The sequence below is a fragment of the Thalassovita autumnalis genome, from assembly GCF_001458255.1.
Classification (GTDB): Bacteria; Pseudomonadota; Alphaproteobacteria; order Rhodobacterales; family Rhodobacteraceae; genus Thalassobius; species Thalassobius autumnalis.
Window position 1 is genome coordinate 285,644 of sequence record NZ_CYSB01000040.1, and the last position, 91,511, is coordinate 377,154.

Here is a 91,511-nt window from a genome sequence, read left to right on the forward strand (position 1 = left end):
GCAAAGCCGCGGCAATCGTCGATTCCGTTTTGGATTTTGATTATTCCTCCGGCCGCACGGACACCGCATCGGCAGATGAAGTCATCGCCTATGTTCAAAAAGAAGGGCTGGAGGTTCAGTGGCTGCTGGAAACCCATGTCCACGCCGATCACCTGAGCGCTGCCCCCTACCTGCAAGAGAAGCTGGGTGGAAAAATCGGCATCGGTGACCAGATCAAGATCGTGCAGGACACCTTTGGCAAAGTGTTCAATGAAGGCACCGAGTTCCAGCGCGACGGCAGCCAGTTTGACAAGCTGTTCGTTGAAGGTGACAGCATCCATATCGGCCAGATGCGTCTGGACGTCCTGCATACGCCCGGCCACACCCCGGCCTGTCTGACCTATGTGGTGGGCGATGCGGCCTTTGTTGGCGACACTCTGTTCATGCCTGACTTTGGCACTGCGCGCTGCGACTTCCCCGGTGGCTCATCCGAGATGCTGTTCCAATCGATCCAGAAGATCCTGACCCTGCCGGATGAGACCCGCATATTTGTTGGTCACGACTATAAGGCACCCGGTCGCGAAGATTATGCCTGGGAAACCACGGTCGGCGAACAGAAAGCCAAAAACGTGCACATCGGTGCTGGCACCGCGCAGGACGACTTTGTCAAAATGCGCGATGAGCGGGATGCGCAACTGGCGATGCCTAAGCTGATCATCCCCTCCCTACAGGTGAACATGCGTGCGGGCCAGATGCCCGAACCGGATGAAGAGGGTGACGTCTTCCTCAAGGTGCCGGTCAACAAGCTCTGATCCCGCCTACCACATTTACTAAGCTCTTCCTGCCTGCGCCCACATGCGAACTGCGGCGCAGGAAAGGTAAACTATGACAACATCCAGGAAAGGAAACGCGATGTTGAGTGCAATCCCCGCAGACTGGCTCTGGGGCCTGGCAGGCGGTCTGCTGATCGGCCTTGGTGGCGCCGTCTACCTCTTGGCCAACGGGCGCATTATGGGCGCCAGCGGCATCATCGGTGGTCTTGTTGACCGCTCAGGCTGGTCCACATGGGCAGAACGGGTTGTGTTTTTGACCGGTGTCTTTGTGCTGCCGATCCTTTTGCTGCCCCTGACCGGTCCGGTTGACACCCATATCACCGACAATTGGATCGTGATCATCGCTGCGGGTCTGCTGGTTGGCATTGGTACCCGTCTGGCCAACGGCTGCACCTCGGGCCACGGGGTCTGCGGTATCTCACGCCTGTCGCTGCGCGGCATGGTGGCCACTGTTTTCTACATCATGGCAGGCGGGCTGACCGTCATCCTGTTCCGCCACATTCTGGGGGTGATCTGATGCGACTGTTCTATGCCTTTATCGCAGGTGGCCTGTTTGGCACCGGCTTGTTTCTGTCCGGTATGACCGACACATCCAAAGTGCAGGGTTGGCTGGATATCTTCGGCAACTGGGATCCCACGCTGGCCTTTGTCATGGGGGGTGCGATCATCCCTATGGCCATTGCCTGGCTGCTGGTGCCAGGGCGCAAACCTCTGGCCGGTGGTGAGTTTCCCGCCCCGCCAGCGCCCCGTCTGGGCCGCAACCTGGTGCTGGGATCGATCCTGTTTGGTGCAGGTTGGGGGCTGGCGGGGCTGTGCCCCGGACCATCGATTGCCTCGCTGTCGTATGGCGGTGCCGGCCATTGGGTCTTTGTCGCAGCGATGATCGCCGGCATGGCAGTAGCACCCGGCGTGCGGGTGACACTGGACAGGGCGGTTCCCGCAGAATAAGGCTGAGTACATGGATATTCGTCAGATTACACCCCGCTACTCCGTCTCGCCGCAGATCAACCCCGAAGATTTTGCCGCCATCAAGGCGGCAGGCTTCACCAAGGTGATCTGCAACCGTCCAGATGTTGAAAATCCGCCCAGCCATCAGGCCGATGCAATGGCCGCCGCCGCCGCGGCCGCGGGCATCCAGTTTGAAGTGCTGGAGCTGACCCATCAGACGATGACGCCCGACAACGTGGTGAAGCAGTTTGAGATGGTTGATGCGGCGGACGGCCCTGTTCTGGCCTATTGCGCCTCGGGCACCCGCTGCACGGTAATCTGGGCACTCAGCCAGGCTGGCAAAGCCTCCGCTGATGAGATCCTAGGCACTGCCGCGCAGGCTGGCTACATGCTGGAACAACTGCGGCCGCATCTGGAAGGCTGAACCGCGGGTAACACAAAACAGTTAATGCCGGGCATGTTTCATTGCCCGGCATTTTCTATGCCCTTTCTTTGGGCCCAGAGCTGAGAGCAGCGCCCGACACTGGGTGGGCGCAATAGACGCCACTCTTGCGCGCGACGTTGTAACAAAGCGCAGCGCTTCAGCCAGTCACAACTCCGAAAAAGCGCCCTCCCGTGAGGAGGGTCGGGCGCTGCTCAAGTAAGAAGTCCTCGCGAACCAACACTTACTCTAAGCGGCACCTATCATTCTGCCGCCTGACGCATCCGCATCGGCAGGGTCACCCGAAATGAGGCACCGCCCTGCCCCGGCAGATAGGTGATCGCACCGCCAAGGCGCGACATGATCTCACGGCAAATCGCCAGCCCCAGCCCCGCGCCGCCCGCTTTCTGGTCGCTCACTCGGGCGAATTTCTCAAAGATCAGATCCTGCTTGTCACGCGGCACCCCGGATCCATTGTCAGTGAAATCCACCACCAGATAGTTGTCCCGTTGGGCCACGCGAATGGTCAACTCGGGCCGGGGGGCATCGCAGTATTTCTTGGCATTTGCGATCAGGTTGATGAAGACCTGCGACAGCCGGTCCAGATCGGTTTCCATCTCCACATCCAGATCCAGACCGCGCCGATGAATGCGCAGCCCGGCCCCGCTGACCCCGGTAGAGGCCGTCGCGTGATCCAACAAAGCGGTCAGTGATCCGCGTTGAATGTTGAGGTTCACCTGACCGTTTTCCAGCACCGACAGATCCAGCAGATCGTCCAGCAGGCGGGTCAGGCGGATCGCCTCCTGATGGATGATATTGGCGTATTTGGTCAGCTGCTCCTGCCCCAGTTCCTCGGCATCGCGCAGGATTTCCGAAAACGACCTGATCGAAGTCATCGGCGTGCGCAGCTCATGACTGATCTGGCTGAGGAAGGCATCTTTCTGCACCGACAGCTGGGTCAGCTTGTCATTAGCCGCCCGCAGCTGTCTGGCGGTGCGGGTCAGTTCGGCTGATTTCGCCTCCAGCTGGCTTTGATGTTCCATCATCTGGGCGGTTTCATCGGCCACTGCCAGCAGATCCTCAACCGAAACCGTGGCCCGCCCCATGATCTGAGAAACCATCGCATGTGCCGTCGCCGCACCAACCGAGCCCGACATCTCGCGTTCCAGCATTTGCAGAAATTCTGGCGTCGGATCAGGCAGATAGCCCGCAAGCCCCTGTGCCGTCGCAGCCCGCTGGAACAGCGATTGCGCCTCCACTGGGCCCAAGATCCGCTGCGCCATGACCATCAGATCTTCGGCCTGCGCCACGCCGCCGGACCAGCCTTGCGGATTGCCGGTGTGCTGGAACACATTCACAAACTGCGCGCCCTGCAAACGTTCCAGCGGCTGCGGGAAGGTTAGCAACGACAAGAGGATGAACACGGCGGTGTTCAGGGTCATCGACCACATCACCGAATGCACCAGCGGATCCAGCCCGGTGATCCCAAACAGCGCCTCAGGGCGCAGCCAGGAATTGCCAAACAGCCCTGCCTCAAATACCGTTTCTGGCAGGAAAACACCCGGACCGAAGCTGGGCAGGAACAGGGTGAAGGCCCAGATGGCAAAGCCGACGGTCAGTCCAGCCAAGGCGCCCACACGGTTGGCTCCGCGCCAGAAAATCCCACCCATCAGCGCCGGCAGGAACTGCGCCACCCCAGCAAAAGAGATCAGGCCGATGGCCGCCAGCGCCTCCCCACCACCGGAGAACCGGTAATACAGATAGCCAAGTGCCAGCACCCCGGCGATTGAAAGGCGACGCGCCAGCAGGACCACATGGCGGACATCGCCGGAAATCATCGCGCCACCTTCGGCAAGGCGCAGCCAGATCGGCATCACGATATGGTTCGACACCATCGTTGACAGCGCAATCGCCGCCACGATCACCATCGAAGTGGCTGAGGAAAACCCGCCCAGGAACGAGAGCATCGCCAGCCCCTCCTGCCCCTGGCTCAGCGGCAGCGTCAGGACAAACTGATCGGGGTTGGCGCCTTCAGGCATCAGGTCCAGACCGACCACCGCAATGGGCACCACAAAAAGGCTCATCAACATCAGATAGGCCGGGAAGGCCCAGCTGGCGGTGCGCAGGTGGTTTTCGTCCTCATTTTCAACCACCAGCACCTGAAACATCCGCGGCAGGGTGAGGAAGGCCGCCGCCGACAGCAGCGTCAGCGCCGCCCAGCGCCCATCCGGCACCTGCCAGGTGCCAATGGCCGAGGCATCGATCCGGTCCAGCGTTGCCGACAGCCCACCGCCAATACCCCAGACCACGAAGATCCCCACCGCAACCAGTGCAAACAGCTTGACCACTGCCTCCAGCGCGATGGCCATGACCACCCCGTGGTGGCGTTCGTTGGCATCCAGATTTCGGGTCCCGAACAACACGGTAAACAGGGCCAGCCCAGCGGCGATCCAAAGGGCTGTAGCGTCATGATCGCCCAGTTGGCCCGCCTCATCCGCATTGGCCGAAAAACTGGCGAAGGACAGCGTAACTGACTGAAGTTGCAGCGCAATATAAGGCGTGGTCCCGATCACAGCGATCAGGGTCACAAAGACCGCCAGCAAGGGCGACTTGCCATAACGGGAGGAAATGAGGTCAGCGATTGAGGTGATGCGCTGGGTGCGTCCGATCCGCACCAGCTTGCGCAGGCCCCACCACCAGCCAATCATCACCAGTGTTGGCCCGATGTAGATGGTCAGAAACTCCAACCCGGAGCGCGCAGCAAAGCCAACGGCGCCATAAAACGTCCAGGCGGTGCAGTAGATCGACAGCGACAATGTGTAAACAAAAGGCGAGCGCAGCCATTTCGCCCGCCCCCTGAGTGCAGCCCGTTCGGCCATGAAGGCCACCAGAAACAACAGCGCCACATAGCCAAGGCACACCGCGATGAGGATATTCAATGTTCCCATCAGCGCGGGCCCTCCTGCGGGTTTGATCGCTCACTTTCGGCTTTGCCGTCCAGCCAGATGGACAGCACAGCCGCCAGGCAGGCCAGCACGAACCAGACTGAGAAAATATAGAGCATCGCCCGTGAGGTTGAGACGGGCGCGCCGCCTTCGCGGGTCCAGAGCAGCGGGATCGCCCACAGCGCAGCGCCCAGAAACGGCATCAACCGCGCCCCATCCATCAAACGCCGCAAGCGATAGCTGCGCCGTTCCAAAAACAGGGGCGATTGCTTGCGGCTCATTGCGGCACCAGTTCGCGCAGGGCCTCCAGAACTTCGGCGTTAGAGAAGGGCTTGGTCATAAACCGACTGGCCCCGATCCGCTCGGCCAGATCGCGGTCTTTGCTCTGGCCACGCGCGGTCAGCATCAACACCGGCAGATCCCGTGTTGCCTCGCCTTCGCGCAGTTCCGTCAGAATGTCATAACCGGATTTTCCCGGCAGCATGACATCCAGAATCACCAAATCGGGGCTCTTGTCGCGCACCACATCCACAGCATCATGGCCGTTTGAATGGGTCGCAACAGTCCAGCCGTCACGCGATAATATGAAAGAAATCGCCTCGATGATGTTTGGCTCATCTTCGATGACAAGGACATGTTTGCCCATGTATCGCCCCCCCTTGAGCACTCAATTTCAAAATTCCCTGACTGTTATTGCCACATTCAGGGGACAAGTCAAAACCCATCCGTCAGGATCGATGGCTCGCGCCGGCCAGCGCAGTCCTGCAATGGGCAGATCCGGCAGCTCACGCCAAGTGGCACCGCACGCTCCGCCCGCCGTGCGCCGGGGGCTTGTGATACGATCAGCATATGAGCGTGAAACAACGGATCTTCGCCAAACCTGGGCGGCGTTGCCGGCTCTGAAATCGCATAGGCCACAAAGGCCGCTTCGCCGCGCGGATCCTGTTCCACCACCTGCCGGATTGGCACCATGGGGCGTGAGAGCGCCTGAAACAGCGGCCATTTCGGACAGGCTGCGCCAAACCGCGGCAAGGCGAAACCTTCGATGGCTTTGCGGAAAATCAGCGTGCCCGAGGCATCGCAGCTGACCAATCCGATCGCAGGAATGCCGTCCGCTGCAGGCAGTTCAGCCATCCGCCGCATCGCGCGCGACAGGCTGACGCCAAAGATCTGCGCCACCGACGACGGGTCTGGACCATACTCGCGCACACAGGCAAGCACCTGGTCCAGCGGCATGTCACGGCCGTCTTCAATATAGCGTTCCAGATAGCTGCGCGCGAAACCGCGACCGGCGACAGATTGCAGAACATCGGCGCCTTGCAGGATGGTCTCGACCTCACTGCGTTTGCCATTTTCCAACTGCGCAAAGTGATAATTCGCATCCTTCAGGAAGGCCTCCAACTCCTCCTGAGGGGAGGCAAGACCGCCCTGTTCTTCCGCACCCTCATCCAGATAAGACACCAGCGCCTGCGCACTTTCCGCCAATCGCGCGGCGTCTTCGTTGACGTTTCGGTGGAACCGGTCACGCCATTCCGGCTCCAACTCCGGGGTGTCGGCCAGAATCCCCGCGGTCGAGCGGATCGCCGTCACGGTGGAAATCACCTCATGTAGCGCGGCGGCAAGATAGGGGTCATGGGTCAGACGGTCGGTCAGGGTTTCCACTGTCCGTTCCAGCTCCAACACCCTGCGGTGGCGGCGGGTCAACAGCTCGGCCCAGCCCGGATAACGACCGGCAAAAGCCTCGGGCGTTTCTTCAACCGGGGCGGTGCTGGGATCGGCGGCGCGCGCTTCCCCAAGTGTGGCCAGCATCGCCGCTTCGGCCCCTTCGGACAGGATCGAAGGTTCCACACCCAGCACTTCGGCCAGCGACAGGAGGAGTTTTCCGCCGATTCTGCGCCTGTTATGTTCGATCAGATTGAGATATGAGGCCGAAATACCGGCTTTTTGCGCCAATTCGGCCTGTCGCATTCCCTGCATGATCCGCCTTTCGCGGATCCTTGTCCCGGTAAGCTGCCCCTGCGGCATTTTCTTTTCCCATAAAAATCAAAGCGCTTCTGCAATGCAGAAAAATTTCTTTACAATGCATACCACAGCATTGTGCAAATATTTACAAAAAAAATGTTACGCAAAAAGCCATTGTTGCGAAATTTTCCAACCGCCCCCGATAATGAATTTGCACAAATGTGCGCGTGGGGACGCAAGAGGAGGCGTCGCCACACGTCTTGAAACGGGAGGAATTTATGACCAAGACCAATATGTCTCGTCGTGGTGTGCTGAAGTCGGGGGCCGTTGCCGGTGCCGGGCTGGCAGTGCCGACGATCTTTACCGCGCAGTCCGCTGCCGCATATACAAACGAACCCACTGGCAGCTCGGTTACGCTGGGCTTCAACGTGCCGCAAACCGGCCCCTACGCTGACGAAGGTGCCGACGAACTGCGCGCCTATCAGCTGGCGGTAGAACACCTGAATGGTACCGGTGCTGACAACGGCATGCTGGAAACCTTCTCGTCGAAGGCTCTGCAAGGCAACGGTATCCTGGGCAAGAAGGTCGAATATGTGACCGGCGACACCCAGACCAAATCTGACGCCGCACGTGCATCGGCCCGTTCGATGATCGAAAAAGACGGCGCCGTCATGATCACCGGTGGCTCAAGCTCCGGTGTGGCTGTGGCTGTTCAGGCCCTGTGTCAGGAAGCTGGCGTCATCTTCATGGCCGGCCTTACCCACTCCAACGACACCACCGGTAAGGACAAGAAGGCCAATGGCTTCCGCCACTTCTTCAACTCCTACATGTCCGGTGCGGCGCTGGCGCCGATCTTGGCCAACAACTACGGCACCGACCGTAAAGCCTATCACCTGACCGCAGACTACAACTGGGGCTACACCACTGAAGAAGCGGTGAAAACCTCGACCGAAGCCATGGGTTGGGAAACCGTTGCTGCGGTACGTACCCCGCTGACGCAGACGGACTTCTCGTCCTATATTGCGCCGGTTCTGCAGTCGGGCGCCGACGTTCTGGTTCTGAACCACTACGGCGGTAACATGGTGAACTCGCTGACCAACGCGGTTCAGTTCGGCCTGCGCGACAAGCTGGTCAACAACAAGAACTTCGAAATTGTTGTTCCGCTCTACTCGCGCCTGATGGCGAAGGGTGCAGGTGCCAACGTTAAAGGCATCTATGGTTCGACCAACTGGCACTGGTCGCTGCAGGACGAAGGCTCGCAAGCCTTTGTACGTTCCTTCGGCACCAAATACGGCTTCCCGCCGAGCCAGGCCGCGCACACCTGCTACGTTCAGACCCTGCTTTATGCTGATGCTGTTCAGCGCGCCGGTTCGTTCAACCCATGTGCTGTTGCTGAAGCTCTGGAAGACTTTGAGTTCGACGGCATGGGCAACGGTAAGACCCTGTATCGCGGGGCGGACCACCAGTGCTTCAAAGACGTGCTGGTTGTGAAAGGGAAAGAGAACCCGACTTCGGAATTCGACCTTCTGGAGATCGTGGAAGTGACCCCGACCGCTCAGGTGACCTACGACGCCTCGATCTTCGGTGGCGAACTGGGCGCTTGCAACCCGGGCACCTAATCAAACCAAGCAGGCCGGCTGGCAGCAGTCTGAGCCGGCCTGCAACACTTCTACATGGCGCGCCGCCTCCCGAAACCCTTTGGTGAATGGCGGCACCATGTTTTTCAACACAGGTGGGGACTATGGACGCAATTATCCTGCAGATCCTGAACGGGCTCGATAAGGGCTCTGCCTACGCGCTGATCGCGCTCGGGCTTACTCTGATTTTCGGCACGCTGGGAGTGGTGAACTTCGCCCACGGCGCGCTGTTCATGATCGGTGCTTTCTGCGCCGTTACACTTAACCGCATTCTGACGCTCAGCCATCAGGTTGTAGACCCGACGCGCACGGATTTTCTGGGCAACCCCATGAAGGTCGACGTGCCGTATGTCTTTGACATGTTCGGCGAAGCCGCCGGACAATCGATCATCGACTGGTCTGTGCCGCTTGCCATCCTCTTTGCCATCCCGGTGATGGTCCTGGTCGGCGTGATCATGGAACGCGGTCTGATCAAGTTTTTCTACAAGCGCCCCCATGCGGACCAGATCCTGGTGACCTTTGGTCTGGCGATCGTGCTGCAGGAAATCATCAAATACTACTACGGCGCCAACCCGATCCCGACCCCGGCCCCCGAGGCCTTCAAAGGCTCGTTCGATTTCGGCGCAATGCTGGGCTTTGATCCAAACACCATCATCTACCCCTACTGGCGTCTGGTTTACTTCTGCTTTGCCGCTCTGATCATCGGTGCTGTCTTTGTCTTCCTGCAGTTCACCACCTTCGGGATGGTTGTCCGCGCCGGTATGGCAGACCGCGAAACCGTTGGCCTTCTGGGCATCGACATCGACAAGCGCTTTACCATCATGTTTGGCCTTGCGGCCGCGGTCGCGGGTCTGGCGGGTGTGATGTATGCGCCGATCAACGCGCCGAACTATCACATGGGCATGGACTTCCTTGTGCTCAGCTTCGTTGTGGTTGTGGTCGGCGGCATGGGCTCCCTGCCCGGCGCTGTCGCCGCAGGCTTCCTGCTTGGCATTCTGGAAAGCTTTGCCTCCATGCGTGAGGTCATCGCCTTCATCCCCGGTATCAACCAGGTCATCATCTACCTGGTCGCCATTATCATTCTGTTGACACGTCCGCGGGGCCTGATGGGCCGCAAAGGCGTGATGGAGGACTGATCCATGTTTGGTCTCGATAAGAAAGACGCCACACTGCTCGTGGTCGTCGCCATCCTCGCCCTGTTTGCACCGTTCATCCTGAACCCCTTCCCCGAAGGCTCAGCCATGGCGCAGTTCAACGCAGGCTACCCTGACCTGATGCAGCGTTTCGTGATCTTTGGGATCTTCGCCATCGGCTTTAACATCCTGTTTGGCCTGACCGGCTACCTGTCCTTTGGCCACGCGGCCTTCCTGGGTGTGGGTTCCTACGCGGCGATCTGGATGATGAAACTACTGACGATGAACGTCATCCCGGCCATCATCGTTTCGGTGATCGTTGCGGGTCTGATCAGCTTCCTCGTGGGCTGGATCTCACTGCGCCGCTCGGGCATCTACTTCTCCATCCTGACGCTGGCCTTTGCCATGATGATGTATCAGCTGGCCTATTCGGACCTGTTTGGGCAGCTGTTCGGTGGTGTGCTGACCGGCGGTGAAACTGGCCTTCAGCCGAAGGTTAATGATCCCCGCATTCTGGACGCGGCACTGGCCGAAGGCGCAACACCCAAAGCACATCTGTTTGGTCTGGAAATGGGCGCGAGTTACAAGCTGGCCGTCGGCAGCTGGGAGTTCACCTTCAACGCAGGCTACTACATCGCCGCCGTTGCAATGCTGGCTGCCTTCTACATGTCGATCCGCATCTTCCGCTCGCCCTTCGGGCTGATGCTGCGCTCGGTCAAGTCGAACCAGCAGCGCGTCAGCTACACCGGTCTGAACCCACGTCCCTACACGCTGGCGGCCTTCGTCATCTCGGGCATGTATGCCGGTCTGGCTGGTGGCCTCTTGGTGGCAATGGACACTCAGGTGGGCGCGGAACGGATGTTCTGGACTGCCTCGGGTGAGGTTGTGATCATGACCATTCTAGGCGGTGCTGGCACCTTGATCGGTCCTGTTCTGGGCTCGGGTCTGCTGAAGTACATGGAAAACATCCTGTCCAAGATCAACAAAGGCGTGCTGGAGGGCTGGTTCTCCTTCATGCCGGATGGGATGTCGGATTTCTTCATCGCGATCACCAACCTCTTTGTGGGCAAACAGTGGCACATCACCACCGGTGTGATCTTCATGCTGGTCATCATCTTCGTACCCGGTGGTCTGGTTGAACTGGGCAAACGCATCGGCAACCTGCTGACCCGCAAGAAACAACCCAACAATACCGACGGATCGGCCAAGGCCGAGCCTGCAGAGTAAGGAGACAACAATGGGTATCCTTGAAGTCAAAGGCGTCAACAAACGCTTCGGCGGCCTGCAGGCGCTGGGGGACGTGAACCTGAGCGTGAAAGAAAACTCGGTTCATGCCATCATCGGCCCCAACGGGGCAGGCAAATCCACCCTGCTGAACTGTCTGGTGGGCAAGCTGATCCCCGACACCGGGTCGGTCATGTTCAACGGTCAGTCCGTGCTGGGGCGCAAGCCTTATGAGATCAACCAGATGGGCATCAGCCGCGTGTTCCAGACCCCTGAGATCTTTGGTGATCTTTCGGTGCTGGAAAACATGATGATCCCGATCTTTGCCAAGCGTGACGGGGCCTTCCGCATGCATGCGGTCAAAGACATGATGAGCGAAAAACAGGTGGTGGAAGCCGCTCAGCACATGCTGGAAGAAATGAACATGGCGGACAAACACGGCATGAACGCCGCCGCCATGTCGCGCGGGGACAAACGCCGTCTGGAAATCGGCATGTGTCTGGCCCAGGAACCGCGCCTGTTGCTGCTGGATGAACCCACCGCCGGTATGGCGCGGGCAGACACCAACAACACCATCGATCTGTTGAAACAGATCTCGGATGAGCGCGACATCACCATCGCCATCATCGAACACGACATGCATGTGGTGTTCTCTCTGGCCAACCGGATCACCGTTCTGGCGCAGGGCACCCCCCTGGTCGAAGACGATCCGGAAAACATCAAAGGCAACCCAAAGGTACGCGAAGCGTATCTGGGTGAGACCGCGTAAGGAGGCCGACCATGAATGTGAAACCTGATTTTTCCAAAGGTCACAACCTTGCTGAAACCGCCCCCGCCTACCTGTCGGTGTGGGATCTGCATGCCTACTACGGTGAAAGCTACATCGTTCAGGGTGTCGACTTTAACGTCCACGAAGGTGAGATCCTCGCGCTTCTGGGCCGCAACGGCGCTGGCAAAACCTCCACCCTGCGGGCCATCGCGCGGCTGGATGATCCTGAAATCCGCCGCGGTGAGGTTTGGCTGGACCACCAGCCGCTGCACCTGATGAAATCGCACGAAGCCGCCCGTGCCGGGATCGGTCTGGTGCCCGAAGATCGCCGCATCATTCCCGGTCTGACGGTTGAGGAAAACCTGAAGCTGGCCCAGATCGCCCCGCCCATCGGCTGGTCGCTGGAACGTCTTTATGAGTTGTTCCCGCGTCTGGGTGAACGCCGCCAGCAGGAAGGTGTCACGCTTTCTGGGGGCGAACAGCAGATGCTGGCCATCGCCCGCGCCCTGGCACGTGACATCAAGGTTTTGTTGCTGGATGAACCTTACGAAGGCCTTGCACCGGTGATTGTGGATGAGATCGAGCGCACGCTGCGCAAGATTAAGGAACAGGGGATCACCACGGTAATTGTTGAACAAAATGCCGTCCGTGCCCTTGAACTTGCCGACCGTTCCGTGATCCTTGATACCGGTAACGTGGTGTTTGACGGATCCGCGGCTGAGGTCTTGCAGAACAAAGAACTGCGGGAGGAGTACCTCGCCATCTGATGTGGCCCGCAAACACTTCTGTTCGCCCGCCTCTCCTGAGGCGGGCTGACGCAATTTAGGGATCGAGGGAGGACCCCAAAAATGACGGACGCCGTTTATCCGGTTCCAGAGGACTTTGCCGCCAAAGCCCATATCGACGCCGCCAAATATCAGGACATGTATGACGCTTCGGTCAAAGATCCTGAGGCCTTCTGGGCCGAACATGGCAAGCGGATTGACTGGATTGAACCTTTCACCAAGGTCAAAGACACCAACTTCAAGCTGGGCGAAGTCAGCATCAAATGGTTCGAAGATGGCGTGTTGAACGTCTCGGCCAACTGTATCGACCGCCACCTCGCCACCCGGGGGGAGCAGACCGCGATCATCTGGGAACCAGATGAGCCGGACGCCGAAGCGCTGCACATCACCTATAATGAGCTGTCGGAGAAGGTGAACCGTTTCGCCAATGTCCTGCTCAGCCAGGGTGTGATGCGGGGCGACCGCGTGGTGATCTACCTGCCGATGATCCCCGAAGCGGCGTATGCCATGCTGGCCTGTGCCCGGATCGGTGCGATCCATTCAATCGTTTTTGCAGGTTTCAGCCCCGATGCGCTGGCCAACCGGATCAATGACTCTGAAGCAAAGCTGCTGATCACAGCCGACACCGCACCGCGTGGGGGCCGCCGCACGGCGCTGAAATCCAACGCGGATCAGGCGCTGTTGCATTGCTCGGACAAGGTGCGCTGCCTGGTGGTGAAACACACCGGCGATCAGACCACTTGGGTTGATGGCCGTGATGTCGACGTCAAAGCGCTGATGGAAACCGCCAGCCCTGACTGCCCGCCGCGCCCGATGAACGCCGAAGATCCGCTGTTCATCCTCTACACCTCGGGCTCCACCGGGAAACCCAAGGGGGTTGTGCATTCCTCCGGTGGCTATCTGGTCTATGCTGCGATGACCCATCAATACACCTTCGATTATCACGAAGGCGATGTGTACTGGTGTACTGCAGACGTCGGTTGGGTCACCGGCCACAGCTATATCGTCTATGGCCCGCTGGCCAACGGCGGCACCACGGTGATGTTCGAAGGTGTGCCCACCTACCCGGATGCGGGCCGGTTCTGGGCTGTGTGTGAAAAGCACAAGGTCAACCAGTTCTACACCGCCCCCACCGCCATTCGTGCGCTGATGGGGCAGGGCAATGAGTTTGTTGAAAAATACGACCTCAGCGACCTGAAACTCTTGGGCACGGTGGGGGAACCGATCAACCCCGAAGCGTGGAACTGGTACAATGAGGTTGTCGGCAAGGGCAGCCGCCCGATCGTTGACACCTGGTGGCAGACCGAAACCGGCGGTCACATGCTGACCCCGCTGCCGGGCGCAACTGCGCTGAAACCGGGTTCGGCCACCAAACCGTTCTTTGGTGTGCAGCCGGTCCTGCTGGAAGCCACCACGGGCGAGGAGATCCACGAGACCGCAGCCGAAGGTGTGCTGGCGATCAAAGACAGCTGGCCCGGTCAGATGCGCTCGGTCTGGGGCGATCATGAGCGGTTTGAGAAGACCTATTTTGCCGATTACAAAGGCTACTACTTCTCAGGCGACGGTTGCCGCCGTGACGCCGATGGCGACTACTGGATCACCGGCCGTGTGGATGATGTGATCAACGTCTCCGGCCACCGGATGGGCACGGCTGAGGTCGAAAGCGCCCTGGTGGCCCATGCCAAAGTGGCCGAGGCCGCGGTGGTGGGCTACCCGCATGACATCAAGGGGCAAGGCATCTACTGCTATGTCACGCTGATGAACGGCGAAGAGCCCAGCGAAGAGCTGCGCAAGGAGCTGCGCACCTGGGTGCGGACTGAGATCGGCCCGATCGCAGCCCCTGACCTGATCCAGTGGGCCCCCGGCCTGCCGAAAACCCGTTCGGGCAAGATCATGCGCCGCATCCTGCGCAAGATCGCCGAAGATGACTTCGGCGCGCTTGGCGACACCTCGACCCTGGCGGATCCATCTGTGGTGGACGATCTGATCGAAAACCGCATGAACCGCTAAGCGGGTTCCCGAAACAGAACAACAAGGCCCGGCTGTCATTGCCGGGCCTTTTTTGTTTTCGCTGATTTGACGTTTGTGACAAACCCGACACGTTTCTATGACAAGTGGGTCGCAACAAGACGCCCCTGCCCCGGCGAATCCGCCAAGTTTGGGGACAAAACAGACCTGAAGAGAAAGCCTGACCTGATGTCGAAAATTCTGGTTATGACCGATCTGCACCTCGTGGTGCCGCCTGAAACCATCATCGATCTCAGCCCGGCGGAACGTTTGGCCGAAGGATTGGCCCATGCCGCCAAGATGCACCCGGATGCCGACCATCTGGTTTTGACCGGCGATCTGACCAACGAGGGCACGCCCGCGCAATATGCAGTTCTGCAACCTCTGCTGGCGGATCTGCCCTGGCCCGCCACCATGTTGATGGGCAATCACGATCTACGCGAACCGTTCCGCGCCAGTTTCCCCGACGCGCCGGTGACCGAGGATGGTTTCGTGCAAGCGGTGATCGATCTGCCCGATGTGCGCCTGATCACGCTGGACACTTTGGACACCGAAGCTGAGGTCCTGCATTCCGGCGTCCTCTGCCCGGCCCGCCTGAACTGGCTGAAGGCGGCGCTGGAAGGGGCGGAGGGCAAGCCCTGTCTGGTGTTCCTGCATCATCCGCCGTTTGACACCGGGTTTAACGGGATGGACGGCATCGGGCTGACCAATGCGCCCGAACTGCTGGCGCTGACCGCAGAGTACAATGTGCGCCACCTCTTTGCCGGGCATATCCACCGCACCATCACCGCCACTGTCGCCGGCCAGTCCATGACCGTGTTCAAAAGCACCTGTCACCAGATGCCGATGCTTTTGGGGCAAGAAGGATTTGGCCATTCCGTACCGGAGCCGGGCGCCTATGGCATCATCCTCACCCGGGGTGAGGATGTGATCGTCCACACCGAGGATTTCACCCTGCCAGAGATGGAAAACAAGGACTTTGAGGCGCATTAAGCACCTCAAAAGAGTTCTGTTTAGGTTTTGGCCACCTCAAGGATGGAAACATGGGCCGCCACCGCGGCACCGCCCATGTTGAACACCAGCCCCATATTGGCATCGGGATGCTGCATGCCGTCCGCTTGCCCTGTGACCTGACGCGCGACCATCGTGTGCATCGACACGCCCGTCGCGCCGATCGGGTGGCCCTTGGCCTTCAACCCGCCCGACAGGTTCACCGGCAGGCGTCCCCCGGCCTGCACCACACCGTCGCGCAGCAGGCTCGCCCCCTGCCCGCGTGGCGCGAGGCCCATCGCCTCATAGATCAGCAACTCGGCAATGGTGAAACAGTCATGCACCTCAGCGACATCCATATCGTTGACGGTGATGCCCGCCCGCTCATAGGCCAACGCCATCGCCCGGCTGGGCCCTTCAAAGCCCACCAGATCCCGCCCCGCCATCGGCAACAGGTCATTCACATGCGCAACCGAGCGGATCTTAACCGCCTTTTGCACATCCCCCAGCAGATCTTCCGCCACCAAAACCACCGCAGCGGCACCGTCTGACACCAGCGAACAATCGGTCTTTTTCAACGGGGCCGCGATCATCGGGTTGCGGTCACTTTCGGTGGCGCAAAACTCCAGGTCCAAAGGTTTCTGCAACTGCGCCAGCGGGTTGTTCACCGAATTTCCATGGTTCTTGGCGGCGATCTGGGCCAATGCCATCGATTGGTCGCCATATTCAGCGAAATAGGCTTTGGCAAATTCGGCAAAAACACCGGGGAAGGAAATACCTGCCTCGGTCCGCTGATAGGCCGCGCGCCCCAGCGCCTGCGTCACCTCGGGGCCGGGCAGATGGGTCATCATCTCAGCCCCGACAACCAGCGCCACCTTGCATTCGCCCGCCAGGATCGCCTGACGTGCGGCGTGAATTGCGGCAGATCCTGTGGCACAGGCGTTTTCCACCCGCACCGCCGGTTTGAACCGCAGATCGGGATCGATTGACATCATCAGCGAGGAGGCAAAGCCATCATCCACCATGCCCGCGTTGAAATGACCCAGCCACATGCCGTCCACCTCAGCCGCCGGGATCCCCGCATCCGCCAGCGCTTCACGCCCGGCCTCCACAATCAACTGTTCCAAACTCTGATCGCTCAGGCGGCCAAATTTGGTGTGCCCCCAGCCAACGATGTAAACCATTTTGCATCCCTCCTATGCTTGCAGCAAAGAATGCAGCTGTCATTTCTGCGATCAATTGGTAGAAATACGCGCAATCTAGGGGAGAGGGGCATTATGGATATCGCGGATCTGGGCTTTGAATTTGCCCCTATTGGCCTGTGTATGCTGGAAAACCGCGTGATCCGGGGCTGCAACCGCCAGTTTGCCGAAACCTTTGGCGGCAGCGTTGACAGTTTCACCGATGTGCCCTTTGCCGAGTTTTACGTCAGCCCCGAAGATTACGAAAACATCGGTGCACGTGGGTTGGCCGCCATGTCCGAAACCGGCCGCTATTCCGACGAGCGGGTGATGACCCGCCGGTCGGGCGAAATGTTCTGGTGCCGGGTGCGTGGTGTGTCGCTCACCCCCGAAGATCCGTTTCAGCGCGGCATCTGGTCGGTGACGGATCTTTCAGATGAACGCCCGATTGTAGAACTGACCCAGCGCGAACGCGAGGTGGCGATCCTGACCTGCCGCGGCCTGACCAGCAAAGAGATCGGTCTGGAGCTGGACCTGTCTTATCGCACGGTTGAGGTCTATCGCGCCCGGCTGCTGGAAAAATTTCAGGCCCGCAAGCTGGCGGAATTGGTCGCAAAACTCTCGGGCATGCCGCTTTGATTCTGCGGCCCCGGCCCAGCAACAGAAGGGCCATAGCGTGTTCTGCGAAGCTTTTTTTGACAATTCCCCTCGAAATTTTCTGCACGAAACCCCATTTTGCCCCCCAGATGGGCGCTTTCCGCTTCGTCAAGGATGGCGTATAAGCCCTCCAGATGGGGATAGGGCGGATCCGTACATGCGCCCACCACAAACCGGTCGAGGGAATGATGACTAATAAGAAACACGACTCCGACGTCGAATTTATTCAGGCTCTGGCAGAGCTGCTGGCAGACAACGATCTGACTGAGCTGGAAGTGATGCGTGAATATGGTGACAACGACAGCCTCAACGTTCGCGTGAGCCGCGCCAGCCAGACCGCCATTCAGGTCGCAGCCCCGGTCGCCGCAGCCCCTGTTGCTGCCGCACCTGCCGCCGCCCCCGCCGCAGCCGCCCCGGCTGCCGCACCCGCCGCGGCCCCTGCCGCCGCAGAGGATCCCGCCAGCCATCCTGGCGCCGTGACCTCGCCCATGGTCGGCACCGTTTACCTTCAGGCAGAGCCCGGCGCCCCGTCCTTTGTCAGCGTTGGCAGCCAGGTCAGCGAAGGCCAGACCCTGCTGATCATCGAAGCGATGAAAACCATGAACCAGATCCCGGCCCCGAAATCGGGCACCGTGAAGCGTATTCTGGTCGAAGACGGCGGTGCCGTTGAGTTCGGCGCCCCTCTGGTCATCATCGAGTAAGGCCGCGCCATGTTCGATAAAATCCTGATTGCGAACCGGGGGGAGATCGCGCTGCGCGTGATCCGCGCCTGCCGCGAGATGGGCATCAAATCGGTAGCGGTCCACTCGACCGCGGATGCCGATGCCATGCACGTGCGCATGGCGGATGAATCCGTCTGCATCGGCCCGCCTTCCGGCACCGAAAGCTACCTGTCGATCCCGGCCATCATTGCCGCCTGTGAAGTCACTGGTGCGCAGGCGATCCACCCGGGCTACGGCTTCCTCTCTGAGAATGCGAACTTCGTACAGATCGTTGAGGATCACGGGCTGACCTTTATCGGCCCGACCGCGGAACACATCCGCGTCATGGGTGACAAGATCACCGCCAAAGACACCATGAAAGAGCTGGGCGTTCCTTGCGTTCCCGGTTCTGACGGTGGCGTGCCTGATCTGGCCGCAGCGAAACGCATTGGTGACGAGATCGGCTATCCAGTGATCATCAAGGCAACCGCTGGTGGTGGTGGCCGTGGCATGAAAGTGGCGCAAACCGCCGCTGACATGGAAGAGGCGTTTATGACCGCACGTGCAGAGGGCAAAGCCGCCTTCGGCAACGATGAGGTCTATATCGAGAAATACCTCACCACCCCGCGCCACATTGAGATCCAGGTCTTTGGCGACGGCAAAGGCAAAGCGGTTCACCTGGGTGAGCGCGATTGCTCGCTGCAGCGCCGTCACCAGAAGGTGTTTGAAGAGGCCCCCGGCCCCTGCATCACCCCAGAAGAGCGTGCTGCGATCGGTAAGGTCTGTGCGGATGCGGTTGCCAAGATCAACTATATCGGCGCCGGCACCATTGAGTTCCTCTATGAAAACGGTGAGTTCTACTTCATTGAGATGAACACCCGTCTGCAGGTGGAACACCCGGTCACCGAGAGCATCTTTGGTGTTGATCTGGTGCGTGAACAGATCCGTGTAGCCGAAGGCATGCCCATGTCCTTCAGCCAGGAAGATCTGGAAATCAACGGCCACTCGATCGAGGTGCGGATCAACGCAGAAAAGCTGCCGAACTTCGCCCCCTGCCCCGGCAAGATCACCCAGTTCCACGCCCCCGGCGGTCTGGGTGTGCGGATGGATTCGGCGCTTTATGACGGCTATTCGATCCCACCCTATTACGACAGCCTGATCGGCAAGCTGATCGTGCACGGTCGTGACCGTGCCGAGGCGCTGGCCCGTCTGGACCGTGCGCTGGGTGAATTGATCGTGGACGGTATCGACACCACGCTGCCGCTGTTCACAGCGCTGCTGCAGGAAGATGACATCCACACCGGCAACTACAACATCCACTGGCTGGAAAAGTGGTTGGACGCAAACATGGGCTAAGGCCCCGCCGGGGCCGCAGGCGATCCTGCGGCCCCGTTTCGGATCAAGGGGCGTTTTTCCAGAGGATAGGCGTTTGAAAGACGAGTTCACGCTCACCCCTCAGATCCTGCTTTCGGGCTATGCCCAGGGCATTTTCCCCATGGCAGAGAGTCGCGATGACCCCGAGGTGTTCTGGGTCGATCCGCGCCACCGTGGGATTTTCCCCCTCGACAGCTTCCACATTTCCAGATCGCTGGCCCGCCGGCTGCGCAAAGAGGATTATGAGATCCGGATCAACGGCGATTTCGAAGCCGTGCTGAACGGCTGCGCGGATCGCGATGAAACCTGGATCAACCCCACCATCCACGCGCTTTATATGTCGCTGAACGCCATGGACCGCGCCCATTCGCTGGAGGTCTGGATGGACGGTGAACTGGCGGGGGGCGTCTACGGTGTCACGCTGGGCCGGGCCTTTTTTGGCGAGAGCATGTTCAGCTACCGCCGCGATGCCTCAAAGATTGCGTTGGCCTATCTGGTGGATCACCTGGTGCAGACCGGTTTCACCCTGTTTGACACCCAGTTCATCACGCCACACCTTGCCTCGCTTGGGGCGGTGGAGATCCCGCGCCAGGCCTATCAGGCGCTGCTGCGGGAGGCATTGCGTGAAGGCGCTTTTTTCAACGTTGAGGGTGTCGATCACTCAGCCGCAGGTGTGTTGCAGCGCAACGGCCAGACGTCATAACGCGCATGATCCAGCGCGTTCAGCGCCGGGGCTGAGGCCATCATCCAGCCACGAAACATCGGGGCCTCTTTGCCAATGCCCTGAATGGTGACAAAGGCGTAAGCATCCCCAGACGGGTTGCCCACCGGATAACGGCATTCCCCCAGAGACACCCGCAGATCGCCAAACACGGCCTCACCGCCATTTGGGATCTCCATATCCGTGGTTTCCCCGTTCACCTTGTCCAGCCCGCGCAGAACGCCACCGGTTCCCGGGCTAACCTCTTCTGCCACCGACGGCAGCGCCAGAAGCAATGAGAAGACTGCAGCGATGCGGATCATTCGTCGCCTCCGGACACAAACTTCATCAACAGCGAAATCAACGAGACGGAGCCTTGGGTGTCTTCGATTTCGGATCCCGGCTCAAAGTTGAAGGGGGATCCGCCCGGGACAATCTCTACAAAGTTGCCGCCCAGCAGCCCCTCGGAGCTGATCACAACGGCGCTGTCGTCAGGAATGTCGATCCCGTCTTTCAGCAGAAATTCAGTGTCCGCGCGGAAGGTCTGCGGGTTCAGGGCGATATCCGTGACGGTGCCGATCTTAACACCGGCCAAGCGCACGTCAGAACCAACGCTGATCCCTTCCAGTGAACGGAACGACGCGCTGAGCGGATAGCCGTCAGACTGCACGGTAAACCCGGTGACCTGCCCTGCATAAAGGACAAAGCCCACAGCGGCGGCCAAGACCGCGGCACCTACAGCAACTTCGGTGGGATTGGTGGACATAGGTGCCCCCTTACGCCTGCTCTTGCGCCTTATTCGGGCGACCATGCCTCATAGTCGCGCCGCTCAGACGGCTCAGAGCGACGGATCGATCCGGCAGGAGCATAGGCCATCGCAGTACCGGTGAGGTTTTCCAGATGCGGCTTTTCCCAGTCCTTATGGACCAGCGGCTTATCAGTCGGCAGCTCATCAAAGGTGTGATGCAACCAGCCATGCCAGTCAGGGCTGATGCGGCTGGCCTCAACCTCACCATTGTAGATAACCCAGCGACGTTTGCCGTCTTTGGAAGTGTAGAACACGTTGCCCTGATCGTCCTCGCCCACTTTCACGCCTTTGCGGGCAGTGTAGAGCTGGGTGTTGAGGGTCTGACCGTCCCACCAGGTGACGGCGCGCAGCAGGGTGTTCAGGATGCCCATTGAGTCTCTCCGCAATAAGTTACCGGAAGATATGGACCATATGCCCCTCAAGGTCCAGTGGTGGGGGGCCTGTAGCAGTTGTTTTCCGGTCCCGTTAGGTGCATCAAGCCGCCACTCAAGGCCCAGACAAGCAAAAGCCCGCCACCGGAACCATCCGGGACGGGCTTTGGTAAAGCGAAACGTCAGATCAGCTGGCGCTGGCTTCTTCTTTTTTCTCACCGTGGATCATCAGCGGCTGCGCGTCCGAGGTCACGGCCTCTTCGTTCACAACAACCTCTGTCACGCTGTCCTGACCCGGCAGGTCAAACATGGTGTCCAGCAGGATATCTTCGAGGATCGACCGCAGACCACGGGCGCCGGTTTTACGCTCAATCGCGCGTTTGGCGATGGCTGACAGAGCATCATCGGTGAACGACAGCTGCACCTCTTCCAGCTCGAACAGACGCTGGTACTGCTTGACCAAGGCGTTTTTCGGCTGGGTCAAAATGGTGACCAGCGCGTCCTGATCCAGATCTTCCAGTGTTGCCAGAACCGGCAGACGGCCGACAAATTCCGGGATCAGGCCGAATTTCAGCAGATCTTCGGGTTCCAGATCCTTGAAGACCTCACCCACACCGCGTTCGTCGTTTTCACGCACGTCCGCGCCAAAGCCCATGGCCGAGCCTTTGCCGCGCTGGCCAATGATCTTGTCCAGACCGGCGAATGCACCGCCACAGATGAACAGGATGTTCGTGGTGTCGACCTGCAGGAACTCCTGCTGCGGATGCTTACGGCCACCCTGAGGCGGAACCGAAGCCACGGTCCCTTCCATCAGCTTCAGCAGTGCCTGCTGCACGCCCTCACCCGAAACATCGCGGGTGATTGATGGGTTTTCCGACTTGCGGGTGATTTTATCCACTTCGTCGATGTAGACGATGCCACGCTGCGCGCGTTCCACATTGTATTCCGAGGCCTGCAACAGCTTCAGAATGATGTTTTCAACATCCTCACCCACATAGCCCGCTTCGGTCAGCGTGGTGGCATCTGCCATGGTGAAAGGCACATCCAGAATACGCGCAAGGGTCTGGGCCAGCAGCGTTTTACCGCAACCGGTTGGACCGATCAGCAGAATGTTCGATTTCGACAGTTCGATATCGCCCGATTTCTGCGCGTGGTTCAGACGTTTGTAGTGGTTGTGAACCGCCACCGACAGCACCCGCTTCGCCATCGCCTGACCGATCACGTAATCGTCCAGAACGTTGCAGATATCCATCGGGGTTGGCACCCCTTCCGAGGATTTCAGGCCCGCGCTCTTGGTCTCTTCCCGGATGATATCCATGCACAGCTCAACGCATTCATCACAGATGAACACGGTTGGGCCGGCAATCAGCTTTCGCACCTCATGCTGGCTCTTGCCGCAGAAGGAGCAGTAAAGCGTGTTCTTGCTGTCGCCACCGGTATTCGTCGCCATTTCGTCCCTTTCAGGCCTGAAGTCTCAGGTTACTCAGATGCTGCCGTCTGGCTGTCCTGCATCCCTTGGAGAGATAGCTTAAGACAGCCCTCAGGCAGCCACAATGCAAAAACGTCACACGGGCGCGTTAACGCCCGTGTGTCTTAGGTTCAGCTGTCGCCGTCGTCGCCGGTTTTAGCGCGGTTGGTGACAATCTCGTCAATCAGGCCCCATTCCTTGGCCTCTTCCGGCGACATGAAGTTGTCGCGTTCCAGACCGGCTTCAACCTCCTCATAGGTGCGGCCGGTGTGCTTGACGTAAATCTCATTCAGACGGGTTTTCAGCTTCTGGGTTTCCTGCGCGTGGATCATGATATCCGTCGCCTGACCCTGATAACCGCCCGAGGGCTGGTGCACCATCACGCGGGAGTTCGGCAGCGAGAAGCGCATGCCGGCCTCACCTGCGGTCAGCAGGAGCGAACCCATCGAGGCCGCCTGGCCAATCACCAGGGTCGAAACCTTGGGTTTGATGTACTGCATGGTGTCGTAGATCGACAGACCCGAGGTCACAACGCCACCGGGTGAGTTGATATACATCGAGATTTCTTTAGACGGGTTCTCCGCCTCAAGGTGCAGCAGCTGGGCAACGATCAGCGAGGACATGCCGTCATGCACCGGACCGTTGAGGAAAATGATGCGCTCTTTCAGCAGGCGCGAGAAAATATCATAAGCCCGCTCCCCACGGCTGGTCTGCTCAACCACCATAGGCACCAGGGTATTCATGTAAGTATCAATCGGATCGTTCATAGTCGCCTGCCTGTTACTGTCAGAAGCACACTTATCAGCAAGGTGCTAATTGAGTCTTAGTCTTGCCCCCTCTGGCCTGCAAGGGGACCCCTCCGAATTAATGGGGTGCGCCACCAATCCCATAACCCTTGGCGTCAACAACGACAAAGGCGGCACTGGCGGCGACAACCCGTTAACCTCAAAAGAGGTTTCAAGTTCCGTGCCAGCATCTGCGCCATCTTCTGACAGGCGGACATGAGCATATTTGCGACATATGCGACCACCCCACTCGCTTAGCGTCACTAAAATTTGTCGCCATTTTACGCAAATGTGACGCATCGCGTATTGGCGCCCCACGGAAGGCTGATATTTTGCGACACCAAGTTGTCGCGATCCCGTTGCCCGAGGTCGCAGAGCGACACAAAACATGGTACCATTCCAGCTCGGCACCAAAGGGGGAGACATGCAGCAAGATCGATTTATCCAGCGTGCAGCTTCGGCCAATTTCCCAATGGAATTTGAAGGCCCGCCAGAAGATTTCTATTTCCTGCTGGTCCCCAAAGCCACAATGCTGGCCGTCGCGGCTGCGATTGAACCCCTGCGGATCGCCAATCAGCTGACAAAACGGCAGCTCTATCGCTGGTACACGATGAGTGAGGATGGCCGCCCGATCACCTGTTCAAACGGCATGACGGTGACCCCGGATATGGCGCTGGAACCGCTGCCAGCCAATTCCTACGGATTTGTCTGCTCTGGGGTTGAGCCACAGGATACGGTTACGGATGGCACGCTGAACTGGCTGCGCCGCGAAGATCGCTTTGGCCGCCGTTTGGGCAGCATCTGTTCGGGCGCCTTTGCACTGGCGCGGGCCGGCATCCTGAAAAACCGCCGCTTTACAATGCATTGGGAAAACCAGCCCGGCCTGATTGAGGAGTTTCCGGACCTGCAGCCCTCACCCAACCTCTATGAGGTGGACGGCCGTATCATGACCTGCGGCGGTGGCAACTCCGCTCTGGATATGATCCTGACCTTGATTGAACAGCGGCACGGTTCTGAGCTGGCGATCATGGTGGCGGATATGTGTATCCACATGCGCTCAGGCGCGCAGCGGGCCCCGCAACGCTCCGCCAACTCGGCCGCGATCGGCTGTCGCAACCGCAACCTACTGGCGGCGATCCAGATCATGGAACAGGAAATCGAAGAGCCGCTGTCGATGGATGACATCGCCAACAAGCTTGGCGTTTCACGTCGTCAGGTGGAACGACTGTTCAAACGCTACCTGAACCAGAGCCCGATTTCCTATTATAACGACCTGAGACTGTCGCGGGCCTATGGCATGTTGAATGAAACCGACCTGACCGTCACGGAAATCGCGGCTGCCACCGGCTTCCGCTCCTCCAGCCATATGGCGCGGGTGTTCCGGGAAAAATACGGCTCTTCCCCGAACGCACATCGGAAATCCTGGGCCTGACCGCTACCAGACGTCCGGATCGATCCCCTGTTTGCGCAGCTTGGCAAACTTATCCTGCAAGTAACGTTGGAAGCGCTGGGTCTCATAATGGCCTTCCGCCACAAACTCGAGCGAGCTGAGATAGTGGAAGGGTTTCAGATACCCCGGCATGCGGAAGCTTTCCGCCGCTGATAGACCGGTGGCGTCGGCATTGTCGCGGTGAAACAGCTGCGTTGTCGGCGTGAAGTTCACAAACCACTTGCCCGCCAGTCCACGTTCTTCCAGCGCCTCGCCGTCAAAATCCAGCACCTCACGGGATCCGAACATATCCAGCTGCACCACATCGAAATGTTCCTGGATGTAATCGGTGATTTCGGGGCGGGCAAAATTCACCGCATGCAGCTCACGGCAATAGGGGCAACCGCGTTGTTCCCAGAGAACCATCAGGCCGCGCCCGCTGTCTGCGGCGGTCTGCAGATCGTCCCCCAGTTCAAGAAAACTGTCCGTGAACCACGGCTGTTTGTGTAGGCCATCGTCCCCCAGTTCCAGCCCATCCGCGCCACCGGCGGCCCGGATCGAACCCGGCATCATCGCCCCTGCTACCAGGCTTCCGGCCGCACCACTCATTAGCTTGCGTCGTGTAATCATAGCATCCTCCCAGTATGACACTGTGCCACGACATCACCAAAACGCAAAACGGGGCGCAAAACGCCCCGTTTGGTCGCAATATTCTGACCTTTAGCCAAACATGTCCGAGGTGATCCCGGCATACCAGCCGATGGATTCCTCATAGGTGGCTTTGCGCAGATCCGCATCCTCACCGGTTTGCGAAATGAACCCGTCCACCTTGGCAATCTTCTCATCCGTTGCCTCATAGGTGGCGCCCACTTTGACACCATCATCCGTGGCAATGAGCGACCAACAGGTGTTGGAGAATTTCGCCGGGAAGACCTTGGAGCCGGTCAATGCACCGCGCACCGCCATCGCCGCCACCTTGGCCTGCGAATTGGCCGAGAAGCCAGATTTCGGCATATCCCCCTGATTGGTCGCATCGCCCAGCACATGGATGTTTTCATCCAGCCGGCTTTGCATGGTGTGACCTGAGACCGGGGCCCAGTTGCCCTCGGTGATGCCGGCCATTTCGCAGATCCGGCCTGCCTTCATTGCGGGGATCACGTTGCAGGCATCCACCTTGGTGACTTCGCCGTCGATGGTGACCGTCATCTCGTCAGCATTCACCTCAACATTGCCACCGCCGAAATCGGCGCCGATCCAATCGACCATGCCCGCGTAGTGGTTGGCCCAGCCTTCCTGGAACAGGCCCATTTTGGAAAACTTAGGCTTTGGGTCGGCCACAATGATCTTGGCGGTTGGGTTGGTCTGTTTCAGCAGATGCGCCACCATCGAGATCCGCTCATAAGGTCCGGGTGGGCAACGGTAAGGATTGGGCGGGGCGACCATGGCAAAGGTGCCGCCCTCTGGCATAGCCTCAATCTGCGCTTTCAGCAGTTCCGTCTGTGACCCGGCCTTATAGGCGTGTGGCATCTTGTTTTGGGCTGAAACATCCCAGCCCGGCACCGCCCCGTCTACAAAATCAATTCCCGGTGACAGGATCAGCCGGTCATAGGGCAGCACCGCCCCGCCAGCCAGGGTCACCTGCCGCGCATCGCGGTCGATGCCCACAGCCCAATCATGCACCACATTGATCCCATAGGCAGAGGCCAGCGTGCCATAGCTGTGCGCGATGGAGGAAAGCTGTCGGAAGCCACCGATGTAAAGGTTTGAGAAGAAGCAGGTGTAGTAACTGCGGCTGGGTTCCACCAGCGTCACATCAATTGCGCCCTTGGCCCCTTTGGCAATGTAGCGCGCCGCGGTCGCACCACCTGCACCACCGCCGATCACCACGACCCGCGGTTTGCCTGCGCCCAGCACCGCCGGGGCTGCCAGACTGGCCGCAGCCAGTGATGTGGTGCCTATAAAGCTCCGTCTGTTCAATTTCATGTCTCTTCCTCCCTAAGTAAATCAATGTCTTATTGGGGCCTTTTGGGTAAAAACCCCCTCAGGACTTACTTTTTCTCAATGGCTTACCCGCCATGACGGCGTGCTTGTCACTCCAGCCCTGCGAAATACGCGGCCAGCGCCGCAATCTCTTCATCAGACAGGCGACCGGCCATCATTTGCATTACCGGATGGTCACGCTGTTTCTGTTTGTAGGCATGCATGGCAATGACGAAATCTTCGGTCGGCCAGCCGATGATGGCGGGAATGCCGTCATAGTCGCCATCGGTCTGATGACAGGTGGTGCATTCGGTTGACAGATATTCGCCGAAATCGGGATCCCCCACCAGCGCCAGCACCTCAGGGGGCAGATCAATCTCAACCTTGCGGGCGGTTGGCGCCGCTTCGGGAATATCTGCAGGATTGTCCGAAAACTGCCGCAGGTAGGCCAGTAGGTCCGCGCGGTCCTTGGGCTTTTTCAGACCCGCGAAGCTCATCTTGGTGCCGGGCACTGCTTTGCGGGGATTGGTCAGAAACGCCTCCAGCCCCTCAAGATCCCACAGCAGCCCACTGTCGGCAGCGCGGCGCATGCCTTTGGAATATTTATACCCGGCAAAGCTGGCAGCGGGACGAAAGAAGATGCCGTTCAGATGTGGGCCAATCCGATGTTTGGCGCCCTCGCCCACCTGATGACACGCCTGACATTTTTTAAAGATTTTGGCGCCACGATCCGCGTCACCAATGGCCGTGGCCGCTTCATCAGAAAGTGCGGCCCCTGCAAGGGCCGCCCAGAGTGATATGATGGCAATGGCACGCATCGCTTACTTGCCTACGCTTTTTAGGTATTCCGTCACCGCGGTGATGTCGGCTTCCTTTTTCAACCCGGCAAAGCTCATCTTGGTTTTCTTCAGGAACTTCTTGGGCTTGGTCAGGAAAGCGGTGAGGTTTTCGTCATCCCAGACTTGCCCCTCTTCGCCCAGGGCTTTCATCGCTTTGGAGTATTTGAACCCCTCCACCTGGCCGATGGGCGCGCCGATGATACCGTTGAGGATCGGGCCGGTCTTGTTCTTGGCCTTTTCTCCGACTTGGTGGCAGGCTTTACACTTCTTAAAGACCTTTTCACCTTTCTTCACCAACGCTTCATCCAGCGCGGCGACCTCGGCAACGGGTTCTGGCGCGGGCTCTGGTTCAGGCGCGGGCTCAGGCGTTGCGGCGGCTTCGACGACGGCCGGGGCCTCCGCCTTGGCGGTTTCATCCTCGGGCGTCACATCCAATACGGCGGCACGCATGGTGATTTCCACCACATCCTTGCAGTTTTCCATGCAGGGTTCCGTCCAGAAATGCGCCTCAGTGGTGTCGCGATCATCCAGGATGAAGCCCTGCGCATTGGGCAGTTCAACCTCCATGAAATTTTCGTTGCTCAGCACAAAATCCTCATCCACCAGATCGTTGGAATAAAGGATATATGCGGTGATTTCATAGACCTGATCATCCGTCAGGCTCTGCGCATTGCCAAAGGGCATGGAGCGGCGGATGTAATCAAACGAGGTCGACAGATACGGCCAGTAGGAGCCAACGGTCTTCAGCGGATCCTTGTCTGCCAAGGTGTCTGCGCCACCAGCCAGTTTTGGCCAGTTATCAACGCCTTCAGCGAAATCCCCGTGGCAAGACGCACAGAACTCGGCAAAGGTTTCTTCCCCATCAAGCACCGATCCACTGCCCACAGGCAGGCCGGTGCCATCCGGTGCAATGTCCAGATCCCAGGCAGCGATCTCTTCCGGCAGGGCGGGACGGCCCAAGCCGAACTTGCCCGCCAGTGCCGGACCGGCCACGACCGAGGCCGCAGCAACACAAAGCAAAAGGTTACGATACTTCGACATTTTCACCTTCCCCATTGGATTTGATCCACCAGGTCTGAATGCAGTTATTGTGGTAAATCGAGTTTTCGCCGCGGGTTTCGCGCAGCATGGCTTTGGTCGGCTGGACATAGCCGGTCTCATCCATCGCGCGGCTCTGCAGCAGCATTTCTTCGCCGGTCCAGGTGGTGTCCAGATAGAACCGGGTCAGCGCCATCGGTTGGCCGGGATTGGCCAGACGCGCGGTTTCCCAGGTCTTGCCACCATCCTTGGAGACATCCACACGGGTGATCGCGCCGCGGCCAGACCAAGCCAGACCAGTGATGACCAGCGGGCCATGACCATGTTTGATCGGCGACTGCGGCGAGGGCGAGGTGACAACGGATTTCGCATCCATCACCCAGGTCCACTTCCGGCTTGTGCCATCTTCCAGCGTGTCTGTGTACTTTGAGGTTTCTTCACGGCTTTCAATGGGTTGATCCGTCACCTCAATGCGGCGGATCCATTTGACCCACATGTTGCCTTCCCAACCGGGCACAACCAGACGCGCGGGATACCCATGTTCCTTGCGCAGCGCTTCGCCATTGGCTTTGAAGGCGATCATACAGTCATCCAGCGCCTTTTCCAGCGGGATGGAACGCCCGTTTGACGACGCATCCGCGCCCTCAACATAGACCCATTTGCCCTCAGGCTTGATGCCAGCCTCTTCCAGCAGGCTGCGCAGCGACACGCCGGAATATTCCATGTTGTGGATCATGCCGTGGGTGAACTGCGCCCCGTTCAGCTGGGCCCCTGCCCATTCCATGCCGGTGTTGGCCGCGCATTCCAGGAAGAAGGTGCGGTTTTCGCGCGGGAACCGTTCCAGATCCGCGTAAGAGAAGACCAGAGGCGTATCGACCAAGCCATTGATCATCAGCCGGAAATCTTCTTTGCGCATGTCGATCGCGCCCGAATGGTGGCGTTCAAACGCGCAACCCTGCGGGGTGATCGTGCCGTCCAGCGCGTGGATCGGGGTAAAGTTGATCGAGCTGATGGTATCCGCGGTCAGCCATTCCACGTTCCGGCGCACCACGTCGCCTTCGTATTGGATCGGCAGACCATAGGGTGATGCATCGACACCATCACCGGTGCCCTGCGCCCAGGGTTGCTTTTCAACGATCAGGGGATCGGGGCTGGCTGCAAGGGCTGCGCCGCCCCCGGCCATGCTGCCACCTACCGCTGCGGCCCCTTTCAGGAAGGCCCGTCGCGAGGGCGTCAGGCCCTTCGGTTTATTCGACATTTTGATTCTGCCTCCGGCACTTATAATCAAATTCATTTTAATGAATTAATTCGAGAAAGTGAACCCCAGATAGGGTATTTGCTGCCAACTAATTCAAGAGGCTGGTTGCGAAACAGGCACTTTTACTCGTCCCGCAACCCGTTGTTTTTATGACTTCTTCAAGCAGACACCCGTGCGAAGAAGAAAGATGGCTTAGGCGCCAACAACCTTGACGTTGTCACGCGGGGTGACGGTCACGGTCCCCAGCTTTTTGATGTGATCTTCCACCACATCCATGATCTGCGGCCCCTCGGTGCCTTCGTTGACCGAGGCCCAGCCGGCGACCACATAATTCTTTGCTGGATCAATGGCCTCACCAGTTTTCAGCAAGGTCATATCGCTGATCCGGCTGCCCTGCGGTTTGGTGATGTCGATCTTGTAGCCAAGGCCACCCACACGCACCATGTCCCCACCCTGCTGATAGTAAGGATCCACGTTGAACAGGTTGTCGGCCACATCCTCCAACACCACATGGATGAACTCACCGGTCATTTCAGTGCGGTAGGCTTCGCCGTAGCTCATCGAGGTGACATTCCAGATGTCTTCGCGGGTGATGTCCTGATCCGGCAGGATCGACGGGCCCCAGCGCACGCCGGGCGACATGGCGATGTCCGCCTCACGCTCCGACAGAAGCGCGTCACAGATCAGGTCATCCCAGGTGCCGTTGAAGTTCCCACGACGGTAGAGCAGACTATCGTCATCGGTGCGGCCGATGACCTCTTCCAGCTGGTCCTTGTAGGGCGCGCGCTGCGCGTCAATCACGGCGGCCACCTCTTTGTCGGGCTCAATCACATCCGACAGGATCGGAATCAGCTTGTGGCGGAAGCCCATCATGCGGCCATCCCGCACGTCCAGATCCACCCGGCTGACGAATTTCCCGTTCGAGCCTGAGGCGACGATGATCGTCTCGCCAACCAGCACCGGTTCGGGCACAGCGTCATGGGTGTGGCCCGAAAGGATCACGTCGATGCCTTTGACGCGGCTGGCCATTTTCTTATCCACGTCGAAACCATTGTGGCTGAGCAGAACCACCAGTTCAGCACCCTCGGCGCGAGCTTCATCTACCACTTCCTGCATCCGTTCATCCCGGATCCCGAACGAGTACTCAGGGAACATCCAGCGCGGGTTGGCGATGGGCATATAGGGGAAGGCCTGACCGACCACTGCGATCTTGGCCCCGCCCCGTTCAAACATCTTGTAGGCCTCAAAGTTCTCCGACGGCTCATCCCATTCCGCGTCAAAGATATTGGCGCCAAGGGCCGCAAACGGCAGGCCGTCCACAACTTCCTGCACCCGGTCTGAGCCCAGCGTAAATTCCCAGTGGAAGGTCATCGCATCCGGCTTCAGCGCGTTCATGACGTTGACCACATCCTGGCCTTGGGTGTGGTGGCAGGTGTAGGACCCATGCCAGGTGTCACCGCCGTCCAGCAGCAGCGCATCGGGGCGCTCGGCCCGGATCGCGTTGATCACCGTGGCAACACGGTCCATGCCGCCCACCTTGCCATAGCCCCGCGCCAGCGAGGTGAAATCGTCATAAGTCAGCGCATAGGCCGAGGCCGAACCGTCCTCGATCCCGTACATCTTGCGGAAATCTGCGCCGGTGACATGGGGCACCTGACCCAGCGCCGGACCAACGCCCAGGTTGATCGACGGTTCGCGGAAATAGATCGGTTTCAGCTGTGCGTGAATGTCGGTGATATGGATCAGCGACACATTCCCGAACGTATCAAACTCCAGCAGCTGGTCTTGGGTCAGCTTCTGCTGTGCTGCCAAACGCCCCCAGCTGCCATAGGCGGATCCGCCCAGCATTGCAGTGGCGGCCATTGAAACCTGCAGGAAATCACGACGCGAAATCATATCCGTGTTGCTCCGAAACGATGTAAGAGATCAACCGGCAGCCAAGCACTGCAGATGTCAGCCCAAGGGCGGTGATCTTATAGGTGAGATGGAGGAGGAGCCGGGGCGGTCGTCGCCGCCCCAGTCAGAGTGGTTTTAGTTGCGCACCGAGGGTGCTTCGACCGACAGGCCGTTGCCACGGCTGGCGACGTAAAGCTCCAGCGCAACAAAATCGGCGCTTCCGGGGCTATAGGTTTCGGCGCGGGTGTCACGCACACAGCCTTTGAAACGCGCGTGAACCGAGTTCAGCTTGGCGTTTTTCAGACGGTAGACGGGGAACCCGTTGATCTGGCCCTGGCTCAGGTGATCCGCACGGATCATGTTGCCGTAGTTCTGCTCATGGCAGTTGGCGCAGGACAGTTCCAGCTGACCGGTGCGGGTGTAGTAGAGCTCTTTGCCCTGTTCCCACATGGCCTGTGCCGGACCATCGATGGCCACGTTCACGGGCATGCCACGCGACTGCAGCGAGATCAGCGCAACCATGTTGGTCAGCGCGCCACTGGTGTAGCCCAGCTTCTCGGCGCCCATCTGGTTTTCGCGGCAATCGTTGACCTGCATCTCCAAGGTCCGCACTTCGCCAGCGGCTTCGTTCCACTTCGGATAAACCGCGCGCACGCCGGCCATGCTCTCTTCCACGTCGCCGTGGCAGGATGCACAGGATTTTTCGGCGGTGCCTTCAACGGTTTCCCAGGCGTCGATGGCCAGTTCAACACCCAGCATGCCAGGGTTGTCAAAATCGTCCATCTGCAGCGCCTGCGTCTCATCCGAGCGGAAATGCCAGCCCGAGATCACCTCATCGAGGTCATCTGCCAGGTGAGCTGGCGCAGCGGCTTTGGTTACCATTTCCAACTCATCGTTGACGATCAGCGTATCATCATCCGCTTCGGCGATCGCCAGCGTTGGGACTGCCAGCAGCAGGGCAGCAATCGCAGTTGTTGGCTTGAATGTCATCTAGCTTCCTCCCTGTGATATCTCAGATCCCGCCGGCGCACCGGCGGGACAGAAACATCTATTTTTATTAAGCGATTGCGACCTTTTTGGCGGTCTCATAGACCGAGCCATCATCGTCATACCAGGTGAACTGGAATTCGCCCGCTTCGGGCACAACGGCCTCAAACTCGAAGTAAGGGTTGGTCGAGATCGCTGGCTCCAGCTTGACGTCCACAACGGTCTTGCCGTTGAAGGCGCAAGTGAAACGGTTGATGATCGACCGCGGGATGACGCTGCCATCCTTGTTCTTACGCTGACCCGATTCCATCTTGTGGCTGATCAGGGTCTTCAGGGTAACGGTTTCGCCAGCAGCCGCCTTTTTCGGGGCTTTAACGCGAGGTTTTACACCTTTTGCCATGTCTTTTCTCCTTCGATCCTGATTAGCCGCCGCAGCCGCCGATGGTGACCTTTACGGTCTGACCAGCTTTGACAAAGCTGCCGTCGGCCATTTTGGCGATGGCGACCACGTCCTGGGTGCCTGCCAGACGGATACGAGTCGAAGCCGACTGGCTGCCTGCCAGCTCACCAAAGGTGAAGGTGGCAACACCCGGGGTCGGGTTGCCCATGGCCAACAGCATGATGGCTTCGGCGCCTTCTGCCTCAACCGACACAGGAACGGTGTTGCCGTTTTCTGCAATTTCCGGTGCGGTCAGGGTCAGACCACCCTCGCCCAGATCGGCTCCGCCGGTGAACTCGGCGATAAAGTCATCCGCTGCAGCTGCGTTCACCTGGAAAGGCAGAACGGTCAGCGCAGCAGCACCCAGGCCCATGGCCAGCGTGTCGCGTCGTGAGAATTCCATTGTGATCTCCTTAATTTCGTCGCGCCCAGATCACTCGGTCAGAGTGGTCAGGAAAGCGACAACATCTTCGATTTGCTGTGCAGAGAGCAGCGGATCCAGCGGGCCCTTGGGCGCCTTGCCGGTATACGCATCGCCCGGACGGACAAAACCGCTGACCTTGTAGTAGGACGGCATAACAGTGCCATCATAGACACCTTTGGCGTTGACCAGAATGCCGCGCAGTTCAGCAGCGTTCCAGCGATCCCCCACACCATCCAGTTCCGGGCCAACTTCACCGTGGAACGGTGCGTCATTCAGCGCGGTGACCGCATGGCAGGCAATGCAATTGCCCATCTTTTTCGACGCCATGATCTTGGCGCCCATTTCCGCGTCCCCGGCGGTGCCGGTCAACGAGGCTTCGACCGCCCCGTACTCGTCGAAAACAACATCAGCAGGCGCAACTGGGTTGGCAAATGCCGCCCCAGCAGACAGCGCCGCCACCAGTGTCAAAGTCGTAAGCTTCATGTTTCCTCCCATGGCTACCCGTTAAGTGGCTAAGCTCGCTTTTGTATACGGTAGTCGACGGCTGCGCATGACGCAACAACAAATTCATTATCGTGAATTTACCAATATGAACGCAAGCTAATTTGTGGATTGATGATTATTGCGCAGATAGAGTCCGCGCGAGATATTTTTGGAACGGCTCCTCGGAAAGGTAACCCTTTTCCAACACCCAACGCAACATAGCCAAAGTGGTGCCTTTGCCAAATGCCCCCGGAACGGTTGCAACAGCCGCCTGCCCTGCGGTCTGACCCTCAGTAACCTCTTCTGGCAAAAACAGCATCGTCGGGGTGAACATCAGCCCCCATTTGCGCACCATCTCTTTCTCAGCCAGAGATTCGCCATCAAAGTCCGTGACCTCGACATCGCCGAACATATTGATCTGCACAACGAAGTAATCCTGCTCTAGGCTAAGCGCGATTTCGGGGTCGGGAAAGACCTCCTCATGCATCTTGGTGCAATAGATACAGCCACGCTGTTCAATGATAACCATCAGGCGTTTACCTGCAGCGTTGGCCTCTTCCAGATCCTCGGACAGGTCTTTGAAGGTATCCTGCATCCAAACGGTCTTGTGCAGCCCGTCATCCCCCAGTTCAGCCGCCACGCCCACCGACGGTGCAGCCAGCCCAAGTGCCAAAACACATGCTGTCAAAATTGATCTCATGCTCTCCTCCCTCTTCAATTCACACGCCCTTAGCCCAGCGTCGTCAGCGATGGCATCCAGCGGATCATCACATCCGCGATCAGCCGCACACCGTTGGTGGCAATCAAAATCGCGAAAAGGATCAGCATCCCGCCCATGATTTTCTCAGCATATTGCAGCTTGGAACGGTGGCGCCCCAGCCAGCGCAGAAACGGCTTGGCAAAAAGCGCGGCCACTACAAACGGCGCCGTCATCGACAGCCCATAGACCAGCAGCAGCAGACCGCCGCGCCAGATATCGCCCATCCCACTGGCGATCATCAGGATGGAGGCCAGCGCCGGCCCCACGCAGGGCGTCCAGCCAAAGCCAAAGGCCAGGCCCATCACATAAGCGCCCATAAGCGTAGACGGCGCCATAGTACTTTCCAACTTGGCCTCACGGTAGAACAGACCAATCCGCAGCAGCCCGATGAAATGCAGACCAAACAGCAGCAGCACCGCCGCTGCCACCCAGCGCAAGGTGTCCAGCCACTGGGCAAAGACCTGCCCCAGCGCCGTTGCCCCCATGCCCAGCAGCACAAAAATCGTGCTGACACCAAAGGCAAAGGCGATGGCCGAAATCACCAACCGCCGCTGCGCCCCTTTGGCGATTGTACCGTCGCCCTGCAGCTCGGTCATCGAAAGACCGGCCATGTAGCACAGATAAAACGGAACCATCGGCAGAATGCACGGAGTGAAGAAGCTCAAGAGACCCGCAAATGCCGCAGCTGCAAATGAAATATCAATCATGTCCGGCCCTTGATGAATTCATACATTCACATTATGTAGTATGAAAGAGGATCGTCAATCATGTTGCAACCCTTGCGTCAACGTTTTGCCATAGCGGCCACCCTGCTGGCCAGCACATTCACCAGCCCCCTTTGGGCGGCGGAATTGTTTATGGTGGAAACGCCGGGCTGCCATTATTGCATCCAATGGAAAGAAGAGATCGGCCCGATCTATCCCAAGACCGCCGCAGGTCAGTTTGCCCCGCTACAGCAGATCGACATCGATGATCCCCTGCCCGACGGCCTGAGTTTTGCGCGCAAGGTGGTTTACACACCCACCTTTGTGCTGGTTGAGGAGGGTCAGGAAATCGGCCGCATCGAAGGCTACCCGGGCGAAGATTTCTTCTGGGGCCTGCTGGAGATGATGCTGAAGGCCAAAACGGATTTTGCCACAGAAAGTGGCACCTGAGGGCAACGCCGCCCATCAGAACGCCGTTGCGATACGGCTGTGACTTTACGCTTGAGGCCTCATTCGCTATGAGGCCCCATAGGAACAAGGATCGAGGGTGACATGGGTCTGCCTGTCTTTGACGACAACATCTCTGACTCGGAAATGGACCGCATGGTGGAAAACGCCACCAATGCGTCAAACTTCCTCAAGGCTGTCAGCCACGAAGGCCGCCTGATGATCCTCTGCCATCTGGTGTCGGGCGAAAAATCCGTGACCGAGCTGGAAGATCTGCTTTCGGCCCGGCAGGCCGCTGTCTCGCAACAGCTGTCGCGTCTGCGCCTCGAAGGTCTGGTTGTGCCACGGCGCGAAGGCAAGGCGATTTATTATCGTTTGGCGGATGACCGTCCCAAGCGTATGCTTGAACTGGTCTACGATTTGTTCTGCGCCGACGACAGCGAAAGCCAAGCATGAGCTGCTGAGCCTGCGCAGGGCCGCGTTGGGAGGCGCGCGCCCATGATCGATATCATCGGAGAGTATTGGACCACCGCGCTGTTTGGCGGGGTTGGTGGTCTTGTTCTGGGGCTGGCAGCACGGCTGGGCCGCTTCTGCACCATGGGCGCAATTGAGGATCTGCTTTACGGCGGCTCAGACATTCGCATGCGCATGTGGGTGCTGGCGATCGGGGTCGGCATCTTGGGCTGTTTCGGCCTGACCGGCGCCGGGATGATGCAGCCCGAGGCCTCCTATTACCTGTCCATCCGCTGGATGCCCTTGGCCTCAATCCTTGGCGGGTTGACCTTTGGCTACGGCATGGCGCTGGCCGGCAACTGTGGCTACGGCGCCATTGCGCGCCTTGGTGGCGGGGATTTTCGCGCCTTTGTGATCGTGCTTGTGATGGGCGTCGCCGCCTATGCCACCCTGTCAGGCCCGTTGGCGCCGTTGCGCAACATGGCCTTTCCACAGGTTGATGTGACCAGTGAAGTGCCACCGGGCATCGCCCATTTCCTGGGCCGCTTCCTTGGCATGTCACCCGTCCATATCGGTCTGGCATTTGGCGCGCTGATCACCCTTGGGGCGCTTGGCTCCCGCAAGTTTCTGCAGGATCCGAAATCCGTTTTCTGGGGCGTGGTGGTCGGGCTTGCCATCACATCGGGCTGGGCCGGCAGCTACTATGCCGCCACCGCCGGCTTCGAAGACCTGCCTGTGGTATCGCACAGCTTCTCTGCCCCCGTGGGCGAAACGCTGATCTATTACATGACCGCATCGGTGCGCGAACCCAGCTTTGCAGTTGGCTCCATCACCGGGGTGGCGCTTGGCGCCTTCATCGGTTCCCTCATCAAAGGGCATTTCCGCTGGGAGGCCTGCGATGACCCGCGCGAGCTGCGCCGCCAGATCATCGGCGCGGGTCTGATGGGGATCGGCGCGGTGCTGGCCCTTGGCTGCACCGTGGGTCAGGGCATGACCGCCTTTTCCACGCTGGCCTGGTCAGCACCCGTGACCTTTGCGGCGATCTTTGCCGGGGCCGCGCTGGGTCTGCGCCAGTTGATCGAAGGATTTCAGCCCGCCGAATAAACGACGGGCCTGTGTTGTATTACTTTGCCAGTAGATAAAACCTGACCGCTTCTACGATGGCGGAGGGGCAATGCCCCTCCACAATGACCGGGATCAGATCCGCTCCTGCGTGTATTTGCGCAGTTCCGTCCGCGCAATCTGACGCCGGTGCACCGCATCGGGGCCGTCAGCCAGACGCAGGGTACGCACATGGGTCCATTTTGACGCCAGCGGCGTGTCCTGTGAAATCCCCATCGCGCCAAACATCTGCGCCGCCTCATCAATCACCTTCAGCGCCATCCGGGGCGCAACAGTCTTGATCATGGAAATCCACGGCGCTGCCGCACGGGCGTCCCCCTGATCCATGAACCACGCCGCCTTGAGGCACAGCAGACGCGCCTGCTCAATCTCCATCCGGGCCTCAGCGATGATGTCATAGTTCGCACCCAGGCTGGCCAGCGGCTTGCCAAAGGCCTCCCGCTCCAGCGCGCGTTTACACATCAGGGTCAGCGCAGATTCTGCCTGACCAATGGCCCGCATGCAGTGATGGATCCGTCCCGGGCCAAGCCGCCCCTGACTGATCTCAAACCCGCGTCCTTCGCCCAGCAGCATGTTTTCCGCAGGCACCCGCACATCGGTGAACCGGATGTGCATATGCCCATGCGGCGCATCATCCGCGCCGTAGACATGCATCGGGCGCAAGACCTCAATCCCCGGCGTCGCCGCATCCACCACAATCATCGAATGGCGCTGATGTTTCGCAGTGTCCTCGCCACCGGTTTTCACCATAACGATATAGACCTTACAGCGCGGATCCCCCGCGCCCGAGGCCCACCACTTTTCGCCGTTGAGCACATAATCGTCGCCATCACGCACACAGGACATCGACACATTGGTCGCATCCGAGGAGGCAACATCGGGTTCCGTCATCAGATAGGCCGACCGGATTTGCCCCTGCAGCAGCGGTTCCAGCCACCGGGCCTTCATCGCATCGGTTCCGTATTTGTGGAACACTTCCATGTTGCCAGTGTCGGGGGCTGAGCAGTTGAAAACCTCCGCCGCCAGACCAACACGGCCCATTTCCTCGGCGAAATAGGCATATTCCACGGTCGAAAGACCCAAGCCGCGGTCGCCATCGGTCAGCCAGAAATTCCACAGTCCTGCCGCTTTGGCCTTGGCTTTCAGCCCTTCCAGGATCTCAGCCTGCCGGTCCGTGTATTGCCAACGATCGCCCTTGGCGACCTCACCCTCATATTCATCCTGCAGCGGTGCAATCTCGGTGTCGATCATCGCGATCACCCGATCCAGCAGCTTGCGGTTTTCTGCACGAATACCAAAATCCATGGTCATCCTCCTCCACTTGGGGCGACTAGACCACCGGATTGCCCTCAGGGAAAGGGCTGGGTTGTGTGACGTTGGGGCGGAATGCAACCTGCACGCCGCCCCGATGTCCTGATCTTAGCCGTTTTGGCCCGCCAGCAGGTTGGCATTGCCGCCCGCCGCAGTGGTGTCAACACATAGGTGACGTTCATGCAGCACGTGGCCCGCGTCAGGGGCATCGGTGACCAATGCCACCAGTGGCCCATCCCGGTCCGCCAGCGCCGCAGCATAGCCGCGCGCCAGTCCCAAATCGCCCCACCAGATCACGGCGGCCAGATCGCGCAGGCTGCGCATCGCGCCAGGATCAACCACGCCGGGCTGCTCCACCGCGACGCCCCCCAGACCGCGCACCAGCGCCGCCTGTTCCGCCGCCAGCTTCACCCCTGGTCCCAGACACAGCACCGGACCGCGTGCATAGGCGCTGAGGCGGTTCATCTCCCCGGTCGGTCCGGGCATGTCGCGTTGCATCACCGGTGCGCTTGGCACCTCGGCGCTGCTCAGCTGACGCTGCACCTGCTCGCTGGCCACCGGGTTGGTCGCCTGCGCGCCCTCAGGCGAAACCGCCGCGCGGGTGAACCGTGGCAGGTAGTTCGGCCCGCCCGCCTTGGGACCTGTGCCCGACAGACCTTCGCCACCAAACGGCTGGCTGCCGACAATGGCGCCGATCTGGTTGCGGTTCACATAGAGGTTGCCGACATGCACCGCATCGGCCACCTCCTGCACCCGGGTGTCGATACGGGTGTGCAGACCAAAGGTCAGACCGTAGCCCGTCGCGTTCACCGCCGCGATCACATCGTTGATCTCCCCCGCTTTGAAAGTGGCGATATGCAGCACAGGGCCAAAGACCTCTTTGCCCAGATCCGCAATGCCGCCCACCTTGATCAGCGACGGCGCCACAAAGTGCCCCTCGGCTGGCGCATCCAGCTGATGCAGCAGGCGACCTTCTGCCTTGGCCGTCGCGATATGGGCGTTGATCTCGGCCTGAGCCGCTGCATTGATCACCGGGCCGATGTCAGTTTCCAGATCCCAAGGGTTGCCCACCCGCTGTTCGTTCATTGCGCCGATCAGCATCTCACGCAGGGCCGGTTCAATGTCTTCCTGAACATAAAGGCACCGCAGGGCCGAACAACGCTGACCCGCCGACTGGAAGCTGGAGGCCACGATATCCCGCACCGCCTGTTCCGGCAGGGCGGTGGAATCCACGATCATGGCGTTCAGACCACCGGTTTCCGCAATCAGCGGCGCGCCCGGGGCCATCGATCCGGCCATGGCCGCCTGAATACGTTTTGCCGTTGCGGTGGATCCGGTGAAGGCCACGCCAGAAATCCGCGGGTCAGAGGTCAGCGCCTTGCCCACCACAGATCCTGGTCCCGGCAGCAATTGCAGCGCGGTTTTCGGCACGCCGGCTTCATGCAGCAATTGCACCGCGCGGGTGGCAATCAACGGGGTTGTTTCAGCAGGTTTGGCCAGCACCGCATTGCCCGCCGCCAGCGCCGCCGCAATCTGGCCGGAGAAAATGGCCAAGGGGAAGTTCCACGGACTGATACAGGTGAAGATCCCGCGCGCCGGATTGCGCAGGCTGCCAGCCTCCAACGCATAGTAGCGCAGGAAATCCACCGCCTCGCGCAGTTCCCCCACCGCATCCATCAGCGTTTTGCCAGCCTCACGCGCCAAGAGCTGGAACAGCTCACCATAGTGCTCCTCATAAAGATCCGCCGCCCGGTTCAGCACTGCCGCACGCTCCGCCATAGGCGCATTCCAGGGCGTTGCTGCCTCAAGGGCGGTGGCCACGTCTTTTTCAGACGACAGGGTGATCTGGCCGATCTCCTCCCCAGTGGCCGGGTTGATGCTAGGCTCAACAGCCCCGCCCTCCACGGCCCCCGCGATCTGCGGCCCTGCCGCGGTGAGCGCCTGACCGCCGCGCGCAACCTCAATCTGGCGCAGCTCATTCACATCAAACAGATCGAACCCTTTGGCGTTTTTGCGATCCGCGCCAAACAGCTCAGGCCCGTATTTCAGATAACCCAGCTCCTGCGCCAGATCCGCATCGACTTGCGCAAAGGGACAGGCCGCCACTTCAGCTGGGCTGATATCCTCATCCACAATCTGGTTCACAAACGAGGAGTTGGCGCCATTTTCCAGCAGACGCCGCACCAGATAGGCCAGCAGATCACGATGCGCCCCAACCGGCGCGTAGATCCGGCAACCCGTCTTTTCATCAGACAAAACCAGATCATGCAGGCTCTCGCCCATGCCGTGCAGGCGCTGGAACTCATAGGCCTCATTCGGCAGCTCATTGGCCATTTCCAGCACTGCGGCCACGGTGTGGGCATTGTGGGTGGCGAACTGCGGATAGATTCGGTCTGTCATCTGCAACAGTTTGCGCGCATTGGTGACATAGCTGACATCAGTGGCGGATTTGCGGGTGAACACCGGGAAATCAGTCAGGCCTTCGACCTGCGCCAGTTTGACCTCCGTGTCCCAATAGGCGCCCTTCACCAGTCGGATCATGATGCGGCGCTCATGGCGCTGCGCCATGTCATAAAGCCCATCGATCACGTCACCTGCACGCCGCCCATAGGCCTGCACCACAACGCCGAACCCATCCCAGCCGGCCAGCTGCTCGTCGGCCAGGACCGCCTCAATCACCTTCAGCGGCAGGCCAAGACGGTCGGCCTCCTCCGCATCGATGTTAAAGCCCATGCCCGCCCGCGCCGCCTGCCGCGCCAGATCGCGCACCACCGGCACCAGTTCGGCCATCACACGTTCGGTTTTGGCCACCTCATAACGCGGGTGCAGCGCCGACAGTTTGACCGAGATACCGGGGTTCATCCGAATATCACCGCCCTTGCAGCGGTCGGTGATCGCGGTGATCGCATCGGCGTAGGCCTTGGCATAGCGGGCGGCATCTGCGGCGGTCATCGCCGCCTCGCCCAGCATATCGTAGGAATAGGAATAGCCCTTGGCCTCCATGCCTTTGGCGCGCTCCATCGCGGCCTGGATGTCCTGACCCAACACAAACTGGCGGCCCATTTCCCGCATGGCGCGGCCCACAGCGGTCCGGATCACCGGTTCGCCCAGACGTTTCGCGGCACCGCGCAGGGTGCCCGCCAGGCCTTGTGCGTCATCTTTCAGCACCCGCCCGGTCAGCAACAGACCCCAGGTGGAGGCGTTGACCAGCGGTGAGGCCGAGTTGCCAAGGTGTTTGGACCAATCCGACGGGGCGATCTTATCCTCGATCAGCGCATCGATAGTGTCGGCATCGGGCACCCGCAACAGCGCCTCGGCCAGACACATCAGCGCAATGCCTTCATCGGTCGACAGGCCATATTCGGCCAGAAACACCTCCATCAAGCCCGGTTTGGATTCGGTCCGGATCCGGCTGACCAATGTGCTGGCCCGTGCCACGATCCTGTCCCGCGTCGCTTGATCCAGCGCCGCCTGTTCTACAAGGGCGGCGACGGTTTCTACTTCGTTACGACGTTTGTTCTGATCCCAGCGGGGGTCCAGGTTGATCATGGCGGCGCCTCATTCAAAAGGGGTATTCACTTCTGACAGGATAGCGCATTTCAACGGTACTATTTGACCAATTCCTGCCCTATCATAGACGAACCGTCTTTTGATTCTGTATCAGGCAGCACAAATGAACCAAACCCTCCCGCCACCAGCAGAGCTGGACAGTTTTGACCGCAAGATCCTCGAAATCCTCTCGGTGGAGGCGCGGATTTCGATGACGGAATTGGCTGCGCGGGTTGGCCTTTCAAAGACGCCGGTGCTGGCGCGGGTCAAACGTCTGGAAAAGGATGGCATCATTACGGGCTACCGCGCCCAGCTGTCCGCCACACGCCTGGGGCTAGATCATGTCGCGTTTATTGAGCTCAAGCTCTCAGACACCCGGGAGGCCGCGCTGACCGCGTTTAATGAGGCAGTGCGCAAGCTGCCCGAGGTTGAGGAATGTCACATGATTGCGGGCGGTTTTGATTATCTGATCAAGGTGCGCACCCGCGACATTCGTGATTATCGCCGTGTGCTGGGCGATGGTATTTCCCGCCTGCCGCATGTGGCGTCCTCTTCGACCTATGTGGCGATGGAGGCCGTGAAAGACCGGGATGTCAGTGCGCTGGAGGGTTGAGGGATTACGGGTTGAGCGCTTACGGGCTGAGCGCCTCCAGTTGATGACGGGCTGCGTCAACTAGATCCGGCAGTTCACTGGCCTGCTGCGCCGCGGGCAGATCCTCGATCGCTTTCAACGCGCTCTGCAGATCCGCTTCCCCCAGCAACCCGGCCATGCCGGCGAGGTTATGTGCCTCCTGCACCGCCTCGGCGGACAAGGCCTCTGCCCCCTGCAAGGAGGTCAACAAAGCGCTGGCATCCTTACTGAATTTGCCGATGAGGGCAGCAAACTTATCCTGCCCCATCCGATCCACAAAATCGTCCCGTGTCTGGCGCCCCAGCTGGCTGTGATCGGTCTCGAACACCCGTCCCTCAGGCCCCCCAGCCCCCTCATCCGCCAAGGCAGACAGCGCCTTGTGCAATTGATCCAGGCTGACCGGTTTGGTGACGATGCCGGCGAACCCTGCCGCAAGGATGCGTTTGTGATCTTTGGCCGAGGCATGGGCGGTGACCGCCAAAGCAGGGCTTTCAACACCCGCCCGACGCATATGTGACAACGCCTCGATCCCGTCCATGCCGGGCATCGAAATATCCATCAGGATGATGTGCTGCCACTCGGTCTGCGCCGCCTCAATGCCTGTTGGACCATCCGGTGCGGTTTCCACCTCCTGTCCAAGTTCGGTCAGCATATCGGTCAGGATATCGCGGTTGATCTCATTGTCCTCAACCACCAGCACCTGCCGGGGTGGCAGGTCTTCCAGAACCTCAACCTCAGCCTCTGCAGCTTGCAGCGGTGCCTCAACCTGTGGCAGCGGCAAAGTGATCTGAAACAGGCTGCCTTCGCCCTCAATACTGTCGACCATGATTGACCCGCCCATCCGGGTGACCAGCCGTTTGGTGATCGCCAGACCCAACCCGGTGCCGCCACTTTCACGGCCAAAACTGGGGTCAACGGTCACAAACTCATCAAAGATGCTGTCGATCTTATCTTCGGGAATACCGCTGCCGGTGTCGCTGACGCGGATTTCAACGGTCGCGCCATCTTGCAGGCGCTCAATCTCCACAAGGATTTCACCATCCTGGGTGAACTTGACCGCATTGCCCACCAGATTGACCAAACAGCGGTTCAGCGCCGCTGGATCACCCAGCACGTGGGTCAAACCGTCGGTCAGGTATTGCGCCCGCAGCGCGGTGCCCCTGGCTTTGGCCGGGGCTGATTGCGCGGTCATCAAACCCTCCACCAATTCGGGCAGATCAAAGGGTACGTTTGCCGCCGCTTCCTGCACGCCCTCAAAGCGGGAGAGATCCAGCACATCATTCACATGGCTCAGCAGCAGATCGCCCGACAGTTTCGCCGCCCGCAGGCTACGCAGCTGGCGTTCGCTCAGCGGATCGCGCTTGAGCAACTCCAATGAGCCCAAAATACCGTTGAGCGGCGTGCGCATTTCATGGCTCATCACGGTCAGCAGGTCGGATTTCGCCTTCTCACCCGCGCGGGCCTCATCCCGGGCGCGTTCCAGATCAGCCTCAGCCTGCACCTGATGGGTGATATCGCGCAGAAAACTGACAAAGACAGTGTGACGGCCCAGCTCGGCGGCGGTGATCGACAATTCCACCGGGAAGATCTCACCAGATTTTCGCATCGCTTCCAGCCGTAACCGGCCGGCATCAATCACCTTTTTCTCACCGGTCGCCAAAAAGCGCCTCATCCCCTCAACATGTGCACCGCGCAGATGTTGTGGAATAATCTTCTGCGCCATGTTTTTGCCCAGCACCTCCTTGCGGCTGTAGCCAAACACGGTTTCCGCCGCGCCGTTAAACTCAAGGATCCGCCCCTTGCGGTTGACCACCAGAATCGCGTCGAGCGAGGAGGCCACCATCGTTTCCAAACTGGCCCGCACCTCTTCGTTTTCCGCCGCCACACGCCGACCCTGGCGCAACAGACGCAGCAACTTCAGCGCCAAGGACATCAGGACAGCGATCAACAGCAGCGAGGACAGCGCCAATCGGGTCAGCGTCTGCGACAGGGCTGCACGCGCTTCGTCTGAAGTTTGGGCAAATTGCGCCACACCATTCAGCAAAAGCGCGCGAACCGGTTTTTTCTGGGCTGCTGTCAGCTGCCCCAGTTCCGCCAAATGGGTACGGAACTCTGCGTCAGGCGTATCCACCAAGACGGCACCGGATTGCAGGTAGTCACGCAACCCTTTCAGGATCGCGGCATTTTCTGCACCCTGCCACAAAGGTTGATAGAGGTGCCCATGTTCATAGGTGGCGATGCGGCTGTAGAAAATATCAAAACGTGTGCGCAGACTGGCTGCGGCATCTGCGGGTGTTGTCTCCTCTGCCTCCACCTGCTGCGCGGTGGTTGAGATTTGCGCATCCAACCGCAGCAACTCCACCTCAAGCTGCGCGATGTTCCATTGCAGGTTATCGGTTGAGGCCGTCGACAGATCGCGCAGGCGGCCATAGACCTCCGCCATCAAAATCCCCGTCAGGACAAACATCGCAACCAGCAATGCGGCAAACATCAGCTTAACCTGTTTCAAGGGGAAAAGAGGCTTCTTTGACAAGGTGTTACTGACTTTCGCGTTGTCGATATCCAAAGGTCTTGCAGCAAAAGGTGCCCGGCAAAACAGGGCACCCTTCAGCGGTTTCAAAACACGCAACCTGACCCGTTACAGCGCAGCTTCAATACGATGCAGCTGCCAGATGCTGCGTGCGTAGTATTTTTCTGCCTGATAGTCGGGATTGCTGTCAAAAGGATAAATAACCCAGAGTGGTCCTTTGTCGCGCACCGACATCGGTTCACCGTTCATCCGATCCGCAATAATGGGACCGCCCTCCACCGCGTCTGACAGGGGAATGGTCACCGCATAATCATTCAGTGCTACGAAGCTCAACTCTTCTGCCGTTAGCCCCAGTTCGGCAACGAGCGTGGCCAGGGACACGCCCTCAAATTCCACCAGACCTTCGGTCCAGATGGTTCGGGTGCGCACCACCTCCCGCGGGAGCTGATCCAGATCCGCGCGTTCCAGCGCGATCGAACGATCCGAGCCGGTGGATTTTACGGTCAAAATTGGCTCAGCCAAAGCAGGCAAGCTGGTCGTGGCGAGTGTGAAAACAAGAGTGGCGGCCACAGCGATGGGGCGGAAGACAGTTGTGAAAAACATTTGGGGACCTCTTAGCGCTGCCCCCTTACTGTGACGCTTTTGAATTCGTCTGTGTCTGTGCAGTGGGATAGGCAACTAACCTTTGGGATAGTTTGCCTCAACCATCGCCAAATCGGCTGACCTCTTGCCCGGCTGGCGGGAATTCGCGCTCGCCTCAAGGTCAGGGAAGGAAATTTGTTCAAACCATGCTATTGTTCTCCCGTGGGATGAGTGCGGCATGGTTCTTGCTAGTATCGGTTTTTACACCGGCGATTTACGATGAGAGGGTTACAACATGCGTATTTTGATTGCCGACGATCACGAAATGGTGCGCGACACGCTGACTGTGTTTTTGAATTCCGAAGGCCGTATTCAGGTTCTGCCTGCGGCCTCGCTGAAGGAAGCGATACAGGTCATCGAAGCCAAAGGTCCCTTTGACCTGGTCCTGTTGGACTACAAAATGCCTGGCATGAACGGGCTGCAAGGCCTGAAACAGGCGATTGCCGATTATCCCAACCAACCTTTTGCCATCCTCAGCGGCACCGCGCCCAATTCGGTTGCGCAAGAGGCTGTTGATGCCGGGGCACTGGGTTTCCTGCCGAAAACCATGGGGGCCAAAAGCATGGTCAACGCCATCCGTTTCATGGCCCTTGGTGAGACGTATATCCCTGCAGATGTGATGCAGGCGGCGAATTCCGCCGAAGATCCTTTCGACAACCAGTTGAGCCAGCGCGAAACCGAAGTGCTGAGCGGCCTTTGCGCGGGCCATTCCAACAAGGAAATTGCCCGCGATCTGGGTCTTCAGGAGGTGACGATCAAACTGCATGTGCGCACTCTCTGCAAGAAACTGGATGCCCGGAACAGAACGCATGCGGCGGTGATTGCCAAAGAAGCAGGGTTTGCCTGACATCCACCGCCGCATCCCTCCCCTTCCTCAGAAAACCAGACTGTCATAAAGGGCATCGGATTGGGTCAGCAGATCCAGACCGGTGCCCGTCAGCTCAACGGTGCAGGCCCCAAGGTCCATGCTGATCGTCCCATCCAGCGCCTGGGTGACCGCGCCTGCGAACCAGGTTTCACTGTCGCCAAGGCTGACCTGACGCAGGTCCAGATAGTCCCCTTCATCGATGTCATAATCGCGGATCTCAACGGTGGAGTTGTCCAGATCCCGATCGCGGAAGATGAACCGGTCCGCACCGTCACCGCCATAGGCGATGTCATCCCCGGCCCCCAGGAACAGGCTGTCGCGTCCGGCACCACCGTCAAGCACATCATCCCCAGATCCGGCCGCCAACGTGTCACGCCCTTCGCCGCCTGACAGGGTATCGTGCCCCGATCCACCATTCATTCGGTCGCGGCCCGCGCCTCCTGTCAGATCGTCATCCCCAGAGCCACCGTAAAGCGTGTCATTTCCGGAACCACCATCCAGCGCATCCGCACCTGATCCACCTGACAGGCTATCTGCGCCATCATCGCCGCGCAGGTCGTCACTGCCGCCGCTGCCTTCCAGCGTGTCGGCCCCTTCGCCGCCCATCAGCAGGTCATCATGGCTGCCGCCGCGCAGGACATCGTCACCGGCATCGCCGGAGAGCGTGTCAGCGCCCGAGTTTCCCAGCAACAGATCGTTGCCCTCCCCGCCGTTCAGCAGGTCATCCCCGGTGCGCCCGTCCAGCGTATCCGCCCCCGCGCCGCCCTCCAGCGTGTCACGGTCACTGCCGCCGTTCAGATCATCAGCGCCCTCACCGCCCATCAGGTGGTCAAAGCCGGTGCCGCCTTGCAACGTGTCGTCACCAGTGCCACCCAGCAGCGTGTCATGGCCGGCCGATCCCGCAATCAGATCGTCGCCAATCCCACCGCTGAGCCAATCGTCGTTTTCCGGCAAGAGGTTGCCTAGGTGATCATAGCGCGCACCCTCGGCGTCATAGGTTGAGGCCGGGCCGGTGGCCACCGCATCAAACCCGGCGCCGCCGTGCAAGCTGTCATTGCCCTCACCGCCCATCAGGCTGTCGCCAATGGCCCCGCCGGTCAGCAAGTCCTCCCCAATGCCGCCCTCCATGGTGTCAGCACCGCCGCCACCCTGCAGGTCATCATTGTAGCTCAACTCACCTTCGGCCGTGGCCACCAGCTGCAGATCGCGGATCAGCACTGTGGCCTCCAAATCCACCGCCACAAACGGACTTAGCGCATTGGGGTCTGCGGCACCGTCATTTGAGTAGGACCGCGGCGCATCTGTCACCAGAACCAGCGTGGCAGTTTGGGTGGCCTGATCAATCTCCACCCGGTAGATCCCGCCCGAAGCGCCAGTGGCATTGTTCATATCATGATCGCCTGAATTGCCGCCGACAAACAGCGTGCCATCAGTGTCATAGATCGCGGCACCAAAGGTAATCGCCGGGGTGCCGGTCAGCAGTTGATCGCCCACCTGAGTATGCGTCACAAGAATTGACGAAATCTGCGGCGTATCACCGGATACATCCACCGTGACCAGCGTTGCAGGTGCGCCCTCATACGACCCGCGGGCCACACCCGAAAAGCTCTGCGTGTTGGCATCAAAAGACAGGTCATAGACATTCAACCCAAAGAGCGCGTCGTTCAGGTCAATGCGTTCTTCAACCGGGTTACCATTGGCATCCAATGTGTCCACATCAATTTTGCTGAGGAAGTTCAGACGCGAATTAAAAATCCACAGGTTGCCCTGATCGTCAAAGTCACCGGTCCAGCTGCGGAACGGGCCCTCGCCGATACGGTAAACGTTGCCCTCGGCGTCAAACATCACCAGATCGTCGCGGCTGACCTGGTTGCCCAGCGCGTCCTGACCGGTACCAACAGCAACACCATAGATCAGGCTGTCCTCCTGGTTGAAGCCAATGGCATTGACGTTCACCGTGCCATCCGCGCCCACCTGCTGGTACGTTGAGGTTTCCGTGTCAAATACATGCAGCGTGCCGTTAAAGACCTGATAGAGGTTGGCCTGACCAGGCGCGAAGGCCGCCACTGTTATCTCCTGGCCACCAATGGTCACCTGCGTGTCGGTAGTGTAGACCGCGCCGCTGGTGTCAATCACCGGTCCGCTGCCACTGCCTTCCAGCGTGCGCAGTGTAATTTCGGAACTGCTGCCAGTCGCGGTGAAGGTAAAACTGTGATCGGCAAAGGCACCGCTCTGGCTGTCATAGCTGGCGACGACGACACCATCGACCAGCACCTCAACCCCGGCATCCACATGCCCGCCGGCAAAGTTCGCAGCCAGCGACAGCGACAGCTCATAAACACCCTGCGCTTCGGTGCTGACGGTCTGACTCATCTCCTGATGGCCGCTGGGCAGGGTTGTCACCTGCCAGGCGCCAAGGCTCGCATAGTCCGAAAAACTAAGGGAGGCACCGGCATCCCCCAAAAGGTTTGCCTCAGCATAATCGCCATAAATTAGGTCGTTGCCACTATCACCGGCAAGGGTGTCATCGCCTGACAGGCCCACCATTGTGTCCTGCCCTGCCCCAGCGTTCAGATCATCTGACAGGCCGGTGCCCTGGATCAACTGGTCCAGTAGATTAGACATAAAAACTCTCCTTTGTGACGGGTCCCCTTGGGGGAAAATCGGTTGGGGGAAGGTGGATGGCCGTCATGCGGCCATCAGAGGGGTGAAGCCCAAGCTTGAGCCGGCTCAGCGCCTCAGATCACCAGCCAATGCCTTCCAGCGGTGCGCGGGTTTCGCAGGGGCTGTTGTAAAGCCCCACCAGATCAATCACGGCCCGTGCATGGCTGCGGCGCATCTTGCTGCGATAGGCCTCAGAGGCATGGCAGACCACCAAGACCTCAGCGCCCTCAACAACCTCATCCAGATCGTCATTCAGCATCCCCGGCAGGTTCGCCGCCAGTTCTGCGCCGCCTTTGGAGCCGTGGCGTACGTAGGCGAGCTGACCCTCCAGCGGGGTGTCCTTGGTGATCGCCTCATCATGCACCTGCAGGGCAACACCTTCGGCATGCAGCGCGGCCATAACCTCCAGGATCGGGCTTTCGCGCAAGTCATCCGTGCCAGGCTTAAACGCCAGCCCAAGGATCCCAACCCGGCGGGCACCGGTGGTCCGCACCATACGCACCGCCTCTTCGATATGTTCACGGTTCGAGCGTTCCAGATTGCCGATCATGGGCAGGGTGACACCGGCCTCCTTGGCCATGTGCTGCACCGCACGCACCTCTTTTGGCAGGCAGGAGCCGCCGTAGGCAAAGCCCGGTTTCAAGTAATAGGCCGAAAGGTTCAGCTTGTGATCCTGAACGAAGATATCCATCACCTCGCGGCTATCAACGCCCGAGGGTTTACACAGGCGGCCAACCTCATTGGCAAAGCAGACCTTGGTCGCATGCCAGACATTATCGACGTATTTCACCATCTCAGCCGCCTCAATGCTGGTAAAGATCGGCTGCGCATCCACCGGCGCATAGATGTCGCGCAGGATTTCCGCGCTGCGCAGATCGGTGGTGCCGATCACGGTCTTGGGCGGATTGTGGAAATCAGCGATGGCCACACCTTCACGCAGGAACTCAGGGTTAAAACAGACACCAAAGTCACGCCCCGCCTTGCGGCCCGAAATTCGTTCAATGATCGGTGCCATCACCGACAGTGTGGTGCCCGGCGGGATGGAGCAGCGCATCACAAAGACGTGGAAGCTGCGTTTGCGGCGCAAACCCCGTGCCATGCCCTCGGCGGCGGCCTCAATGTAGCGATAGTCACAGCCACCATCCGCTGCTGTCGGGGTGCCAACCGAGACAAAGGTCACATCTGTATCCCAAACCGCGCGTTCCAGATCATCGGTTGCCTCAATCAGCCCGTTGGCCACGCCCTCGGAGAGGGTTTCGCCCAGATCTTTTTCATGGATCGGGCTTTCGCCGGCCGCGATCTGTTCCACCTTGCGGGCATCGACATCAACACCAATGCAGCGGTGGCCCAGGCTGGACAGGCAGGCCATCGAAACAGCCCCAACATAACCCAGTCCCACCACGCTGATCGCGGGCTTCAGGACGGGGGTCTTTTGCGGATTTAGAACTGGGCGCAGCGCCGGGGCCAGATCGGGGTTCATTACCGGTTGCGGGGTGTCGACAACATCGGCGTTGCGCAGGTCAAGATCCAAAAGTTCCATAGCTACCCTCCTATGAGTTTCCTTGAGATTAGCCACAGAAAGGAGGGGGTGGTGACGCCAGAAAGGACAGAACAACAGACAGAGGTTCACCCAAACTAACCCTTTGTATATCAATAAAAATAGGGGAAAACCCAAACGCAAAAATGGGCCCGCAAGCTGCAGCATGCGGGCCCGACTGACGGGACACAGAGGGTCAGGATGCCACCGTCAGGCAACCTCTTCGTTTTGGTCACGCGCATAGATATCTTCATAGCGCGTGATGTCGTCTTCGCCGAGGTAACAACCCGATTGCACCTCAATCAGTGCCAGGGGCAATTTACCGGGATTTTCCAGCCGATGCACCGCGCCCAGCGGGATGTAGGTGCTTTCATTTTCGCTGACCAATTTGGTCTCTTCCCCGACGGTCACCAGCGCCGATCCCTCGACCACGACCCAATGTTCGGCACGGTGCACATGGCTTTGCAGCGAAAGTTTCTGACCGGGATGCACAACGATACGTTTGACCTGGAACCGTGCGCCCAGTGACAGGGTTTCATAAAATCCCCAGGGGCGGTGGCAGCGGGGGAATTCCTCGGCCTGCGGGGCAGACCGGGCGTTCAGCACCTCAATCGCTTTGCCCACGTCTTCGCTGCGGCTGGCATCGGCGACCAGCACCGCATCATCTGTTGCCACAGCCACGATCCCGTCCAGGCCAAGGCCGACGATGGCCATATCGCTGTTGGTGCTTTTCAGCAGGCTGTTGCGGCAGTCAATCGCACTGGCATCGCCAATCAACGCATTGCCACCGGGTTTCTTGACCTGATGGTCGCGCAAGGCTGACCAACTGCCCAGATCAGCCCAGCCACAATCCAGCGACACCACGGTGCAGCTTGGCAGCTTTTCCATGATCGCACGGTCAAAGGCGATGGCACGGCAGCGTTTGAACGCATCGCGGTTCAGCCGGTGGAAGCCAAGATCTTCCCCCCCAAGGCTGAGGCCCCCATGACAGGGTGGCAGCAGATCCGACGCATGGGTTTTGAACAACTCCAACGCCACATCAACCCGCAGCATGAAGATCCCCGCGTTCCAGAGCGAGTTGCCCCGGCCCAGCAGTTCCGTCGCGGCAGCCGCATCTGGTTTTTCAATGAATTCAGTGACCTTCTGCACCTTGGCATCACTGCCCCGGTCTACCTGCAGGTAGCCATAGGCGCTGCTGGGGTGGGTGGGAAACACACCAAAACACACAACCTCACCTTCAGCCGCGGCGTCACGTCCCAGATCTACAGCGGCGTGGAAACCTGCCTCATCCGAGATTACATGGTCGCTGGGGCTGATCAGCAGCACCGCTTCGGGCTGATCGCGATGGGCCAGCGCTGCGGTCAAAACGGCGGCTGCGGTGTTGCGCGCCACAGGTTCCACCAGATGCAGCACATTGCTGGCCCCGGCAGCGCCCATCTGATCCCGCGCAATGAAACGACAGTCTTCCGCGCTGATGACACAGGGGCGGTCAAAGCGGGGGTCGCTCAGGCGCTTCACGGTCTGTTGGAACAGCGTGTCACCGCCCAGAAGCGGAGCAAATTGTTTCGGCAACGCCTTACGCGAAGCAGGCCACATCCGGGTGCCGGTACCACCGGCCATAATCACAGGAATAATCATCATAACCCTCATTTGTTGCAGTCGTTGTTGCCAGACCAAGATGCCTGCAGACGGGAAATAAATGTGGGGGCGAAGGGTCAGTGGACTGTGCAAAAGGTTAGGCGTCAGGCTGATCGCATATCAGTGATGGCTTCAAAGCCCTGGCAACTGCATCAGATCGACATAGACCATGATGGCCGTCACAAAGAGGCAGACGGCCGTGCAGAGCTGAAACAGCGCAAACCCATTACGCAACCGATCCTTCAAGCTACGCGCCTCCCCCGCAGATTGATTGCCCCGGTTTGACCATTTCTGTTTGGAAAGATGAAAGATCATGTAGATCTTCACCGAGGCGTTAATCACCTGATTAAGGTAGAGGATAAATGGCCAGCTCATGTCCGCTTTGCGTGAATAGCCAAACAGGAACATCGACAGGGTCACCCGGGAAAAGACCACCCAGATCAAACAGTTCCAGACATAGCCCGGCGCGATGAAGTTGCCCAGGACCGCCATCACCGGACTGACCATCATGGTCCACATCGCAATGCGCTGATCCACAATGCACCACCAGATAAACAGCGGCATCCGGCGTGGGCCCAGCGCAATTGCCCGCGCCCCGTTGCGCAACATGTTGCCCGACCAGCGGCGGAAGTTCTGCACCATCCGCGACAGCCCGTTTTCCTTGATCACCTCAATTGTGTAGACGGTGGTATCCGGCACATAGGTCATCTTCACGCCATTGCTCAGCAGGCGATACCAGCTGGATTTGTCATCGCCAGACAGGAAGCGGAACCGCCCCCACAGCCAGTGATCGAGGTGGTCCGCCTCAATGTTGCGGATAAAGGCGCGGGTCAAAATATGGCGGGCGCGAAACACGCTCATCCGCCCGGTCAGGGTCAGCACCCGGCCCGCCAGCGCGTGGCTTTGCATGGCCAGCCGGCGCTGCGCAAACCGCATGTCCAGCCAGCGGGCGATCCAATCCGGACCGTAGCAGATCACCTCTTCATCGGTGGTCAGCGCCCCCAGTTCGGGATCGGCGGCGAACATCGGCAGGCATTTCTGCAGGACATCCCCGCCATAAAGCGCATCGCCATCCATGAAGATCACCAGATCGTCCGGGTCAACATCTTCGCGGCACATGGCCCGCAGAATCATGCCAATGGCCATACGTTTGCCCGGCTGGTTCTGCCGTAGGAACACCAGCTTGGCCAGATCATCGGGGATGTCCTGTGCATAGGTTTCGATAAAGTCGCGGATGATGTTTTCATCATAGGCGCTGCCGGTGCCGATATAGATCGTCGTCGGGATCTTTTCGCGACGCACCTGCCCCAGGATGGAGCCGATCACCCGTTTAGTGATCGACGGTTCCTCATAATAGGTGGTCATCTGGATATGCAGACGCTTGGGCCGCCAGCCCTCCTGCCACAGCGCATCGGCGCGGGCCCGCATGCCGGGCCAAACCAGTTTGCCCCAGTAGGCGGCGCGCACTGAATGGGTGAACCACCAGCCAAACCGCCAAATCCCCAGCCCGCCCAGGATCAGGGAAATATGCATCACATCGGGATCGAAATACCGGTTTGGCAGGTTGAACATCATCCATTGCAGCGCAAGCACAGTGATCAGCAGAATGCAGATGTGCGGCAACCGCCAGCGGCGCAGGTAACTGAGGCGCGGCGTTTCATAATCCCGCAGGCGCACCGCCAAATCTTTGTCAAAACCATATTCATCCTCAGGGCTGTACATCACGTGCCCCCGGAGGTTTGCGTTGCGCCATCATCACTGGACCACAGGCTGTCAACACGCGCCTGCATCCAACCGCGCAGCCCTGCAAACATCTGCCGATCCGCGCTGAGGTTCACCGGCGCCCCGACGCGCAGAGCGTCACGCAGCTGGGCATTGGTGAAGCCATCCAGCTGCACCGTGACCTCAATCCCATATTCACCGGGACGGTTCGGAATATCGCCAGCGCGCACATCGCTAACGCGGCCGGTGACCTCCTGACGCGTTCCCGCCGTGTTGACCCGCACCCAAGCGGGCATGCCGGGGTAGAGGTCTTCGGCATATTGTTCAGACACCCAGCCCACCACATGGCGTGGCGCATCATCTTCCATCTCAACCACGGGCTGGCCCGACAGGACATATTGACCAGGCTGGACCAGCACCGACTGAACCACACCCGCATGCGGCGCAATGATCTTGGCCGCTTGCAGGCGGGCCTTGTAGCCATCGCGGGTTGAGCGATGTTGGCGCAGCAGGGTGTTTTCCTCGGCCAGTCGTTGGCGCAGCATGCGGGCGGTGACCTCCAGCGGGTCACGACCGGTGGCCAGATAGGGCTCATCCCGACGCAGCTGCTTCCAGCGATCGACAAGCGCATCGTAACCGCGGGGGCCGATCTGCGCCTCATAGATCAGGCCAACCTCCAACAGACGCAGCGCCTCATCCTTGACCCGGGCCAGTTTTTCCAGACGTTTCAGCGCCTTTTCCAACCGTTTGATCGCGTCACTGGTGGCCGCATAGGACACCCGGCTGGCCTTCAGACGGGCCACAACTTCGGGGTCTTCAATCAGTGCCAGCACATCGCCGGCGGCCACAACCTGCCCGGCCTCAGCCTGCAGGGCGCTGACCACGCCGGGACGCAGGGCGCTCAAGGCGGCGACGGGGGCAACCACACGGCCGTGCTGAACATCGATCCGGTTGATGGCATTAAAGATATTGCTGCCAATGGTGATCATCACCCCGATGAACAGGCTGACATAAATCACCACATGCACCACACTGCGCAGCACCTGGGTGATCTTGCGGCGCTGTCCGATCTTGGCCTCTGCCTCCGCCTCGGTTTCTTCAACTGGGACCAGATCCACCGGGGTGTCGAGTGAGGTGATCACATCGCCTGAGGCGACCATTCGCCCCGACAACAACGCCCGGTAAAACAGCGCCAACACTTCGCGCTGACGCCCTGTCAGATCCTTGAAGAAGATTTCACGAGTGTCCGGGGCTGGTTCCAAGGTGACCGGAAACCGCACATCAACCCCTTGAAACGGCACGGCAAGGTAGCCCTCCTCGGGACGTTCTGGCGCGTCTTCGGGCCATTTCAGACCCTGCAGTGACCACTCCCGGATCACCACCGGAACGCCCTCGGGCGTTTCAAAATGCAGCGGTGCCCGGACCATATAGTCCAGATCCGCATGGGGAGATCGGTGTTCGACCCTCATCGAAACCTCCGGCAACGGGAAACCTAAGGAAACCCTAAGCCCTTCGCACCGAAATAAGTGCGTTCAGCAGGGCAGTCCGGCGCCCATCGGGTCAGCCGGACTAACCTATCGGTTAGGAGTGGGAGTGGCCGCAGGCCTAACCGTTTTGCGCGGCTTTCATCGCCTTCAGAACAGCGCCCAAGCGTTTGGTGGAGTTAAAGTTCTGCGTATAGGGAATTTCCCAAATCACCAGGTCATAGGCCTGATTGTCGAGGCCACCTGAATTCAGGAAACTCTGCATCGCGCGGTGCAGCCCGCCGCCCGAGATCGAATGGTTCACAACCGAGCGCCCAAAGGCAGACGCCATTGCATCCGCAACCCGGTAGTGATCGCGTTTGTAGCGGTCAGAAAAGCTGGTACCGACAAGGGCAATCTGCGGTCCCTTAGTGTCATCCAGCAGCCCCGCACCCGGCACATCCGCAAGGACGGCGATGTTTGATGTCTCTTTCGGAACCTTTTGGTCACAGCTTTTGCGCACCAGATCGGCAAGGGATCCGCGTTCTTCAATCTTGCCTTTCCAGCCAAGGATCGCAGGCCCCTCGGCCATACGCAGCTTTGGCGCCTCAGCGGCGACGGCCTGGGCCAGCGCTTCGGCGCTATGGGCCGCGCCAACGGTTGTCCAATGGGTGTCACGGCGGAAATAGAACCGGCGGCGCAGTTGCGGATCGCTTAGCGCCAACACGCTCAGATCCGGCACAATCGCCCCCATGCCCCGATATTCCGCCAGCATCGCCTGAAAACTGGCCTGCGTTGCGATTGCATCATAGTCGGCCGCTGCCGCCCCCATGGTTTTGCGCAGGATCCCCTGCCCAGCGACCACCGGACGTGGCGGCGTGATCAGGATCGCCAGTTTGACGCCTTTGGCCTCAAACCCCTGCACGATTTCCGCCATCATCGCCTTGGGTTTGTCCTTCAGCGCAAAGGACTGGCGCATCTGGTTGGCGGCGAAGATCCAGCCGGTGTCAGAGCTGGAATAGACCGGCGCAAGGCTGGCATATTTCTCAGGCAGGGCATCGGCGTCCAACAAGGCTTCGCAATAGGGTGCGGCGGCAAGGGCGGGTGCCAACACGCTGAGACAGGTTGCAAAAACACAGCGAGAAAGGGTTTTGGTGAAACGGGTCATATCAACCTCCTTGCAGCAAAATGTAACGTTCGGGGATTTCCCAAATGACGATATCGGGCGGGCTGCCGTGCAGCTCAGGTGAGGTCAGGTAATCCCGCATCGGGGCAAAGGGCCCCTTGCCGATCTGCGCCAGGTTCAGCACGTCCTGACCCAGCGCCGACTTGAGGAACCCTTCGAAATGAAAGTCTGCCTTGGCAGAATAGGAGGTGCCGATCAGCGCAACGGGCACCCGGGTGTCAGCGAAAAGCGCCATGGCGTCGGTGGCGTCCGCGGCCTTATCCAGCGTTTCATAGCGGGTGATCCGATCCAGCGGCAGGGCAACCCAATCAGCGAAGCGGCCCGTTTCAGCAAAGACCATCAGGTCGCCGCGAAACGGGTCCTGCCCGTTGGATTGCGTGACAAAAGCATCCTCCGCCGGTTTCGCGCCCAACTGCTGCGCCAGTGCCTCAGCAACGGCGCGGGCCGCCTCTGGCTGCCAATGGGTGTCCCCGCGCAGGAACCCATGCGCCTGCATCGCTGAGCGGGTATCCAACGCGGCAAACCCTTCGGCCCGCAGCAGGTCCAGCGCCGCCGCATAGCGGTTTTGCAACGCGGCTGAGCGGCGATAGGGCAAACGATCCGCATGCACCCGCGCCTTATCCGGCAGGATCACTGGCACCAGCTGCACGCCAAGCGCTGCCAGTTCCGCGCGGGCCTGCCGCAGCAGGGGCACCGGATCTTCGGCCAGGGCGGGGGTTTCAAACTCCTCCGCCGTGAAGATCCAACCGTCACGGCCCAGCACTGCGCCCTCCGCCACCTCCTTAAACAGGGCAAGGCGCAGGGCGGCATAGGCCTCCACACTCCAACCGCGCGAGGGCAAAGCATCTGCAAAGGTGCTTTCGTATTGGCGTTGATAGCTGCCCCCGGTCAGTCCGGTCAGCGCCTGTTCCGGCGCCGCGGCGCGGTGGCCCTGCCATCCGGCCAGCGCAACGGCCAGCCCCAGCAAGGAGGCGAAACACATGTTTTGTTGATGATCGCTTAGCATTTCAACGTCTCCTCAAAACTGGAAGTACAGGAAGGGTGAGTCACTGCGCGCCTGCATCACCAGCACCGCCGACAGGAGCAACAGCAACGTGCCAAGGCGCGGCGCTTGCGGCAGGCGCAGATTGACCCGCGCCGCTGACAGCATCGGCCAGAGGGCAATCGCCCAGCCAAGCCACATCGCCAGCCATTCCGTCGGCTTGCAGAGCATCCAAACCTCCCCCCGCAAGGCGAGGCCATTCAGGCCAAACATCCCGGCATAGACCTGCCCCGCTGTGGCCAGATCCGGCGCACGGAACACCACCCAGCCCAGCATCACCAGGACCAGCGTGAAGCCCCAGGCCCCTGCAGATCCGATGTGGCGGGACCAAACGGCGCCGGATTTGCTGCCCAGTGCCCGTTCCACGGCCATCCAGCCACCGTGCCAGATCCCCCAGAGGACAAAGGTCCAGTTGGCACCATGCCAGATGCCACCCAGCACCATGGTCAGCAGCAGATTGCGATAAGTTTTCACCGCCCCGGCGCGGTTGCCGCCCAGCGGGATGTAGAGGTAATCGCGCAGCCAGGTTGACAAGCTGATGTGCCAACGTTGCCAGAATTCCGTTACCGATTGGCTAATATAGGGGGCGTTAAAGTTTTCGATGAACCGAAAACCGATCATCAGCCCTAGACCAATTGCCATCGCTGAATAGCCCGCGAAATCAAAGAACAACTGCACCGAATAGGCGCTGGCGGCCAGCCAACCCTCTGCCAGCGTGGGGTCCTGCAGGGCAAACAGGCGATCGACCATCGGGGCCACGCTGTCGGCAATCAAGATCTTCATCGCCAGCCCCAGGGCAAACCGACGGACCCCCATGAGGAACTGGGCAAGGGAATGACTGCGGGTCTGGAACTGATCCGCCAGATCCTTGTAGCGCAGCACCGGACCGGCAATCAGCTGCGGAAACAGCGTTGAAAAGGCAAGGAAATCCCAGATATTGCGGGCGGGCGGCGCATCACCGCGTGCCACATCGATGACATAGCTGATGCATTGAAACGTCAGGAAGGACAGGCCAATGGGCAGGATAATCTCAGGGCTGGTGACCTCCCCCCGGCCCAGCGCCTGCCAGAGGGCATCGGCATTGCCGAGGACAAAGTTGGTGTATTTGAAGTAGCCCAGAACCGACAGGTTGCCGATCACCCCAAGGCTGACCCAGGCTTTGCGGGTTTGAGCGGACACGGCGCGATTGGCCATTGCCGCACAGACATAGCTGCCAAAGGCCATGGCCAGAACAAGCGCCAGAAAATCCAGCCGCCACCAGGCGTAAAAGACCGCGCTGGCCAGCAGGATCACCGGCGAGCGCCCACTGCGCGGCACGACGTAGTAAAGCAACAGAAACGCCGGCAGAAAGCCAAAGATAAACATCGGGGTGGAGAAGATCATGGCTCACTCCTCCAGCAGATCACCGATCTGGTTTTCGATCAGCCGCACGCCGTCATCTGTCACCAGAACGGTGACATTCTGACCCCGGCGCAGCCGCACCGCGACCTCCCCCAACGGGCGGTCATCATCCGCCAGAACCGCCAAACGGGCCGAGACCGGATTGACCATCCGACCACCGCTGGCAAAGGCGTTGGTTTGCTGGATCACCTCATGGCCGGCATCCGCCAGCACCAGCCGCACCGGCTGACCCGAGGCATTGAGCAGGATCAGGTGGACTTTGGATTTCTGGCCACGCGCGGGTTCCTCCACCAGACGCGCCGTGCCCTCAGGGCCCGCCAGTACCGAATAAAACGCACCCGGCTCAGCGCCGTTCAGATGGCGGGCGGAAAGCGGGCGATAGGCCTCCTGGCCTGCGACAGGCTGATGCGGCAGGCCCAACGCGGGCAGCGGTACATCGGTATCGACCCAGCGCAGAAAAATCGCATCACTGGGCAGATCCGGCGCATAAAGCGCCGCCTCATCGGTATCCGCGAAAACAGCGGTCGCGGCCATCACGCAGGCTGCAACCGCAGCCGCGACCGGGGGGGAAAAGCGTTGTGTAAACATCGGTGACTCCTCTTTGAAGTCATCGCTATCATGTTCACCCCACGCCAAACTCGGTGCAGAGGGTGTGCTTTATAACCCTTGGGATAGGCCTCTACGTCTTCCCCATAGGCGGTAGGAGGCGACGGGGCTCAGACCTGCACCAAAACCCCCGCGTCGGTTTTAACAACCTCAGCATCGGTGCCAAAAACCTGTGACAGCAGCGCTTTGCTGACAATCTCGGCCGGGGGGCCCATTGGCCCCAGCTGACCGCCGGTAAGGGTCACCATGTGATCGGCATAGGCGCAGGCGTAATTGATATCGTGCAGCACCGTGACCACGGTCCGGCCATGATCATGCGCCAGCGCGCGCAGGCGTTTCATCAGGGATCGGCTGGCGGCGATGTCCAGATTGTTCAGCGGCTCATCCAGCAGCACGTAATCGGTATCCTGCGCAAAGGTCATCGCCACATGGGCCCGCTGCCGCTGCCCACCTGAAAGCGCCTCTAACGGGCGGTCCGCCAGATCCTGCAGGTCAAAGGCCACCAGCGCCTCTTCGACCTTTTGGTGGTCCTCTGCGGTGGCGCGTCCCCGGTGATGCGGATAGCGGCCAAAGCCAACCAATTCCCGCACCGTCAAACGCGGGGCCACTTCGGCGGCCTGCGGCAGGATCGCCAGTTTGCGCGCCAAGTCGCGGGTTGGGGTTTTGCCAACCTCCATCCCGTCCACCTCAATCCGGCCCGATTGGATCGGCATCAGACGGGCGATCAAGCTCAGCAGTGTCGATTTCCCTGCACCGTTTGCCCCAACCAGCGCCGTCACCCCACCCCGCGGCAGGGTCAGGGACAGATCGCTGAGGATCGGCGTCGCGCCGTAGCGATGGCTCAGGCCCGAGATTTGGATCATCGACGTAGTCCTTTCAGAAGTAGCCAGAGGAACACCAGCCCCCCTAAGAGATCAACAACCACAGACAGCGGTGTTGCAAGGCTGAGCACCCGTTCCAGCACGGTTTGACCGCCGACCAGAACAATGCCCGACACCAGCGCCGCTGTTGGCAACAGGATCGCATGGCGTTCGGTTGGCATGATCTGATGTGTCATGGCCACCACCAGAAGGCCCAGAAAGGCCACGGGGCCCACCAGTGCGGTGGAGACAGACACCAGAACGGCCACCAGCGTCAGCACCTGGAAATGGCCCCGGCGCGGATCTTCGCCAAGGTTGATCGCCGCATCATAGCCCAGCGCCAGAACATCCAGACGGTGACGCATCCGCCAGGCCACGATCAGACTGACGGTCATCAAGACGCCGCCGATCAACAACAGCTCAGTATCGATCCGGCTGAAGCGGGCGAAGCTGGCCACCTGGACCAGTGTGAACTCATTCGGGTCGATCATCCGCTGCATCATATTGGTCAGCGAGCGGAACAGGGTGCCGAAAATGATGCCCGTCAGGATCATCCGCATCAGATCCCGCCCCCCCGTCAGCAGGAGGGAGCCAAACAGCAACAGCGACGCCCCGATGAGCGCCACCACGGTGACGGCAAAGATCACCTCATTGGGCAGCAGCGCAAAGCCCTGCCCGCCCAGAAAGAACACTGCCCCCGTAACGATCAGCAGATAAAGCGCATCGAACCCCATGATTGAAGGCGTCAGGATCCGGTTCCGGGTGATGGTCTGAAACAACACAGTTGCGGTGGAGACCGAGACGGCCACCAGCAGCAGCGACGCCAGCTTGGCCCCGCGAAATGGGATCAGAAAGGACCAGCTGCCTTTGGCGCCATAGGTCATATAGGCAAGGCAACACAGCCCCAATGCCACGGCCAGCAACCCCAGACGTTTAGCCAGCATGTTTCGGCCTCACGTTCAGCAGATAGAGGAAAATTACAGCGCCGATCACACCAAAGACCGTGCCCACCGGCACCTCATAGGGGTAGCGCAGCACCCGGCCCAGAATGTCACAGACCAGCACCATCGAGCCACCCATCAGCGCGACAATCGGCAGTGTGCCACGTAGGTTATCGCCATACCGGCGCGAAATGATATTTGGCACCACAAGGCCCACAAAAGGGATCATCCCCACGGTGACAACGGTCAGCGCAGTAACGATGGAAATCGCGATCAGCCCCAGCAGTACAACCTGCCCGTAGTTGAGCCCAAGGTTTACCGCGGCCGTACGGCCCAGGCCAACAATGGCAAACTGATCTGCGATGATATAGGTCAGCGCAGCCGCAAGGGCGGCAATCCACAACAGCTCATACCGGCCTTTCAGCACGCCGGAAAACTCGCCCGACATCCAGACCTCGATGTATTGCATCAGATCGCCCTGATAGGCGATAAATGTCACCCCGGCCCCCATCAGGCCGCCGTAAACAAGCCCAACCAAAGGCACCAACAGCGGCTGACTGGGGGGCAGACGACGCACAATCAGCAAAAACCCGATGGAGGCGATCAGCGCGGTCAGCGCCGCCCCCGTCATGCGCAGGGCCAAAGGTGCCGTTGGGATGAACAGGGTGACCAGCAGGATGCCCAGCGCCGCGCCCTGGCCGGTACCGGCGGTCATCGGCTCCACAAAGCGGTTCCGGGCAATCTGCTGCATCAAGGTGCCAGATACGGCCAGCGTTGCACCGGTGATCAGAACCGCCAGCGTGCGGGGCACCCGTGACAGCAGCACCAGCTGCAATGCTTCGCGATCCCGCAAAAGGTCAGTGGGGGCGACGTCAATCACCCCCACGAACAGGGACAGGCTCGCAAGGCCCGCGAGGGCGATGAGCCCAATCTTCCAGGCCTTGCCTTGCATGTGTTAGCTGCCGGAGAACGCGGTCACAAACTGATCAAGGATCAGGGTCATCGACTGAATGCCGCCACCTGCGATGTAAAGCGGTGCGCTGTTCAGGTAGATCACCTTGCCGTTTTTCCATGCGTTGGTTTCCTGCACCAGCGCGTTGTCCAGCGTTGCCTGGGCGCTTTCGCCATCGCGACCGATCGCCGCCAGACGGTCCACAACGATCAGGATGTCGGGGTTGGCGTCGCGGATGAACTCAAAGCTGATGGCCTCGCCGTGGGTCGATTTTTCAACTTCATCCACCGCTTCGGGCAGTTCCAGTTCGGCATGCAGCCAGCCAAAGCGGCCACCGGCACCATAGGCCGAGATTTTCGGACCATTGGTCATCACGATCAGCGCTTTGCCTTTGCCGTTCACGGCGGCTTTGGCTTCTGTCAGCTTGGCTTCGAAATCCGCTTTCAGCGCGGCGGCTTCGGCTTCTTTGCCAAAGATTTTGCCGAAGGCGTCTAGGCGATCAAGGCCCTGACCTACAGTGTCTTCCCAGATGGTCATGTCGATGGTCGGCGCGATCTTAGCCAGATCCGGCGCCACTTTCGACGAACGGCCACCGGCTACGATCAGGTCCGGTCCCATGGCGGCAATCGCTTCAAAGTCAGGTTCGAACAGCGATCCAACTTTCTCAGCACCGGCCACAGCATCGTCCAGATAGGACACAAAGATCGGTGAAACGGCGCCGTCGGGGCTAATGCCCAGCGCCGACAGCGTATCAATCGCGGCAACATCAAAAACGGCGATGGTTTGGGGGGCGACTTTGACGTCGGTTGCACCGCGATAGGTGTCGACGGTCACGGTCTCGGCCAGCGCGGGGCCCGCCATTAGGGCAAGCGAAAGGGCAAGCTTCTTCAGCATCTTGGGATCTCCAATCTGACTGCATGGCTTGCCATTTTCGGGTCGGGCTGGCTCTGCGTGAATAATGAAAGGGGCTTATCCCGCACGTGGATGTATGTCCAGTCTATTCCGACTGTTTTACTCAATCAAATCGCCGTACCCCGCGCTTGTTTGCTTCAGTGAACCTAACCAGATGTGTTCCGCACCCTTTGCCCCGGCGTTACATCGCCTGCAGCTGGACGCTTTGCTGTCTTCTTGCTGCATACCAGCAACGGCCCTCAATGACGGGTGCCTCGGTCAAAGGCCGGTAGGTTCAGCAATCAAGCCTTGCAACCAATTGGCAAACCGCCCGGCCGCCGGGTCATGATCGCTGTGCGCCAGAAAGTACCCTTCTGAAACGGCCAATTCCTGCCTGCCGCATTGAACAATGTCTCCTTTCTGCAAGGCATCCTGCGCCAGCGACTTTGGCACCAGGGCACATCCTTGACCCGCCACAGCCAACCGCAACGCCAAGCCATAAGAATCCGCTAGCAGCGCCGGAGGCTTTTGGCCATCCGTCTGGTTGACCGGCGCAGGTGCCCCCTGCCCCGCACCCGGCGCATAGTATTCCCGCCACCCGGCCGAGGTGCCGACCGTTTCAATGCGGGGCAAAGTGGACCAGTTTTGCCCCGCTGCCCAAGCCGCCTCCCCAGTCAAATCCTGCCCAACAGGTTGTCCTACACTTTGTACAGTTCCATCATCATCCATTGCCCAAGCCAGTAAGGATGGGGACGCGACCGCGATCAACGCCGCCCCCGCCAAAGGCACCGCGCCCTGGCCAACCTGCCGTTCCGAGCCAAATCGAATCTCAACATCCGCGCGTGGGGTGGCAAAATCATCCGGCCAAATCGTTGATAAAAACCTAACAGAGCGGTCTTTTTCCTGCTGTATGAAGTCACTGAGATGCGGAATGATCAGCCAGTCAATCACACTGACCGAGGCCGCAACGGTTAATACCTGCGGCGCCTGCGCCAGCTCATACCGCTCCGTCGCTTGCCGCAGCACCTGCAGCGCCGCCTCGACCTGAGGCAGCAACCGCCGCCCCTCATCCGTCAGGGTAAGAGCACGCGGCAACCGTTTGAACAGGATCACATTCAACCGGGTTTCCAGCGCCTTAATCTGCTGACTGACGGCCGACTGCGTTAGGCCAATTTCATCCGCCGCAGCGGTGAAACTCAGATGCCGCGCCGCTGCTTCGAAAGATCGAAACCACGTTAACGGAGGTAAATTTTGCGCCATGAAGAACCCAACCATTAGCAGGACTAATGCTTTAGCCTGAAGTTCTTTCATTTGTCAAAGCTTGCTCTGCGGCGGATCCTCACCCAGCGTAACAGGAGCCCGAAATGACCCCGGAAATTCGAAAAATCGTCACCTATGAAGAAGAGACCCTGATCGAAGGGTTTCGCCCCGCTGCCGAGCCCTGGCGCATGTTTGCGGTTGCGGCAGTGCTGAAAAACCCGTGGGCGGGACGATTTGTTGAAGACCTTAAACCAGAAATTAACGCTTTTGGCCCAATCTTGGGGGAAATGCTGACGACTCGCATCCTGACCTTGGCAGGCGGTGGCGATGCGATCGAAGCTTATGGCAAGGCCGCTGTGGTGGGCTTGGATGGGGAGGTCGAACACGCCTCGGGCCTGATCCATACCTTACGGTTTGGCAATCATTACCGCGAAGCCGTAGCGGCAAAGTCCTACCTGTCGTTCACCAACACCCGCGGTGGCGCCAACGCACCAATTATGGTGCCGATGATGGAAAAAAACGATGTGGGCCGCCGCTCGCATTATTTGACGTTGCAGTTCGCCATCCCGGATGCACCGCGCGCGGATGAGGTGGTTGTGGTTCTGGCAGGCGCCACCTCGGGTCGACCACATCACCGCATTGGTGATCGTTATCAAGACCTTAGGGAGCTGGGCCATGACCTGGAAAACCCAGCCGCGGTCTGATTTTGGCCCCTTGCAGGCCATCGCCGTGCCGGCATCCAGCGGGCCCAACTCACAACAAATCGGGACCACTGCAAAACCGCCTTTGGCAATACTACTGCACGGTGTTGGTCTACGGGCTGAGGCATGGGCGGCGCAGATCCCGCCATTGACTGATCTGGGATTTGATGTTCTGGCACCAGATATGCCGGGGCATGGCCAAAGCGCGTTTACCCCGTTGGACAACGTCCAGGGCTACGCCGCTTTGTTGGGCATCGCACTGGCCCAGCAAGCGCCGGACCGTGACTGCCTACTGATCGGACATTCGATGGGGGCAATGATTGCCCTGGAATTGGCGCAGCAACACGCCAAACGATGCATCGGCATAATTGCAATGAATGCAGTCTTCCAACGCGACGCCCCTGCGCGCGCTGCAGTCCAAGCCCGTGCCGCACGATTGGACGGGGTCAACCTGCCGGATCCTTCCCCCACGCTAACCCGCTGGTTTGGCGCGGAAACCTCCGATCCAGCACCCGAGCGGAAGGCCTGCCATGACTGGCTGACCACCGTGTCGCCGCGTGGGTACCAACAGGCCTATCGCAGTTTTGCCAATTCAGACGGTCCTTCGCCCCTGTCCCTGAAAACGTTGCGCTGCCCCGCGCTGTTCCTGACGGGCGCGGAGGAGCCGAATTCCACCCCAGCCATGTCAATCGCGATGGCCGATTTAGCACCGAAGGGACGGGCCGAGGTGATCGCCGGCGCTGCGCATATGATGCCAATGACGCATGTCACCGAAACAAACAGCGCCGTTCTGAATTTCGCAAAGGAGTGCCTGCATGCCTGACGCCATCCCCTTTGATCCGCGCACCTTGCGGGACGCATTTGGGCGTTTCATGACCGGCGTTGTCGTCGTCACGGCCCGAAACACAGGAGGCACCCCGATCGGTTTTACCGCAAATTCTTTCAGCTCCGTCTCAATGGATCCGCCGCTGCTGTCCGTATGCCCGGGTAAATTTCTGTCGACCTATCAGGGTCTTAAAGAGGCAAGCCATTTCGGCATTTCGATTTTGGCTGACAGCCAGGAGGATATCTCCAACATCTTCGCTCGCTCAAAAGAGGACCGATTTGCCAGGGTTCCCCATCACGTGGATGGCAATGATGTGCCTCTAATTGACGGCGCCATTGCGACGTTTTCCTGCCAGACCCATCGCTGGATCGACGCCGGCGACCACGCCATTCTGTTGGGGCAAGTCACGGGGTTCACTCAACGGCCCGGAGACGGGCTCGGCTACCAAAACGGTGGGTATTTCAGCCTTGGTCGTGAACGCCGGGCCGCTGCCCCATCCGCGAAACATCGGGTGTGCGGCGCCATTGTCGAACATGGCGATCAGGTGCTGCTGGAACAGGGAGAAGACGGGCTGCGACCATTTCAAATTGACGTTCCCAAAGGGACAAGCGCGCGCAAAACGCTGACCGAGGCGTTGCAAAACCGCGGACTGACGGCCAGCCTGCAACAGGTCTATTCGGTCTTTGACGATCCAACCGAGCAACGCGAATATTCATATTTCTTAGCACGTTGCACCGCCCCTAGTAACGGTGAGGGACTGGTCTGGACGCGTCGCGCCGAGCTTCCGCACCAACAGTTTGCCACACCGACCCTTGCCACCCTGCTCAGCCGTTTCGCACGCGAGGCTGAGAGCCGCAATTTCATGCTCTACCTCGGTGATGCCGAGGCCGGAGAACTGCACCAAATGACTGATCGGAGCACGTGATGGAGTTTTCGCTTTTTGCACATATGGAACGGTTGAGCCCGGAGGATCCAGCAGATCAGCTGTACGAAGATTTTGCCGGTCTTTGCGAAATGGCCGATCAGGGCGGGATGCGCGCGGTCTGGACGGGTGAGCATCATGGGATGGAATTTACCATCGCCCCGAACCCGTTTTTGTCCCTGGTGGACCTGTCCCATCGCACCAAACAGATCCGCCTTGGCACCGGCACCGTGATTGCGCCGTTCTGGCATCCGATCAAACTGGCAGGTGAAGCGGCGGCAGCGGATCAGATCACCGGAGGGCGGATTGAGCTGGGCATCGCACGCGGCGCATATTCCTATGAGTATGAAAGACTTATGCCCGGAATGGACGCCTGGGATGCAGGGCAGCGCATGCGGGAACTGACCCCCCTATTGCCGCAACTTTGGCAAGGCGATTGCGCCCATGACGGGCAGTATTTTCAGTTTCCAGCCACCACATCGGCCCCCAAGCCGCGGCAACCAGAGGGCCCCCCGATCTGGATTGCGGCACGTGATCCGAACAGCCACGAATTTGGTGTTCACAATGGTTTCAATATTCAAGTGACCCCGCTCTGGCAGGGGATGGAGGAAATTGAAACCTTGATGGACCGGTTCAATGCAGCCTGCGATAGCCATGACGGCAAAAGGCCGAAAATCATGCTCCTGCATCACTGCTACGTAGGCCAGGACAGCGCTGATGTTGATCACGCGATCACGGATTTACATCGATATTACAATTACTTCGGCGCTTGGTTTCAAAACAAACGACCGGTCAGCCAGGGCCACATCGCCGCACTGAGCGCGGATGAGATTGCCGGCAATCCGATGTTCACAGCCGAAAAACTGCGTCAGGATCTGACCGTTGGCACAGCGCAGGAGGTGATTGATCGGATTAAGAGATATGAAGATCTGGGCTACGATGAGTTTGCCTTTTGGATCGATTCCGGCATGAGCACCGATCGTAAACGCGCCTCTCTCGCGCGGTTTATCGACGATGTTATGCCCGCCTTCACCTGAGTGCCGTTAACCGAGGTTTCACATGGATTTACCACATTACCAGCTTTTCATTGACGGCACTTGGTGCGACGGCGCAACCGGTCAGACCATGACGTCGGAAAACCCCGCCACGGGTGAGGTCTGGGCAGAATTTGCCTGCGCCGCGCCCGAAGATGTCAACCGCGCCGTCGCCGCTGCACGGCGCGCACTTGAGGCGCCCGAGTGGCGCGACCTCAGCCAGACGGCGCGCGGTAAGCTGCTCTATCGATTGGCAGAATTGATCGAAGAACATGCAGAGACCATCGGCCGCGTCGAGACCACCGACAGCGGAAAACTGCTGGCAGAAACGCGCAGTCAGACGGCCTATGTCGGGGATTATTACCGCTATTACGCCGGCCTGGCGGACAAGCTGGAAGGTGCGGTTTTACCGATCGACAAACCTGACATGCACGTCTTCACCCGACGGGCGCCCATCGGGGTTGTAGCCGCGATTGTGCCTTGGAACGCGCAAATGTTCTTAACGGCAACCAAGCTTGGCCCGGCCTTGGCGGCAGGTTGCACCGTGGTACTGAAAGCCTCCGAACAGGCCCCCGCGCCGATGTTCGAATTTGCCAAGCTGATCGAAGCCGCCGGATTTCCGCCCGGCGTTGTTTCCGTGATCACCGGCGACGCCGAGGGCTGCGCAATCCCCCTGACCCGTCACCCTGATGTGGACCGGATAGCCTTCACCGGCGGGCCTGAAACGGCCAAACATGTGGTGCGCAACTCGGCCGAGAACTTTGCCGTAACCACATTGGAACTCGGGGGAAAATCCCCGATCATCGTTTTTGATGATGCGGATGTGGAGGCAGCAGCAAACGGGCTGATCGCCGGCAATTTCGGTGCCTCTGGTCAAAGCTGTGTGGCCGGGTCGCGCGCCCTGGTGCAACGCGGCATTTACCCAACCCTGGTGGCCAGAATTGCGGAGAAAGCCCGCGACATTCGGGTGGGTGACCCGCTGGCCACGGAAACCCACGTCGGCCCACTGTGCACCCAGGCGCAGGTTGAGGTGATCCGACAGACGTTAAGAAAATCGCAAGATCAGGGCGCTACGATCAGATTCGGTGGTGCCCCGCTGGACCGCCCCGGCAACTATATGGTGCCAACCTTGGTGGAATGCCCCGACGCTGAGGTTGAGACCTTGAAGGTGGAAATGTTTGGCCCTGTGATGTCCCTTTTGCCGTTCGACACGGAGGACGAGGCGATTGATCTGGCCAATGACACGGAGTTTGGGTTGGGCTCTGGCGTGTTCACCCAAAACCTGGCGCGGGCACACCGTGTTTCGGGACGGTTGCGTTCGGGCATTTGTTGGATCAACACCTATCGCGCCGTCTCCCCCATCGCGCCATTTGGTGGATTTAACCAGTCGGGCTATGGGCGCGAAGCGGGAATGGAGGCGATTTTGGACTACACGCGCACGCAGACGACCTGGATCAGCACCGCTGAAACGCCAATGGCCAATCCGTTTGTCATGCGGTAAGTGGGCCTGCGTGAACTGCGAAAATGCAGGGGAAGCCGTCCATGACACATGCGGCGGCAGCCCACTCAAAGGAAACCGCACAGTGAGTGGTCATGTTCTTTTGGGACAGACCTTCGTGCGTGTTTCCGATGCCGCACAGCGACGATCGTGGTGCCCGCATGAAAAACTCTGTCTGGGGCCAACTGGCACAGGTGATGTTTGCGGGCTCGGCAGGAGCCAAGTCGGGCAAAAATTCCTTTCTTCGTAAGGTGCAATCGTATACGAATTAATTAGTAATGAATGGACGGAGAGAGTTTGGTGCCACGGCGACGCAGTGAGATGCTCACGGATGTTGAATTAGAACTGATGATTGCCCTGTGGCAGATCGGATCAGGTTCCGTGCGCGAGGTGATGGCGGCGCTTTCAGGCGAAAGCAAACGGGCCTATACGTCAGTTGCGACCATCATGAAGATCCTTGACGACAAAGGATATGTAACCTCAGAGCGGCAGGACCGCAGCCTGATCTACACCCCCACCGTCAAGCGCAGCGAGTATGAAGGCAAATCTCTGAAAAACTTATCAGATTCCTTATTTGGGGGGACCCCGACCGCGCTGGTTGCGCGGCTGGTGGACAATGAGGATCTGACGGATGAAATGATCCAAGAAATTAAGGCGATCATTGAGACGAGGATCAGAAAGGATGACGGTTGAACAACTCGTAGGGGGGATGGTCTGGGTCCAGGGAATGGTACTCATGGCCGCGCTTGTTTTTGCCATTTTTGATGGTCTCTTTGCGCTGTCCGGGCAGCGCCGTAATTTTCTGACGCGACGACGATTGGGGCTGACCGCAATCGCCGCCATTGCGCTGGTGCCACTGGCCCTGCCGGCCCTGCTGGCGACCAGCTATGCGACCTCGATCAACGCGACGGAACTTGTTGTTTCGCAATATCTTAAGGGCAACCTGTCGATGTCTGCCGGTGAGGTGACATCGCTGTTGGAGATAAAATCGCGTTGGATTGATCAGTTGAGCCAAGGCAGCAGCTGGCTGGCGCTTGGTGTGCTGCTGGTCTTTGCTGGCGCCTTTGTCGGCCGGCTGGTCTATCTGATCGTGAACGTCATTCGCATTCGACGCGCCATTCAGGGTGGTCAAGTGTTGCGCCGTGGCCGTCGGCTGCGCATTGTCCTCAGCCCCAGCGTCAGCGTGCCGTTTTCGACCCGTGGGCTGTGGCACTACTATGTTGTGCTGCCGCTCAGCTTCTGCGCGGATCGTGATGCCATGCAGATGTCACTGGGTCATGAATTGCAGCATATTCGCCAGGGGGATGTGGATGCTGAGGTGGCGCTGTCGCTAATCTCACCGCTGGTGGTGCTGAACCCCGGTTTCTGGTTCCTCAGCTCGCGCCTGCGCAAATTGGGGGAACTGGTCTGCGACCGCAACTATCTGCGCCGTCGCCGATTTGATCCACATGGCTATTCGATGCGGTTGCTCGCCGTGGCGCGGCGCAGCCGTCATGCGGTGGGTCAGCCCGCCGCCTTTGGGGTGCCGCTGGTCGGGCGCGCCCTGCCCGTTCTGGGGCGTCGGTCGATGCTGAAAGACCGGATCCTGGAAATTGCAGCGGATCAAAGCAGCCCCAGCCGCGATACCCGGGCGCTGAGCATGGCGATGTCCTTGGTCATGATCGCTGCTGTGTTGGCCACCGCCACCGCGGTCGCCCAGCCCAAGGACTGGAGCCATGAGCGGATCATGCTGTCCTCCGTGGCCAATCTGGAGCGGCTGAACCAGCTTAACACGATGGCACAGCGCAGCTGGTAAGGACGGACTTTCGACCTATTGAGGCGGCTCTGAGGGGCCGCCTTTTTTATGTGTTGTCCTTGGCTGAGAGCTGACCAATACAGCGCCTCGCTATGCTGTGGGATCACGCGTCCGGTCGATCTTAGCCTGCCAACTGTTTTGAACAGCGCCAACTGCACTTTAGCCCCGCCTTCACCAAGAGTTCGCTAACAGGCTGGAAGCGGCCAGAGGAACTGTCATCGTAACCAGTCCGGCACCGAACAGAACCGGCAACGCCAAAAACAAAACGGCCCGAGGTTTCCCCCGGGCCGTTTGCATATTTTCAATCCAGCTTCAGACTTTCCAGAAGCAGAGGATCCCCCAGCCGATGGAAATCCCAAGCGGCGCCCAGAGCGGCATACCGACCAGACCCAGCCAGGCCAGGAAGATGAAACTGGTGCCCAGGCAGGTTAGGAACAGGCGGTCGCCACGGGTGGTCACAAGGCCCAGGATCCCTTTCCGCTCGGCCCCGCCGGGGTATTTGATTTCGATCACCGTCAGCAGACCAATGGCGCTGAACAATCCAATGAAGACCAGCGCGGTGGGCCAGGTCCAAGCCATCCAACTCAACATATCAAACCCTCCCCATCGCGAAGCCCTTCGCGATGTAATTGCGGACAAAGTAGATCACCACGGCACCGGGGATGATGGTCAGCGTGCCCGCCGCCGCCAGAAGCCCCAACTCATAGCCCGCAGAGGATGCGGTTTTGGTCATGGTGGCGGCGATCGGCTTGGCCGCAACAGCGGTCAGGGTTTTCGCCAGCAGCAGCTCCACCCATGAGAACATGAAGCAGAAGAAGGCAGCCACACCAACACCGGCTTTGATCGTCGGGATGAAGATCGAGACGAAGAAACGCGGGAAGGAATAGCCATCCACATAGGCCGTTTCATCCAGTTCTTTGGGCACACCGCCCATGAAGCCTTCCAAAATCCAGACCGCCAGAGGGATGTTGAACAGGCAATGCGCCAGAGCCACGGCAAGATGGGTGTCAAAGATGCCCACCGCCGAATAGAGCTGGAAGAAGGGCAAGGCGAAGACGGCCGCCGGTGCCATCCGGTTGGTCAGCAGCCAGAAGAACAGCTGCTTGTCGCCGAGGAAGCGATACCGGCTGAAGGCATAGGCCGCCGGCAGCGCCACCGCGATGGAGATCACCGTGTTCAGCGACACGTAGATGATCGAGTTGATGTAACCCCAATACCAGGTCGGATCGGTGAAGATCGTCTGATAGGCCTCCAGCGTGAAGGTCTGCGGGAACAGCGAGAACCCGGCGAGGATTTCATTGGTCGTCTTAAAGCTCATCGCGACGAGCCAGTAGATCGGCAGCATCAGGAAGAAGATGTAAGCGATCGGGACAAGAGAACGTTTGCGCATTCCTGCCTCCTTAGTTCAGGTCGTCTTTGGTCATCAGCGTGTAGAACAGCCAGGACACAAAGAGCGTGATTGCAAAGTAGATGAGCGACATGGCAGCGGCCGGTCCAAGGTCAAACTGACCCAGCGCGATCTTCACCAGATCGATGGACAACAGCGTGGTCGAGTTGCCAGGGCCACCACCGGTCAGCACGAAGGGCTCGGTGTAGATGTTGAAACTGTCCATAAACCGCAGCAGGATCGCGATGGTCAGGACGTTTTTCATCTTAGGCAGCTGGATGAAGCGGAACACCGACCAGTTGGAGGCGCCGTCAATTTTGGCCGCCTGATAGTAGGCCTCGGGGATCGAAACCAGACCGGCATAGGCCAGCAGAACCACCAGAGAGGTCCAGTGCCAGACATCCATCGTGATGATGGTCACCCAGGCCGCAATGGGATCTTGGGTCATGTCGTAGTTGATGCCCAGAACGTGGTTCAGGAAGTAACCCAACAGGCCAATGTCCGGCAGGGCAAAGATGTTCCACATCGCGCCCACGACGTTCCATGGGATCAGCATCGGCAGGGCCATCAGCACCAGACAGACCGGCACCCAGAAGCCCTGACGCGGCATCGCCAGCGCAATTGCGATGCCCAGTGGCACCTCGATGATCAGGATCAGGAAGGTGAACATGAACTGCCGCCCCAGCGCCGCATGGAAGCGGTCGGACCGCAGGATCTGTTCAAACCAGGTCAGACCTTCCCAGAAGAAGATGTTATCGCCAAAGGTTTCCTGCACCGAGTAGTTGACCACGGTCATCATCGGGATGAGCGCGTTGAACGCCACCAGCAATAGAACCGGTAGAACGAAGAACCAGGCTTTTTGGTTTTCGGTTTTCATGCCGCGCTCTCCTCTGTTGCGGGCGTGCTGGCGATCCAGCCATCGGCGTAGACGCGGGTTTGGTCAGCGCGGAACTGCAGATGCACGGTTTCGCCAACCATCGGCGCGGTGCCGTTCAGGATGGCGGAGATTTTGCTGCCGCCGGCCTCAGCGTCGATGACGTAGTGCCGGCCGACGTCGGACACCCGGCGCACGGTGGCCTCAATGCCGCTGTCCCCCAGCGAGACAAATTCCGGCCGTACACCAATTTCAACCTTGCCCGTTGTGCCCGGGTTCACCGGACCTTCCAGAGCAACCTGCTGACCGTGGAAATAGGCCGCGCCATCGCGCAGTTCGGCGGGCAGCACGTTCATGCCCGGAGAGCCGATGAAATGGCCCACAAAGGTATGGGCGGGGCGTTCAAACAGCTCCACCGGGGTGCCGATCTGCACCACCTCGCCCAGCTGCATCACCACAACCTTATCGGCAAAGGTCAGCGCCTCAGTCTGGTCGTGGGTCACATAGATCATCGTCGCTTTGACGCGCTGATGCAGTTCCTTCAGTTTTGAACGCAGCTTCCATTTCAGATGCGGGTCAATCACCGTCAGAGGTTCATCGAACATCACGACGTTCACGTCATCACGCACCAGACCACGACCCATCGAGATCTTCTGTTTGTTGTCCGGGCTGAGGCCCGCCGCGCGGCGGTTCAGCATGTCGGTGACTTCCAGCATCTCAGCGATCTCACGGACGCGGCGGTCAATGGTCGCCTGATCCACACCGCGGTTTTTCAGCGGGAAGGCCAGATTGTCATAGACGGTCATGGTGTCGTAGATCACCGGGAACTGGAACACCTGCGCAATGTTGCGCTGGTCAGGTGGCAGTTGGGTGACGTCCTGACCGTCAAAGAGGATCTGCCCCTCAGACGGCACCAAAAGGCCGGAGATGATGTTGAGAAGCGTCGATTTTCCGCAACCGGACGGCCCCAGCAGCGCATAGGCCCCGCCATCCTGCCAGTCCAGGTCGACCTCTTTCAGCGCGTAATCCTCAGGCCCTTTTGGATTGGGCATGTAGGAATGGCGCAGGTTTTTCAGTGTAATTTTAGCCATCTCGCCCCCCTCAGGCGGCCCGGCTGCCGTCAGCGGCGAAGTAGAAACACGCCCCGGCATCCATGTAAAACGTATGATCCTCGCCCACCTCATAGGGGTGTGCGCCATGGGCCAGTGAGACCCAGCCGTGATCGTCAAAGGTGAAATGCGCCGAACTTTCAGAACCTGACAGCTCCGTCACGCCAATGCGCCCTTTCAAGGCCACCGTGGCACCGCCGCTGGGTTGCGGCAGGATATGATGCGGGCGCACCGCAACGGTGTATCCGCCATCGGCCAGTCCGGCTGCGGCCCCTTCGGCCGCCCAGCTGACATCGCCCATGACAATCCTGTCGCCCTGCTTTTGCACCGGTGCGTAGTTGATCGGCGGGTCTGAGAAGACCTGCGCCGAGGTCAGGCTGGCGGGCGCACGATAAAGATCTGCGGTGGCGCCAAACTGGGCCACGCGGCCGTCCATCATCAGGGCGGTTTCGCCGCCCAGCAGCAAGGCCTCTTCGGGTTCTGAGGTTGCGTAGACAACCACAGCGCCGCGTCCTGCAAACAGCTCAGGCAGCATTTCCCGCAGTTCTTCGCGCAGTTTGTAATCAAGGTTGGCCAGTGGTTCATCCAGGAACACGGCCTGACTGTCCTTTGCAATGGCACGCGCCAGGGCGCAACGCTGCTGCTGACCACCTGAGAGTTCATGCGGGCGACGATGCAGCATCGGGGCAAGCTGCAGAATGTCTGCGGCTTCCTGCACGCGGCCCTCAATCTCGGACTTGGCCATGCCGGCCACTTTCAGCGGCGAGGCGATGTTTTCAAAGACCGTCATATGTGGGTAGTTCACAAAGAACTGGTGAACCAGGCTGATCTTGCGTTTCTGGGTGGTCAGTTTGGTGACATCCACGCCATCCATCAGGATCTGGCCCGAGGCGATGGGATCAAGGCCGGCCATCATCTTGATCAGAGAGGTTTTGCCGGATCCGGTTTCGCCGAGGAGAACGTTGAAATGTCCCTGTTCCAACGTCAGGCTGGTGGGCTTGATATGGGTTACCCCCTGCACCACCTTGGTGATCTCTTTCAATTCAAGTGCCATTTTGCACCCTTGTATCTTGGGGTTTTGCGCCACCTCTGGTCAGATGCCGGGCGGCAAGAGGCTGGGGCCATAGGGTGGCCCCAGCCTGCGTCGACCACGGGGAGAGGAGCGGTCAGACGCCGGGTTTCAGCGGCGGCTTAGTTGGCGTTCCAGCGCGCAACCAGATCGTCATAGTTGACGGTTTGGCCCTGCGGCTTTTCGTTGTCCAACTTCGGCTTGGCGCCACCGTTTGCGAACCACCACTCAGCGTCTTTTTCTTCGTTCAGACGCGGGCCGCAGCCGCCGTAGATGTTTTGTGCTTCGTCGGCACGCTGCATCCGGGCCATGGTGATGTCCATTTCTTCGGCCAGACGGTCCATCGCTTCCTGCGGAGTGAAGGCACCCGAGTTCACATCACCGATCTGCTGCCACCAGATCTGGGCCAGCTTCGGATAGTCCGGAACGTTCACACCGGTCGGCGACCATGCAACACGATCAGGCGAGCGGTAGAATTCTACCAGACCACCCAGTTTCGGTGCACGTTCGGTGAAGCTTTCGTGGTTCACGGAACTGTCGCGGGTGAAGGTCAGGCCCACGTGGGACTTCTTCACGTCGACGGTTTTCGAGGTCACGAACTGGGCATAAAGCCAGGCCGCCTGAGCACGATCCGAGGGGGTCGACTTCAGGAAGGTCCAAGATCCAACGTCCTGATAGCCAACCTTCTGACCTTCTTCCCAGTAAGGACCATGCGGGCTGGGCGCCATCCGCCACAGCGGGAAGCCCTCGTCATCCACAGTGTTGTTGCCTTCGGACTTCGGCTTCACCATGTCGGCGGTGAAGGCGGTGTACCAGAAGATCTGCTGGGCAACGTTGCCCTGGCTCAGAGCCGGCAGCGACTGGTAGAAGTCAAAGGATGCGGCACCGGGCGGTGCGTAGTTGCGCAGCCACTCGTCCCATTTGCGGATCGCATAGACCGCTGCAGGACCGTTTGCTGCACCACCGCGGGTGACCGATGCACCAGCAGGGTTACAGGAACCGGCTTCCATGCGGATGCCCCATTCGTCGATCGGCACGCCGTTCGGCTCACCTTTGGAACCAGCGCCAGCCATCGACAGCCAAGCATCGGTCATACGCCAACCCAGGTCAGGGGCGCGTTTGCCGTAGTCCATGTGGCCGTAGATATCGACACCATCGATGTTCTTCACATCGTTGGAGAAGAACTCAGCGATGTCTTCATAGGCCGACCAGTTGACCGGAACACCCAGATCGTAGCCATACTTGGCTTTGAAGGCTTCCTGCAGGTCGGCGCGATCAAACCAGTCTTTGCGGAACCAGTAGAGGTTCGCGAACTGCTGGTCGGGCAGCTGGTAGAGGTCGCCATCGGGACCGGTGGTGAACTGGGTGCCCATGAAGTCATCCAGATCCAGCGTCGGGCTGGTGGTCGCCGCCCAATCCCCTGCCATCTGATCGGTCAGGTTATATGCCAGCTGCAGACGCGAGTGGGTGCCGATCAGGTCGGAGTCATTGACGTAGCCGTCATAGAGGTTCCGCTTGGTCTGCATCTGGGTCTGCACCGCCTGCACCACTTCGCCCTCACCGAGGATCTGGTGGTTCACTTTGATGCCGGTGATCTCTTCAAAGGCTTTGGTCAGAACCTCGGCTTCATAGCCGTGGGTTGGAATGCCTTCAGACAGAACGTTGATTTCCATACCAGCGAAGGGTTGTGCAGCTTGAATAAACCACTGCATTTCGCTCATCTGTTCATCTTTGCTCAGCGACGACGGCTGGAATTCAGCGTCAATCCACCGCTTGGCGGCAGCTTCGTCAGCATGCAAAGGATGCGTTCCCGCAATCACGGCGACAGCCGCGACAGCGGACATAAGATACTTGCGCATCTTGTCCTCCCAAATTGAGTAATTGGCCGGCCTCCCGCCGGATGTGCACACGTTCGCAGACGTGGATCAAACCGTCAACTAATTTATTAGTAGACATCAGGCGCCGTGGCGTAAGCCCATTATAATCATAGGAATTTAGCGGTTTTCAAATCATGCCCCCTGCAGAAGAGGCGCATAACACATCATTCAATTCCGCCAGGCACCGACCGCAAAATACCACAGCACACCGCGAAAACAGCAGCACACATTCAACAGTCTAAACCGGATTCGTGTGAGACATGTTACCAAAACACGACACCTGCGTCGACTTTTCGACACCTATGAAGGGAAATTTTGCCTGCAAACACACGGGATTACCGCGGATCCACGCCCGATCGTGGCAACAAAAACCCATATTTTGCCTTAATTTCAACAAAAACCACTAGCTTTCGCGGTCTGCCCTATAGTATGCCTGAAGTAATCTAGATAATGGGCAAAAGCCCTACTTTTTGAGAGAGCAGTAAGCTGATGAGTGCAGTGAATTACTCTGTCCGTAGCGCGGGCGGCACCGTTTCCTATGGCCAAAGCAGCCCAGCAGACGGCAACATTATTCCTTTTTTCACCGGGTCTCAGATTTCACTGAACCTGGCCCCACAGGATGTTATCGCCTACCGCACCAGCGGTGACGATCTGATCGTTGAATTAAGCAACGGTCAAACCGTAACGATACAGGGCTATTTCTTTGAGGACGGGCGCGAGCCTGAATTGTTCCTCTCGGCACATGGTGAAATTCAACATGTAGACTTGGGCGGTCAGGTCGGGGACCAATACCTCGCCTCTTACAACGCGGTCGATACCAGCGGAAAGTGGAGCGCCTATGACCAGCTGGTCTTCCTGGATCTGGAACGGGTTGAACCCGTGGTGGCCCCTCTGGTGGCCCCGGTCCTTGGCGGGCTGGGCAGTGCCGCAGCCGCCGGCGCGGCGGTTTTGGGCGGCGGCTACGTAGCCAACAAAGTGATCGGCGGTGGCGGTGAAATCACCCCCACGGTCAACGATCCCGAAGCGACCTATGAAACCGGTGGCCCGACCCCGGATGCGGTGACCATCTCAGGCACTGGTGAAGAAGGTTCCGACGTCACCGTTGTTGTTGGCGGCTCCGTCCAGACCACAACCGTGGGCGGCGATGGCACCTGGTCGGTTACCTATCAGGCTGCGGATCTGCCTGCCGATGGTGTGTACGAAAGCCAGGTCACCGTGGTGAACCCGGACGACAAGACATTCACCCTCGATGGCCCGGCCGTGGACATTGACACCTCCCCGCCTGCCGTTTCGGTCAGCGAAGGCACCGTTTCGGTTGGTGAAGTGGTCAATGCGGCCGAACATGATGACGGTCACGTGTTGTCTGGCCAGGGCGAAGCGGGTGCAACCGTTACGGTTGAGGTCAACGGCCACAGCCAGACCACCACCATTGCCGAGGACGGCAGCTGGTCGGTATTCTTTGCGCGCAATGTGCTGGCCGAAGGGGAATACACCATCGACGCCACCATCACTGCGGTGGATGCGCGCGGCAACACAACGGTTGTCACCGACAGTATCGAGGTTGACACCATCGCCCCGGCCATCGCCATGGGCACGGTGGAAGGCGACGATGTGATCAACGCGGCCGAAGCCTCTGACGGGGTGACGCTGGCCGGCACCGGGGAACCGGGCGCAAGCCTGTCGATCTCCTTCCAGGGGCAGACCACCACAACAACCGTCGCAAATGACGGCAGCTGGTCGCTCTTCTTCAGCGCGGGTCAAGTGGCGGCGGGCACTTACGACAGTGCTGTACAGCTGGTTGCGACCGATGCGGCGGGCAACAGCACCACCACCAACTACACCCTGCATATTGACACCGAAGGCAATGTGGCCCTGAACACGCCGATTGCCGGCGATGATATGCTGAATGCCACCGAGGCGGCACAGGGCCTGACCCTGACCGGCACGGCTGAAGCGGGATCGACCGTTGTGGTGGAGATGATGGGCGTCACCCGCACCGTCACCGCCACCAACGCGGGAACATGGTCGGCGACCTACGCGGCCGCCGAGATCCCATCGGGCGAATATGATGCCACCATCAACGTCACCGCGACGGATGGGGTTGGCAATGTCTCAACCACCTCTTCTGTGATGCGGGTGGACACCTCCACCCTTGTTGGTCTGGACGCGCCGATTGCAGGCGACGATATGATCAATGCGGCTGAGGCTGCAGGAGGCGTCACCCTGACCGGCATGGCCGAGGCTGGCGCGATGGTTCAGGTCACGCTCGAGGGCGCAACCCGGCTGGTCACCGCCGCACAGGATGGCAGCTGGTCAGCCAGTTTCACTACCGCGGACATTCCTGCTGGCACCTATCAGGCAGCCGTCACCGTGACCGCCACCGATCCCGCAGGCAACACCGCCACCACCCGTGCCACAGTGAGCGTGGACACGGAAATCGGTGTGGCGGTTGATGCAGGTCAGGCCGGGGGTGATGACATCATCAACGCAGCCGAGGCTGGCACAGGCGTGACCCTAACCGGCACCGGCGAAGCTGGGGCCAGTGTCACCGTTCAGATGGACGGCGTCAGCAAAACCACCACAGTGGCGGCCAACGGCACCTGGGCTGTGACCTACGCCAGCAGCGATATCCGCGCCGGTGAATATGACACCACTGTTGTTGCGACCATCACCGATGCCGCAGGCAACACAGAACAGGCAAGCCGCGCGATCCGCGTGGACACCACCACCGCCGCCACCATTGAGGTCACAGAAACCACCATCGGCGGGGACAGCTTTGTCAACGCGGCTGAGATGAGCCAGGGTCTGGTGCTAGATGGCACTGCGGAACCTGGGGCCTCGGTCACCGTTGTGGTCGAAGGTGTGACCCGCACCACAACCGCTGACGCCAGTGGCAGCTGGTCGGTCACCTATGAACCCGGCAGCCTGCCGCGCGGTGAATATGAAACCACCGCCACCGTGACCACGATCGATGCCGTGGGCAATGTCGGCACCTCCTCCACCACCTTCTTTGTGGATACCGAGGTGTCCAATCCGCTGGTCGACAGCGTCACCCAGTCTGATGATGATATCAGCGCGATCACTCTGGTTGCAGATGGTTCGGATCACACGATCTCAACCCTCAACGCCAATGGCACCACGACCGAGCTTTCACCGACTGAAGTGGATCTGGGCGCCACCACCATGCATGCCTTCAATCCACGGGTTCCTGATGGCACCAATCTGGTGGTCTCGGCCACGGATGATGCGGGCAATGTGTCCGACACGATGGTGGTTCTGGATGACAACGCAACCAACGCCGGCACATTGGGCCATGCCCAAATCGGTGACTTCCAGATTGAAGCCATTGAACTGGACTATGCCGCAGGCACCCAGTTGACCCTGACCGAGGCGCAGATCAAGGCGCTGTCGGATACGTCGGACACGCTGACGATCCACGGCAATGGCGACGATCAGGTCACCGTTGCAGGCGCCCAGCGTACCGGAAGTACCGAAACCATCGATGGCGAGGCCTATGATGTTTACACCATCGGCGATGATGGGGTGACGCTGGTCATCGACCAGGACATCAACGTCATCATCTAACTTCGCGTTGGGGCGGACCGCCGCCCCAACCACCCGTCCACCCCAAGCCATTCAGGAGACCACCCGGGTGATCCCGTCCAAGGCCCTCTCACTGCTCTGCGCGACAACGGTGCTGGCTGGTTGCATGACCGGCGGGCTGGGTGGTGGCCTGAACTTTGCCCCGCCCCATCTGGCGGGCGAGGCCCCTGCCCCCACGCAAGCGCACAGCAGCCCGGAAGCCACTGATTTTGACGCCGCAGGTGAGGGGGAAGTGGTTGAAACTCTGGTGGCCCGCCGGTCGGTCCTGCCAGAGGACGGGATTTATGACCGCGTTGCCGATGCTGCACTGACGGCAGGCAGCCGCGCGGCTGAGGCCGAATTGCGCAGCGCCAAACTGCGGGCGGAGGCTGAGAACAAGAACTGGCTGCCGACGCTTTCCAGCACAGTTTCACTCACCTCACTGGGGGAAACCCTGGCCTCACTGGTGGTGGATCAGGTGCTTTATGACAACGGCAAGCGCAAGGCAGAACGCGCCTATGCCGCCGCTGACGTTGAGGTGGCCGCCGTCACCCTGTCACAGGATCAAAACGATCGGGTCTATACCGCGCTGAGCCTATATCTGACCACGCTGCGCGGGCAGGACAAAGCGGCGATGGGCGGCAAGGCCATCAGCCAGATGCAGGGGTTCAAACGGATCGTCGACGGCCGTGTGGCCGGTGGCGTATCTGACAAGGGCGATCAGCGGATGGTTGAGGGCAAACTGCTGGATCTGCGCGCCTCGCGGGATCTGGACGCCGAACAGGCCAACACCGCCCGCGCCGAACTGCAGGCCATGCTGGGGCTGGATATCCCCGCCTCTGACGTAGCCCCGCTGAAGTCCTACGCCCCTGACGGATTGGACCCCTTGAGCGTTATCAAGGCCGAAGCCGAGGCCAAACGCACCGTGGCGCAGGCCACAGCGGAACGTGCGGGCCAACTGCCGGGGCTCAGCGCCTCGGGCACGTTGAACCGCAACGGCACCTCGGGCGCGCTGAACGCTGGCACCTCGCAGGGGTTGGGCTTTGGCACCAAAGCGCGGCTGGATGCGATTGAAAACAGCAAGGAAACCGCCCGTGAAAACGTGGTGGAGGCGCGCGAAACCGCCCGCCGCAACCGGTCGCGGCTGGAACAGCGGTTGGTTTCGCTGCAACGGCAGGAACGCGAAACCGCCAAGCTGGTGCGTGAAAGCCGCAAGACGTTCAGCCTGTTCCAGTCACAGTTCAAAGCCGGCCAGCGCTCGGTTCTGGAAGTGGTCAATATCTACGAACAGCTGACCCGCCGCGAGATGGAGCGGCTGGACGCAAAATATGAGGTGATCCTGGTTCAACTAGAATTGGCGCGGGATCTGGGTGTGCTGGCTGACGGGGGCGCGATTTGAGCCAGAAAGGTCCGGTCATCCTGTCGATCAACCCGACCGTGCCAAAGACGGCAAAGCCCGCAAATACGCCGGGCCACGCCCAAGCTACGCCTGCCCCCCCCCCCCACGGCACCAGTGGCAGCTGCTGCACCGGCACAGGACACTGCGCCGGAAATCCAATCCCTCATCGAAGGCACCGCCAAACGGATCCAGCACCGTGCCGCGCTGATCGCAACCCTTGCCGGGCTACACGGCGAAGAGGTGCCGCTGACGGATGTGGCCGAATACATGTGGGTACAATCCCCTGGTGATGTTTCCCTGAAGGCGCTGGCCAAGGCGCTGGATCACGCAGGCATAGCCCCAAAGATCAGCCAGAAGGTCACGCCAGCCCCCACGCTCTGGCCCGCGATTGCTGAGATGAGCAATGGGCAGTCCATTCTCATCCTGTCACAAGAAGATGAGGTGCTGACGATCTATGACACCACCTGCCCCGACAATCGCGCCGAAGTGCCGCTGGCAGAATTCACACCGCATTTCACCGGCACCATTCTGGCCGCCAAAACCAGCCTGCGTCAGATGGCCGAACGCCATGTGCCGCAACTGACCAAGGGCCATTGGTTCTGGGGCGAACTGCCAAAGTTCCGCCGTCATATCAGTGAGATCATGCTTGGGTCATTGGTGGCCAATGTGCTGGCCGTGGCTGTGGCGCTGTTTTCGCTGCAGGTCTATGACCGGGTGATCCCGCATCAGTCCGAGGCGACGCTGTGGGTGCTGGCCATTGGTGCCATCATGGCCATCGGGCTGGAAGGCCTGTTGAAACTGGCCCGCGCCCGGCTGTCGGATGCGGCGGGGCGGCGGATGGAACTGTCGATCCAGAACATGCTGATGCGCCGCCTGCTGGGGATGCGGTCTGATCAACGGGCCCTGCCCCCCTCAGGCCTGTTTGCCGCGATGCGCGATTTCGGGTCTGTGCGCGAATTTTTCACCTCCTCCACCATCGCTGTGTTGGCGGATATGCCTTTTATCCTGTTGTTCCTGGCGCTGGTGGCGTCAATCGCGGGCAATCTGGTCTGGGTTCTGGTCCTCGGCGGTACCCTGATGGTGCTGCCCGCCTATGTGCTGCAAAAACGCATGATTACGCTGACCCGTCAGACCCAAGGCGCCTCGGCCAAGGCGGGCCGGTTGCTGCAAGAGGTGGTCAGCGAGCTGGACACGGTGAAGACCCAACGCGGCGAGGACCGTATTCTGCGGCTGTGGGATGAGCTGAACGCCGTATCCTCCTATGCCTCGGCAGAGCAGCGGCGCCTGTCATCCACCCTGACTTACTGGTCGCAGGGCGTGCAGCAAACCACCTATATCGCCACCGTGGTCATCGGCACCTACCTTGTCTTTGCCGGGCAATTCACCGTCGGCACCATCATCGCCACAGGCATCCTGACCAGCCGCACCCTGGCGCCGCTGACCCAGTTTGCCGGCACATTGGCCCGCTGGAGCAACGTGAAGGCCGCGCTGGAAAGCCTTGATACCATCGCCCTCGCCCCGCAGGAACGTGACAATGAACGGCGCTATCTGCGCCGTGAGACATTCCAAGGCCAGTTTGAGCTGCGCGAGGTGCATTTCGCCTATGATGAAGACGGTCCGGCCACATTGGACGTGCCTGCTGTGGTGATCAAACCCGGTCAGCGCGTCACCATTCTGGGCGCAAACGGATCTGGCAAATCGACTCTGCTGAAACTGCTATCGGGTCTTTATGCGCCCAGCAAGGGGCGGGTGATGCTGGACGGCACCGACATGTCCCAGATCGATCCGCGCGACCTGCGCCGCGGGATTGGCTACCTCAGCCAAGATATTCGCCTGTTTGCCGGTTCGCTGCGCGACAACCTGAACCTCAATCAGTTGGAGCGGGATGATGACCGCCTGATGCAGGCGTTGGAATTTGCCGGTCTTGGCCCCTTCCTGCGGGCACATCCGCAAGGGCTGGACCTGCAGATCCGCGATGGGGGCGAAGGTCTGTCGATCGGGCAGCGTCAGTCAATCGGCTGGGCGCGCCTGTGGCTGCAGAACCCTTCGATTGTGCTGCTGGACGAACCGACCGCTGCCTTGGATCAGACGCTGGAGCGGACGCTGGTCAGCCGTCTGGAGGGCTGGCTGCAGGGCCGCACCGCGTTGATCGCCACACACCGCACCCCCATTCTGGCACTGTCAAACCGCACCCTGATCCTACAGGCCGGTCGTTTGGTCGTGGATGGGCCGCGCGAACAGGTTCTGGCCCATCTTGCCAGCGGGGAGCGGGGCTGATGTCCGGGATCAGCGAACGCGATTTTGACGAAAGCTTTGACGATCACAGCCGCCTGTCCCGGCTGACCATTCGCTTGGTCGGGCTGGCCGTTGCCCTGTTCATCGCCTGGGCTGCTTTTGCCGTGGTGGATGAGATTGTGCGCGCTGAGGGCGAAGTTGTCTCCTCCTCTCGATCGCAGATCATTCAAAACCTTGAGGGCGGGATCCTGTCAGACCTAGCCGTCAAACAGGGCGACCTGGTGGAGGCAGGGCAGATCCTGGCCACCCTGCAGGACACCAAGTTCCGCACCGCCTTTGACGATCTGCAGGATCAGATCGACGCGCTGGAGATCAAACGCCTGCGGCTGGAGGCGGAAATTGCCGGCGCCTATGAATTTGACGTCTCAGAGACGCTGGCCGCGCGATCGCAGACCATCCTGACCTCAGAAAGGGCGCTTCTGAAGGCCCGGCAGACCGACCTGAACTCCCGCCGTGAAGGGGCGCTGGTTGTGCTGGAACAGGCCAAATCAGAACTCGCCAATATGGAGCGGCTCTATAAGAAAGAGTTTGTCGCCCTGCTAGAGGTCAACAAAGCCCGCAAAGCCGCCTCTGAAGCCGAAATCCGCTATACCGAGATCAACACCGCCGCCGAGTTGGAACAGGCGGAGGAATACTCCCAAACGCTGAAAGACATTACTTCGCTGCGACAGGAAATGCGGCTGGCGCAGGATCAGCTGAACCGCACCGTGATCACCGCCCCGATGCGCGGGATCGTGAACAACCTGTCAGTGACCACCATTGGCGGCGTGGTGCGGCCGGGGGAAGAGATCTTTGAGATCATCCCGTTAGGTGAAGAGCTGTTTGTGGAGGCCCGCGTGCGCCCGGAAAACATCGCCTCTGTCGGGCGTGGTCAAGCGGCCTCAATCAAGCTGACGGCCTATGACTACACGATTTACGGCACGCTCAAAGGCACAGTGGATCTGATTTCCGCTGACACTTTTGAGGATGAACGCGACCCAAGGGCCGAGCCTTTCTACCGGGTCTCCGTCAGTGTGGACAGCGCCGGGCTGACCGAACGCCAGAAAGCCATTGAGATCCGGCCGGGTATGCGGGCACAGGTTGAGCTGCACACCGGCGAAAAGACGGTTCTGCAGTATTTGCTGAAACCGCTCTACAAGTCGCGCGAAGCCTTCCGCGAACCCTGATTTTCGCAAATTGCAGCACTGCAAGGTCAGCGCCGAATTGAAGCCGTGACAGGTTGGTTTTTGCTAGCTCAGCTCTGACTGGCCAGCAGGCTCAACACCGATGGATCCAGTGAGGTTCCAACCGAGACGTCACGCCCCGCCATTTCAGCCTTGGCAGAGATCACCGACACCAGATAGGGCCGCTGTCCGCCCTGCAGGGCAAAAACCGGCGCGCCCGAGGCACCAAAATCAACCTCGCAGTTCAGAACCAAAGTGGCCTGTTTGCGTGCGATCACCTGACAGGGGTAGGCCATACGCGGATCCTGACGATTGCCGACGGTATAGGCCACGACACTTAGGATATCCCCCTTTTCAGGCCGGCCTTCAAAGGCCAGGGGGGCCACTTCATTTCGGCCGATGGGCTGATCCAGCGTCAGAAGAGCCAGATCATGGCCAACCTGCGCCGCACCATTTGGGCGGTGGCGGTATTCGGGATGTGCGGTGGCAGATACAACGCTGCGTTCGGCCTTGGCACGGCCTTTGGACAGCCCGGCCTGAAAGGTGATGCGATCAGCACGGACGCGGCGGCCAGTGGCAGGATTATATAGGCAATGCGCGGCGGTCAGCACCAGATTGGGGGCCACCAAAGCGCCGGTGCACATGGTTTCGCCCGAGATGGACAAGCGGCCAACCGCTTCCCAACCGGCGATGTTTTCCACGCTGCGCCAAGGGCCGCTTTCGGCATTGGCTGGATCTGTTTTCGGGGCCACTGCAAAGGACAGGGCCAGCGCCAGGCAGAACTTCGCTAAACGCATGTTACCTCCAAATGTCTTGCCCTCACTCAGCCAGCCCGCTGCGGCCAGACTGAGGCGGCTTTCGGTTCATTTGACGGCCCGTGACCGACCTGTGCCGCCTTTGCGCCCGCATTCGCCTTGGTTTTGCCCGGATTACGATTGAGCTGTTCGCTGGCCTCCCCTCCTTAACGGCGCAAAGCTGCCAGATGTGACACCCGCATCGCCGCAATTTGGATTTAGCGCAGGCCACGGGCTGACAAATCGGCATCGCGCGATAGGTTGAGGGGGAGAGGAGACATCATGCCACCCAGTAAACCAAACCGCCGCCATATTCTGATCGGTGCCGCCGCATCCGCCGCAACCGCCAGCCTGTTGCCCCTTGGGCGCCCGCAAGTCGCCCAAGCAAGTGGCTTTGCCCCGTTGGAGGCGCGCAAAGGTGCGGTGCAACTGGCGCCATCAGAATTCCCCAAGACCGAGGTTTGGGGATACGATGGATTGGCCCCGGGGCCGGTGCTGCGCTACCCGCAAGGTGGCCGGTTGCAGCGCCAGCTGGTCAACAGCCTGCCGCAGCCAACCTCAGTACACTGGCATGGCATTCGCATTGCTAACGAGATGGATGGGGTGCCTGGACTGACGCAGGAGGCTGTGCCGCCCGGTGGGCAGTTTGACTATGACTTTGCACTGCCGGACGCAGGCACCTATTGGTATCACGCCCATTGGGCCAGCCCGGAACAGGTGGGGCGCGGGCTGCACGGGGCGCTGGTGGTCACCGAAGCCGATGCGCCAGATGTCGACCGTGATGAGGTTCTGCTGCTGGATGACTGGCGCCTGAATCCCGAAGATGGCCAGATCTTTGCCGATTTTGACAATATGCATGATCGCAGCCACGCCGGTCGTCTGGGCAATATCTCGACCTGTAACGGTCATTACGATGCGGTGATCCCGGTCAAACAAAACGAAAGGCTGCGCCTGCGGCTGATCAATGCGGCCAATGCGCGGATTTTCACCTTAGCGCTACAGGGCATGTCCGGCTGGGTCATGGCACTTGATGGCATGCCCCTGCCCGAACCGATTGTTGCGAGCGAGCCTCTGGTACTGGCACCGGGGCAGCGTATCGACCTGATCGTCGATATCACCGCCGCCGAAGAGGCGCTTTTGCTGCGCCAGGCTGCCAATGGAGAGGCCTGGGTGCAGGTTGCCTTCCCGGTGCGCGACCAGGCTGCCAGCCAACCGCGCGAGGCCCCTGCCCCCCTGCCACCGAACCCCAATATGGCAACAGCCCCCTTGGCGCGGGCCCGCCCGCTGGAACTGCACATGCAGGGTGGCGCGATGGGCGGCATGGCCTCAGCAAGCTATCAGGGCAAAACGCTGGGCATGCGGGATCTGGCACGCAAAGGGCAGTTTTGGGCCTTCAACGGCATCTCGGGGCGCACGGATCAGCCGTTGACCCGCGCCGCTTTGGGGGAAGCACTGCAGATCCAGCTGCGCAACGACACGGCCTTTGCCCATACGATGCATCTGCATGGCATGCACTTCCGCGAGGTGTTGGAGGGCGGCACCTACGGTCCGATGCGCGATACGCTGCTGCTGGGACGCGGCGAAACACGCAGCATTGCCTTTGTCGCAGACAACCCCGGAATGTGGCTGTTCCACTGTCACATGCTGGGCCATGCCGCCAGCGGCATGACAAGCTGGATCGAGGTCTCGGCATAGCCGCCGCATTGGGCATGATGCGTCAAATGGCTAAACGCATACGGTATGCGGCCAGTGTTCGTTTCATTTGGCATGGCCCCAGTTGCCCGTCTAAGCTGATGCCAGCGTCACCTTGAGGTGCAGATGACTGAACCCAAATCCCCCGCTGCCGGGGATCGCATGCCTGACCCACCCGACCCCGCGCCAGAAATGGCCGATGCCCTGCGCTGCGCCAAAACCATCATATTGCAGGTCCGGTCTTCCCCTCATGGGGTAAGGCGTGACCAATTAACGGCCCTCCGGGAGTTTGGGTCGGATCTGGTGAACTTCTGCCTGCAGGACCTGTTGGACCGCGATGTGTTGCGCAGTGAACCCGGCGATCAAAGCTACAGCCTCAGCTTTTCGGAACTGCAATCCATCGTGGATATGGTGCGGCGGCGTGAACTGGCGCTGGTGGCCCAACCGGAACTGTCCGAGCTGCGCAACCTATGTGGGGAATCCGCTGTTGTTTCGGTTGATGACGGGCAGGCCGCCCGCAATCTGGCCCATGTGTTGGGCCCGCATCCGATGCCGGTGATCGATGAGTTTAGCACCCGGTTCCTCTATCACTGTTCGGCCTCCGGCAAGGTCGTCCTGGCCTATGCCACACAGGAGCGTCAGGATCGCCTGCTGAACCAGCCCCTGACCCAGCGGACGGAACACACTTTGCGGGATCGCGCCGCCCTTCGGCTGGACCTGCAGGAAACCAAACGCCGCGGCTATTCGATCTCAGATGAGGAATTTTCAATCGGCCAGCGCGCGGTCTCCGCGCCGATTTTTGGCGAAAGTGGTGAGGTGATCGGCTGTATCACCGTTGCCGGCCCGTCCTATCGCATTCCACACGCCCGCATCCCTGCTCTGGCTGAGGCTGTGAAAGCCGCAGCACGACGCATCACCGATCAGATGATCCGGCCGGATCTGACCCCGAAGCGGCCCACTGACATCTCGGTTCTCAGCGAACAGGCCAGCGGCGAATGCAGTGCACCGAAATGGTCCGAAGAACGGCAGTCCTTTCTATGGATCGATCGTGACGATAATCAGCTATGGCAGTCCAAGCTGGATGGCAGCTCGGAACAGCTGCACCAATTCACCACCCGGCCGCAGGGTCTGGTTGTCACCACAGCCGATCAGGTGGTTGCGCTTTGCGGTGACCGGTTGATCAACCTGTCCAGCGGCAAGGAAAGCCTGATGGAAAGCCCGGTACAATGTGCCGTGCCGGGCACCGCCAATGACATCTGGGCGGTCACCGAACGCTATGGTGAAAAGCAGCTGATCAACCTGACGCTGGACGGCCACGCCAGTGATCACGCCGTGCTGCCGCTGGGGCTGGGATCGATCACCTATTGCGCCGTGTCGGGTTCGATCTATCTGGCCGTGCCTGATCGGGGTGAGATCCTATCTTACAACTTGATCACCCGGCAATTGAAACAGATCTGCCAGTTTTCCAAAGCTTCTGGGCGTCCTGCAGCGCTGGCCATTGACGCCAACTGGTCGCTTTGGGTGGCCTTTGAACAGGGCTGGGGGTTGAGCAAGCTGAGCCTCAATGGCCAGTTACTGGCGCGGTACACATTGCCGCTACCGCACCCCACGGGCCTGTGTTTTGGTGGTCCGAACCGGGACCGTTTGATGGTGACCTCCAAACGGGACGGCCAGCCGCAAGAGGTTCTGGATCATGCCCCGCTGGCGGGTCACGCCCTGCTGTTACAGTTAGATTAAGCGCCTGATCTTAGATCCACGTGGCAGATCACCGCTTCGTGGTCCGACAAGGGTGTGCCTTCAGGGTCCAGTGAAGTGGTCCCACCTTTTCGGACAGTTTTGCAGCTTTGCTAAGGTGTATCGGGT

81 protein-coding genes (1 of these 81 cut by a window edge) are annotated in these 91,511 nt (G+C 59.8%); 34 read left to right on the top strand and 47 right to left on the bottom strand.

Annotated elements, in window-relative coordinates; all coding sequences use genetic code 11:
- The 4 genes from TL5118_RS18095 to TL5118_RS18110 all read left to right on the top strand — a co-directional run.
- Nucleotides 1-791: the 3' portion of an MBL fold metallo-hydrolase gene (locus TL5118_RS18095; protein WP_058244251.1), read on the top strand. The gene continues 73 nt to the left of window position 1, outside the view; the window shows 791 of its 864 coding nt (coding positions 74-864); its start codon lies beyond the left edge, outside the window; it ends in the stop codon at nt 789-791.
- A 112-nt stretch (nt 792-903) separates the two neighbouring features.
- Nucleotides 904-1,329, top strand: coding sequence for a YeeE/YedE family protein (locus TL5118_RS18100; RefSeq protein ID WP_106404243.1), 426 nt, complete (start codon nt 904-906; stop codon nt 1,327-1,329).
- Complete coding sequence (locus tag TL5118_RS18105; RefSeq protein ID WP_058244253.1) at nt 1,329-1,760, top strand: DUF6691 family protein; 432 nt, start codon at nt 1,329-1,331, stop codon at nt 1,758-1,760. Before TL5118_RS18100 ends, TL5118_RS18105 begins: the two co-directional genes overlap by 1 nt.
- A gap of 10 nt (nt 1,761-1,770) precedes the next feature.
- Nucleotides 1,771-2,184: a protein tyrosine phosphatase family protein gene (locus tag TL5118_RS18110; protein ID WP_058244254.1), complete on the top strand. Its 414-nt coding sequence runs from the start codon at nt 1,771-1,773 to the stop codon at nt 2,182-2,184.
- Nucleotides 2,185-2,444: 260 nt separating this feature from the next.
- Here the strand turns inward: TL5118_RS18110 and TL5118_RS18115 are convergent, their stop codons facing one another.
- From TL5118_RS18115 to TL5118_RS18130, 4 genes are all read right to left on the bottom strand, one after another.
- Nucleotides 2,445-5,129, bottom strand: coding sequence for an ATP-binding protein (locus TL5118_RS18115; RefSeq protein ID WP_058244255.1), 2,685 nt, complete (start codon nt 5,127-5,129; stop codon nt 2,445-2,447).
- Nucleotides 5,129-5,407, bottom strand: a complete 279-nt coding sequence (locus tag TL5118_RS18120) for a hypothetical protein (protein WP_058244256.1) — start codon at nt 5,405-5,407, stop codon at nt 5,129-5,131. Before TL5118_RS18120 ends, TL5118_RS18115 begins: the two co-directional genes overlap by 1 nt.
- A complete protein-coding gene (locus TL5118_RS18125; RefSeq protein ID WP_058244257.1) occupies nt 5,404-5,772 on the bottom strand; it encodes a response regulator transcription factor in 369 nt (122 codons plus the stop codon). Before TL5118_RS18125 ends, TL5118_RS18120 begins: the two co-directional genes overlap by 4 nt.
- A 68-nt stretch (nt 5,773-5,840) precedes the next feature.
- Nucleotides 5,841-7,151 (bottom strand): helix-turn-helix transcriptional regulator, encoded by a 1,311-nt coding sequence (locus TL5118_RS18130; RefSeq protein WP_058244258.1) that lies wholly within the window; start codon nt 7,149-7,151, stop codon nt 5,841-5,843.
- A gap of 215 nt (nt 7,152-7,366) precedes the next feature.
- On the opposite strand from TL5118_RS18130, the gene TL5118_RS18135 reads away from it, so the two are divergent.
- The 7 genes from TL5118_RS18135 to TL5118_RS18165 all read left to right on the top strand — a co-directional run bounded on the left by TL5118_RS18135 (nt 7,367) and on the right by TL5118_RS18165 (nt 15,636).
- Entirely contained in the window at nt 7,367-8,707 is a 1,341-nt protein-coding gene (locus TL5118_RS18135; RefSeq protein ID WP_058260815.1) for a substrate-binding protein, read from the top strand.
- A 122-nt stretch (nt 8,708-8,829) separates the two neighbouring features.
- Nucleotides 8,830-9,861 (top strand): branched-chain amino acid ABC transporter permease, encoded by a 1,032-nt coding sequence (locus tag TL5118_RS18140; RefSeq protein ID WP_058244259.1) that lies wholly within the window; start codon nt 8,830-8,832, stop codon nt 9,859-9,861.
- A gap of 3 nt (nt 9,862-9,864) precedes the next feature.
- Nucleotides 9,865-11,085 carry a branched-chain amino acid ABC transporter permease gene (locus TL5118_RS18145; protein ID WP_058244260.1) on the top strand — a complete coding sequence of 407 codons (1,221 nt, stop codon included), beginning with the start codon at nt 9,865-9,867 and terminating at the stop codon, nt 11,083-11,085.
- A gap of 10 nt (nt 11,086-11,095) precedes the next feature.
- Nucleotides 11,096-11,851 carry an ABC transporter ATP-binding protein gene (locus tag TL5118_RS18150; protein ID WP_058244261.1) on the top strand — a complete coding sequence of 252 codons (756 nt, stop codon included), beginning with the start codon at nt 11,096-11,098 and terminating at the stop codon, nt 11,849-11,851.
- An 11-nt stretch (nt 11,852-11,862) separates the two neighbouring features.
- Nucleotides 11,863-12,618, top strand: a complete 756-nt coding sequence (locus TL5118_RS18155) for an ABC transporter ATP-binding protein (RefSeq protein WP_058244262.1) — start codon at nt 11,863-11,865, stop codon at nt 12,616-12,618.
- A gap of 81 nt (nt 12,619-12,699) precedes the next feature.
- Nucleotides 12,700-14,646 (top strand): acetate--CoA ligase, encoded by a 1,947-nt coding sequence (acs, locus tag TL5118_RS18160; protein WP_058244263.1) that lies wholly within the window; start codon nt 12,700-12,702, stop codon nt 14,644-14,646.
- A gap of 186 nt (nt 14,647-14,832) precedes the next feature.
- The gene (locus TL5118_RS18165) at nt 14,833-15,636 is read left to right on the top strand and encodes a phosphodiesterase (RefSeq protein ID WP_058244264.1); all 804 of its coding nucleotides are present in this window, start codon (nt 14,833-14,835) and stop codon (nt 15,634-15,636) included.
- Nucleotides 15,637-15,656: 20 nt separating this feature from the next.
- On the opposite strand, the gene TL5118_RS18170 is transcribed toward TL5118_RS18165, so the two are convergent.
- Nucleotides 15,657-16,817: an acetyl-CoA acetyltransferase gene (locus tag TL5118_RS18170; protein WP_058244265.1), complete on the bottom strand. Its 1,161-nt coding sequence runs from the start codon at nt 16,815-16,817 to the stop codon at nt 15,657-15,659.
- Nucleotides 16,818-16,916: 99 nt separating this feature from the next.
- On the opposite strand from TL5118_RS18170, the gene TL5118_RS18175 reads away from it, so the two are divergent.
- The 4 genes from TL5118_RS18175 (at nt 16,917) to aat (ending at nt 20,249) form a co-directional block, all read left to right on the top strand.
- Nucleotides 16,917-17,453: a LuxR C-terminal-related transcriptional regulator gene (locus tag TL5118_RS18175; RefSeq protein ID WP_058244341.1), complete on the top strand. Its 537-nt coding sequence runs from the start codon at nt 16,917-16,919 to the stop codon at nt 17,451-17,453.
- A 206-nt stretch (nt 17,454-17,659) separates the two neighbouring features.
- Nucleotides 17,660-18,172 (top strand): acetyl-CoA carboxylase biotin carboxyl carrier protein, encoded by a 513-nt coding sequence (gene accB / locus TL5118_RS18180; RefSeq protein WP_058244342.1) that lies wholly within the window; start codon nt 17,660-17,662, stop codon nt 18,170-18,172.
- Between the two features lie 9 nt (nt 18,173-18,181).
- A complete protein-coding gene (accC, locus tag TL5118_RS18185) occupies nt 18,182-19,528 on the top strand; it encodes an acetyl-CoA carboxylase biotin carboxylase subunit (RefSeq protein WP_058244266.1) in 1,347 nt (448 codons plus the stop codon).
- A gap of 73 nt (nt 19,529-19,601) precedes the next feature.
- Nucleotides 19,602-20,249 (top strand): leucyl/phenylalanyl-tRNA--protein transferase, encoded by a 648-nt coding sequence (gene aat, locus TL5118_RS18190; RefSeq protein ID WP_278044385.1) that lies wholly within the window; start codon nt 19,602-19,604, stop codon nt 20,247-20,249.
- Here the strand turns inward: aat and TL5118_RS18195 are convergent.
- From TL5118_RS18195 to TL5118_RS18215, 5 genes are all read right to left on the bottom strand, one after another.
- Nucleotides 20,204-20,569 (bottom strand): DUF2155 domain-containing protein, encoded by a 366-nt coding sequence (locus TL5118_RS18195; RefSeq protein WP_058244267.1) that lies wholly within the window; start codon nt 20,567-20,569, stop codon nt 20,204-20,206. The genes aat and TL5118_RS18195 overlap by 46 nt on opposite strands.
- A complete protein-coding gene (gene mlaD / locus TL5118_RS18200) occupies nt 20,566-21,012 on the bottom strand; it encodes an outer membrane lipid asymmetry maintenance protein MlaD (RefSeq protein ID WP_058244268.1) in 447 nt (148 codons plus the stop codon). Before mlaD ends, TL5118_RS18195 begins: the two co-directional genes overlap by 4 nt.
- 29 nt (nt 21,013-21,041) lie before the next feature.
- Nucleotides 21,042-21,425: an NADH:ubiquinone oxidoreductase subunit NDUFA12 gene (locus TL5118_RS18205; RefSeq protein ID WP_058244269.1), complete on the bottom strand. Its 384-nt coding sequence runs from the start codon at nt 21,423-21,425 to the stop codon at nt 21,042-21,044.
- A 187-nt stretch (nt 21,426-21,612) separates the two neighbouring features.
- Nucleotides 21,613-22,875, bottom strand: a complete 1,263-nt coding sequence (clpX, locus tag TL5118_RS18210; protein ID WP_058244270.1) for an ATP-dependent Clp protease ATP-binding subunit ClpX — start codon at nt 22,873-22,875, stop codon at nt 21,613-21,615.
- A 149-nt stretch (nt 22,876-23,024) separates the two neighbouring features.
- A complete protein-coding gene (locus TL5118_RS18215; RefSeq protein ID WP_058244271.1) occupies nt 23,025-23,660 on the bottom strand; it encodes an ATP-dependent Clp protease proteolytic subunit in 636 nt (211 codons plus the stop codon).
- Nucleotides 23,661-24,102: 442 nt separating this feature from the next.
- On the opposite strand from TL5118_RS18215, the gene TL5118_RS18220 reads away from it, so the two are divergent.
- The gene (locus TL5118_RS18220) at nt 24,103-25,110 is read left to right on the top strand and encodes a GlxA family transcriptional regulator (protein WP_058244272.1); all 1,008 of its coding nucleotides are present in this window, start codon (nt 24,103-24,105) and stop codon (nt 25,108-25,110) included.
- Nucleotides 25,111-25,113: 3 nt separating this feature from the next.
- On the opposite strand, the gene TL5118_RS18225 is transcribed toward TL5118_RS18220, so the two are convergent.
- From TL5118_RS18225 to TL5118_RS18280, 12 genes are all read right to left on the bottom strand, one after another.
- Nucleotides 25,114-25,737 carry a thioredoxin family protein gene (locus TL5118_RS18225; RefSeq protein WP_082626336.1) on the bottom strand — a complete coding sequence of 208 codons (624 nt, stop codon included), beginning with the start codon at nt 25,735-25,737 and terminating at the stop codon, nt 25,114-25,116.
- Between the two features lie 90 nt (nt 25,738-25,827).
- Nucleotides 25,828-27,090, bottom strand: a complete 1,263-nt coding sequence (locus TL5118_RS18230; protein ID WP_058244273.1) for an NAD(P)/FAD-dependent oxidoreductase — start codon at nt 27,088-27,090, stop codon at nt 25,828-25,830.
- A gap of 107 nt (nt 27,091-27,197) precedes the next feature.
- Complete coding sequence (locus TL5118_RS18235) at nt 27,198-27,905, bottom strand: c-type cytochrome (protein WP_058244274.1); 708 nt, start codon at nt 27,903-27,905, stop codon at nt 27,198-27,200.
- Between the two features lie 3 nt (nt 27,906-27,908).
- Complete coding sequence (locus tag TL5118_RS18240; protein ID WP_058244275.1) at nt 27,909-28,967, bottom strand: c-type cytochrome; 1,059 nt, start codon at nt 28,965-28,967, stop codon at nt 27,909-27,911.
- The gene (gene soxC, locus TL5118_RS18245) at nt 28,951-30,222 is read right to left on the bottom strand and encodes a sulfite dehydrogenase (RefSeq protein WP_058244276.1); all 1,272 of its coding nucleotides are present in this window, start codon (nt 30,220-30,222) and stop codon (nt 28,951-28,953) included. Before soxC ends, TL5118_RS18240 begins: the two co-directional genes overlap by 17 nt.
- Before the next feature lie 192 nt (nt 30,223-30,414).
- Nucleotides 30,415-32,118, bottom strand: coding sequence for a thiosulfohydrolase SoxB (gene soxB / locus TL5118_RS18250; RefSeq protein WP_058244277.1), 1,704 nt, complete (start codon nt 32,116-32,118; stop codon nt 30,415-30,417).
- Between the two features lie 135 nt (nt 32,119-32,253).
- Nucleotides 32,254-33,108: a sulfur oxidation c-type cytochrome SoxA gene (gene soxA / locus TL5118_RS18255; protein ID WP_058244278.1), complete on the bottom strand. Its 855-nt coding sequence runs from the start codon at nt 33,106-33,108 to the stop codon at nt 32,254-32,256.
- A 67-nt stretch (nt 33,109-33,175) separates the two neighbouring features.
- Nucleotides 33,176-33,505 carry a thiosulfate oxidation carrier complex protein SoxZ gene (gene soxZ, locus TL5118_RS18260; RefSeq protein WP_058244279.1) on the bottom strand — a complete coding sequence of 110 codons (330 nt, stop codon included), beginning with the start codon at nt 33,503-33,505 and terminating at the stop codon, nt 33,176-33,178.
- A gap of 22 nt (nt 33,506-33,527) precedes the next feature.
- On the bottom strand, nt 33,528-33,947 hold the full coding sequence (soxY, locus tag TL5118_RS18265; protein WP_058244280.1) for a thiosulfate oxidation carrier protein SoxY: 420 nt from the start codon (nt 33,945-33,947) through the stop codon (nt 33,528-33,530).
- A 30-nt stretch (nt 33,948-33,977) separates the two neighbouring features.
- Nucleotides 33,978-34,451: a sulfur oxidation c-type cytochrome SoxX gene (gene soxX / locus TL5118_RS18270; protein ID WP_058244281.1), complete on the bottom strand. Its 474-nt coding sequence runs from the start codon at nt 34,449-34,451 to the stop codon at nt 33,978-33,980.
- 136 nt (nt 34,452-34,587) lie between these two features.
- Nucleotides 34,588-35,151: a thioredoxin family protein gene (locus TL5118_RS18275; protein ID WP_058244282.1), complete on the bottom strand. Its 564-nt coding sequence runs from the start codon at nt 35,149-35,151 to the stop codon at nt 34,588-34,590.
- 29 nt (nt 35,152-35,180) lie between these two features.
- On the bottom strand, nt 35,181-35,918 hold the full coding sequence (locus TL5118_RS18280; protein WP_058244283.1) for a cytochrome c biogenesis CcdA family protein: 738 nt from the start codon (nt 35,916-35,918) through the stop codon (nt 35,181-35,183).
- A 60-nt stretch (nt 35,919-35,978) separates the two neighbouring features.
- On the opposite strand from TL5118_RS18280, the gene TL5118_RS18285 reads away from it, so the two are divergent.
- The 3 genes from TL5118_RS18285 (at nt 35,979) to TL5118_RS18295 (ending at nt 37,919) form a co-directional block, all read left to right on the top strand.
- A complete protein-coding gene (locus TL5118_RS18285; RefSeq protein WP_058244284.1) occupies nt 35,979-36,365 on the top strand; it encodes a thioredoxin fold domain-containing protein in 387 nt (128 codons plus the stop codon).
- A gap of 102 nt (nt 36,366-36,467) precedes the next feature.
- Nucleotides 36,468-36,818 (top strand): ArsR/SmtB family transcription factor, encoded by a 351-nt coding sequence (locus tag TL5118_RS18290; protein WP_058244285.1) that lies wholly within the window; start codon nt 36,468-36,470, stop codon nt 36,816-36,818.
- 42 nt (nt 36,819-36,860) lie between these two features.
- Nucleotides 36,861-37,919, top strand: coding sequence for a YeeE/YedE family protein (locus TL5118_RS18295; RefSeq protein WP_058244286.1), 1,059 nt, complete (start codon nt 36,861-36,863; stop codon nt 37,917-37,919).
- A gap of 93 nt (nt 37,920-38,012) precedes the next feature.
- On the opposite strand, the gene TL5118_RS18300 is transcribed toward TL5118_RS18295, so the two are convergent.
- Nucleotides 38,013-39,248: an acyl-CoA dehydrogenase family protein gene (locus TL5118_RS18300; RefSeq protein ID WP_058244287.1), complete on the bottom strand. Its 1,236-nt coding sequence runs from the start codon at nt 39,246-39,248 to the stop codon at nt 38,013-38,015.
- Between the two features lie 108 nt (nt 39,249-39,356).
- Nucleotides 39,357-42,797, bottom strand: a complete 3,441-nt coding sequence (gene putA, locus TL5118_RS18305) for a bifunctional proline dehydrogenase/L-glutamate gamma-semialdehyde dehydrogenase PutA (protein WP_058244288.1) — start codon at nt 42,795-42,797, stop codon at nt 39,357-39,359.
- Nucleotides 42,798-42,921: 124 nt separating this feature from the next.
- Between putA and TL5118_RS18310 the strand changes: the two genes are divergently transcribed.
- Entirely contained in the window at nt 42,922-43,410 is a 489-nt protein-coding gene (locus TL5118_RS18310) for an Lrp/AsnC family transcriptional regulator (RefSeq protein ID WP_058244289.1), read from the top strand.
- Between the two features lie 19 nt (nt 43,411-43,429).
- Here TL5118_RS18310 and TL5118_RS18315 read toward each other — a convergent pair whose 3' ends face one another.
- Nucleotides 43,430-45,919 (bottom strand): PAS domain-containing hybrid sensor histidine kinase/response regulator, encoded by a 2,490-nt coding sequence (locus tag TL5118_RS18315; protein ID WP_131727460.1) that lies wholly within the window; start codon nt 45,917-45,919, stop codon nt 43,430-43,432.
- A 147-nt stretch (nt 45,920-46,066) separates the two neighbouring features.
- Nucleotides 46,067-46,561, bottom strand: coding sequence for a putative pterin-binding protein (locus TL5118_RS18320; protein WP_058244292.1), 495 nt, complete (start codon nt 46,559-46,561; stop codon nt 46,067-46,069).
- A gap of 274 nt (nt 46,562-46,835) precedes the next feature.
- On the opposite strand from TL5118_RS18320, the gene TL5118_RS18325 reads away from it, so the two are divergent.
- Nucleotides 46,836-47,447: a response regulator transcription factor gene (locus TL5118_RS18325; protein WP_058244293.1), complete on the top strand. Its 612-nt coding sequence runs from the start codon at nt 46,836-46,838 to the stop codon at nt 47,445-47,447.
- A gap of 27 nt (nt 47,448-47,474) precedes the next feature.
- Here TL5118_RS18325 and TL5118_RS18330 read toward each other — a convergent pair whose 3' ends face one another.
- The 14 genes from TL5118_RS18330 to TL5118_RS18395 all read right to left on the bottom strand — a co-directional run bounded on the left by TL5118_RS18330 (nt 47,475) and on the right by TL5118_RS18395 (nt 65,631).
- Entirely contained in the window at nt 47,475-50,093 is a 2,619-nt protein-coding gene (locus TL5118_RS18330) for a calcium-binding protein (RefSeq protein WP_058244294.1), read from the bottom strand.
- 118 nt (nt 50,094-50,211) lie between these two features.
- Nucleotides 50,212-51,672: a nucleotide sugar dehydrogenase gene (locus TL5118_RS18335; RefSeq protein WP_242601813.1), complete on the bottom strand. Its 1,461-nt coding sequence runs from the start codon at nt 51,670-51,672 to the stop codon at nt 50,212-50,214.
- 207 nt (nt 51,673-51,879) lie between these two features.
- Entirely contained in the window at nt 51,880-53,307 is a 1,428-nt protein-coding gene (locus TL5118_RS18340; RefSeq protein WP_058244346.1) for a mannose-1-phosphate guanylyltransferase/mannose-6-phosphate isomerase, read from the bottom strand.
- Between the two features lie 132 nt (nt 53,308-53,439).
- Entirely contained in the window at nt 53,440-55,029 is a 1,590-nt protein-coding gene (locus tag TL5118_RS18345) for a glycosyltransferase (RefSeq protein WP_058244295.1), read from the bottom strand.
- Nucleotides 55,029-56,498 carry an HlyD family secretion protein gene (locus tag TL5118_RS18350; RefSeq protein ID WP_082626337.1) on the bottom strand — a complete coding sequence of 490 codons (1,470 nt, stop codon included), beginning with the start codon at nt 56,496-56,498 and terminating at the stop codon, nt 55,029-55,031. Before TL5118_RS18350 ends, TL5118_RS18345 begins: the two co-directional genes overlap by 1 nt.
- Before the next feature lie 136 nt (nt 56,499-56,634).
- Complete coding sequence (locus TL5118_RS18355; RefSeq protein WP_058244297.1) at nt 56,635-57,660, bottom strand: alginate O-acetyltransferase AlgX-related protein; 1,026 nt, start codon at nt 57,658-57,660, stop codon at nt 56,635-56,637.
- 1 nt (nt 57,661) lies between these two features.
- Nucleotides 57,662-58,684, bottom strand: a complete 1,023-nt coding sequence (locus TL5118_RS18360) for an alginate O-acetyltransferase AlgX-related protein (protein WP_058244298.1) — start codon at nt 58,682-58,684, stop codon at nt 57,662-57,664.
- Nucleotides 58,685-58,696: 12 nt separating this feature from the next.
- Nucleotides 58,697-60,103 (bottom strand): MBOAT family O-acyltransferase, encoded by a 1,407-nt coding sequence (locus TL5118_RS18365; protein ID WP_058244299.1) that lies wholly within the window; start codon nt 60,101-60,103, stop codon nt 58,697-58,699.
- 3 nt (nt 60,104-60,106) lie between these two features.
- Entirely contained in the window at nt 60,107-60,709 is a 603-nt protein-coding gene (locus TL5118_RS18370) for an alginate O-acetyltransferase AlgF (protein WP_058244300.1), read from the bottom strand.
- Nucleotides 60,710-60,837: 128 nt separating this feature from the next.
- Nucleotides 60,838-61,590 (bottom strand): iron ABC transporter ATP-binding protein, encoded by a 753-nt coding sequence (locus TL5118_RS18375; protein WP_058244301.1) that lies wholly within the window; start codon nt 61,588-61,590, stop codon nt 60,838-60,840.
- Nucleotides 61,587-62,531 carry an iron chelate uptake ABC transporter family permease subunit gene (locus tag TL5118_RS18380; protein ID WP_058244302.1) on the bottom strand — a complete coding sequence of 315 codons (945 nt, stop codon included), beginning with the start codon at nt 62,529-62,531 and terminating at the stop codon, nt 61,587-61,589. Before TL5118_RS18380 ends, TL5118_RS18375 begins: the two co-directional genes overlap by 4 nt.
- Entirely contained in the window at nt 62,521-63,480 is a 960-nt protein-coding gene (locus TL5118_RS18385; protein WP_058244303.1) for an ABC transporter permease, read from the bottom strand. Before TL5118_RS18385 ends, TL5118_RS18380 begins: the two co-directional genes overlap by 11 nt.
- A 3-nt stretch (nt 63,481-63,483) precedes the next feature.
- Nucleotides 63,484-64,374: a siderophore ABC transporter substrate-binding protein gene (locus TL5118_RS18390; RefSeq protein WP_058244304.1), complete on the bottom strand. Its 891-nt coding sequence runs from the start codon at nt 64,372-64,374 to the stop codon at nt 63,484-63,486.
- A gap of 276 nt (nt 64,375-64,650) precedes the next feature.
- Nucleotides 64,651-65,631 (bottom strand): LysR family transcriptional regulator, encoded by a 981-nt coding sequence (locus TL5118_RS18395; RefSeq protein WP_082626347.1) that lies wholly within the window; start codon nt 65,629-65,631, stop codon nt 64,651-64,653.
- Between the two features lie 104 nt (nt 65,632-65,735).
- Here TL5118_RS18395 and TL5118_RS18400 point away from each other — a divergent pair, with 104 nt between their 5' ends.
- The 7 genes from TL5118_RS18400 to TL5118_RS18430 all read left to right on the top strand — a co-directional run bounded on the left by TL5118_RS18400 (nt 65,736) and on the right by TL5118_RS18430 (nt 72,407).
- Nucleotides 65,736-66,335, top strand: coding sequence for an amino acid synthesis family protein (locus tag TL5118_RS18400; RefSeq protein ID WP_058244306.1), 600 nt, complete (start codon nt 65,736-65,738; stop codon nt 66,333-66,335).
- Nucleotides 66,307-67,155: an alpha/beta fold hydrolase gene (locus TL5118_RS18405; protein ID WP_058244307.1), complete on the top strand. Its 849-nt coding sequence runs from the start codon at nt 66,307-66,309 to the stop codon at nt 67,153-67,155. Before TL5118_RS18400 ends, TL5118_RS18405 begins: the two co-directional genes overlap by 29 nt.
- Nucleotides 67,148-68,083 carry a flavin reductase gene (locus TL5118_RS18410; protein WP_058244308.1) on the top strand — a complete coding sequence of 312 codons (936 nt, stop codon included), beginning with the start codon at nt 67,148-67,150 and terminating at the stop codon, nt 68,081-68,083. Before TL5118_RS18405 ends, TL5118_RS18410 begins: the two co-directional genes overlap by 8 nt.
- Nucleotides 68,083-69,117, top strand: coding sequence for an LLM class flavin-dependent oxidoreductase (locus tag TL5118_RS18415; protein WP_058244309.1), 1,035 nt, complete (start codon nt 68,083-68,085; stop codon nt 69,115-69,117). Before TL5118_RS18410 ends, TL5118_RS18415 begins: the two co-directional genes overlap by 1 nt.
- A gap of 22 nt (nt 69,118-69,139) precedes the next feature.
- Entirely contained in the window at nt 69,140-70,615 is a 1,476-nt protein-coding gene (locus TL5118_RS18420; protein ID WP_058244310.1) for an aldehyde dehydrogenase, read from the top strand.
- Between the two features lie 318 nt (nt 70,616-70,933).
- On the top strand, nt 70,934-71,305 hold the full coding sequence (locus TL5118_RS18425; protein WP_242601814.1) for a BlaI/MecI/CopY family transcriptional regulator: 372 nt from the start codon (nt 70,934-70,936) through the stop codon (nt 71,303-71,305).
- 43 nt (nt 71,306-71,348) lie between these two features.
- The gene (locus tag TL5118_RS18430) at nt 71,349-72,407 is read left to right on the top strand and encodes a M56 family metallopeptidase (RefSeq protein WP_165590065.1); all 1,059 of its coding nucleotides are present in this window, start codon (nt 71,349-71,351) and stop codon (nt 72,405-72,407) included.
- 312 nt (nt 72,408-72,719) lie between these two features.
- Here TL5118_RS18430 and TL5118_RS18435 read toward each other — a convergent pair whose 3' ends face one another.
- From TL5118_RS18435 to TL5118_RS18460, 6 genes are all read right to left on the bottom strand, one after another.
- The gene (locus TL5118_RS18435; protein ID WP_058244313.1) at nt 72,720-72,998 is read right to left on the bottom strand and encodes a DUF2160 domain-containing protein; all 279 of its coding nucleotides are present in this window, start codon (nt 72,996-72,998) and stop codon (nt 72,720-72,722) included.
- A gap of 1 nt (nt 72,999) precedes the next feature.
- A complete protein-coding gene (locus tag TL5118_RS18440; protein WP_058244314.1) occupies nt 73,000-73,797 on the bottom strand; it encodes a carbohydrate ABC transporter permease in 798 nt (265 codons plus the stop codon).
- Between the two features lie 10 nt (nt 73,798-73,807).
- Complete coding sequence (locus TL5118_RS18445; RefSeq protein WP_058244315.1) at nt 73,808-74,671, bottom strand: carbohydrate ABC transporter permease; 864 nt, start codon at nt 74,669-74,671, stop codon at nt 73,808-73,810.
- Complete coding sequence (locus TL5118_RS18450; protein ID WP_058244316.1) at nt 74,668-75,759, bottom strand: ABC transporter ATP-binding protein; 1,092 nt, start codon at nt 75,757-75,759, stop codon at nt 74,668-74,670. Before TL5118_RS18450 ends, TL5118_RS18445 begins: the two co-directional genes overlap by 4 nt.
- A 10-nt stretch (nt 75,760-75,769) precedes the next feature.
- Nucleotides 75,770-76,831 carry an ABC transporter ATP-binding protein gene (locus TL5118_RS18455; RefSeq protein ID WP_058244317.1) on the bottom strand — a complete coding sequence of 354 codons (1,062 nt, stop codon included), beginning with the start codon at nt 76,829-76,831 and terminating at the stop codon, nt 75,770-75,772.
- A gap of 137 nt (nt 76,832-76,968) precedes the next feature.
- Nucleotides 76,969-78,705, bottom strand: coding sequence for an ABC transporter substrate-binding protein (locus TL5118_RS18460; protein ID WP_058244318.1), 1,737 nt, complete (start codon nt 78,703-78,705; stop codon nt 76,969-76,971).
- A 507-nt stretch (nt 78,706-79,212) separates the two neighbouring features.
- On the opposite strand from TL5118_RS18460, the gene TL5118_RS18465 reads away from it, so the two are divergent.
- From TL5118_RS18465 to TL5118_RS18480, 4 genes are all read left to right on the top strand, one after another.
- On the top strand, nt 79,213-82,308 hold the full coding sequence (locus TL5118_RS18465) for a beta strand repeat-containing protein (protein ID WP_058244319.1): 3,096 nt from the start codon (nt 79,213-79,215) through the stop codon (nt 82,306-82,308).
- Between the two features lie 67 nt (nt 82,309-82,375).
- Nucleotides 82,376-83,704 carry a TolC family protein gene (locus tag TL5118_RS18470; protein WP_058244320.1) on the top strand — a complete coding sequence of 443 codons (1,329 nt, stop codon included), beginning with the start codon at nt 82,376-82,378 and terminating at the stop codon, nt 83,702-83,704.
- A gap of 114 nt (nt 83,705-83,818) precedes the next feature.
- Nucleotides 83,819-85,981, top strand: coding sequence for a type I secretion system permease/ATPase (locus TL5118_RS18475; protein WP_242601815.1), 2,163 nt, complete (start codon nt 83,819-83,821; stop codon nt 85,979-85,981).
- Complete coding sequence (locus TL5118_RS18480) at nt 85,981-87,165, top strand: HlyD family type I secretion periplasmic adaptor subunit (RefSeq protein WP_058244322.1); 1,185 nt, start codon at nt 85,981-85,983, stop codon at nt 87,163-87,165. The genes TL5118_RS18475 and TL5118_RS18480 overlap by 1 nt, the downstream gene beginning before the upstream one ends.
- 68 nt (nt 87,166-87,233) lie before the next feature.
- On the opposite strand, the gene TL5118_RS18485 is transcribed toward TL5118_RS18480, so the two are convergent.
- On the bottom strand, nt 87,234-87,959 hold the full coding sequence (locus TL5118_RS18485) for a trypsin-like serine peptidase (RefSeq protein WP_058244323.1): 726 nt from the start codon (nt 87,957-87,959) through the stop codon (nt 87,234-87,236).
- Nucleotides 87,960-88,238: 279 nt separating this feature from the next.
- On the opposite strand from TL5118_RS18485, the gene TL5118_RS18490 reads away from it, so the two are divergent.
- Together TL5118_RS18490 and TL5118_RS18495 are read left to right on the top strand one after the other, a co-directional pair.
- Nucleotides 88,239-89,651 carry a multicopper oxidase family protein gene (locus TL5118_RS18490; RefSeq protein WP_058244324.1) on the top strand — a complete coding sequence of 471 codons (1,413 nt, stop codon included), beginning with the start codon at nt 88,239-88,241 and terminating at the stop codon, nt 89,649-89,651.
- Nucleotides 89,652-89,774: 123 nt separating this feature from the next.
- Nucleotides 89,775-91,385 (top strand): IclR family transcriptional regulator domain-containing protein, encoded by a 1,611-nt coding sequence (locus TL5118_RS18495; RefSeq protein WP_058244325.1) that lies wholly within the window; start codon nt 89,775-89,777, stop codon nt 91,383-91,385.
- The last annotated feature ends 126 nt before the right edge of the window (nt 91,386-91,511 follow it).

What these genes read in the sequence shown, in the direction of transcription:
- mlaD (WP_058244268.1), bottom strand. Translation starts at nt 21,012, where the DNA reads ATGTCCACCAATCCCACCGAAGTTGCTGTAGGTGCCGCGGTCTTGGCC.
- TL5118_RS18375 (WP_058244301.1), bottom strand. Translation starts at nt 61,590, where the DNA reads ATGATCCAAATCTCGGGCCTGAGCCATCGCTACGGCGCGACGCCGATC.
- TL5118_RS18340 (WP_058244346.1), bottom strand. Translation starts at nt 53,307, where the DNA reads ATGATTATTCCTGTGATTATGGCCGGTGGTACCGGCACCCGGATGTGG.
- TL5118_RS18460 (WP_058244318.1), bottom strand. Translation starts at nt 78,705, where the DNA reads ATGCGCAAGTATCTTATGTCCGCTGTCGCGGCTGTCGCCGTGATTGCG.
- TL5118_RS18115 (WP_058244255.1), bottom strand. Translation starts at nt 5,129, where the DNA reads ATGGGAACATTGAATATCCTCATCGCGGTGTGCCTTGGCTATGTGGCG.
- TL5118_RS18335 (WP_242601813.1), bottom strand. Translation starts at nt 51,672, where the DNA reads ATGGAACTTTTGGATCTTGACCTGCGCAACGCCGATGTTGTCGACACC.
- TL5118_RS18315 (WP_131727460.1), bottom strand. Translation starts at nt 45,919, where the DNA reads ATGTTTGCCGCATTGCTGGTTGCGATGTTTGTCCTGACGGGGATTTTG.
- soxA (WP_058244278.1), bottom strand. Translation starts at nt 33,108, where the DNA reads ATGACATTCAAGCCAACAACTGCGATTGCTGCCCTGCTGCTGGCAGTC.
- TL5118_RS18415 (WP_058244309.1), top strand. Translation starts at nt 68,083, where the DNA reads ATGGAGTTTTCGCTTTTTGCACATATGGAACGGTTGAGCCCGGAGGAT.
- TL5118_RS18485 (WP_058244323.1), bottom strand. Translation starts at nt 87,959, where the DNA reads ATGCGTTTAGCGAAGTTCTGCCTGGCGCTGGCCCTGTCCTTTGCAGTG.
- TL5118_RS18230 (WP_058244273.1), bottom strand. Translation starts at nt 27,090, where the DNA reads ATGAAATTGAACAGACGGAGCTTTATAGGCACCACATCACTGGCTGCG.
- TL5118_RS18150 (WP_058244261.1), top strand. Translation starts at nt 11,096, where the DNA reads ATGGGTATCCTTGAAGTCAAAGGCGTCAACAAACGCTTCGGCGGCCTG.
- soxC (WP_058244276.1), bottom strand. Translation starts at nt 30,222, where the DNA reads ATGTCGAATAAACCGAAGGGCCTGACGCCCTCGCGACGGGCCTTCCTG.
- acs (WP_058244263.1), top strand. Translation starts at nt 12,700, where the DNA reads ATGACGGACGCCGTTTATCCGGTTCCAGAGGACTTTGCCGCCAAAGCC.
- TL5118_RS18430 (WP_165590065.1), top strand. Translation starts at nt 71,349, where the DNA reads ATGGCCGCGCTTGTTTTTGCCATTTTTGATGGTCTCTTTGCGCTGTCC.
- TL5118_RS18450 (WP_058244316.1), bottom strand. Translation starts at nt 75,759, where the DNA reads ATGGCTAAAATTACACTGAAAAACCTGCGCCATTCCTACATGCCCAAT.
- TL5118_RS18480 (WP_058244322.1), top strand. Translation starts at nt 85,981, where the DNA reads ATGTCCGGGATCAGCGAACGCGATTTTGACGAAAGCTTTGACGATCAC.
- TL5118_RS18390 (WP_058244304.1), bottom strand. Translation starts at nt 64,374, where the DNA reads ATGCTGAAGAAGCTTGCCCTTTCGCTTGCCCTAATGGCGGGCCCCGCG.
- TL5118_RS18380 (WP_058244302.1), bottom strand. Translation starts at nt 62,531, where the DNA reads ATGCTGGCTAAACGTCTGGGGTTGCTGGCCGTGGCATTGGGGCTGTGT.
- TL5118_RS18325 (WP_058244293.1), top strand. Translation starts at nt 46,836, where the DNA reads ATGCGTATTTTGATTGCCGACGATCACGAAATGGTGCGCGACACGCTG.
- TL5118_RS18495 (WP_058244325.1), top strand. Translation starts at nt 89,775, where the DNA reads ATGACTGAACCCAAATCCCCCGCTGCCGGGGATCGCATGCCTGACCCA.
- TL5118_RS18370 (WP_058244300.1), bottom strand. Translation starts at nt 60,709, where the DNA reads ATGTTTACACAACGCTTTTCCCCCCCGGTCGCGGCTGCGGTTGCAGCC.
- TL5118_RS18360 (WP_058244298.1), bottom strand. Translation starts at nt 58,684, where the DNA reads ATGCTAAGCGATCATCAACAAAACATGTGTTTCGCCTCCTTGCTGGGG.
- accB (WP_058244342.1), top strand. Translation starts at nt 17,660, where the DNA reads ATGACTAATAAGAAACACGACTCCGACGTCGAATTTATTCAGGCTCTG.
- TL5118_RS18385 (WP_058244303.1), bottom strand. Translation starts at nt 63,480, where the DNA reads ATGCAAGGCAAGGCCTGGAAGATTGGGCTCATCGCCCTCGCGGGCCTT.
- TL5118_RS18110 (WP_058244254.1), top strand. Translation starts at nt 1,771, where the DNA reads ATGGATATTCGTCAGATTACACCCCGCTACTCCGTCTCGCCGCAGATC.
- TL5118_RS18310 (WP_058244289.1), top strand. Translation starts at nt 42,922, where the DNA reads ATGAACCAAACCCTCCCGCCACCAGCAGAGCTGGACAGTTTTGACCGC.
- TL5118_RS18280 (WP_058244283.1), bottom strand. Translation starts at nt 35,918, where the DNA reads ATGATTGATATTTCATTTGCAGCTGCGGCATTTGCGGGTCTCTTGAGC.
- TL5118_RS18205 (WP_058244269.1), bottom strand. Translation starts at nt 21,425, where the DNA reads ATGGGCATCCTGAACACCCTGCTGCGCGCCGTCACCTGGTGGGACGGT.
- TL5118_RS18330 (WP_058244294.1), bottom strand. Translation starts at nt 50,093, where the DNA reads ATGTCTAATCTACTGGACCAGTTGATCCAGGGCACCGGCCTGTCAGAT.
- soxX (WP_058244281.1), bottom strand. Translation starts at nt 34,451, where the DNA reads ATGAAGCTTACGACTTTGACACTGGTGGCGGCGCTGTCTGCTGGGGCG.
- TL5118_RS18155 (WP_058244262.1), top strand. Translation starts at nt 11,863, where the DNA reads ATGAATGTGAAACCTGATTTTTCCAAAGGTCACAACCTTGCTGAAACC.
- TL5118_RS18120 (WP_058244256.1), bottom strand. Translation starts at nt 5,407, where the DNA reads ATGAGCCGCAAGCAATCGCCCCTGTTTTTGGAACGGCGCAGCTATCGC.
- TL5118_RS18395 (WP_082626347.1), bottom strand. Translation starts at nt 65,631, where the DNA reads ATGGCGCAAAATTTACCTCCGTTAACGTGGTTTCGATCTTTCGAAGCA.
- TL5118_RS18140 (WP_058244259.1), top strand. Translation starts at nt 8,830, where the DNA reads ATGGACGCAATTATCCTGCAGATCCTGAACGGGCTCGATAAGGGCTCT.
- TL5118_RS18220 (WP_058244272.1), top strand. Translation starts at nt 24,103, where the DNA reads ATGCAGCAAGATCGATTTATCCAGCGTGCAGCTTCGGCCAATTTCCCA.
- putA (WP_058244288.1), bottom strand. Translation starts at nt 42,797, where the DNA reads ATGATCAACCTGGACCCCCGCTGGGATCAGAACAAACGTCGTAACGAA.
- soxZ (WP_058244279.1), bottom strand. Translation starts at nt 33,505, where the DNA reads ATGGCAAAAGGTGTAAAACCTCGCGTTAAAGCCCCGAAAAAGGCGGCT.
- TL5118_RS18435 (WP_058244313.1), bottom strand. Translation starts at nt 72,998, where the DNA reads ATGTTGAGTTGGATGGCTTGGACCTGGCCCACCGCGCTGGTCTTCATT.
- TL5118_RS18145 (WP_058244260.1), top strand. Translation starts at nt 9,865, where the DNA reads ATGTTTGGTCTCGATAAGAAAGACGCCACACTGCTCGTGGTCGTCGCC.
- TL5118_RS18225 (WP_082626336.1), bottom strand. Translation starts at nt 25,737, where the DNA reads ATGATTACACGACGCAAGCTAATGAGTGGTGCGGCCGGAAGCCTGGTA.
- soxY (WP_058244280.1), bottom strand. Translation starts at nt 33,947, where the DNA reads ATGGAATTCTCACGACGCGACACGCTGGCCATGGGCCTGGGTGCTGCT.
- TL5118_RS18130 (WP_058244258.1), bottom strand. Translation starts at nt 7,151, where the DNA reads ATGCCGCAGGGGCAGCTTACCGGGACAAGGATCCGCGAAAGGCGGATC.
- TL5118_RS18455 (WP_058244317.1), bottom strand. Translation starts at nt 76,831, where the DNA reads ATGGCACTTGAATTGAAAGAGATCACCAAGGTGGTGCAGGGGGTAACC.
- TL5118_RS18195 (WP_058244267.1), bottom strand. Translation starts at nt 20,569, where the DNA reads ATGATCCGCATCGCTGCAGTCTTCTCATTGCTTCTGGCGCTGCCGTCG.
- TL5118_RS18410 (WP_058244308.1), top strand. Translation starts at nt 67,148, where the DNA reads ATGCCTGACGCCATCCCCTTTGATCCGCGCACCTTGCGGGACGCATTT.
- TL5118_RS18275 (WP_058244282.1), bottom strand. Translation starts at nt 35,151, where the DNA reads ATGAGATCAATTTTGACAGCATGTGTTTTGGCACTTGGGCTGGCTGCA.
- TL5118_RS18165 (WP_058244264.1), top strand. Translation starts at nt 14,833, where the DNA reads ATGTCGAAAATTCTGGTTATGACCGATCTGCACCTCGTGGTGCCGCCT.
- TL5118_RS18405 (WP_058244307.1), top strand. Translation starts at nt 66,307, where the DNA reads ATGACCTGGAAAACCCAGCCGCGGTCTGATTTTGGCCCCTTGCAGGCC.
- TL5118_RS18235 (WP_058244274.1), bottom strand. Translation starts at nt 27,905, where the DNA reads ATGCGTGCCATTGCCATCATATCACTCTGGGCGGCCCTTGCAGGGGCC.
- TL5118_RS18420 (WP_058244310.1), top strand. Translation starts at nt 69,140, where the DNA reads ATGGATTTACCACATTACCAGCTTTTCATTGACGGCACTTGGTGCGAC.
- TL5118_RS18425 (WP_242601814.1), top strand. Translation starts at nt 70,934, where the DNA reads ATGCTCACGGATGTTGAATTAGAACTGATGATTGCCCTGTGGCAGATC.
- TL5118_RS18465 (WP_058244319.1), top strand. Translation starts at nt 79,213, where the DNA reads ATGAGTGCAGTGAATTACTCTGTCCGTAGCGCGGGCGGCACCGTTTCC.
- TL5118_RS18355 (WP_058244297.1), bottom strand. Translation starts at nt 57,660, where the DNA reads ATGACCCGTTTCACCAAAACCCTTTCTCGCTGTGTTTTTGCAACCTGT.
- TL5118_RS18105 (WP_058244253.1), top strand. Translation starts at nt 1,329, where the DNA reads ATGCGACTGTTCTATGCCTTTATCGCAGGTGGCCTGTTTGGCACCGGC.
- TL5118_RS18345 (WP_058244295.1), bottom strand. Translation starts at nt 55,029, where the DNA reads ATGTACAGCCCTGAGGATGAATATGGTTTTGACAAAGATTTGGCGGTG.
- TL5118_RS18440 (WP_058244314.1), bottom strand. Translation starts at nt 73,797, where the DNA reads ATGCGCAAACGTTCTCTTGTCCCGATCGCTTACATCTTCTTCCTGATG.
- TL5118_RS18320 (WP_058244292.1), bottom strand. Translation starts at nt 46,561, where the DNA reads ATGTTTTTCACAACTGTCTTCCGCCCCATCGCTGTGGCCGCCACTCTT.
- TL5118_RS18290 (WP_058244285.1), top strand. Translation starts at nt 36,468, where the DNA reads ATGGGTCTGCCTGTCTTTGACGACAACATCTCTGACTCGGAAATGGAC.
- TL5118_RS18295 (WP_058244286.1), top strand. Translation starts at nt 36,861, where the DNA reads ATGATCGATATCATCGGAGAGTATTGGACCACCGCGCTGTTTGGCGGG.
- TL5118_RS18300 (WP_058244287.1), bottom strand. Translation starts at nt 39,248, where the DNA reads ATGACCATGGATTTTGGTATTCGTGCAGAAAACCGCAAGCTGCTGGAT.
- TL5118_RS18125 (WP_058244257.1), bottom strand. Translation starts at nt 5,772, where the DNA reads ATGGGCAAACATGTCCTTGTCATCGAAGATGAGCCAAACATCATCGAG.
- TL5118_RS18240 (WP_058244275.1), bottom strand. Translation starts at nt 28,967, where the DNA reads ATGTCGAAGTATCGTAACCTTTTGCTTTGTGTTGCTGCGGCCTCGGTC.
- TL5118_RS18170 (WP_058244265.1), bottom strand. Translation starts at nt 16,817, where the DNA reads ATGGTTTACATCGTTGGCTGGGGGCACACCAAATTTGGCCGCCTGAGC.
- TL5118_RS18400 (WP_058244306.1), top strand. Translation starts at nt 65,736, where the DNA reads ATGACCCCGGAAATTCGAAAAATCGTCACCTATGAAGAAGAGACCCTG.
- TL5118_RS18215 (WP_058244271.1), bottom strand. Translation starts at nt 23,660, where the DNA reads ATGAACGATCCGATTGATACTTACATGAATACCCTGGTGCCTATGGTG.
- TL5118_RS18350 (WP_082626337.1), bottom strand. Translation starts at nt 56,498, where the DNA reads ATGAGGGTCGAACACCGATCTCCCCATGCGGATCTGGACTATATGGTC.
- TL5118_RS18365 (WP_058244299.1), bottom strand. Translation starts at nt 60,103, where the DNA reads ATGATCTTCTCCACCCCGATGTTTATCTTTGGCTTTCTGCCGGCGTTT.
- TL5118_RS18135 (WP_058260815.1), top strand. Translation starts at nt 7,367, where the DNA reads ATGACCAAGACCAATATGTCTCGTCGTGGTGTGCTGAAGTCGGGGGCC.
- TL5118_RS18285 (WP_058244284.1), top strand. Translation starts at nt 35,979, where the DNA reads ATGTTGCAACCCTTGCGTCAACGTTTTGCCATAGCGGCCACCCTGCTG.
- accC (WP_058244266.1), top strand. Translation starts at nt 18,182, where the DNA reads ATGTTCGATAAAATCCTGATTGCGAACCGGGGGGAGATCGCGCTGCGC.
- TL5118_RS18445 (WP_058244315.1), bottom strand. Translation starts at nt 74,671, where the DNA reads ATGAAAACCGAAAACCAAAAAGCCTGGTTCTTCGTTCTACCGGTTCTA.
- soxB (WP_058244277.1), bottom strand. Translation starts at nt 32,118, where the DNA reads ATGATTTCGCGTCGTGATTTCCTGCAGGTTTCAATGGCCGCCACTGCA.
- TL5118_RS18490 (WP_058244324.1), top strand. Translation starts at nt 88,239, where the DNA reads ATGCCACCCAGTAAACCAAACCGCCGCCATATTCTGATCGGTGCCGCC.
- clpX (WP_058244270.1), bottom strand. Translation starts at nt 22,875, where the DNA reads ATGGCGACGAATACCGGTGGCGACAGCAAGAACACGCTTTACTGCTCC.